The sequence below is a fragment of the Porphyromonas uenonis DSM 23387 = JCM 13868 genome, from assembly GCF_000482365.1.
GTDB classification, from domain to species: domain Bacteria; phylum Bacteroidota; class Bacteroidia; order Bacteroidales; family Porphyromonadaceae; genus Porphyromonas; species Porphyromonas uenonis.
On sequence record NZ_KI535306.1, the window covers coordinates 300,958 to 388,310 of the forward strand.

The 87,353-nt window shown below is 53.3% G+C and carries 72 protein-coding genes; 64 read left to right on the plus strand and 8 right to left on the minus strand.

Going from position 1 to position 87,353, the window contains the following annotated elements; translation table 11 throughout:
* From L215_RS10215 to efp, 4 genes are all read right to left on the minus strand, one after another.
* A partial coding sequence (locus L215_RS10215; RefSeq protein ID WP_044111759.1) for an InlB B-repeat-containing protein occupies nt 1-803 on the minus strand: 803 nt, incomplete at its 3' end.
* Between the two features lie 739 nt (nt 804-1,542).
* Nucleotides 1,543-3,534, minus strand: coding sequence for a DUF4954 family protein (locus tag L215_RS0104905; RefSeq protein ID WP_025884203.1), 1,992 nt, complete (start codon nt 3,532-3,534; stop codon nt 1,543-1,545).
* 56 nt (nt 3,535-3,590) lie between these two features.
* Nucleotides 3,591-5,408: a 4-alpha-glucanotransferase gene (locus tag L215_RS0104910; RefSeq protein WP_027451434.1), complete on the minus strand. Its 1,818-nt coding sequence runs from the start codon at nt 5,406-5,408 to the stop codon at nt 3,591-3,593.
* 136 nt (nt 5,409-5,544) lie between these two features.
* Complete coding sequence (efp, locus tag L215_RS0104915; RefSeq protein ID WP_025884204.1) at nt 5,545-6,111, minus strand: elongation factor P; 567 nt, start codon at nt 6,109-6,111, stop codon at nt 5,545-5,547.
* Nucleotides 6,112-6,283: 172 nt separating this feature from the next.
* Between efp and L215_RS0104920 the strand changes: the two genes are divergently transcribed.
* The 46 genes from L215_RS0104920 (at nt 6,284) to L215_RS0105150 (ending at nt 62,541) form a co-directional block, all read left to right on the plus strand.
* On the plus strand, nt 6,284-7,171 hold the full coding sequence (locus L215_RS0104920) for a nucleoside phosphorylase (protein WP_025884205.1): 888 nt from the start codon (nt 6,284-6,286) through the stop codon (nt 7,169-7,171).
* Nucleotides 7,172-7,382: 211 nt separating this feature from the next.
* A complete protein-coding gene (locus L215_RS0104925) occupies nt 7,383-7,706 on the plus strand; it encodes a YtxH domain-containing protein (RefSeq protein WP_025884207.1) in 324 nt (107 codons plus the stop codon).
* Nucleotides 7,707-7,885: 179 nt separating this feature from the next.
* Entirely contained in the window at nt 7,886-8,353 is a 468-nt protein-coding gene (locus L215_RS0104930; protein ID WP_025884208.1) for a hypothetical protein, read from the plus strand.
* A gap of 15 nt (nt 8,354-8,368) precedes the next feature.
* Nucleotides 8,369-8,809 carry a hypothetical protein gene (locus L215_RS0104935; RefSeq protein WP_025884210.1) on the plus strand — a complete coding sequence of 147 codons (441 nt, stop codon included), beginning with the start codon at nt 8,369-8,371 and terminating at the stop codon, nt 8,807-8,809.
* A 174-nt stretch (nt 8,810-8,983) separates the two neighbouring features.
* Nucleotides 8,984-9,664, plus strand: coding sequence for a hypothetical protein (locus L215_RS0104940; RefSeq protein ID WP_025884212.1), 681 nt, complete (start codon nt 8,984-8,986; stop codon nt 9,662-9,664).
* A 5-nt stretch (nt 9,665-9,669) separates the two neighbouring features.
* Complete coding sequence (locus L215_RS0104945; RefSeq protein WP_025884214.1) at nt 9,670-10,590, plus strand: synaptonemal complex protein 1; 921 nt, start codon at nt 9,670-9,672, stop codon at nt 10,588-10,590.
* Complete coding sequence (locus L215_RS0104950) at nt 10,587-12,008, plus strand: TolC family protein (protein WP_025884215.1); 1,422 nt, start codon at nt 10,587-10,589, stop codon at nt 12,006-12,008. The genes L215_RS0104945 and L215_RS0104950 overlap by 4 nt, the downstream gene beginning before the upstream one ends.
* Before the next feature lie 353 nt (nt 12,009-12,361).
* Entirely contained in the window at nt 12,362-14,254 is a 1,893-nt protein-coding gene (locus tag L215_RS0104955; RefSeq protein ID WP_025884217.1) for a heavy metal translocating P-type ATPase, read from the plus strand.
* 639 nt (nt 14,255-14,893) lie between these two features.
* Nucleotides 14,894-15,499 (plus strand): DUF3575 domain-containing protein, encoded by a 606-nt coding sequence (locus tag L215_RS0104960; protein ID WP_025883805.1) that lies wholly within the window; start codon nt 14,894-14,896, stop codon nt 15,497-15,499.
* Between the two features lie 10 nt (nt 15,500-15,509).
* Entirely contained in the window at nt 15,510-16,985 is a 1,476-nt protein-coding gene (locus tag L215_RS0104965; protein WP_025883803.1) for an OmpA family protein, read from the plus strand.
* An 8-nt stretch (nt 16,986-16,993) separates the two neighbouring features.
* Nucleotides 16,994-18,013, plus strand: a complete 1,020-nt coding sequence (locus L215_RS0104970; protein ID WP_161634285.1) for a FimB/Mfa2 family fimbrial subunit — start codon at nt 16,994-16,996, stop codon at nt 18,011-18,013.
* A gap of 50 nt (nt 18,014-18,063) precedes the next feature.
* Nucleotides 18,064-19,527: a DUF4906 domain-containing protein gene (locus L215_RS0104975; RefSeq protein ID WP_027451435.1), complete on the plus strand. Its 1,464-nt coding sequence runs from the start codon at nt 18,064-18,066 to the stop codon at nt 19,525-19,527.
* 1 nt (nt 19,528) lies between these two features.
* Nucleotides 19,529-21,769, plus strand: a complete 2,241-nt coding sequence (locus tag L215_RS0104980) for a fimbrial protein (protein ID WP_027451436.1) — start codon at nt 19,529-19,531, stop codon at nt 21,767-21,769.
* Between the two features lie 730 nt (nt 21,770-22,499).
* Nucleotides 22,500-24,971 (plus strand): TonB-dependent receptor, encoded by a 2,472-nt coding sequence (locus L215_RS0104985; protein ID WP_027451437.1) that lies wholly within the window; start codon nt 22,500-22,502, stop codon nt 24,969-24,971.
* Nucleotides 24,972-25,653: 682 nt separating this feature from the next.
* Nucleotides 25,654-27,573, plus strand: a complete 1,920-nt coding sequence (gene dnaK, locus L215_RS0104990) for a molecular chaperone DnaK (RefSeq protein WP_025883797.1) — start codon at nt 25,654-25,656, stop codon at nt 27,571-27,573.
* 378 nt (nt 27,574-27,951) lie between these two features.
* Nucleotides 27,952-28,380 carry a Fur family transcriptional regulator gene (locus L215_RS0104995; RefSeq protein ID WP_027451438.1) on the plus strand — a complete coding sequence of 143 codons (429 nt, stop codon included), beginning with the start codon at nt 27,952-27,954 and terminating at the stop codon, nt 28,378-28,380.
* A 199-nt stretch (nt 28,381-28,579) separates the two neighbouring features.
* Nucleotides 28,580-29,356, plus strand: coding sequence for a threonine/serine exporter family protein (locus tag L215_RS0105000; protein ID WP_025883795.1), 777 nt, complete (start codon nt 28,580-28,582; stop codon nt 29,354-29,356).
* Nucleotides 29,356-29,847, plus strand: coding sequence for a threonine/serine exporter family protein (locus tag L215_RS0105005; protein WP_025883794.1), 492 nt, complete (start codon nt 29,356-29,358; stop codon nt 29,845-29,847). Before L215_RS0105000 ends, L215_RS0105005 begins: the two co-directional genes overlap by 1 nt.
* A gap of 15 nt (nt 29,848-29,862) precedes the next feature.
* The gene (locus L215_RS0105010; RefSeq protein WP_025883792.1) at nt 29,863-30,588 is read left to right on the plus strand and encodes a DUF6064 family protein; all 726 of its coding nucleotides are present in this window, start codon (nt 29,863-29,865) and stop codon (nt 30,586-30,588) included.
* A 156-nt stretch (nt 30,589-30,744) separates the two neighbouring features.
* Nucleotides 30,745-32,358, plus strand: a complete 1,614-nt coding sequence (gene pckA / locus L215_RS0105015) for a phosphoenolpyruvate carboxykinase (ATP) (RefSeq protein ID WP_027451439.1) — start codon at nt 30,745-30,747, stop codon at nt 32,356-32,358.
* A 140-nt stretch (nt 32,359-32,498) separates the two neighbouring features.
* Complete coding sequence (locus L215_RS0105020) at nt 32,499-33,140, plus strand: hypothetical protein (RefSeq protein WP_025883791.1); 642 nt, start codon at nt 32,499-32,501, stop codon at nt 33,138-33,140.
* Between the two features lie 192 nt (nt 33,141-33,332).
* Nucleotides 33,333-34,499: an NAD(P) transhydrogenase subunit alpha gene (locus L215_RS0105025; RefSeq protein ID WP_025883789.1), complete on the plus strand. Its 1,167-nt coding sequence runs from the start codon at nt 33,333-33,335 to the stop codon at nt 34,497-34,499.
* A 147-nt stretch (nt 34,500-34,646) separates the two neighbouring features.
* Entirely contained in the window at nt 34,647-34,955 is a 309-nt protein-coding gene (locus L215_RS0105030) for an NAD(P) transhydrogenase subunit alpha part 2 (protein WP_025883788.1), read from the plus strand.
* Nucleotides 34,952-37,498, plus strand: coding sequence for an NAD(P)(+) transhydrogenase (Re/Si-specific) subunit beta (locus L215_RS0105035; protein ID WP_027451440.1), 2,547 nt, complete (start codon nt 34,952-34,954; stop codon nt 37,496-37,498). Before L215_RS0105030 ends, L215_RS0105035 begins: the two co-directional genes overlap by 4 nt.
* Nucleotides 37,499-38,235: 737 nt before the next feature.
* A complete protein-coding gene (locus L215_RS0105040) occupies nt 38,236-39,018 on the plus strand; it encodes a Rossmann-like and DUF2520 domain-containing protein (RefSeq protein ID WP_025883785.1) in 783 nt (260 codons plus the stop codon).
* On the plus strand, nt 39,015-39,596 hold the full coding sequence (locus tag L215_RS0105045; protein ID WP_025883784.1) for a Maf family nucleotide pyrophosphatase: 582 nt from the start codon (nt 39,015-39,017) through the stop codon (nt 39,594-39,596). The genes L215_RS0105040 and L215_RS0105045 overlap by 4 nt, the downstream gene beginning before the upstream one ends.
* 1,044 nt (nt 39,597-40,640) lie before the next feature.
* The gene (locus L215_RS0105050) at nt 40,641-41,609 is read left to right on the plus strand and encodes an SDR family oxidoreductase (RefSeq protein WP_025884136.1); all 969 of its coding nucleotides are present in this window, start codon (nt 40,641-40,643) and stop codon (nt 41,607-41,609) included.
* Nucleotides 41,610-41,775: 166 nt separating this feature from the next.
* Entirely contained in the window at nt 41,776-42,135 is a 360-nt protein-coding gene (locus tag L215_RS0105055; RefSeq protein ID WP_025884134.1) for a four helix bundle protein, read from the plus strand.
* A 111-nt stretch (nt 42,136-42,246) separates the two neighbouring features.
* Entirely contained in the window at nt 42,247-43,539 is a 1,293-nt protein-coding gene (locus L215_RS0105060; protein WP_025884133.1) for a nucleotide sugar dehydrogenase, read from the plus strand.
* Between the two features lie 64 nt (nt 43,540-43,603).
* Nucleotides 43,604-44,920, plus strand: a complete 1,317-nt coding sequence (locus tag L215_RS0105065) for an AAA family ATPase (RefSeq protein WP_025884132.1) — start codon at nt 43,604-43,606, stop codon at nt 44,918-44,920.
* Between the two features lie 4 nt (nt 44,921-44,924).
* Complete coding sequence (locus L215_RS0105070) at nt 44,925-45,458, plus strand: hypothetical protein (RefSeq protein WP_027451442.1); 534 nt, start codon at nt 44,925-44,927, stop codon at nt 45,456-45,458.
* A gap of 116 nt (nt 45,459-45,574) precedes the next feature.
* On the plus strand, nt 45,575-46,612 hold the full coding sequence (locus L215_RS0105080; protein ID WP_027451443.1) for an ATP-grasp domain-containing protein: 1,038 nt from the start codon (nt 45,575-45,577) through the stop codon (nt 46,610-46,612).
* A 2-nt stretch (nt 46,613-46,614) separates the two neighbouring features.
* The gene (locus tag L215_RS0105085) at nt 46,615-47,514 is read left to right on the plus strand and encodes an arginase (RefSeq protein ID WP_025884130.1); all 900 of its coding nucleotides are present in this window, start codon (nt 46,615-46,617) and stop codon (nt 47,512-47,514) included.
* A gap of 3 nt (nt 47,515-47,517) precedes the next feature.
* Nucleotides 47,518-48,786, plus strand: a complete 1,269-nt coding sequence (locus tag L215_RS0105090) for an oligosaccharide flippase family protein (protein ID WP_025884129.1) — start codon at nt 47,518-47,520, stop codon at nt 48,784-48,786.
* Nucleotides 48,783-49,955 carry a CapA family protein gene (locus L215_RS0105095; protein WP_025884127.1) on the plus strand — a complete coding sequence of 391 codons (1,173 nt, stop codon included), beginning with the start codon at nt 48,783-48,785 and terminating at the stop codon, nt 49,953-49,955. The genes L215_RS0105090 and L215_RS0105095 overlap by 4 nt, the downstream gene beginning before the upstream one ends.
* 49 nt (nt 49,956-50,004) lie before the next feature.
* Entirely contained in the window at nt 50,005-51,240 is a 1,236-nt protein-coding gene (locus L215_RS0105100) for an O-antigen ligase family protein (protein WP_027451445.1), read from the plus strand.
* Nucleotides 51,237-52,388 carry a glycosyltransferase gene (locus L215_RS0105105; RefSeq protein WP_025884124.1) on the plus strand — a complete coding sequence of 384 codons (1,152 nt, stop codon included), beginning with the start codon at nt 51,237-51,239 and terminating at the stop codon, nt 52,386-52,388. Before L215_RS0105100 ends, L215_RS0105105 begins: the two co-directional genes overlap by 4 nt.
* Nucleotides 52,385-53,542, plus strand: coding sequence for a glycosyltransferase family 4 protein (locus L215_RS0105110; protein ID WP_025884123.1), 1,158 nt, complete (start codon nt 52,385-52,387; stop codon nt 53,540-53,542). The genes L215_RS0105105 and L215_RS0105110 overlap by 4 nt, the downstream gene beginning before the upstream one ends.
* 77 nt (nt 53,543-53,619) lie before the next feature.
* On the plus strand, nt 53,620-54,231 hold the full coding sequence (locus L215_RS0105115; RefSeq protein ID WP_373852464.1) for a sugar transferase: 612 nt from the start codon (nt 53,620-53,622) through the stop codon (nt 54,229-54,231).
* A gap of 7 nt (nt 54,232-54,238) precedes the next feature.
* On the plus strand, nt 54,239-54,886 hold the full coding sequence (locus L215_RS0105120) for a NeuD/PglB/VioB family sugar acetyltransferase (RefSeq protein WP_025884121.1): 648 nt from the start codon (nt 54,239-54,241) through the stop codon (nt 54,884-54,886).
* Nucleotides 54,887-55,054: 168 nt separating this feature from the next.
* Nucleotides 55,055-56,200, plus strand: coding sequence for a DegT/DnrJ/EryC1/StrS family aminotransferase (locus L215_RS0105125; protein WP_027451446.1), 1,146 nt, complete (start codon nt 55,055-55,057; stop codon nt 56,198-56,200).
* Nucleotides 56,201-56,237: 37 nt separating this feature from the next.
* Complete coding sequence (locus L215_RS10330; RefSeq protein ID WP_027451447.1) at nt 56,238-57,566, plus strand: chorismate-binding protein; 1,329 nt, start codon at nt 56,238-56,240, stop codon at nt 57,564-57,566.
* Between the two features lie 16 nt (nt 57,567-57,582).
* Nucleotides 57,583-59,331, plus strand: a complete 1,749-nt coding sequence (gene menD / locus L215_RS0105135) for a 2-succinyl-5-enolpyruvyl-6-hydroxy-3-cyclohexene-1-carboxylic-acid synthase (protein ID WP_027451448.1) — start codon at nt 57,583-57,585, stop codon at nt 59,329-59,331.
* Nucleotides 59,328-60,158: a 1,4-dihydroxy-2-naphthoyl-CoA synthase gene (menB, locus tag L215_RS0105140; protein ID WP_007365282.1), complete on the plus strand. Its 831-nt coding sequence runs from the start codon at nt 59,328-59,330 to the stop codon at nt 60,156-60,158. Before menD ends, menB begins: the two co-directional genes overlap by 4 nt.
* A 6-nt stretch (nt 60,159-60,164) precedes the next feature.
* Entirely contained in the window at nt 60,165-61,271 is a 1,107-nt protein-coding gene (locus L215_RS0105145) for an o-succinylbenzoate synthase (protein WP_025884276.1), read from the plus strand.
* A gap of 178 nt (nt 61,272-61,449) precedes the next feature.
* Nucleotides 61,450-62,541, plus strand: a complete 1,092-nt coding sequence (locus tag L215_RS0105150) for an AMP-binding protein (RefSeq protein WP_025884277.1) — start codon at nt 61,450-61,452, stop codon at nt 62,539-62,541.
* A gap of 75 nt (nt 62,542-62,616) precedes the next feature.
* Here the strand turns inward: L215_RS0105150 and L215_RS0105155 are convergent, their stop codons facing one another.
* Together L215_RS0105155 and glyA are read right to left on the minus strand one after the other, a co-directional pair.
* Nucleotides 62,617-64,260, minus strand: a complete 1,644-nt coding sequence (locus L215_RS0105155; protein ID WP_027451450.1) for a fumarate hydratase — start codon at nt 64,258-64,260, stop codon at nt 62,617-62,619.
* A gap of 173 nt (nt 64,261-64,433) precedes the next feature.
* Nucleotides 64,434-65,714: a serine hydroxymethyltransferase gene (gene glyA, locus L215_RS0105160; protein ID WP_025884278.1), complete on the minus strand. Its 1,281-nt coding sequence runs from the start codon at nt 65,712-65,714 to the stop codon at nt 64,434-64,436.
* 565 nt (nt 65,715-66,279) lie between these two features.
* Between glyA and L215_RS0105165 the strand changes: the two genes are divergently transcribed.
* The 13 genes from L215_RS0105165 (at nt 66,280) to L215_RS0105225 (ending at nt 78,593) form a co-directional block, all read left to right on the plus strand.
* Nucleotides 66,280-67,254 carry a PCMD domain-containing protein gene (locus L215_RS0105165; RefSeq protein ID WP_027451451.1) on the plus strand — a complete coding sequence of 325 codons (975 nt, stop codon included), beginning with the start codon at nt 66,280-66,282 and terminating at the stop codon, nt 67,252-67,254.
* A 12-nt stretch (nt 67,255-67,266) separates the two neighbouring features.
* Nucleotides 67,267-68,028 carry a porin family protein gene (locus L215_RS0105170; RefSeq protein WP_025882823.1) on the plus strand — a complete coding sequence of 254 codons (762 nt, stop codon included), beginning with the start codon at nt 67,267-67,269 and terminating at the stop codon, nt 68,026-68,028.
* Between the two features lie 163 nt (nt 68,029-68,191).
* Nucleotides 68,192-68,947, plus strand: a complete 756-nt coding sequence (locus tag L215_RS0105175) for a polyprenol monophosphomannose synthase (protein WP_027451452.1) — start codon at nt 68,192-68,194, stop codon at nt 68,945-68,947.
* 1 nt (nt 68,948) lies between these two features.
* Nucleotides 68,949-70,304 carry a dihydroorotase gene (locus tag L215_RS0105180; protein WP_025882822.1) on the plus strand — a complete coding sequence of 452 codons (1,356 nt, stop codon included), beginning with the start codon at nt 68,949-68,951 and terminating at the stop codon, nt 70,302-70,304.
* Between the two features lie 174 nt (nt 70,305-70,478).
* Nucleotides 70,479-70,895, plus strand: coding sequence for a methylmalonyl-CoA epimerase (gene mce, locus L215_RS0105185; protein ID WP_007366055.1), 417 nt, complete (start codon nt 70,479-70,481; stop codon nt 70,893-70,895).
* Nucleotides 70,896-70,928: 33 nt separating this feature from the next.
* Nucleotides 70,929-72,482 (plus strand): acyl-CoA carboxylase subunit beta, encoded by a 1,554-nt coding sequence (locus tag L215_RS0105190; protein ID WP_027451453.1) that lies wholly within the window; start codon nt 70,929-70,931, stop codon nt 72,480-72,482.
* Nucleotides 72,483-72,494: 12 nt separating this feature from the next.
* Nucleotides 72,495-72,728 carry a hypothetical protein gene (locus L215_RS0105195; protein ID WP_025882820.1) on the plus strand — a complete coding sequence of 78 codons (234 nt, stop codon included), beginning with the start codon at nt 72,495-72,497 and terminating at the stop codon, nt 72,726-72,728.
* Between the two features lie 65 nt (nt 72,729-72,793).
* Nucleotides 72,794-73,228: an acyl-CoA carboxylase biotin carboxyl carrier protein subunit gene (locus tag L215_RS0105200; protein ID WP_025882819.1), complete on the plus strand. Its 435-nt coding sequence runs from the start codon at nt 72,794-72,796 to the stop codon at nt 73,226-73,228.
* Nucleotides 73,229-73,407: 179 nt separating this feature from the next.
* Nucleotides 73,408-74,976 carry a hypothetical protein gene (locus tag L215_RS0105205; RefSeq protein WP_025882818.1) on the plus strand — a complete coding sequence of 523 codons (1,569 nt, stop codon included), beginning with the start codon at nt 73,408-73,410 and terminating at the stop codon, nt 74,974-74,976.
* A 251-nt stretch (nt 74,977-75,227) separates the two neighbouring features.
* The gene (locus L215_RS0105210) at nt 75,228-75,701 is read left to right on the plus strand and encodes a thioredoxin family protein (RefSeq protein ID WP_025882817.1); all 474 of its coding nucleotides are present in this window, start codon (nt 75,228-75,230) and stop codon (nt 75,699-75,701) included.
* Nucleotides 75,702-75,740: 39 nt separating this feature from the next.
* Nucleotides 75,741-76,265 carry a thiol peroxidase gene (gene tpx, locus L215_RS0105215; RefSeq protein WP_025882816.1) on the plus strand — a complete coding sequence of 175 codons (525 nt, stop codon included), beginning with the start codon at nt 75,741-75,743 and terminating at the stop codon, nt 76,263-76,265.
* 260 nt (nt 76,266-76,525) lie between these two features.
* Entirely contained in the window at nt 76,526-77,515 is a 990-nt protein-coding gene (locus tag L215_RS0105220; protein WP_027451454.1) for an AAA family ATPase, read from the plus strand.
* A 205-nt stretch (nt 77,516-77,720) separates the two neighbouring features.
* Nucleotides 77,721-78,593 carry a DUF58 domain-containing protein gene (locus tag L215_RS0105225; protein WP_025882815.1) on the plus strand — a complete coding sequence of 291 codons (873 nt, stop codon included), beginning with the start codon at nt 77,721-77,723 and terminating at the stop codon, nt 78,591-78,593.
* A 28-nt stretch (nt 78,594-78,621) separates the two neighbouring features.
* On the opposite strand, the gene L215_RS0105230 is transcribed toward L215_RS0105225, so the two are convergent.
* The gene (locus L215_RS0105230; protein ID WP_202898753.1) at nt 78,622-79,728 is read right to left on the minus strand and encodes a Fic family protein; all 1,107 of its coding nucleotides are present in this window, start codon (nt 79,726-79,728) and stop codon (nt 78,622-78,624) included.
* A 489-nt stretch (nt 79,729-80,217) separates the two neighbouring features.
* On the opposite strand from L215_RS0105230, the gene L215_RS0105235 reads away from it, so the two are divergent.
* From L215_RS0105235 to L215_RS0105255, 5 genes are read left to right on the plus strand one after another with little or no spacing between them, the layout of a single operon-like run.
* Nucleotides 80,218-81,168: a PIN domain-containing protein gene (locus tag L215_RS0105235; protein ID WP_025882813.1), complete on the plus strand. Its 951-nt coding sequence runs from the start codon at nt 80,218-80,220 to the stop codon at nt 81,166-81,168.
* Nucleotides 81,165-82,145, plus strand: coding sequence for a vWA domain-containing protein (locus tag L215_RS0105240; RefSeq protein WP_025882812.1), 981 nt, complete (start codon nt 81,165-81,167; stop codon nt 82,143-82,145). Before L215_RS0105235 ends, L215_RS0105240 begins: the two co-directional genes overlap by 4 nt.
* On the plus strand, nt 82,142-83,170 hold the full coding sequence (locus tag L215_RS0105245; protein WP_027451455.1) for a VWA domain-containing protein: 1,029 nt from the start codon (nt 82,142-82,144) through the stop codon (nt 83,168-83,170). The genes L215_RS0105240 and L215_RS0105245 overlap by 4 nt, the downstream gene beginning before the upstream one ends.
* On the plus strand, nt 83,163-83,822 hold the full coding sequence (locus L215_RS0105250; protein ID WP_244869672.1) for a tetratricopeptide repeat protein: 660 nt from the start codon (nt 83,163-83,165) through the stop codon (nt 83,820-83,822). The genes L215_RS0105245 and L215_RS0105250 overlap by 8 nt, the downstream gene beginning before the upstream one ends.
* Entirely contained in the window at nt 83,822-85,606 is a 1,785-nt protein-coding gene (locus tag L215_RS0105255; protein WP_025882810.1) for a BatD family protein, read from the plus strand. Before L215_RS0105250 ends, L215_RS0105255 begins: the two co-directional genes overlap by 1 nt.
* A gap of 988 nt (nt 85,607-86,594) precedes the next feature.
* On the opposite strand, the gene L215_RS0105260 is transcribed toward L215_RS0105255, so the two are convergent.
* A partial coding sequence (locus L215_RS0105260; protein ID WP_027451456.1) for an InlB B-repeat-containing protein occupies nt 86,595-87,353 on the minus strand: 759 nt, incomplete at its 5' end.

The window sequence follows — 87,353 nt, forward strand, 5'->3', positions numbered from 1 at the left end:
ACCTTAACCTCTGTACCACGCTCTAGCGTAGCATTAGGCTGGATCTCCTGCTCCCCTGCGAAGAGCTTCAGATGTCCATGCGCTGGCTGTGCAAAGTGAATGGCGTAGGTGACTGGACGTGTAGAGATAAAGATCCCTCGTATAGTCAAGTCTTCCGTAGGTGTAAGCACATAGGTATTCTTATCTGAACTATCCCCTGTTTGCGACTTCCCATTGATTACATAGCGGTCGAAGCGGTAGCCAGCCTTGGGATGTGCCTCTATGTAGACCTTTGTCTTATCAAGGACGGTGCCATCATTGGGGATAGAAACCTCCTCAAAGTCGGAACCATAGTAGCCCACTTGCTTCTTCCAGTAGACCTTGATTGTTCCTCCATCTGTAGGGTCACTCGCATAGCTAATCTTATATTGCTTGAGACGCTTACAAGTCAATGCGATTTTGCTATCTTCCTCAAGATAAAAGTTGAGCCAAGTGCGGTTCCTGCCCTTTCTTACTTCGTCGTTGACAGTCCACGAGCCAGCTTCCCAGCCCTTGGAGATTGTCGCCACAAAGTTAACAGCTGTACCCTTAGGAAGCCTCTCTCCAGACTTAAAGAAGACCTTGCCACGACCGTTCTCTACGTCGAAGTAGTAAGCTTCGATGGTTCCCCACTCGTTAGTCTCTGAGAAGGTAACCAAGCAACCAGTCGTCGCCTGCGTCTCTGCGTCTTTCACGGACGCATGAGTGTAGGACAGACTTGCCAGCATCGTGATAAGGAGGATCCCCAGGAGGGTCCAGTTGTTGCGTAATAATCTCTGTTTCATAATATATGATGTACTATTATAGGTTGTACTACGAAAAGTATCCACACAATCCCCTCTCTAGAGAGAACGTAGCGGACACAATCATCCATCAGACTAGTTATCGGCACAGTCTTGATGACCCCTTTCTTTTGATTTAAGGTACAAAGGTAGTACGGGTCAGATTTCCTAGCAATACCCACTTTCGGGGATGCCCATACTCATTGTATATCATTTACTTATCTCTCTTCTAAATTCTAACCCCCCAACCTCTAAATTCTAACATCTAATCTCCTTCCTACCGAGGAAATCGGGAAGCGTCAGGGAGGAAACGAACTTTCCCCACGGAATCGGGAAATGAAACTTCGGAAGAATGAAATGAAACTTCGGAAGAAGCAAATCAAAGTTCCGAAGAATTTTTTCGTTCCTCGGTGGAGGAAGTTCGTTTACTACCGAGGCATTTTTGATTTTCTCGGAGGTGTGGGGTCTAGGGAGTCGAAGAGCGTCGGAGTACCTCGGAGGAGTGAGAGGCTAGAGGTTAGAAATTAGAGAGCATCGAAGCTGTCAAAGTGATCAGAGGAATAACTGGTGTAGGGACACTTGGGACGAGTAACCCGCTGTAGATACTCACCGTGCGTCCCTACATCCGCTACTCGTCTCGTTTTGACACAACAGACGCACGAGCCGTGCATCCCAACAGTGGGTTGCACGTCCCGTGCGTTCGTTTATTTCGCCAGTCGTCTCGCTGTAGCGAGTTGCGAGGTTACTCTGGGAGGGCTTCGATCTGCGCGAGGATCGTCTCGCCGAGGAGCTTCTTACGACTGATGTGGTCGTGTACCTCTACGACGAAGGCGTTGTCCTCATAGTTGCCTCGCACCTGCTCGAAGTCGATGCGACGGTTGTGATCCCCGTCGAGGTCTATGCCGAAGCCGACCTGCGTGAGCATCTCAAACTCTTTGTGGGCATCCTGGAGGAGGTACTCGTCTAGCGTGATGACGGTCTCTTGCCACTCCTTGATGATCTGTATGACCCGCTCCACGGTCAGATCCTTGGCGGCGATGTCGTACCAGCGTAGCAAGAGGTCGTAAGCCCAGTGCCACTCGATCTCGTAGTAGCGACTATGTATGGAGCGGATGGCGACGTTGACCTCGTCGAGCGTCTTGATCTGCCCCTCTTTGATCTGCTTGATCAGATTGCGCACGAGCCGACGAGGAGCGATCATACCAGCTAGGTCGAGCCAGTCTGAGAGCCCCTCATTGCTGGTGGGCGGTAGGCAGGCGACGAGCTCGCTTTTGCTCTTGGGCGCTTGGTCCTGAATGCGCTGGATGAGTGAGTTGCCGAGGAACTTGACGATGCCCATCTCGTAGTAGCGACAACCCTTGACGAGGGAGCTATAACGGATGTGCATGTCGTGATAGATGTAGGTCGCATTGGAACTGCCGAGGTGCGTCTCCAGCGCCTTGAGCTTTTGCCACCCTTTGTACATCTTGCCGACCGTATAGGGCGAGAGAAGGTTGTAGTTGATGCAGTCGAGCTTTTCCTCTGGGTGACGCTTGTCACGCTTAGGCCACTTCTTGGTATCACGGATGGTACCGACGCTACGCAGGTTGGTGCCTGGCACGAGGTAGCTCTGGTTGTCATTCTCTATAATATAGGAGAAGGGGAAGTCTGACGAGTCAATATGCGCCACGTGACGACCCATGATCAAGCTAAAAGCACCGATGCGCGAAGGCCACAAGACGTACGAGTCGGAGGTGGTCTTACTACCACGCTCTACGATGCCCTGGTGAATGGGGCCGAGCTTGTAAAGGTGGTTGCTCTGGTTAGATCCACTGCCCGCATTGAGAAAAGAGTAGTAGCCAGCGATCAAGAGGCTACTCTTGTGCATCGTAACGGTAAAGGGACCGGCAAAGACGGCACACGCCTCGCCGTTTTCGCACTGACAGTTGGCAAAGAAGAGCGAGTCGTGCGCACTGAAGAGGTGGGTCACCGAGCAACCCTGACCGATGAAGCTACGCGAGACGTTGGAACCGTCTGAGACGACACAGCCAGCGGAGAAGATGAAGTCCCGACAGATCACCCCGTAGCCAACCTTTGTGGGGCTCAGAATGGTACTATTGACAGATCCATTTTCCAGTACAGAGGCGCCGATGATGGAGCTGTGGGGGCCAACCTTGATATTGGTCATAAGACCGCAATGCTTGATGATGGAGCTCTCACCGATGGTGCCGCGGTCCGAACGCACGGAGTCGGTGTACCCCTCGACGAGCTTAGAGAGTGCGGTCTGTAGCTCCTTGTCGTGGCGATACATGGCTAGCATATAAGCGGTCTGGGCGGTCAGGATGTCGCAGATGGGCACCTCGCGCCCGCCTGTCTCGTTGAGCACCTCGACGAGGTAACCATTGCCAAAGGTGGTCTCGCCCGTTACCTTGAGAGCGGCTATATCGTGAATGATCACATCATCAGCGATGTCGTAATGCGAGATGCAGTCCCGCACCCCGTCAATGATGACGCGGTCGCCGATGGTACAGTTGACCAGCTTCACATGAGCCAAGCGGTAAGGCTCGACGTAGCTCGGCTCCTCCTCGGAGGGACGACCGCCACGGTTGTCTCCGATCTCACAGCTCCCGATGAAGTGAACCTGCTGACAGCGACTAGCGTCAAAGTATCTATGAACGCGAATCAAGGACCAGTCTTGCGCTTGGCAGCCCTGATCCGTTAGTTGTTTAATCTCTTTTGAATTAAGCTTTCGCATAGATTATAGGTTGGGTTGTTTGTAGAAGTTTGGGAGAAAATAATAGGATGCTACGCTCACAGCCGATGCGTCTCTGCGATCATCTGGCGGAGCTGTCGTATCCAGTCGTCTGGGAGCTCCTCGATAGCGATGGGCATGCGATAGCTCCACACATGATGGGGGTTGCTAGGATCGTTGATCTGCTCGCTATGCGGATCGACCGTGGCGCAGTGCTCGGGACTCAGGGCTAGCCAGTCTTGTAGTGGCAGTATGCAGAGTCGTGAGGGGCTCTCTAAGTGCCGGCGCACGATGATCTCTGCCAGCTCGGGCGTGAGCGTGGTGTCGTAGGGGACTTCGTAGTCAGCGAGGAAGTAATCGTAGTAGCGTCGTGAGCGAGCCTCGTCTTCTGCCCACCACAGGCGCAGTGGGGCGCAGTCGTGCGTTGAGGTGGTAGCGACGCTGTCCTCGGAGAAGTAGGGCGCCGCCTCAAACTCGATGCCAGCACTCTTCGGCATGCGCTCCACGTATAGCTTGAGGATGCCGAGCTCCTCTAGGACGGGGTAGACACACTGGGGGACCATCCCCAGATCCTCGGCACAGAGATGGATGCTCGTGAGATCTTTCAGGAAGGTTAGACGCTCCAGTCCACGCTCGCGCCACAGCTCTTCGTTGCCTCCGTAGTAGTACTCCTCGCAGACAGCTTGCATGCGCTTCTGCAGGTCGTGAGGTAGTGTCGCAAAGGGTGCAGCACTCGCCACGTCGTAGCGTGGCACATAGTCTCCTTCGAGAGTGGCTACCCAAAGCACCTCTTGCGTCGTTGCAGGTTTGTCGATCGGCGCTATCCACTCCGGTCGTAGTGTCTCGGAGAGCCCTAGCTTGGCGATCCGCTCCTCCGAGTAGCGCTGAGAGGGAACGAAGTAACCCAGCATCCCAGAGCGCCCGTCACGTGGTATGGACCACATACGGAAGAAGCCTAGCACGTGGTCCACGCGCAGATAGTCATAGAAGCTCTCTAGATAGGCAAAGCGCTCCTGCCATAGTTTTTTCAAGTTCCTGAGACAGGTCAGAATGCCCCAGTTCTGTCCGTCGGGAGAGAAGTAGTCGGGAGGAGCTCCGCACGAGAGTTGCTTGTTAAAGTAGCTCGGGTAGGCTATCGTGTCCGCTGCATGCGGATCTATGCCCACGGGCAGGTCTCCCATGAGTGACAGCCCGTGCTGGCGAATCGTTGATACGGCACGGCGCATCTGTCGCTGCGCTACCATATAGCAGTAAACGTAGAAGTTGCCCGTACGGACGACCAAGGCTTTGTTTTCCTGCTCCAGCTCCTTGACCCGCTCCATCGCTTCCCAGAAGTCCCACTCCTCGCGATTGAGGTCGGGCAATAGGTCTAGCGCCGTCCGCATACAGACCCAGTAGTGCCAGATAGGCATACGATGGCGAGAGGCGCTGCCTTTAGTCAGACCGGCAGAGCAACTGATCTCATCGGTGAAGTATGGCGAAGCGTCCGCCTGCTCCGTAAAGGAAGCCCACAGCCAGCGTCGCTTGAGCTGCCACACTTGCGTATAGTCGAAGGTCTTTTGCGCACTGAGCCTCTGAGCCTCCGCACGCAGCTCCTGCTCCAGTTGCTGATCCGCCAGCGGGGGGAGCTGATCTACCGCTATGTAAATAGGGTTGAGCACCGTCGAGGCTAGTGATCGATAGGGATAGGAGTCACGGCTATCGCCATAGAGGGTCGTGTCCTCTAGAGGGAGCAGCTGTATGATGCGCATGCCCATCCGCTCCGCCACTGGGGCAAACGCCTCCAGCGAGGCAAAGTCTCCACAGCCCGCATCGCCTTGGCGACGCAAGCTAAAGAGAGGGACGGCGACCCCAGCCTGACGCGGTATCTGACTCATATTATATATAGTGTCACCTCAGCGGTAGATTCGGAGAAGCCATGCAGCTCTGAAAGAGAGAACTACACGGCTTCTGCGGCGTCGCCCATTAGCGGACTAGAGCGACTGCTTTAGGAGAGATATGTGCTAGTGAGGCTTACTCCTTGACACGCCCTACGTAAGAGCCGTCACGCGTATCTACCGTGACTACATCATCCTGATTGATGAAGAGCGGTACACGGATCTCAGCCCCCGTCTCGACAATAGCAGGCTTGAGACTATTGGTAGCTGTATCACCCTTGATACCAGGCTCCGTATGACTGATGCGTAGATCTACGTGTGCAGGCAGCTCGCAGGTCAGGATTGTCTCGCTCTCAGCATGTACCATTGCCTCAACCATATCGCCCTCCTTGAGGAAGCGGACACCCTCGATCAGCTCGCCATTGATAGCGATCTGGTCAAATGTCTCGGGGTGCATAAAGTGGTAGCCCATATCATCGTTGTAGAGATACTGATAGGGACGACGCTCGATGCGCACCTCCTCTACCTTGACACCACTATTCCACGTTTTGTCGATGATGCGACCCGTAGCGACGTTGCGTAGCTTCGTACGAACGAAGGCTGGTCCCTTGCCTGGCTTAACGTGGAGAAACTCTACGATGAAGAAGTACTGCCCATCAATGTCTAGGCACATGCCATTGCGAAAGTCTGCTGTTGTAGCCATATATTATTTGTCTATTCAGTGAAGTTACTTAGTTACTTACCGATGCAAAAGTAGTAAAACATCAGCTACTACGCAAATAGCGTCCGACACCTCTTCCCGACGAAGACGAGGTGGTGTGGCGGAGTTTTTGTATTTTTGGAGTGTCATCATTCACTATAACTGAAATACAGCTATGAGTACACAAAACCGAATCATACCTCCCAGCGAACTAATTGTCAATGACGATGGCTCTATCTTTCACCTCCATCTGAAGCCCGAGCAGCTGGCTGACAAGATCGTCCTCTGTGGCGACCCCTCTCGTGTGGATATGATCGCCTCCCACTTTGACTCTCAGGAGTGCTCGGTGAGCAATCGTGAGTTTCACTCGATCACCGGTACCTATCGTGGCAAGCGGATCACCGTCCAGAGCCACGGCATAGGCTGTGACAACATTGAGATCGTCATCAACGAGCTAGACGCACTCGCCAATATCAACCTGCAGACTCGCCAGGTACGTCCCAACCACCGCAAGCTGACGATGGTACGCGTGGGCACCAGTGGCGGTCTGCAGCCCGAGACGCCAATAGGCACGTTTGTCGCAGCGCACAAGGCGATTGGCTTCGAGGGGTCGCTCTTTTTCTATGCCAATACGGAGGCGATACGTGACCTCCCCTTTGAGGCGGCGCTCAAGGAGCAGTTGCAGTGGCCGATCAAGGGTCTCGATCCCTATGTGGTCAACTGTAGCGAGGCGCTCTACCAGCAGATCGTCGGGGACTATGGAGACATCGTCCGTGGCTGTACGATCGCTGCCAATGGATTTTACGCACCTCAGGGAAGGCAGCTGCGCCTACCTCTTGCAGATCCGACGCTGAATCAGAAGATTGAGGCTTTTGAGTTCAAGGGTCAGCGCATCACCAACTTTGAGATGGAGTCGGCCGCACTCAGTGGTATCGGTAGCCTCCTAGGACACGACACGCTGACCGTCTGCTACATCATCGCAGGCCGTCAGAACTTAAATATGAATACCAACTACAAGCAAGGCATCGACGGGCTCATCGAGCTCGTCCTAGAGCGCATCTAGCGCTTAAATGCTGAGAGGTCTTAGCGTCCCAATGTGACTACTAAAATCCTCTTTCGCTTGTCGTGTAACTATTTTTTCGTACCTTTAGGGTGTCGAGGTGATACTTTCCACTTATATAGGGGAGCCATCGAGACAGACAGAGATCTGCAGGAGCGATCTGCAGACTACTAAACCAAGACAGTAATATTCACTATTAAAGAACAGAATAGATATGAACAACACAGGACGTATAGCACTAGGCATTGCTATCGGCGCTGCTATCGGCGCTGCCATCACTTACCTCTCAGACCGCGACAAGCGTGATCAGCTCTATGACGATCTCAGCACGACGGCCGACCGCACTCGTGACTCTCTCGTAGAGGGATACTATGAGGCTAAGGACCGCTTTGAGACTTATCGCGACAAGCTACAAAAGCGTGGCAAAAAGTTTGCCGAGGAGGTCGAGGAGCAGTTTGACGAGACCGTAGACAAGGCTAAGGAGACAGCCAGCAAAGCCAAGGAGACTGTCGAAGAGGCTAAAAAGGCCGTCAAGTAAACCCTCACACCGAGGCTATTCCCATTGAGCTATACACACTCAACAAGGACTTAGAGAGTAGCATACTCATCCGCACCAGAGAGACCTCGAGTCACTCACGACAGATGAGCACGCTACTCTCTTATTCATCTCTAGACCTCTAATAATATCTAATATCTAAACTCTAATCTCTAGTCTCTATGCAAGACTTCAAAATCTCTCGCTTTATCTATCACACCAAGGAGTACCTCAAGGCATACGCTCGTCGAGCCATCTACTCAAGCACTGATGCTGGCATGAAGGCCGCAGGAAATCTTCTTACGATACTTCTAGTCTTGGCGCTAATGCCCTTCGTGATGATCCTCCTACTCTTCGCTGGAGTGGCGGGTATCAATGCTTGGCTAGAGCTAGGATGGGGTTGGAGCCTACTTATAGGCGCTGGAGTCTTACTACTACTAGGGATTATCATCCTACTCCTTCGCAAGGTTATCGTGCGCTCCGTCAGCACACACATCTACCGTAAGGTGCATAGTTCTCTACTCAAGCTGGACGACAAGCTACGCCCGCGGCCGATAGCAGCTGACGAGGCTGATCCTAGCGACTATGCTACTGAGAGCGAAGACACCCTCCTCCCTACCAACGACGAGTCCTCCACACCAACCCGCTAACCTGACTATACAATCATGAAGAAAAGAGCATCATATCAAGACTTCCAAAGACGTCAGAAACTCGCTGAGGCTGATCTCCAAATTGCTGAGCGTGTCTGGCAGAGAGAGTTGGGATATATCAAAGGGCAGGGCATCAAGAAGACACTTATCAATGAGGCAAAAGAGCAGATAGCTCCTCCCGGATCTCTACTGGGTCGTCTGATCACGCCATCCACACGTAGACAGCGACGTAAGGGGAACTCATTATTCTCTAAGTTGACGGGGAGCTCTAAGCAATCCACCTACAACTCCCTGACACAGAGCGATCAGGACGAAAAGAAATCCCAAGGAGTGACACAGCGGATCCTCAGTACTGGCTTGTCCCTCGCCAAGCCGATCTTGTGGACTGTAGGCCTGGGCATGGCAAAAGGGTTCCTCCGCCGTAAGTTCAAGCCTCTGCGTTTTCTCATCCGCTAAGCCGTCTAGAGCTTAAAGCTCTCGCCATAAGTGCTCACCAGCACAAGAAGCTCCAATCGCTTATTTCAGTACCTTTGCGAAGCGTAAGGAAGGGACGTAGCTCTACCTTTGAGGTCGTGTGACTGTCGCTCTTTACTTTAAGTCTCTCTTGGCATCGCATTACTCTGAAGCTTTATGCACCTCATAAGTAGATATCTCCTTATTCTCTTGCTGGCGGTCGGCTGCTATCCACTCGTAGCGCAGGAGCGAGCCGAGCTAGAGCAGTGCTATCAGACGATCATCGAGCGACCCCTCGGCGTAGCCCCCGCCATCAGCGACAGCGCTTGGGGACAACTCATCCAGAAGGCGCTCGACAAGCCCGACTCCACCGTCACTCTGCAGACCAAGTCTCAGGGTTCGCTGGAGATGCGGATAGACAAAGCTCGCCTCCGCTGCACAATCTCCGTATCTGGTCTGCTTACCTACGAACTTCTACTTGCACCCTGGCGCATTCAGGGCGAGCAGCCCCTACTGCAGATCACCACTCTGGAGAAGCCTTACCGTGTGAGCCAGCTCACAGCCTTCCTACCCAAGCGAGACCAGCAGTGGGAGCTTAACCCTACCATACCATACACGGACTGGCTTTTGCATTCTAAAGAGCCAGTATCGACCTCTTCCGAATCCCTTTTGACTCAGATGCCGATCGTGCTAACCTTCGCCACAGAGCAGGGCAGGCGAGAGGTGCGGATCCTTGCGACGCCTTCGCCAGAAGGCTGGACCACTAAGGAGGAGGCCAAGCGCATCAAAGAACTCATCAGCACATCGCCCCAACCCTACAAACTGACACGGCGGGGCATCTTGAAACGAATCAAGTGAGACCCATGGCTAGACTAGACAACAAGCACATCAAGTACATCATCGCAGGAGCGGCTCTCGTGGTGCTCCTCGTCATCGTTGGTGCATGGATATATATAAGGAGTGAGCGACAGCAGATGCAGAGCGTCCAGAGCGAACTGGTCGACATGGAGAAGCAGCGCATGCAGCAAGAGCTAGACGAGCTCGCAGCGCAGTATCAGCTACAGTACGACAAGCTCGCCTCAGCATCGGGCGAGACGAGTCTCTCCTTTGACAATGATGAGCTACTCGCTCAGCTAGAGAGCGAGCAGGAGCGTGTCAAGCAGCTAAGCCAAGAGCTTGCTACCGTCAAGGCGTCCAACGCGAAGCGCATCAGCGAGCTAACGGGAGAGATCAATACGCTCCGCGCCCTACTCCGTAGTTACATCGTACAGATCGACTCACTCCATGCGACCAATGAGCGACTAGTAGCCGAAAACCAGCAAGTCAAAGAGGACTACTCCCGCGTCAGCAGTGAGGCTTCACGGCTCACGGAGGAGAAGACCGCACTATCCAACCAGGTTGCCATCGCTGCCCGCCTAGACCTTTCTGGGCTCTCCGTCTCTCCGCTCAACAACCGTGGCAAGCGTACCTCACGCATTGACAAGGTGGAGACGCTGGCGGTCTCTTTTACCATCAAGAAGAATGTCACCGCTCCCGTTGGCAACAAAGCTATCTACGTACGTATCCTCAACCCGAACGACATGCCGATGAGCGGTTCTGGCGGAGCCTTCAGCTTCGAGGGGCAGACCCTTCAGGCGACGGCCTCCAAGAGTATTGAGTACACAGGCGAGGACACCCCCGTCACCATCTATTGTCAGATCACACAGGCGCTTCTCTCGGGAAGCTACCGCGCAGACGTTTTTGCCGATGGACATCGCATCGGTCATACCACCTTTACCCTATGATGAGAGATCTATTAGCGCCACTGCGAGGCGTACTGATACTCGCACTCTGTGGCATACTTACCAGCTCCCTCTACGCACAGACGGAGCCCCTCAAGCTGTCGCTACACGACTGCATACGCTACCACCAGGAGAGCCCTGCGCCCTCCACACAACTAGAGGCGCAGCGACAAGCAGCGCACGCTACACGCCTCAAGGCGCAGAGCAACTTCTTCCCGCAGGTCTCCCTGTCGGGCGGATGGCTCTACACACCAGCGAAGCTTAAGCCCTTCTCGATCGACATCTCCTCTTGGCTTCCACCAATGCAGTTGCCGAAGCTTCCTAACGTACCCTCACTGAGCGAAGCACAGTCTTGGCTAGACGACAAGATGAGTCTCGAGCTTGGACACATCTTCTACGGATCCCTATCGCTACGCCAGCCCATCTTCGCTGGTGGACGCATCTATAACGGAGTGCGCCTAGCGCAGATCGGCGAGCAGGCTGCCGAGTACCAGTGGACCATCCAGCAGCGTGGCGAGGAGGAGCAGATCGCCAAGACTTATTGGCAGGCGGTGCAACTACAGGAGCAGCTGAAAACGATCGGCCAATTCAACGCTATGCTAGACAAAACGCTCGCTGATGTCTCCGCCATGAAGGATCAAGGGGTCGTCGCTGACCGTGAAGTGGTCTCCGTACGGGTCAACCGTAACAATGCCAAGCTACAAGAAGGTAAGCTACGCGAGGGCTTGCAGGCTTTGCTGATCCTACTCAAGCATCAGTGTCGCATCCCCGCCGAGCAGGCGATAGAGCTCACGCCAGACTTCACTATCGCCAGCCAGCAACCGATCGATCCGTGCCAACCCAAGCTATACAGCACGGTCAATCCGATGGAGCGTGTCGAGCTCAAAGCCGCCAATCTAGCCGTCGAGGCGGAGAAGCGACGTGCTCAGATGGCACTCGGAGAGATGCTTCCCGAGGTAGGCTTCACGGCACAGCTGCTCACCATGTCGCCTAATCCTATGGACGGCTTCAAGAAGCAGTTCGGCAGTACCTGGATGGTCGGCGTAGCCGTTCAGATACCCATCACGGGCATCTACCAAGGCGTGCAGAGTCGCACCGCAGCGCTTGCCACCCAGCAGGTACGTCAGCTAGAGTTGCAAGACGCTGAGCGTGCTATCCAAATGCAAAACGAGCAAGCCTCACGGCAGCTCACCGAGGCACTCGCACGATACGCCGAGACAGAGCAGATCCGCACCGATGCGCAGCTCAACCTCGACCTCTCGACCGAGGGACACAAGGAGGGCGTCGTCACACTTGAGACGCTCTCGCTAGCGCAGCGCAACTGGCTCGAGTCGGAGATGCAGTACATCGAGACCTTCGTCGCCGTGCGCCTAGCTCAGCTCGCCGTCAACGTCGCCACTGGCCAGCCCCTCGACCTCTAAACTCTAAGCTTTAGCCTCCACACATCACACTGTAGCTGTAGTAGGCGAAACAGCATTCTATTAAAACGACCGAGCGGTCACAGAGTTACCCTAGCGTAGCTCCGTGACCGCTCTTCATTTCACCCACCCTGCGCTCCATCTCCTACGAGGCTCCAGTGCCGACATCGGATGGCACTAGAGTTTCATATAGGAGAAACTAGAGTTTCATACGGGAGAAACTAAAGTTTCATATAGGAGAAACTGCAGTTTCACCTAGATGGCACTGACGTTGCGCCTGGGCGAGGCGATTTTTTGCAACAGAGTTGCACCCAGTTAGCTCTACCTTTGCCTTCGTAACAGTAAATCTCTAGCTTATGAATAAGAAACTAATCCGCATCATACTCACAGCCCTGCTACTCATCGGGGCTTACATCGTAGAGCGCACCTCGGCGCTCCCGATGTGGCAGCTCCTCTTGGTCTACCTCGTGCCATACCTTATTATAGGGTACGACGTGCTCGGCGAGGCGGTCGAAGGAGTGGCGCATGGCGAGCTCTTTGACGAGCACTTCCTCATGAGCATCGCCACCATCGGCGCGCTCTGCATAGGCTTCCTGCCGGGAGCCGAGGCGCAGTTCCCCGAGGCGGTCTTCGTCATGCTCTTCTTCCAGGTGGGCGAACTCTTTGAGGGATACGCCGAGGGCAAGAGTCGTCGTGCCGTCTCCCACCTCCTTGAGATACGCCCCGACACGGCAAACGTGCTGCGTGACGGCGTCGAGCAGACGGTCGCACCTGAGGAGGTGGCCGTGGGCGAAACGATCATCATCAAGCCTGGCGAAAGGGTGCCACTCGATGGCTTCATCGTCGAGGGTTCCTCAGCGCTCAATACGGTCGCACTAACGGGCGAAAGCGTACCCCGTAGCGTCACCGTCGAGGACGAAGTAATGTCTGGCTGTGTCAACCTCTCGGGTCTGCTCACCGTCCGTGTCGCCAAGACAGCGGGCGACTCCACCGCCTCGAAGATCATCGAGATGGTCGAGCATGCCACCGATCATAAGTCACGGAGCGAGACCTTCATACGTCGCTTCGCCCGTGTCTACACCCCCGTCGTAGTGATCGTAGCGCTCCTGCTCGCCTTCATCCCGCCACTCTTGATGGGCAGCTTCGCCGACCACTTCGCCACTTGGCTGTACCGCGCACTGACCTTCCTAGTCATCTCCTGCCCCTGCGCTCTAGTCATCTCCATCCCGCTCTCCTTCTTTGCGGGCATCGGTGGCGCTTCACGGGCTGGTATCTTGGTCAAAGGGGCTAACTACATGGACGCTTTGGCGAAGGCGCGTGCCGTCCTTTTTGACAAAACAGGCACCCTGACGAAAGGCACTTTTACCGCTAATGCAGTACACCCGACAGCCTGCGAGGCAAACCATCTGCTACATATGGTGGCTCACGTGGAGCGTCACTCCACACACCCGATTGCCGCCTCGTTGCGTAACGCTTACCCCAACGAACAGGACGACTGCACCATCGAGGAGGTCGAGGAGCTGGCTGGGCGTGGGGTCAAGGCACGTGTCAACGGCTCCGTAGTTCACGTGGGCAACGTAGCGCTCATGGAGTCTATCGGGGCTCAGTGGCAGCCCTGCGACCATGCGGGCACTATCGTACACGCCGCCATCGACGGCACCTATGCGGGACATATCGTCGTATCCGACACGCTCAAGGAGGAGTCTAGCCAAGCCATCGAGGCGCTGAGCCACCTAGGCATCCGCCAACTGGTTATGCTCACGGGCGACCACGAGGAGGTGGCTCAGCAGGTCGCCAAGGAGGTGGGTATCACCGAGTACTATGCGGATCTGCTCCCAGCGGACAAGTTGTCTCGCCTTGAGGCGATCCTCCAGCAGCCGGCTCACGGCACCGTCCTCTTCGTAGGCGACGGCATCAACGATGCACCTGTCCTAGCGCGTGCCGATGTAGGTATCGCCATGGGCGGACTCGGCTCTGATGCGGCCATAGAGGCAGCCGACGTGGTCATCATGGACGACAACCCGCTCAAGATCGCCACCGCCATACGCATCGCACGCCACACAGTCGGCATCGCACTTCAGAACGCGTGGTTTGCCATCGGTATCAAGGTGCTGGTGCTGCTCCTAGCACTGCTCGGCGTAGCCTCCATGTGGATGGCCGTCTTCGCCGACGTAGGCGTCACCGTCCTCGCCGTGCTCAACGCGATGCGCGCCCTGCGCCCCGTCAAAGTTAGCAGAGCGAGCAATTAAAGCTGACACACGATCCCTATAAAACCCAATATCCACGGAGATATGCTCAATATCTTCGTGGATATTTTCTATTTCCTTCGGGGGACTGTTGCAAAAGTCAACAGTCTCACAATCTTGCTTGCAAGATTGTCCTGACTTTGCATAAAGGATGAAGCGCAAGGCGCTGAGGGTGAGGTCTGAAGGGAGCATACCTCCGTATGTGACCGAAGCCGAATCCCGAAAGCAACACAGCGATTCGCCTTTATGCAACAGTCTCTTCGGAGGAAATCTAGCAAGTCGGATAAATTGCTGATAAGGTCAACGACGCAACATACGGCATCTAGGTGTGTAATTTCTTGCATATTTCGTTTATTTGTCGTACCTTCGTCACGGGTTCTTACTTGGGGAAGTGTCCCCTTTTGGGAACCATCGTTCTTCTAAATGAGTGCGAGACATTGCGGACCTCCAACTGCTTAGGCAGCAATTCACCAGCAAGACGCTCCCTCGGCTACTCGTCTAGAGTGCTTGAGACGAGCACTCATCGAGGACAGTTGCACAGCCCCAGAGCTGGAAGCATCGACATCTCTCACCTCATTCAGTTATCTAGTTTCCGACTAATCAGATATGCTTCCTTTGAAGCATCCTATAAATAGTTTGTCTATGAAAAACCTTTATAAGACTTTGCTCGTATGCCTGCTCCTCTCGCTCGCTGGTCCTCTGTCAGCGCAGCAAGTGGGTGCCAAGGTCAATACGTTATACCTAGCCACCTCGACGCTCAATGCGGGCGTGGACTTTCGCATCGCTTCGCAGTGGAGCGGATCGATCCTCGTGGGGTACAACCCGTGGCAGTTCCCCAGTGACCGTCAGGTGACGCTCTCCAATGGGGCTCAGGTCGATGCCAACCCCAAGGCGATGCATCTACTGGTTATGCCTGAGATTAAGTGGTGGCCCTGTAAAACTTTCGAGCGGCACTTCATCGGCCTGCACGGAATCTATGCGACCTACAACGTGGGTGGGCTACCTCTTCCCGGGCAGCTGAAGGATCGTCGCTATGATGGCGACCTCGTAGGGGTCGGCCTCTCGTGGGGCTACCAGTGGGCGTTTGCCAAGCGATGGGGCGTAGAGCTCTCCCTCGGTGCAGGCTACGTCTACACCCGTTACAAGCAGTATGAGTGCGGCGCCTGTGGCACCCTCCAGTCGCAGGGTAGCAAAGGATCCTTTGCTCCTACCAAGGCGGCTCTCAACATTATCTACTACCTGAAGTAATACACGCCCTATGAAGACATTTACGACCTATATAATAAGTTGTCTCAGCTCTCTGCTACTCGTCGCTACCCTATCGTCTACGACGTTGACGGCGCAGAGTGGCTTCCGGACCGATGCGATACAGTATGAGAGCCTGCAGGTGCGTAACCGCGCTGGAGTCCTCTCGGTATCTTGTCAAATAGTCATCCCCCAAGACGCTACGCCTCGTGGCAAAGCGCTCCTCATACAGCCTGTCTACAAGACGGCTCAGGCTGAAGAGATACTCCTGCCGCACCTGATCCTCAACGGTAAGTGGCAGGCTCCCTACTACGAGCGCGAGGTGGCTCTCCAGAGTCATGAGGAGTATATGAATACCCGCCCCTATGGTGTCGCTACCCTCTCGGGTCGGCGCGATGCCGAGCCGCTCACGATCAACTATGAGATCACGCAGGCACTACCCAAGGGAGCTACTGGAGCGCTAGAGATGCGCTACTACGGTATGGACTGCTGCGATACCGATCCGCTGGGGCTACTCACCTTGACACCGGCTAAGTCTGACCGCATCACCATCACTGAGGAGAATCTCTCGCCCCTCCTAGCAGCTCAAGACGAACCGATCAAGAGACGTCAGGAGGAGATCGAGCTACGGATCAACTACCGCTTTGACTGCTCTGAGGTTTTGCCTAATTACAAGCAAAACGACGAACAGCTCACAGCGCTAACCAATGCCTTGGCTCCTATCCTGAAAGATCCGACGAGCTACAAAGTTGTCCTCGGGAGCATCACAGGCTACGCCTCTCCCGAGGGACCAGAGCTACACAACAAGGGACTCTCCGAGCGTCGTGCTCAGAGCATCAAGCAGTACCTCATCAAGCAGTACGGCGAGCAGCTCTTTGGCGGGCTCCAGGTGATCGGTGCGGGTGCTGACTGGACAGGACTACGTGAGGTGATCGCCCGCTCTTCTGATCGCGCAGACCAAAAGGATGTCTTAGCGGTCCTGGACGCTAGCTACACCCCAGAGCGTCGTCAGGAGGAGCTGGCTAAGCTCTCCACTTATGGCGATCTGCTGCGCAACGTTTACCCACCGCTACGTCGCTCTACCCTGCGCGTAGAGTATGAGGTGCGCGCCTTTAACCTAGAGGAGTCTATCGAGATTATGAAGAGCAGACCGAAGGATCTATCCGTCTCGGAGCTTAACCGCATAGCTGCCGCTTACGAGCAGCAGGGACGCAACGCTGACGAGGTCTACCGCATAGCAGCAACCTGCAACCCGACCAACGTCGGTGCACAGCTTAACTACAGCCGCCTGCTACTCCTAGAGGGCAAGCTCTCGGAGGCGTGGCAGATCCTACAGCCACTCCAGACGGAGCCTGCAGCATACAATAATATAGGAGTCTACTACATGCTCTCGGGCAATGAGCAGCTGGCGGGGCAATACCTGCGCCAAGCTCTTACTACACGAGACGCTGCAGTGGCTCGTCATAACCTAGAGACCTTCGCTCTGTAATGCTACGTATGATGAGTATAATGCAAGGGAAGCCCCCTTTCCACAGCTTGGCTAAGCGACCCTCTGGGACACTATACCAAAGTGCCGTACTCAGTCTGCTACTCCTCTGCGGAGTGTTGCTGACTAGCTGTGTACCGCAAGACCCGCGCGACATATGCTGTAGCAAGGTCACGCTCGAGTATCGCTACGTGCGCCACAATGTGGACGAGTATCCTACTGAGGTGCAGCAGATGAGGCACTTCCTCTATGACGCTCACGGCAACCTACTCAGAGAGGTGCCACAGAGCCCCTCCACGCCCCAGACGCTCTCCCTATCGGGACTGCCCGTGGGTCGCTACACGATCCTCACCGTGGGTAATGCCACTGAGGAGCACACGCTACTTGATCCTCTAGCTAGAGGAAGCAATCTGTCTGACATGACGCTCACGCTGCGCAAGCTCGCTGATGGACGTTATGCTCCGCAGGGTGATCAGCTCTTCTGGAACTATAAGACGATCGACATACAGCCAGGTGCCAACGATCACTACATCTGTGATCTCGCCAATATACATACGCACCTTTACTATAGCGTCATCTGGGAGTCTGTACCGCCCTATGCCGATGGCTACACCGTACGCCTCTCAGAGTTGACGGAGCAGTACAGCCTCGACCCAGCGAAGTCGAACCTCCATCTGCCGATCAACGCTGAAATGCAGGTCACGCACGACTTCCCGCTACATGCGCCACAACTCATACAGCTCGAGGAGCAGCCCAAGCTCTTTAATCACACGCTAGAGGGCAGCTTCATCTCGCTACGCTATCTCAACGACCGCATCCCCACCATTCAGGTGTGGCACGGCGACCAGGCGATCACCAAGCCGATAGACTTGACACGCGCCTTCCGCTCCTTTGGCTGGATACCAGACCAGAGACCCGAGCAGATCTACCGCATCTTACTACGCATCAATGATGATGGCAGCGTCACCCTATTCCCCTACTTCAGTGGAAGCGTTGCAGACTGGGTGCCCGGTGGCACAGTCACGCAGTAACCGCACACTATCAATTAGCACAAATAACGAAATCAATAACAAACTAGAGTATGAAAAAGACAATTGCAATCGCACCTCTACTCTTACTCGCCTCGATGCTCACACTGCTCGTAGGCTGTAATAGGAGTACGGGAGCCGAAGAGCCAACCCTCACAGAGGGCAAGCCCTCGCTCACCTTCACGCTGCAGATGCCGCAAGGAGAGCCTGTCACCTACCGCTCAGCAATCCATGATCAGCCTGAGTGGACGGTCAAGTCACTAACCATGTATCAGTTCAACGCTGACGGCTCCAAGCTCCTCAGCATTGACAACATCGACATGGAAAAGCTTCAGCAGACGGCAGATGCTGAGTACAGCTATACGAAAGAGTTTGCCGAGAATCAGGTTGGTACGACCAGCCGCTTCCTCTTTGTCGCCAACGATGAGATAGATGGCGTCACTGTGGGCATGAGCCGTGCCGACTTTGAGAAGCTCCTGATGACCAAGCGACTTACTGCGAACGGAACCTCAAAGGACATCCTCACAGGCACCGATCCCGACTACACCATCCCTATGTCTGGCGTAGCTAAGCAGGGGAATACCGAGCTGATTGCCCTGACGGGTACCAACAAGGGAACCACAGTCGTCCTGACTCGTGCCGTAGCTCGTGTCGATGTATCGAACCACGTGCCTAACCTAACCATCACCAAGCTTTACGTCGAGAACACCTACGACCGCACCACTACCTTCCCCACGAAGGATGCGGCAGGTGAGCCCACTTATCAGGCTCCTGCGGGTGCTCAGAAGGTAACAATGAGTGCAGGCTTTGCTCCACTACCCGATCCCTTCACCGGTATCGCAGGTGCTGAGGGTAAGGAACTCAAGAAAGCCTTCTACCTCTACGAGGGTCCCCAGCCAGAAAATGAGGCTGACAAGGCTAATGCCACGACAATCATCGTCGAGGGCAAGCTCGCCAACGGCAAGGAAGTCAAGTACCTCATCCCCTTCACTCGCACGAGTGCTACCTACACGCCTGTCAATATCAAGAGAAACTATCTCTACCGAATCATTCTCGGTGACAACTCTCCCCTGGAGCCAGGCAGCAAGCTCGTCTTCTCCATCGAGGATACGCCATGGAATACAGTCCTCCTCAATCACCACATGCCAGTCTTGGATGTGGAACTTATTGAGTTCTTTGAGACAAAACTAGCTAAGTACGACTATCTAAACCACACTCTCTATACAGCAGATATAGACGACTATAAATTCAAACTACTAAACCGCTTTAAGGAGCATACAGGCTATACTGTAGAGCCTATCAACGAGGATGCACAGACTATGGAATTTGCCCAAATCAAAGATTTAGATGGTCGAGATAAACTTAAAATTGATACGACGAACAAGAAAAATCCAACGGACCGCACCTCTAAACGTGTAGCACAGTTTGCAATCTCAAGCGATGCAGCACCTGATGTTAAGTGTATTCTAACAGTCGTTTACGATAAGGATTATACAAACCCAGACTATAAGAAGTAATATGAGACATACCATAAACTATATAGCAGCCCTCCTGATGCTGTCACTCGCTCTCCTCTCTTGTAGTAGAGAGACGGGACTCAAGATGGACGAGGGAGCAGGCAATACCGTAAGATTCACCATTGAGTCTTCACTTCGTGCTGCCGGTGACGAAAACACGACACGCCCCACGCCAGCACTAGAGCGTGAGCGCAAGATAGAAAGCCTCTATGCCGTCGTCTACAAAACTTCATCAGGTCTACACCACAAGACGGTCAAGTGTACGGATTTAACTAATGGTAAGTTTGAGTTTGACAATGAGAAGAGTGGCGAGTTTTACTTCTTCCTCGTTGCTAACCCAGACGCTGACCTTGTAGCCAAGCTGATGGCTGGTCCCTCAACTCCCGAGGATCTAGGGATGCTTGTTGCAACCCAGACTCCAGGTGAGGACAATCAAGCCTCAAGCTTCTTGATGACCTCAGATCGTAAGAATGTGACTGTCCAATCCAAGAAATCTACCGATCTAGGAGCTATCAAACTGGTACGTGTCGCTGCCCGATTTGATATCTACAACACCATCGATGGGTTGGAGATCCAGAAGGTAACCTTCGGCAAGCGCCGTATTCAGTCTCACCTCTTCGCTCAGGTTGGCAAGATGGACGGCATTGAGGCTACGGAGAATGCTAAGGTCTACGACGGCTCACTCTTTGAGAGTAACACCCTTAAGGCAACCATCTACGGCTACGAGACCGACGTGCGCAACGAGACTTTCTTTACCATCGAGGCTACCTACAAGGGCAAGCCACTCAAGCCCGAGACTGTCCGTCTAGAGAACTTCGTCATCAAGCGCAACCACCTCTACAACATCATCCTACATGATGTGGGCGGTGCACACGAGCCAGACGACCCGACAAAGAAGTTCGGTCAGTTCCAGTACACTATCAAGGTCATAGATTGGAACGATAGCGAGAAAGGGATTAACTACGCAGAAGACGACATCCTCAAACCCTTTTACGTAGACTTCTCAGCTCAGATCTCCAATGCTCCCTACATGACGCCCTACCTAATCAATTCTCCCGAAGACATCTACACGACAACTAAAGGAGCCAGTGATGTAACCATCACTGTAGGAGGATACATCGAGCCAGGCACACTAGCTTTTGCTGAGGGCTTTGACAACACGATGAATGCTACACTTACAGATCTAGGTAATCCAACGACAGATCCTAAGACGGGCAAGATCTCGCACAGCTACAAGCTCTCAATCCCTGCTATGACAGACTTTGTTCCACTCGTTAAGGATGGCAAGCCAGCAAAGCCTGAGTTCCAAGAGATACCTCTTGTTGCCAAGAACTACTCAGGAGCAACAGTCAAGAACGTCACCATCAAGCATGGTCGTATCAAGATGCCCCTAGAGTATGTCACAGCGCACTCTCTAGCACCTCATACTGAAGGCGAGGATTTTAAGTTTGCTACAGACGATGCTGACTTCAACAATGTAGGATACTTCTATGCGCTCGGCTTCCAAAAAGAGCACAAGCAAGTAACCATCGATGGTAAGAAGTATCACCTCCCAGACTATGGTTTTGAGCTCAATAGTATCTTTCCCCAATTCAACAACCCCTCCACGGGTTATTCCTACTACAGTGTCGGGGAAAATGCTAGAGCTGTAGACAATGCCTCTTGTTTGGTTGTTATGCCTTGTTGGGCCTACCTAGTTGGAGGAAAAAGCGGTACAGTTCGTGTCACCTCTGACTACCGTACAGATATAGCAAAGAAAGTCTCCTATGGTCTGCGCCTCAAGAAGATGGACGAAGGTTATAATAATATGCTTGTCACAGCATACCGCTATGAGTGGGTGGGTGACTGGACACCCATAACTACTGGAGCTGTCACCTCTTACTATAAGGTTACAACCCGCTATTTAGGTCCCAACTGGAATGGTGGCGTAGATGGCATTGCTAAAGAGGAGTTTTGGAACAACAACAATGAAAATGATGCCACTCGTCGCTTCTATGCTCTAGGGAGAAAAGATGGAGATGAACCATTAAAGATCGGCGAGCAAGCCATAATAATCTCTTCTGTCAGCGTTGATTACAACAATCAAGGTAAGAAGATTACAGATGATCAAGTAAAATCGAGAGTTACAACAGCTCTATTGACAAATAGGGATTGCTCTACATTTATGAACGTCTTCGGCAATAAACCAAAGAACTCAACGACTCCAAGACGATTTCCCGTACGTCTCTTCAGTGACAAGTAGTCGCCTAGATCGTTAGTCTCCGAGCGAGGCTACACGAAATAGATACAGTGAGGCGGTGTCTCCCCAGCGTGGGGTGGCACCGCCTCTGCTATATGTCAGGACAAGCTCTCCCCGGGAGCCTCATTTTCCCTGAAGATGCTGTTCCAAACTGATGGGAAGCTTTCGTTCCGACCCGCTTGGGATTTGTTCGTCCCGCCCTTGGGATCGTTTCGTCCCGACAGTTTGCGCCCCCTATTCATAGCGCATAGCTTACGTATAGCCCTTTGTAGGGACGCTCGGTCGAGCGTCCGTCCCCGTCAAAACCACGACGTTGTAACCTTTGACACAACGGACGCACGACCGTGCGTCCCTACATTTCGCTACACGTATCATCGTTACACGTATCGCTTTGACACAACGGACGCTGTAACCTTTGACACAACGGACGCACGACCGTGCGTCCCTACATTTTGCTACACGTATCATCGTTACACGTATCGCTTTGACACAACGGACGCCCTCCGGCTAGACACTCGCCGTGCGTCCCCGTTAAAGGTTACGGGATCAATACTCGTCTAGTCGTTCTACAACGGACGCACGAGCCGTGCGTCCCTACAAAGGGTTACACGTATCATCGCTACACGTATCATCGTTACACGGATCGCTTTGACACAACGGTCGCTGTAACCTTTGACACAACGGACGACAAGCATGGCTCATAGCTTGCGACTTTTGTCTACCTTTGTAAGCGATGAGATCACTTCACTACATCGTCTTACTGCTCTGCGTCCTATTGCAGGGATGCGCGCTGGCTCTGCACGGTCAAACGACAGGTCAGGCGACCGACACGATGGCTGTCGCGACGCCTCACCGTGTGGCACTCACAGGGTACGTCTTAGATCGTGACCGTGAGCCGATTGAGTTTGCCTCGGTACGTGTCGAGGGTACGAGCATCGGCACCTGGAGCGACCTGACGGGCGCTTACCGCTTGGAGCTGGCCCCGACGACCGACAGCGTGGTGGTCACCTACAGCTCCATCGGTTATCAGACGGTGCGTCAAGTGTACCCGCAGGGGATCTCACGAGACATGCACTTTAACCCGATGCTGGGCGAGAATGCGATCAACCTCGGCACGGTGACCGTGCGAGGCGAGGCGCGGCCGCCGAGTATGGAGCGGATCACGACTCAGACGCTCGCCATGGAGGCTTCGCCGACACGTAGCATCGAGTCGATGGTGGCTACCTATGCGGGGGTCACGCAGCACAACGAGCTGAGCACGCAGTACAATGTACGTGGGGGGAGCTTCGATGAGAACCTCGTCTACGTCAACGGTATCGAGGTTTACCGTCCGCTATTGGTACGCTCAGCCGAGCAGGAGGGCTTGAGCTTTGTCAATACTGATCTGGTGGAGCGGGTTTACTTTTCGGCGGGAGCCTTCGATGCGCACTATGGCGACCGACTCTCCTCGGTCCTAGACATACAATATAAACGTCCCACGAAGTTGGAGGGCGCTGTCACCCTTGGCTTGATGAATAATAGTCTCTACGTGGGGGGCAAGCATGGGCGCTTTACCCATGTCACGGGCATCCGAACGCGCACCACGCAGCTGCTGCTCTCGAAGATGGAGACCCGTGGGGAGTACAACCCCTTCTATGCGGATGCGCAGACCTATCTGACCTACACCTTCAATGATCGCTGGCGCATCGAGGGCATCGGCTACTACTCCTGGACGCAGTACCGCTTTCGTCCACAGCAGCGCGAGACGACCGTCGGCTCTCTGCAAAATGCGAAGCACTTTACCGTCTACTTCGATGGGCAGGAGCGAGATCGCTTCTCCACACTCTTTGGTGCCTTGACGCTACACTGGCGCCCCAGCAGTCAAGGGGCGCACAGGCTGGACCTGAGCCTCTACAACAGCAACGAGCGGGAGAGCTACGATATAACGGGCGCTTACTATCTACAGAAGGAGGCTGACCCGACGACTGGATCGGATAAGCAGGAGCTCCTCGCCACGGGTGTCAATCATGAGCATGCCCGCAACCTGCTCCGCTACTCGGTCGCCGCACTCGCTTACAGTGGCAACCAGCGCCTCAGCGAGACGCATCGTCTCATGTGGGGTGCGGAGCTACGGGGGGAGCAGATAGCGGACTACATATCAGAGTGGGTCAAGCTTGACTCGGCGGGCTACAACCTGCCACGCGATCCAGAGCTAATCAAGATGCAGAGCAACCTTTACTCCAACGTCTCGCTGCGCTCGGCACGTGCCTCGCTCTATCTGCAGGATGAGATGCAGTGGCAGACCTCTTCGGGGCGTTATAATCTGACGGCCGGCGTGCGGGGGAGTTTCTGGTCGTTCAATAAGAAGGCAGACTTCTCGCCTCGCTTGGTCGCTTCGTGGCGACCGAAAGAACTGTCCGACCTCTTGGTCAGAGCAGCTGGAGGACTATACTACCAGAGCCCCTTTTACAAGGAGATACGCATCATCGAGGCTGACGCCATGGGCAATCAGTCGGTACTGCTCAACGATCAGGTGCGTTCGCAAGGATCGGCACAAGCCTTGGTCGGTGTGGACTACAACTTCCTCGTGGCGGATCGCAAGTTTCGCCTTACCGCCGAGGGCTACTACAAGCATCTCTTTCGGATCAATCCCTACTATGTGGACAATGTCAAGCAGCGCTACCTAGGTCAAAACCTCGGCACGGGCTACATCGTGGGGCTAGATGTCAAGCTCTTTGGGGAATTTGTCCCAGACGTAGACTCGTGGTTCACAGCCTCGCTGATGCGTGGCCGGCAGACCATCGAGGGGTATGGCGAGATGCCACTACCACACGTGCCGGACTACAATTTGTCGCTCTTCTTCCAGGACTACTTCCCCGGCTACAAGCGGATCACGCTCAGCTTGCGAGGTGTGCTGACGGGAGGACTCCCTCAGCTCAACGCCGCCGAGGGATTCGGTCGCCCACTCTTCCGTGGCAAGCCTTACAAGCGAGTCGACATCGGCATGCAGTACACGCTGTGGGATCGCGAGACTGCACAGCCTGGTGCGTGGCGCTGGCTACAAGCGCTCAGCAAGGTCTCGGTCGGGGTGAATGTCTTCAACCTCTTTGACATGACCAACATCGGCTCTTACTACTGGCTCTCGGACGCTTACCGCAACCAATACGCCGTGCCCAACTACCTGACGGGACGCCAGTACGACGCCTCGCTCATCGTCCGCTTCTAACCAGAATGGTAAAGACGCAGCGAGGCGGACGTGTAACGATTTGTAGGGACGCACGGTCGTGCGTCCGTCCCCGTTAAAGGAGACGATATCAATACTTGCCTTGCCGTTCTACAACGAACGCCCTCCGGCTCGATAGTATCCGTGCATCCCTACAAAGGGCTACACGTATCATCGTTACACGTCTCGCTTTGACACAACGGACGCACGACCGACAGCCACCCCGTAAAAAGGACCTCGTGAGAGGTCCGACGCATCGTAGCCGTCGGTCGGAGGGGCAAAGCCCCGAACGACCGATGGATAGGCGAATGTGGTAGCAGGTCGACCCCTTGTGGGTCGGACTAAGCGAAGACACAGTCCCAGTCCGACCTCCCACACCGGGGAGGTCGCTTGCTTCGTGTGGCACTCCTCCCCCCAGTCGTTCGGAACTTCGCTCCTCCGACTGGGGGCTACGAAGCGTCCGACCGCAAGCGGTCGTTTTTGTTAACGGCTGCATCATTAAGATCGTTCGACAACGGGCTACTCGTCTCATTTGGACTTGGTGGCACTTTGACATAATGTCGCAAGTGATTGCGTCGTGGCACAATGTTTGATACCTATGTGATGTAAGCGTCTGACCTACGGATGGTCCAGGTCAGCCGACAGACACATTAACAAATCAGAAATCAACAAACAACACAATACTATGGGTAAGATAATTGGTATAGACTTAGGAACTACAAATTCATGTGTAGCAGTCCTGGAGGGTGGCGAGAGCAAGGTCATCCCCAACAGCGAGGGACGTATGACGACTCCCTCAGTAGTAGCATTCGTAGAGGGCGGTGAGCGCAAGGTGGGTGACCCCGCAAAGCGTCAGGCTATCACGAATCCGACGAACACGATCTACTCGATCAAGCGCTTCATGGGCGAGACTTATGATCAGGTAGAAAAGGAGGCTGAGCGTGTTCCCTTTAAGGTAGTCAAGGGTGACAACAACACGCCCCGTGTAGACATCGACGGACGTCTCTACACGCCTCAGGAGATCTCGGCGATGATCCTTCAGAAGATGAAGAAGACGGCCGAGGACTACCTTGGCACAGAGGTTACCGACGCGGTAATCACGGTGCCTGCTTACTTCAACGACTCACAGCGTCAGGCGACCAAGGAGGCTGGTGAGATCGCTGGACTCAAGGTACGCCGTATCGTCAACGAGCCTACGGCAGCTTCGCTAGCTTACGGCCTTGACAAGAAGGGCTCCGATATGAAGATCGCTGTCTTCGACCTCGGTGGTGGTACGTTTGATATCTCCATCCTAGAGCTCGGCGACGGAGTCTTTGAGGTGAAGTCCACAAATGGTGATACGCACCTCGGTGGTGACGACTTTGACCATGTGATCATTGACTGGCTCGCTGAGGAGTTTATGAAGGACGAGGGCGTCGACCCCCGCAAGGACAATATGGCACTCCAGCGTCTCAAGGATGCTGCTGAGCGTGCTAAGATAGAGCTCTCTAGCTCGACATCGACGGAGATCAACCTACCGTACCTGATCCCTGTAGATGGTATCGCTAAGCACCTCGTTCGTACGCTGACTCGTGCTAAGTTTGAGCAGCTGGCTGACAAGCTGATCCACGCTTGTGTGGAGCCTTGTAATCAGGCGCTCAAAGATGCAGGGCTCACGGCAAGCGACATCAATGAGGTGATCCTCGTGGGTGGCTCGACACGTATCCCCGCTATCCAGGAGATCGTCAAGAAGATCTTTAACCAAGAGCCTTCTAAGGGTGTGAACCCCGACGAGGTAGTCGCCTGCGGTGCTGCTATCCAGGGTGCTGTCCTGACGGGTGAGGTAAAGGATGTCCTACTCCTTGATGTGACTCCGCTATCTCTCGGTCTAGAGACGATGGGTGGTGTGATGACTCGCCTGATCGATGCGAACACGACGATCCCAACGAAGAAGAGTCAGATCTTTACCACAGCTGTGGACAACCAGCCTTCTGTAGAGATCCACGTCCTACAGGGTGAGCGTTCGCTAGCGAAGGATAATAAGAGTATCGGTCGCTTTAACCTAGATGGTATCGCACCAGCACCTCGTCAGACGCCGCAGATCGAGGTTACCTTTGACATTGATGCGAATGGTATCCTCAACGTCACAGCTGTCGACAAGGCTACAGGCAAGCAGCAAAACATCCGCATCGAGGCTTCGAGCGGTCTGAGCGATGACGAGATCAAGCGTATGAAGCAGGAGGCTGAGGCAAATGCTAAGGCTGACGAAGAGGCTAAGGCTCGTATTGACAAGCTCAACCAGGCAGACAGCATGATCTTCTCAACGGAGAAGCAGCTCAAGGAGCTCGGCGACAAGATCCCTGCTGACAAGAAGGCTCCAATCGAGGCTGCTCTGGAGGATCTGCGCAAGGCGCACAAGGCGGAGGATATCCCCGCTATCGACAAGGCTATGGAGGAGCTGAACACGGCCTTCCACGCAGCCACCGAGCAGATGTACAATCAGGCCAATGCACAGCAGCAGGCTGGGCCTCAGCCAGGTGCTAGCGCACAGCCTAATGACAATGCCTCTGCAAAGGGCAACGACTCGGGCGATGTAGCTGACGCAGACTTTGAGGAGATCAAGTAATCTCCAATCCCCTTACTAAACAAGCGGGTGGGTCAACGATGGTTGGCTCACCCGCTTGTTTTGTTAGAGGCTAGAGATTAGAAGTTAGAGATTAGAAGTTAGAGGTTAGAGGGAAGAGATTAGAGGTTAGAGGAAAGAGTAGACTAAGTGTCTGCTCCAGTTATTGAACTATCCGGAATTTCCGAATAGTTCCCTCCCCCCCCCTCTCTAATCTCTAACCTCTGATTTCTAACTTCTAATCTCTAACTTCTAATCTCTAACCTCTGATTTCTAACTTCTAATCTCTAACTTCTAATCTCTAATCTCTAACTTCTAATCTCTAACCTCTAATTTCGTACCTTTGGGGTGATGGATCTTCACAGCAAAAGCTTCTAAGCGATGACGAGGCACGATAACTTAGCAGAGTACTTCAAGCAAAAAGGAGTACGGACCACAGCAAACCGCATCTTGGTGCTGCGCGCCTTGATGGCCGCGACGCAACCGATGAGTCTCAACGAATTGGAGACGACACTCTACCCGATGGACAAGTCGAGCATCTCAAGGGTGCTGACGCTCTTTCTGGCGCACGACATCGTCCACGCCTTTGAGGACGGGCGAGGCGTGTGCAACTATGAGCTCTGCGCCAGCGATGGCGTCTGTCTCGGCGAGGATGAGCACATACACTTTTACTGCGAGCGGTGCCAGCACTCCTACTGTATGGAAATGCTCGAGGTGCCTCCGCTACGCCTGCCCAAGGGCTACAGCGCCCACGCCATATCCTTCGTCATCAAGGGCATCTGCCCTCACTGTCAGAACAAGCGCTCATAAGGTCTCTAACCTCTAATCTCTAAATTCTAACCCCTAATCTCTAAATTCGTACCTTTGTAGCCCAGCGTCTAGGCTCATCGGCTGTTCGTCATACTGGCTCCGAACTGGGGCGTGACGCAAGGGGAACAGACACACACATTACAGAGTCAGGTGAGCTACTGCTGAAGACGCTTCAACCAACTCTCAGAGAAGAACGACTATGGAAAACGATTTTCACGGTAATAGTCTGAAAGCTGTCGGAACCTTTCTCTCAGCCTACGCGACACATATGATGGGATGTGGCGTGCACACCTCTCGTGTCGTGCGCTGTACGCAGCGTATAGGCGAGCGCTACGGCTATACCGTCGTAACGATGATGGTGCAGAAAGGCGTACTGATCAAGCTGTACGATCCTCAGAGTAATACACACTTTGCCATCGGGGGCGCAATCCCCCCGCTACCCATCAGCTTCGAGCACAATGCCCGCCTGAGCGCCTTGAGCTGGGAGGTGGTCGATGAGCAGCTATCCCTAGAGGAGGTGCATGAGCGGTATGAGCAGATACTAGCTGCGCCGCGTACACACCCGCTATTCGTATTGATCTTGGTGGGGCTAGCAAATGCTTCGTTTTGCCGACTCTTCGGAGGTGATCTACCAGCTATGGGGATCGTCTTTTGGGCTACCGTCGTGGGCTTCATCTGCAAGCAGAAGTTGATCCAGGAGCATGTCAACCACTATATAGCCTTTATGGTGTCAGCCTTTGTAGCATCACTCTGCACAAGCATCTCGCTGATCTTCAACACAGACAGTGAGATCGCCCTGACGACGAGTGTGCTCTATCTAGTGCCTGGGGTGCCACTCATCAATGGTGTGATAGACATCGTGGAGGGGTACATACAGACGGGCTTCTCCAGGCTTGTGGAGGCTTTCCTGCTGATAGGCTGTATCGGGTGGGGCTTTTCGATCACGCTCTTTATCTTTAGGAGTAGCTTGCTATGATGCTGATTGTAGATATCCTACTAGATGGGCTCTTTGCAGCGGTGGCTGCGATGGGCTTTGGAGCTATCTCTGACCCTCCGATGAGGGCTTATCGCAGTATCGCTATACTAGCAGCCGTGGGACATGCACTACGCTTCGTCCTGATGACGGTGTGTGGCATCAATATCGCCATCGGCTCGCTCTGCGCTTCGCTGACGATAGGCTTTGGGGCGCTTTGGCTGGGGAAACGTATACAGACGCCTATCACGGTCCTCTCGATCCCAGCGCTCCTGCCGATGATCCCTGGGAAATATGCGTACAATATGTTCTTCGCGCAGATCATGTTTCTGCAAAATCTAGACAGCGTGGAGGGACAGCAGAAGTATATGGAGATGTTTTTCTTCAATACTATCGTAGCCGTCACGGTCATCTTCGTCCTAGCGGCGGGGGCTACACTTCCTATCCTACTCTTTCCTAAGCGCACCTTCTCTCTAACTCGTAAGAAACATTAGGCTCTGAGCTCTACTATGAATACCTTTTGGAATACAATCGCCCAGTACAATGCGGCGACCTGGCCGATACAGATACTCCTAGTCATCGCTGCCGTTGTGGTTCTGTACCTCCTGGTCAAGCGCCCATCACGTAGCAGTACGATCATCGCTAAGTCCTATCTGATACTCCTATATGTATGGATCGCTGTAGCATACTACGCCATCTACTGTGCAGAGCGTAGCTACTCCATTCTACTTAGCATATACTGGGGCATACTGGCTCTAGCGTGGGTTAAGGATCTTGTGGAGGACGACACGCTGTTTGCCCTCAGAGACAAGTTCAAGCCCTTTGGCATCTTCGTACTCCTGCTCCCGCTGATGTACCCTCTAGCGTCAATCACGAGAGGGCTCTCCTTCCCCTACATCACCACGCCAGTGATGCCCTGCACGGTGGCTATCTACACGATCGGACTGCTGCTACTCTTCACAAGTCGGGTCAATATCTTTATCGTCCTACTCCTCCTCAACTGGGCTATGGTGGGAGTGACGAAGACTTGGTTCTTCGGAATCCCCGAGGACTTCATCCTAGTACTCACGGCGATACCAGCGCTGTACATCTTCTTCCGCGAGTACTTCGCTCTAGATCTGCATCAAGACTCGAAGCCGCAGGCGAAGTACATCAATGCGCTCCTGATCCTCGTCTGCATCGGGGTCTGCATCGCTCTCTGCTGGGCGCTCTTTGCGCAGATATCTCAAGACTGAGGAGCTCTCCTCTGACTAGATTTGCAGAGTTGAGACGAGAAGATCTCTAGTGCAGGGTGTCAGTTTTTTTATTACTTTTGTTCGGGGTGATGGTGGCAAGGAGTCACCAGAGCTTCCTTCAGACACTTACGAGAACTCAATAAACTATATAAAGCTATGACACAGCACAACATTGATCTCTCCCAGTATGGCATCAAAGCGCCAGCTGAGATCATCTACAATCCCTCGTACGATCAGCTCTACGAGGCTGAGCTACAGCCAGACCTGACGGGCTATGACCGCGGACAGCTCACCGAGCTGGGCGCTGTCAACGTGATGACGGGCGTCTACACGGGTCGCTCACCAAAGGACAAGTTCTTCGTCCTCGACGACACAACCCGCGACACCATTTGGTGGACCACCCCCGAGTACCCCAACGACAACAAGCCCACCAGTCAGGAGACGTGGCAGGAGCTTAAGCGCATTGCCACCGAGGAGCTCTCGGGCAAGAAGCTCTACGTCGTCGATGCCTTCTGCGGTGCTAACCCAGACACGCGCCTCAAGATTCGCTTTATCATGGAGGTCGCTTGGCAGGCTCACTTCGTCACCAATATGTTTATCCGCCCCTCCAAGGAGGAGCTGGCAAACTTTGGCAAGCCCGACTTTGTCGTCATGAACGCTTCGAAGGCTAAGGTGACCAACTATAAGGAGCTCGGGCTGAACTCCGAGACGGCTGTCGTCTTTAACCTAACCGAGAAGATACAGCTCATCCTCAACACCTGGTACGGTGGCGAGATGAAGAAGGGTATGTTCTCCTATATGAACTACCTCAACCCGCTCCGTGGCAATGCCTCAATGCACTGCTCGGCCAATACGAATCAGGACGAGACGGAGACCGCTATCTTCTTCGGTCTCTCGGGCACGGGCAAGACGACCCTCAGCACCGACCCCAAGCGCAAGCTGATCGGCGACGACGAGCATGGCTGGGATGACAATGGTATCTTTAACTACGAGGGTGGCTGCTACGCTAAGGTGATCAACCTGAGCAAAGAGTCAGAGCCTGACATCTACAACGCCATCCGCCGTGATGCGCTCCTAGAGAATGTGACGGTAGATACCAACGGTAAGATTGACTTCTCCGATAAGTCTGTCACGGAGAATACACGTGTCTCCTACCCTATCTACCACATCGACAACATTGTCAAGCCAGTCTCTAAGGCAGGTCATGCAAACAAGGTGATCTTCCTCTCGGCAGACGCTTTCGGTGTGCTACCTCCTGTCTCGATCCTCGATCCAGAGCAGACGCAGTACTACTTCCTCTCAGGCTTCACGGCCAAGCTGGCTGGTACCGAGCGTGGCGTCACGGAGCCAACACCGACCTTCTCGGCATGCTTTGGCGCAGCCTTCCTCTCGCTCCACCCGACCAAGTACGGTCAGGAGCTGGTCAAGCGTATGAAGGCTGTCGGGGCTAAGGCTTACCTAGTCAATACGGGCTGGAACGGCACTGGCAAGCGTATCTCGATCAAGGATACCCGTGGCATCATCGACGCAATCCTCGATGGCTCAATCGACAAGGCTCCGACGAAGAAGCTACCCCACTTCAACTTCGCCATCCCGACGGAGCTACCGGGCGTAGACCCCGCTATCCTCGATCCACGAGACACTTACGCTGATCCCGCTGAGTGGGAGACGAAGGCTCAGGATCTGGCTAAGCGCTTTGTCAAGAACTTCGAGAAGTTTGCCACCAACGAGCATGGCAAGAAGCTCGTCGAGGCAGGTCCTAAGCTCTAGTAGAGCTAACTCATAACTAATCAGCAGAGGTCCCACTCTCCCGTGAGTGAGACCTCTGCTTTTTTCTTTTTTGTGGCGAATACTTCTTGCATCATCTCTCTAGTTTTTGTTAACTTTGGGGCATACAAGCAAACACTACTATGAAGCACTACAGAATGATCCTAGCTACTCTTTTTGTAGCTTTAATCGCCTTCACTGGTCTTACAGCTCAGCAAGATAAGAGCCAAAGTCAGCCAAAGACCACAGAACATTTGAAGTTTATGGGGATTCCCATTGATGGATCGCCTAAATCCTTTGCGAACAAACTGAAAAGTCGGGGTTTTACCCTTAAGGATCCACTCTCTCCTGATGTTATATGGATGACGGGGACATTCGCTGGAATATCTAACTCTGATGTATTCATATACAAGTATCCAGCTACAGCCAATGTGTATAAAGTACGAGTTGTCTTTCCAGGGCAAGACAGTTGGTCTCAAATTGAGATGAGGTATAACAAATTTAAAGATTGGCTCTCTCAGAAATACTTGCTACTCGAAAGCACTGAGGAGTTCCAAGGTTATCCCCCAAGTAGCGATAGCGATAAGATGAGAAAACTCGTTTTAGACAATTGCACCTATTTGTGCAACTATGGAGCTGGTTCTTCAAAAGGGGAGTTTATAGGGTCAATTTATTTAGCTATTAGAAGCAATTCTAGTGCCTATAACGAGGGATATGTCGCTATTGAGTATCAGGACTATCTAAATGGAATAAAAGCTGATCAAAGTTTTCTAGACGACTTATAGCAAGCAGTAGACAACCATGCTTCGCTTTTCCGTACTAGAGATGTAATTCTATCCTAGTCGCGGGGCGCGCTCTTGTGACTTTGAAGTTAAGTGTGTATATTTGCGAAATGAAGGGGTGCAGGTGCGATACGGATGTTTTCGCATGCGACCCATTCTAGGCAGAAGACTATTCATTCACTACACATTTGAATTATGATAATAGGCGTACCTAAAGAAATCATGCACGATGAGGCTCGCGTAGCAGCGAGCCCCGAGGCAGTGAAGCAGTATGTCGCTGATGGACACACTGTACTATTTGAGCGTGGAGCTGGCGAAGGCGCAGCATATCACGACGAGGACTATCAGGCAGCTGGCGCTGAGCTGATACAAGGTCCCGAGGAGATCTACCGCCGTGCGGAGATCATCATCAAGGTCAAGGAGCCACTCTTCAACGAGCAGCTTGGCAAGCATGAGATCGACATGATGCACAAGGGGCAGTACCTCATCACCTTCATCCACCCCGCCTCTCCTGTGAACCATGACATGGTACGCAAGATGGCTGCACAGGGTGTCATCGGACTCACCCTCGACGGTGTGCCTCGTATCTCTCGTGCGCAGAACCTCGACGCCCTCACCTCTATGAGTACTTGCGCTGGCTACAAGGGTATCCTGATGGCTGCGAACGATCTCTCTTTCTTCATGCCACAGATGTTTACCGCCGTTGGTAAGATTGACCCCGCCAAGGTGCTCGTCATCGGTGTCGGCGTAGCTGGTCTACAGGCACTCGCTACAGCTCGTCGTCTGGGCTGTATCACTTACGCAGCTGATATCCGTCCCGCAGCGTCTGAGCAGGCTACCAGTCTCGGTGCTAAGCCTATTGATCTAGGCATCCCCGCTGACAAAGCTGTCGCTCCCGGTGGCTATGCACTACACTTGAGCCCTGAGCTACTAGAGCATGAGCGTCAGGTGCTAGCTGATCACGTCAAGGATATGGACGTCATCTTCTGTAGCGCACTCGTACCAGGCAAGATCGCTCCCGTGGTCATCACCGAGGAGATGGTCAAGTCGATGAAGCCTGGCTCTGTCATCGTTGATATCGCTATTGATCAGGGGGGTAACTGCGCTATCACGACTCCAGGCGAGCGTGACGTCAAGCACCACGTGGTCATCGAGGGTATCAAGAATATCCCTGGTATGCTTCCACAGAGCGCTACCTGGATGTTCTCACAAAATATGTACAACCTCGTCAAGTACCTCGTCAAGGATGGCAAGATGCACCTTGACATGAGCGATCAGATCACCTCTTCTATCGTCGTCACGACCGAGGCTGGTGAGATCATCCACGAGGGTACTCTCGAGGCTATGGGACTCAAGAAGTAGCCTAGATTGAAGGAACTTGACTTCCCGCCCAGTCTCTAGAGGTTAGACGTCAGAGTATATGATCCTAATGGGTCATACTCTGGCTTCTAACCTCTACTTTCTAAATCTCTAACCTCTCATCTCTAATTTCTAACCTCTTATCTCTCAATGAACCCACTGATCCTCGTCGCCATCTTCCTTGTGGCGACCTTCGTCGGCTACAAGCTCATCAGCAATGTGCCTAGCTTGTTGCACACCCCCCTCATGTCGGGGATGAACGCCCTGAGTGGCGTCACCATCACGGGAGCACTCGCCGCCACTGCCACAGCTATCATAGCTGAAGACGGTAGTCTCTTCCAGCAAATCTTTGGAGTCGTAGCCGTCATCCTCGCCACCATCAATGTCGTCGGGGGCTTTGGCGTGACCAACCGCATGCTCCGTATGTTTACCAAAAACAAGAAAGGAGGCAAGGCATGAATACACTCATAGAGATCTCTAATCCCGTCTACTACGTCATCTGCGGGATCCTCAGCATCCTCGTGCTCGTGGGCATCGCTATGATGAGCAAGGTCAAGAGCGCTGCTCGTGGTAATGCGCTTAGTGCTACCGCCATGGGGCTAGGCGTCATCGTCACGCTTCTCAAGCTACAAGTCGTCACCTTCCCCTGGCTCATCGCAGGCATCCTCATCGGTGGTATCATCGGCGTCCTACTCTACACACGAGTCAAGATGATCCAGATGCCGCAGATGGTGGCTCTGCTCAACGGTATCGGCGGTGGTGCCTCGGCACTCGTCGGTGCTTTGACACTCTTCCAGCTACCTGAGAGCAACGTCCACTTCACGCTGGTCACCGCTTTCCTCGCGATCATCATCGGTATGCTCACCCTCGTCGGGAGCCTCGTCGCAGCGGGCAAGCTACATAGAGTACTGCCTCAGAAGTCGGTCGTCTGGCCGTTTCACAACGTAGCCACCTCGCTCACACTCGTCGTCGCAGTCTTCTTCCTACTCATCGGCACGATCAACTACCAGATGCCTACTGCCCTCCTCTACGCTATGATCGGCACGATGCTCTTCAGTGCGCTCTTCGGGCTTTACTTCTCCATACGTGTGGGTGGTGCCGACATGCCGATCACCATCAGCCTGCTCAACTCCCTGAGCGGTGTGGCTGGCGCTATCGCTGGTATGGCCATTGGCGACATCTTCCTCGTCGCTGTCGGTGGTGTCGTCGGTGCTTCGGGCCTCCTCCTCACGCAGATCATGTGCCGTGCGATGAACCGCTCGCTCATCAATATCCTCATCCCTCACGGCAAGGCAAAAGCTACCGTCAAGCCTGCCACAACTACCCCCAAAGCTCCCGTTGCGCCTCAGCCTAAGCAGGAAAGCTCTCCTATCGACCAAGCTGTTGCGATGCTCCGTGGCGCTAAGCGCGTCATCATCGTGCCGGGCTACGGTATGGCTCTAGCACAAGCGCAGCAGGAGGTCAAGCAGCTCGCCGACAAGCTCGCTCGAAACGGTGCCGAGGTCAAGTACGCCATCCACCCTGTGGCTGGTCGTATGCCGGGACATATGAACGTGCTCCTCGCTGAGGCTAATGTGGACTACGACAGTCTCTACGAGATGGAGGCGATCAACGATCAGTTTGCCAATACCGATGCGGTCATCGTCATCGGGGCCAACGACGTCCTCAACCCCGCTGCGCGCAATGCTGAGGGAACGCCTATCTACGGTATGCCCGTCCTCAATGTGGATCAGGCGAAGCAGGTCATCATCTGCAACTACGACCTCAAGCCTGGCTACGCTGGTGTCGAGAACCCGCTCTACAGCCGTGGCGAGGGCGTAGCCCTTTGCCTAGGCGATGCTAAGGCTACGATCGATCAGATCCTCTCTGGACTGGACAGCTCCGCAGCCACCGCACAGCCCGCTAGCAGCAGTTCCGCTAGCGATCCTATTTCACAGGCTGCCGGCATGCTCCGTGACGCTAAGAGCGTCATCATCGTGCCAGGCTACGGTATGGCTCTTGCACAAGCGCAGCAGGAGGTCAAGCAGTTGGCCGATAAGCTCGCCAAGAGCGGTGCCGAGGTCAAGTACGCTATCCACCCTGTCGCTGGTCGTATGCCAGGGCACATGAACGTGCTCCTCGCTGAGGCTAATGTGGACTACGATAGTCTCTACGAGATGGAGGCGATCAACGATCAGTTTGCCAATACCGATGCGGTCATCGTCATCGGTGCCAACGACGTCCTCAACCCCGCTGCGCGCAATGCTGAGGGAACGCCTATCTATGGGATGCCAGTCCTTAATGTGGATCAGGCGAAGCAGGTCATCATCTGCAACTTTGACCTCAAGCCTGGCTACGCTGGTGTCGAGAACCCGCTCTACAGCCGTGGCGAAGGCGTAGCCCTTTGTCTAGGCGATGCTAAGGCAACGCTCTCCAACCTGATGGATCGTTTGGATCATGCGGAGAGTGCTCCCGCAGCCCCCGCCGCTTCGTCAGCTACCAGCACAGCCACACCGCTACAGTCTGCCACCGAGGTGCTACACAACGCTAAGAGCGTCATCATCGTGCCAGGCTACGGTATGGCTCTAGCACAAGCACAGCAGGAGGTCAAGCAGCTCGCCGACAAGCTCGCTCGAGGCGGTGCCGAGGTCAAGTACGCCATCCACCCTGTCGCTGGTCGTATGCCAGGACATATGAATGTGCTCCTCGCTGAGGCTAATGTGGACTACGATAGTCTCTACGAGATGGAGGCGATCAACGATCAGTTTGCCAATACCGACGCCGTCATCGTCATCGGAGCCAACGACGTCCTCAACCCCGCTGCCCGCAATGCCGAGGGGACGCCTATCTATGGTATGCCGGTCCTCAACGTAGATCAGGCGAAGCAGGTCATCATCTGCAACTACGACCTCAAGCCTGGCTACGCTGGCGTCGAGAATCCGCTCTACAGCCGTGGTGAGGGTGTGACACTACTCATCGGCGATGCCAAGAAAACGCTCAGCGACCTGATCGACACGCTCTAATCGGCGACTTTCGTCGAGCCAGCTAACCGGCTCCTAAACACTCTCCACGGAGGCAATCGCACATTCCTCCGTGGAGAGTTTTTTAATTCGCTCCCTGGAGCTTCCCGATTTCTTCGGGAGACGTATCACTGCTGTAAGGACGCACGGGAGTGTCTAGTCGGAAGGCTCCGTTCTGTCAAAGCTTACTGCATCATGGTTTTAACGGGGACGGACGCCCTCCCACTAGACACCCGCCGTGCGTTTCCTCATTGGACTATTCGTCCGATCGCTCCGATCGCTCTTATAAAAAGGACCTCGCAAGAGGTCCGACGCATCGTAGCCGTCGGTCGGAGGGGCACAGCCCCGAACGACCGATGGATAGGCGAACGTGATAGGAGGTCGGCCCCTTGTGGGTCGGACTAAGCGAAGATGCAGTCCCAGTCCGACCTTCCACAGCGGGGAGGTCGCTTGCTTCGTGTGGCACTCCGACCCTCCAGTCGTTCGGAGCTTCGCTCCTTCGACTGGGGGCTACGATGCGTCCGACCGCAAGCGGTCGTTTCCGTCACAGGGCTACTCGTATTGCTTTGACACAACAGCTAACAGCTAACAGCTAACCTCTAAAGTCTAATCTCTAACTTCTAAAGTCTAATCTCTAACTTCTAAAGTCTAATCTCTAACCTCTAATCTCTAACTTCTAACCTCTAACCTCTAACCTCTAATTTCGTACCTTTGACACACCGCTCTATAGTTGATACTCCATGAAAGTCGTACTCATAGGTTCAGGAGGCGTAGCCACCTCCATAGCAGCTGCGCTGGCGAGCCACGCCGCCACATCGCTTTGCGGCATCTACAGCCGTCAGCTAGCCCATGCCGAGGCGCTCCGCAAGCGCTTCGCACTCACCTGCCCCGTCACTGATAGTCTGCGACAGCTTCCCCTAGCCGACCTCTACATCATCGCCGTCAGCGACCAAGCCATCGCAGAGGTCGCCACGGCTCTGCCACCGCTAGACGGCTTGGTCGTCCACACCTCCGCCGTGACCCCGATCGACTGCCTCAGCGGACAGCGCGCCTACGGCGTCTGGTACCCGTTCAATAGCTTTGCCAAGGAGGTCGTCGTACCCTTCGAGGGGCAAAAGGTCCTTTACCAGCTCGCCTCTGTCGAAGGCTTGACCACCCTACAGCAGTGGAACGAACTGCTTCAGGTTGAGGCGATCCCCTCCACACTGGACCAACGGCTCTGGCTACACCTCGCGGGCGTGCTGGCCTCCAACTGCACCAACCGCCTTTACACGCTCGCGCATCGTCTGCTGACACAGGCTGACCTCCCCACAGACCTGCTCGACGGACTCATCCTGCGCACCGCCTCGAAGGCGACCACGATAGACCCTTACATAGCGCAGACGGGACCCGCCCGCCGGCACGATCTAGATACCATCGCTCGCCACCGTGCACTACTCGAGCAATTGCCCGAGTCGCAGCAAGAGGTGTCGCAACTCTACAACCTATTCACCGAAGCTATTCTAGAAGACTATCCCCTATGAGACCCTACCGCTGGATCCTTGGCTCCCAATCGCCACGGCGCAAAGAGCTCCTCGCCACACTCGGCCATCCATTTGAGATACGTACCATCGAGGGACACAGCGAGGCCTACCCTGACACGCTCCCTCTTGAAGAGGTGCCGCTCTATCTCTCCCAGCTCAAAGCGGAGCAGCTACTACCCACACTACAAGCTGACGAACTGCTCATCACGGCCGACACGGTTGTCCTCCTCGACGGGCAAATCCTCGGCAAGCCTCACGACCTGAACGACGCAAGACGTATGCTACGCCTCCTGAGCGGTCGCCAGCATGAGGTCGTCTCGGGCGTTTCGCTCTCCACGATCGATTGGCAAATCTCCTTCGCGAGCCACACGCTGGTCACCTTCGCACAGCTCACGGACAGCGAGATAGACCACTACGTAGCGCACTACCAGCCGCTCGACAAAGCGGGCGCCTACGGCATACAAGAGTGGATCGGCTACATCGGAGTCTCGCACATCGAGGGCTCCTTCTACAACGTCATGGGCCTCCCCGTGCAGCGCCTCTACCGCGTGCTACAAGACGCCGATCTCTTCTCGTAAAAAGGCTGTTGGCTTTTGGCTGTTGGCCGTTGGCGGTTGGCTGTTGGCTGTTGGCCGTTGGCCGTTGGCGGTTGGCTATTGGCGGTTAGCTATTGGCGGTTAGCTATTGGCGGTTGGCCGTTGGCCGTTGGCGGTTGGCTATTGGCTGTTGGCCGTTAGCTGTTGGCCGTTGGCGGTTGGCCGTTGGCGGTTGGCCGTTAGCGGTTGACTGTTGGCTGTTGGCTGTTGGCCGTTAGCTGTTGGCTGTTGGCGGTTAGCTGTTGGCGGTTAGTCGTTGGCGGTTGGCCGTTGGCGGTTGGCTAGGGTCACTAGTGCCTCTAGTGCCACTAGAGCTACTAGCTCTCCCCTCTAACCTCTAATTTCTAACCTCTAATCTCTCCCCCCCTCTCCCCTCTCCCCTCTGATTACACCTTCCTAAGTAGGGATTGAACGTCTACCTAGGAATTTCCCAAAATAAGTACCTAGGAATTTCCCCAATAAGTACCTAGGAATTTGCAAATTCCTAGGTAGGAAATAAAAAATTCTTCGGAGGAATCAAATGAAACTTCGGAAGAATCAAATCATAAGTCCGAAGAATTTGACCATTTCCTAGGTACTTATTGGGCAAATTTCCAGGTAGGAATTTGGTCATTCCCTAGGTAGGAAATAAGTCCGAAGAATTTTGCCATTTCCTAGGTAGCAATTGAAACGAGCTCACTTTTATCATGAGACTGTTGCAAAAGTCAACAGTCTCACAATCTTGCTTGCAAGATTGTCCTGACTTTGCAGAAAGGATGAAGCGCAAGGCGCTGAGGGTGAGGTCTGAAGGGAGCATACCTCCGTATGTGACCGAAGCCGAAGCCCGAAAGCAACACAGCGATTCGCCTTTATGCAACAGTCTCCGTATGTGACCGAAGCCGAATCCCAAAAGCAACACAGCGATTCGCCTTTATGCAACAGTCTCATCATGCGTCACCCTTGCTTCGACCCCTAACTGCTCAGAAATATGTACATTTGCACTTGGATGTCAAAGAGTCCTCTTTCGGCCCCCATCTTTACACAAACATGAAACTACTAATCACTGGCGGAGCAGGCTTCATCGGCTCCAACCTCTGCGAGCACTTCCTCCGTGAAGGACACACCGTCCGCTGTCTCGACAACTTTGCGACGGGCAAGCCCGCCAACATCCTACCGCTCCTAGCAGCCTATCCCGACCGCTTCGAGCTCATCGTCGGCGATATACGCAAGCTAGACGACTGCCGCAAGGCCGTCGACGGTATGGAGTATGTGCTGCACGAAGCAGCCCTAGGCTCTGTGCCCCGATCTATCAAAGACCCGATCACGACCAATGAGGTCAACATATCGGGCTTCCTCAATATGCTCGTAGCTGCACGCGATGCGGGCATCAAGCGACTAGTCTATGCGGCTAGTTCGTCGACTTATGGCGATAGCGAGAAGCTCCCCAAGGTAGAGGAGGTGATCGGTCGTCCTTTGTCTCCTTATGCCATCACGAAGTACGTCGATGAACTATATGCTGATGTCTTCGCGCGTACTTATGGCGTTGAGACAATCGGGCTACGCTACTTCAACGTGTTCGGGCGTAGGCAAGATCCTCACGGAGCTTACGCTGCGGTCATCCCGCTCTTTGTCAAGCAGCTGATGGCTCACGAGGCGCCCGTCATCAATGGCGACGGCTCCTACAGTCGCGACTTCACCTATATAGATAATGTCATACAGATGAACGAGCGTGCCCTGACGACGACCTCTCCCGAAGCGGTCAACCAAGTGTACAACACCGCCTTCGGTGAGCGCACCACGCTCAATCAGTTGGTCGACTACCTCAAGGAGAACCTCTCCAAGCACGACCCCGCCATTGCGGCCATCGAGCCTAAGCATGGTCCCAATCGTGTCGGTGACATACCCCACTCACTAGCCTGCATTGACAAGGCTAAGAGACTACTAGGTTACGACCCTAAGTACTCTATGCGTCAAGGCTTAGCCGCTTGCTGTGACTGGTACTGGGAGAACCTATAGGCTGGCCGTTAGCTGTTGGCCGTTAGCCATTAGCTAGCCAACAGCCAATCGCCAACAGCCAATCGCCAACAGCCAATCGCCAACAGCTAACAGCCAACAGCCAATAGCCAATCGCCAATCGCCAACAGCCAACAGCCAACAGCTAATAGCCAATCGCCAACAAAATATGCGCAACTTCAGAAAATACGATGCTTGGCAGAACGCCTTACAGGTAGTGGAGACTATCTACCAGCTAACGAAGTGTTTTCCAGAAGACGAGAAGTACGGACTAACGAATCAAGTCAGAAGAGCTGCAGTATCTATAGCATCAAATATTGCTGAGGGAGCCTCTAGAGAGTCTGAAGTAGACTTCGCAAGATTTCTTGAGATATCTCTAGGATCCGCATTTGAAGTAGAAACACAAATACTTATTGCCAATCAACTAGGCTACGTAACAGCTGAGAACTATGAGCCACTCCTCAATCAACTAACCATCTTGCAGAAACAAATCAATAGCTTAATCTCCAAAATCAGGCAAAAGAAATAGTTGCTCGTTGGCTGTTAGCTTTTGGCCGTTAGCTTTTAGCTCTTAGCCATTAGCCCGCCAACAGCCAATCGCCAACAGCCAATCGCCAATCGCCAACAGCCAATTACGAATATGAATCAGCCAACAGCCAACAGCCAACAGCCAACAGCCAAAATCGCCGTTATCGGACTAGGCTACGTAGGACTACCACTAGCCCGACTCTTCTCCACTAAATATACAACCATCGGTTTTGACCTCAACGCCAAGCGCGTCGAGGCACTGATGGCGGGACACGATGCCACACTAGAGGTCTCTGACGAACTTCTCCAGTCTGCCTTGGACAACGGATTTCGTTGCACCTCAGACATTGAGGAGATACGCTCTTGCAACTTCTACGTTGTAGCCGTGCCGACCCCCGTAGATGAGAACCACAACCCTGACTTGACTCCCCTCATTGGAGCCAGCACAACCATCGGTAAGGTGATCTCAAAGGGCGATGTTGTGGTCTACGAAAGTACCGTCTATCCAGGCGTCACGGAGGACGAATGTATCCCAGTCGTTGAGCAAGTATCGGGACTTAAGCTCAACGTGGACTTCTACGCAGGTTATAGCCCTGAGCGCATCAACCCAGGCGACAAGCAGCATACCGTAGAGCATATCAAGAAGGTCACCTCTGGCTCCACACCCGAGGTGGGGGAGTATGTCAACGCTGTCTACAGCTCCGTCATCACCGCGGGTACCCACCTAGCATCTAGCATCAAGGTGGCTGAGGCTGCGAAGGTTATTGAGAACTCTCAGAGAGATATCAACATAGCTTTTGTCAATGAGTTGGCGAAGATCTTTGATCGTATGGGTATCGACACGCTAGAAGTGCTCGAAGCTGCTGGCACGAAGTGGAACTTCTTGCCCTTCCGCCCAGGACTCGTCGGTGGTCACTGCATCGGTGTCGATCCGTACTACTTAGCTCAGTGTGCACAGCGGTATGGGTACAATCCGGAGATCATCCTCGCTGGTCGGCGTATGAACGACGGTATGGGTGCTTATGTTGCTGAGCAGGTGGTCAAACTGATGCTCAAGCGGGGTATACAGGTGCTGAACTCTAACGTGCTGGTGCTAGGCTTTACCTTCAAGGAGAACTGCCCCGATGTGCGCAACACGAAGGTGATCGACATCGTCAAGACGCTTCGCGAGTACAATGTCAACGTCACCATCCACGATCCATGGGCCAATCCCGAGATTGCACAGCGTGAGTATGGTGTGGAGATACAGAACGAACTCCCCACGGACCGCTACGATGCCGTCATCCTAGCCGTCTCCCACAGAGAGTTCGAGGGTCTCGACCTCGACAAACTCAAGGCTGGCAACGCCGTCGTCTACGACGTCAAGTCATTCCTCCCACCCCACGCCTACGACCAGCGACTGTAACACGCCCCCCCTCTCAACGAGAGGCATGCACCTATCACTCTCAGTTGAATTAGAAAGAAATATCATGGATAAGCTACAGATACATATCTCAAACTTTAGAGCTATCGAAGATGCACAGATAGCCCTAAATGGGATCACTGTACTCACTGGGCTCAATGCCACTGGCAAGAGTACGATCAGTCGCATGATGTACTATGCAGGTTATTATGCAAGTCACTATCAAGAGCTGATCGATGATCGTCTGGCAAAAAGGATGGAGAGTATTACTTTTTATTTCATCCGATCTTTAGATCTGCTATCAGATGATTTGAGATTGTCTTTTATGGGAAAAGGCTATAGAAACTATTTATGCGAACCTTTTTCCAAAGAGGAGTCATATCAGATAATTGCAGCTCTACAAGCGTACTATGAGGGTGGGGCTCAAGTAAAGTCCGTGGATAGAGAGCGGTTGGGACAAATCTTTAGCAAGAAAATCAAGAACAGATACGAATTCCTAAACCATCTAGATGGGCTAAAGAGCGATATTGATGACATTTACGATGATTATAACAAGACCCTTTATGAGCGACCATCTCTCCATCTATTAAACAAGCTCGTTGAGCTTTTCGACACATCAAAAGAGACCTTGATAAACGCTTTAGAGGTGAGGGAAGAAGAAGTGGAAATCATCAGCTCTAAACGGAAAAGCATTGGACTTTTCTCCTCATTCGATAATGTCTTTTACATTAACACTCCTGTGATTGCCAATTTCTCAGGTGATTTTCTAACAAGTCTGCTTGATCAGAATTGGGTTGATCTCATTAAGCTTTTCTATAATAGAGAATCAACGATGTTGAGTGATAAGGAACTTGAGGTCTTAGCCTTCCTTACAAAGATTACACATGGTCAAGTGGAGCTCCCTTCTAATAATCCAGAGGCCATATGGCAGACACGTAAGATATACTTTACCGAGAGCAGTGGGGAGAGCTACGCTATCAAAGAGGTTGCCACGGGCATCAAGAGCTTTGCACTCATACAGTCGCTACTTCAGAAGGGGTTACTAACTGAGAGAACTCTGCTCATCATAGACGAACCTGAGGCTCATCTGCACCCGCAGTGGACGGTCGAGTACGCCCGTATCATCACAACATTGCACCGAGAGCTTGGCGTCAAATTTCTCCTTGCGACCCACAGCCCGAGGCTGGTACAGTCGCTCTCCTTGTTCGCCAGCGAAGAGGAGGAGACCGCGAAGTCCCTGCTATTCTATATGAGTGAGCCGACAGGGACCACGCCCGTGCGCTACCGCTTTAGAAAGTTGACCGAAGAGGAGGGTATAGAGCCTATCTTCAGCTGCTTCAATACAGCCTACGACGTTATGAACCAGTATATTGCAGAGGAGTAAGAAGATGGCACAGAAGAAGCGGCAATCCTTATCTTTTGCTCCACACTGCAGAGAACTAACGGGATCCATCGCATATAAGCGAGGTCATGCTAAGCCTCTCTCCGACCTCTTGAAGGATGAGGGGGCGAAAGCGGATGCGAATGTAATCCCCCAAGACCCAGTTATTGATGTGGACGCTTTAGCAACGGATACACCACAGGCCGATAAGCCCAGTAGTGTAGACATGCTCTTCGGCTGTACGAACAATCTGATTCAGCTTGTGGAGTGTAAGTACCGAGTAGGCGGCAAGAAGAAAGATCGGAAAAGCCTCACGCCACCTACAAAAAGTGAGCTAGAGAAAAAGGTCCGTGGCACTAAACAGCTATTGTCTGACGAAGATCTCGGAGCTGGCTTTGCGCCTGCTCTAGTGCTTCTATTCAGCGACAGACACATAGAGCAAGCTCGTGCCTGGGTCAACGACTACAACGCTGGCAAGAAGACCCCTCTCTACAAAGAGATGATCACCGCTGACTTTCTAGACACCTTCTTCCACCCCTAAGCAACACTCACCCCTAAGTTACCAGCCCTAATGACCTTTGAAGAGAACATCAATAAGCAATACGACAATGAGTTCATGGGTCGTGTCGCAAATAAGAACCTCCTACAAGTCTACTTATGAAGATCGCTATAGCTGACCGCAAAGGCAGTTTTTCAGACTACTGGATTAAATACTGCGAAGAGCACAGTATTCCCTACAAAGTTGTGAATCCTTACGACACAGACATTATAGAGCAGGTAAGTGATTGCGATGCGTTTATGTGGCATCACCATCATGCAAGCTTTAAAGACATCCTCTTTGCCAAGCAACTACTATTCTCCCTTGAGCAGGCTGGCAAGATTGTCTTTCCTAACTTTAGAACAGGCTGGCATTTTGATGATAAGCTAGGACAGAAGTACCTCTTTGAGGCTTTAGGGGTTCGAGCTGCTAAGTCATGGGTATTCTATGATAAGAAGAGTGCCTACAAGTGGATTGAGACGACAGACTTTCCCAAGGTGTTTAAGCTAAGAGGAGGCGCCGGCTCAGCTAATGTGAGATTAGCTAGAAGTAAGAGACAGGCAAAGGCATTCGTTCGTAAAGCTTTGCGCCGAGGCTTTGCATCTACCAATCCCCTCTTTTCGGCAAAAACTCAATGGCAAAACTTCGTCAAGGGACAAGGTCGGTTTTACGATGTTGCTAAGTATATAGGGCTATATCTATTCCCTGGACTTAATGGGGGTAGGCGTATGCCTCGACAAAAAGGGTATGCCTACTTTCAAGAGTTCATCCCTAATAACGGGTTTGATTATAGATTGGAGATTGCAAACAATAAGGCAATAGCTATGGTGCGTATGTGTAGAGAGGGTGACTTCAGAGCCTCTGGAGGACATGATGACAGATATGACGCATCTCTAATTCCGCAAGACGTTGTTGAGTTTGCCTTTGAGTGCTATGACAAGCTAGAAGTGCAGTCCGTAGCTCTCGACATTGTCAGAGAGAAGCAGTCGGAAGAGTTATATCTGATAGAGGTCTCTTATTGTTACGGACTGGATGCAGATGAATTTGAGCACGGATACTGGACTCGTGATGGCGAGCATCATTGTGAGCCGCTTAATGGCGTATACTGGATGATAGAAGAAGTTATCAAAGCCGTCTCGTATAGTAAAAGAGGGTAGGCATGAAAACATTTGATGTCATAGGTTACCCCATCAACTTAGGTTGCGATAAAGATGGCAACGAGTTAACCCCGTCTATACTTAGGCGGGATGGTTGCTATACCTCCGCTAAGCATCAAGTGAATGACTTGGGCGACCAACCCTGCACGCCAAGGGCTACTATCATGGAGGAGAAGTATGCTTCACACCCTAAGATCAAGTTCCTCAATCCTATCTTAACAGCCTCTCGTCCCTTGGCTGAGCGGGTCAAGCATTCGATAGAGCAGCAACATATTCCCCTATGTGTGGGAGGTGACCATGTAATGGCTTTTGGTAGTATCGCTGGCGTTGGTCTAGCTAAAGGAGCAGACAACTATGCCGTTATATACATCGATGCACATGGAGACTTCAATACGGAGGCTAGCTCCTCAACGGGAAACATGCATGGCATGCATCTCTCCTATCTTATGGGGTTTGGAGAGGATGACATCGCTAATTTTTGGGGAGTAAGCCCGCTCTTGAAGCCTCAAAACATCTACTTCTTGGGAGCTAGAGCTCTAGATCCTGGGGAGAAAGAGATGGCTGCTAAGCTCAATATGTACATCCGTAGCTCCGAGCAGCTCAACGCCTCAGATCCCGCAGAGGTTATCGTTGATATCCTCTCTGACATCAAGCGCAAAGGTATTGACCATATCCATCTCAGCTTCGATGTGGATGTGATTGACCCTAGATATGCCCCTGGTACGGGTGTCCCGGAAAAGGATGGCATCACGCCAGCTCTTGCGTATACCCTCGTTCGACAGGCTGTGCAGTCGGATTTGGTTAAGTCAATTGATCTGGTAGAGCTTAATGCCAATCTAGATCAAGACCGCATGACCGAAAAAATCATGCAACAAGTATTGAGTATCATCCTAGAAGGGTAATCAATGGTAAGCGGTAAACTCAAGTCGCTAATAGATAGAGTGCGAGGTAATCAAGATGCAAGGACTCTTATTGAGAACTTTGCCTCGCTCTCTATTCTAAAGGCATTAGGACTCGTCCTTCCGTTAGTTACGCTTCCTTACCTTTCAAGAGTTATCGGGGTGGCACGATTTGGAGATATAGCGTTTGCCAGCTCAATTACTGTCTACTTCATGACAATCACAGACTACGGATTTAACTATACTGCAACGAGAGATTTATCCAAGAACAGAGGAAACATGCAGTATGTCCGAGAACTGTTTTGGAATGTGCTCTATACAAAGTTGTTTTTGTTTGTCATCTCTACGATCATCTTTGCAATACTAGTAGAGACAATCCCACTACTTCGAGAGCATCGCTTGCTATTGTGGTTTACTTACCTATCCGTGCCTTGTTACATGCTATTCCCTGAATGGTTCTTCCAGGGAATTGAAAAGATGAAGTACATCACGATTGTCAATGTCATATCCAAACTACTCTTCACCGTACTCATCTTTTTTGTGATCAAGGAGGAGGCAGACTACATTCTGCATCCCGTACTCAGTGCCTTTGGACTGCTAGTGGCAGGTGTGATCTCTCAAGTGATTGTCATTCACAAGTACAAAGTGTTTCCCACTGCTATCTCTTGGAAAAGCATCATATCCACCCTAAAGTCAGGATGGAACATATTCTTTTCGCTCATTGTGCCGAACTTGTATACGAATATGTCAACAACGTATTTGAAGATGTTCAGTGGAAGTGTGGGGGCTGGACTCTTCACAAGTGGAAGGACGTTTATAGATCTCTCAGATCAAGTCTCCACAGTCTTTGCGAGGGTCTTCTTTCCTTTCTTATCACGACGCCCAGAGAAGCACGCTCTTTTTAGCAGAATCTTATTAGTAGTCAGCTTGGGCATGGGCATAGCTCTCTTTGTGGGGGCAGATTTGTTAGTAGACCTTTTCTATAGCGAAGCTTTTAGAGACTCTGCTACAGTCATTAGAATCATGGCTATATGTCCACTATTTCTTTACTTGATGAATGCCTTTGGCACCAATTATCTTGTTGTAATTGGGAAAGACAAAGCGTATCGACAAGTAGTCATGTGGTGTTCATTCTTAGGACTGTTTGTCGCTTACTTCTCTATAAAGCAGTTCGGCTACATAGGTGCGGCTTACACATACGTAATAATATGGGGGATAAGAGGGGTAGTGACTTGGCTACTCGCAAGAAAGTATAAACGACAACTTGTACAATGAATATAATAGTGACAGGAGATCTATATCTCACTGAGTCAAATATAAAGAGTATCAACACAAATGGAGTTCATAGGTCTTTTTCAGAAGAACTATGTACTGTGATACAAAAAGCAGATTTCTCCATAACTAACTATGAATCTGCAGTACATATATCCGAAAAGCTCAAAGGTATATCCAAGACGGGTCCTGTCTTATCTACATCTCCAGATGCGATGAAGATTGTTAGGGAAATGGGTTTTGATTGTGTCACCCTTGCAAACAACCACATACGAGATCTAGGAGGTCAAGGCATTGAGAATGCTCTTGAGGTGGCTCAGCAAAATGGAATCGAGACAGTGGGTGCTGCCCGCACGAAAGAGGCGGCACAGCGACCTCTTTATATTGAGATTGACGGAGTCAAACTTGCGATCATCAATTTCTGTGAGAATGAATTCTCCACATTAGCTCGACCTAATGAACCTCAAGCCAATAGCTATAATCTAGTAGATGTTTTCTATCAAATAAAGGAGGCGAAGCGTCTTGCAGACTTTGTGCTTCTAATCGTCCACGCAGGACATGAGGAGTATCCTCTTCCCTCTCCTCGGATGAAGAGAGACTTCCGGTTTTTTGTTGATGCAGGAGCCAATGCAGTGGTTTGTCACCATGCTCATTGCTATACTGGATATGAAGTTTATCACGAGGCTCCTATCTTCTATGGATTAGGCAACTTCGTTTTTGAAGGGGATTCGTCAGAGTTGTCAATATGGAATTATGGATATATGCTGGAGCTAAGCCTCACAAAAGAAAACGGGCAGATCTCCCCAAGCTTTGTACTACATCCATACAAGCAAGGAGTAAAAGGGGATCCTGTCTTACTGCATAATCTAGGAAAAGAGGAGGCGGTTGAGTTCGCACAAGAGATAGAAAAGAAAAATGGTATAATAGCCGATGACGAAGAGTTGACAAAAGCTTTTGCCCTGCTAGCCAAGCGTAATCGACTTCGGAAATACATTTTGTCTCCATATAGAGGACGAATAGCTCAAGCCCTGAACGCAAGAGGTCTGTTGCCTTCATTTATTAGTCGGAAAAAGGAGCTGCTCCTTATGAACGTTTTACGTTGCGAAGCTCATAGAGACATGGTCTCTTCCAATTTGGAGCAGCTCTACTACTTCACTTCAAAGGAGTCGTAATCTACAACTGAAGTCCTTTTCAGATGGAAAAGAGATTTGATTTAATGCTATGAGAGAACATACCACCTTAAAAAAGGCCTCAAAGTTTGGAGCAGTGGCTTTCATCGGGAGTCTGTTTCTGTACACTCTTGCTTACACTATCTTGGCTCCATTGGGAGAAAGTCGTCTCCTTGACCGAGGATTGCTTGTTTTATTTGTTGTGGTAGAGATTATTGGCACATTCTTATTTTACTGTGCTCACAATATTAGAGTCTCTCGTAGTTACAAGCACGTCAAAAGGTTGGTAAACTCTTTCGTTGCTTTCAGTTTGCTTTCTTTTGGCTATGCCATAGTAGAGCTAGCCTTTGGAGATGTACAAAAAGTATCAGGCAATTTACCAACTATTATCAGCGTCTGCCTCAGTCTTCCAGCTAGCTTATACTATCTGAGAGACGTAAATTATAGGATCACCGGAAAAGTCCTATTTTGGGCTTTCCTGCCTATCTACTTATACGTTTTCCTTAATAGACTGCTGCAATTCAGAGTCCTAGGAGGCTATTCTGAAGATGTCTTTCTCCATGGAGATAATGTTGCTTATAACTTCGTTATTCTCACACCCTTGGCGCTCTTTGCGTATAAAGATAAAAAGTGGATGGGGTTGCTTCTGTTACTATTACTATCCACACTCGTATTCCTCTGTGCAAAAAGAGGAGCTATTCTCTCTCAAGGACTAATCATTTTGATCTTTATTTTTAGAGGACCCTATAAGTTCGGGCGATGGGGATTTGCTGTTTTGTGCATCGGAGGATTTCTAGCTTTAATGCCCATAGTGTCACATATTCAGAGTATGGAAGTATCCCCATTAGATCGATTTGAAGATACTAGTGGCTCTGGAAGATCTGAAATATACTCTAGCATTGTTGATGGAGTAAAGCAGTCCTCTTTTGGAGCTCTTTTATATGGACACGGATTTTATGCGACAGCAGATCTTAATAAAAGATCTTTTGGAAGCGATATTGGAACAGTAGCTCATAATGACTGGCTAGAGATAGCTTATGACTTTGGATTGGTTGGACTGATTCTTTATTTGTTGATACTGTTCTTTCTATTGAAAGCTGCCATTAAGAGTGAGAAACAAGAATCTCGACTTTTACTAATCATTCTAGTCATATTCTTGGTAAGAACAAGCTTCAGCATGGTATTCGCTGATAAGGGGTCTATAATATACTACACAACCGTGGGATTAATTTTACTTGAAGATATTAGGATGAAATCCAACCAGAATACAAGGAGTAGGATATTATGAAAAGAATCGCCATATTTACGGTCTCTATGGGAGCAGGTGGTGCAGAGCGTGTAATCAGCTTACTGCTACCTGAACTAATTAAAGATTACGAAGTACACCTCATCCTCATGTATAATAGTATCTACTATGAAATACCTGAAGGGGTAAGGATCCAGACGGTGTATCCTGATGCACAAAATGGTCTAAGAAGAAAGCTAACCAGCCTCTTTAAAATCAAAAGATTTCTCAGAAGCTACCTCCAATCGGAGAAAATCGATTGTGTTATATCTTTTCTCACCCGTCCTAACATCATATCTGGGATGTTGAAGTCTAAGTTTCCTAAGACTCGATTCATACTTAGTGAGCGGAACTATACACATCAGATGTATGCCAATCGATCTGTGCTTGAGTCTGGATTCATAAAGAGGATGATTCGAAAGTATTACAATCAAGCAGATGTCTTGTTTGGGAACTCAAACTACATCATCAAAGGATTAGAGACGGATTATGGTGTACACATTCCAATGAAAGTGATCTATAACCCCATAATTATCCCGTCAAAGTTCAGAAATCTAGAGAACGACTCTGCTCAAAAGGACGAGATTAAGCAGATTGTAACCGTAGGGAGCTTCAAAGAGGTCAAAAATCATCCGTTACTCATACAAGCGATGAGTAAACTTCCACATCATGATCTGACAATCTTTGGAGACGGAAGACTTCGCAATGCATACGAAGCATTGGTCAAGCGTCTTAATTTAGAAACGCAGGTTTCTTTGCCTGGTCAAACTACCAATACGCAAGAGACCTTGCTCAACTATGATTTATTTGTTCTTAGCTCAGACACAGAGGGATTCCCCAATGCTCTTCTAGAGGCTCTCAGCGTAGGGATCCCTACGATTTCAACAAACTGTCTTTCTGGCCCTCTAGAAATGCTAAATGAAAATGAAGCAATCGACATACCTGAAGGTGGTTTTGCTCTAGCTAAGTATGGGGTACTCATCAATCCAAAAGATGTCGAAGGTCTTGTTGCAGCCATTATACATTTGTCTTCTCATCCTGAGCTATACACTCACTACTCTATGGTAGGAATGGAACGTGCTAAACACTACTCTCTTCCTCATATCTATAGCGAGATTAAATCTTTAATTGAAGCCTGTGCTTACAAATGAAGCTACTACGAATCGTTACTTCAACCGTATCCTTGGTGCTTATCAAGGGACAATATCGCTACCTAAGAGAGCATGGTATTGATGTTGTTGTCGTGACAGGGGGACCACGTCTTTCGGATATAGATCTTGCACTCTTGGACGGGACGCCACATAGACTGGTTCCTCATTTGGTACGTCCTATCTCTATTTGGAATGACATAAGAGCTCTCTTTGAGTTGATTAAGCTCATCAGAAGGGAAAAACCTGATGTAGTCCATGCAAATACGCCTAAGGCCTCCCTCCTTGGTATGATGGCTGCTTGGTTGTGTCGCGTGCCACATCGCATCTATACGGTGACAGGACTCCGATTCCAAACGGCAAAAGGCTTCTTTCGTTGGCTACTTATCACTATGGAGCGTATCACCTGTCGCCTCAGCACCAAAGTAATCCCAGAGGGCGATGGGGTGGCAAAGACACTACGTGACGAACGTATTACACGGAAGCCTCTCAAGAAGCTGCACAACGGGAACATTAACGGAATTGACTTGGCATACTATGATAAGAGTGTCATACCTATAAACTTGCTGAGTCAAGCTAAGTCTGAGACGAGCTTCTCTGAGGAGAGCTTCACCTTTATCTTTGTGGGACGGATCGTGAGAGATAAGGGGATCTGTGAACTTGTGGAGGCGTTCACCCGTCTGCAACAAGAACATCCCGAAGCTCGCTTGCTACTTGTAGGCAACTTCGAGCAGGAGCTAGACCCACTACCTGAGGATGTCTATCATACGATACAGAGTCACCCAGCTATCTACTGTGCAGGGTGGCAAGATGATGTGCGCCCTTGGTTTGTTGCGGCGGATGCACTGGCTTTTCCCTCTTATCGGGAGGGCTTCCCCAATGTTGTAATGCAAGCGGGTGCTATGGAGCTTCCCTGCGTTGTCTCCGACATCAATGGCTGCAACGAAATCATCATAGAGGAAGAGAATGGGCTAATCATACCGTCTCACGATGCTGTAGCACTATATCAGGCCATGAAGCGTATGATGGAGGACAAAGCTCTCTACACGCACTGCCAGCAGAATGCTCGCCCTCTGATCGCCTCTCGCTATAAGCAGGAGGATGTATGGCAGGCAACGCTGGAGATGTATCGAAGCTTGACAGGGGATGCTAAGTAGCCCCTTCGCGTAGATTTTAGACTATAACAGTTTGCACTGGAAGCGTTATCTTTGTAGAGGCTCGAGCCTGCCTAATAATGAATATGATCTATAGGAAGTATATCAAGCGCATATTGGACTTCATAGGAGCTCTCATTATGCTGATTGTGCTGTCGCCATTGCTACTGGTAGTGACGGTGTGGCTGCACTTTGCTAATAAGGGGGCAGGAGCGTTCTTCACGCAGGAGCGCCCAGGCAAGGATGAGCGAATCTTTAAGCTCTACAAGTTTAAGAGTATGACCGATGAGCGAGATGCGGAGGGCAATCTGCTCCCCGATGGGGAGCGGCTTACGTCTGTTGGTCGCTTCATCCGCAAGACCTCGCTCGATGAGCTACCGCAGCTATGGAATGTCCTCAAGGGAGATATGAGCTTCATCGGACCACGACCGCTCTTGGTACAGTATCTACCACTATATAGCGCATCACAGCGGCGTCGCCACGAGGTGAGGCCTGGCATTACGGGCTGGGCGCAAGTGTCCGGTCGAAATGCAATAAGCTGGGAGAGAAAGTTCGCCCTGGACGTTTGGTACGTAGATCATCTCTCTTTTCGTCTTGACTGTATTATTATATGGCGTACCATCGTCAAGGTCTTGAGAAGAGAGGGCATCAGCTCTGCTAGCTGTGACACCATGGAGCCATTTGAAGGATAGAGAGACTATGAAGGATATTGTAATAATCGGAGCTGGAGGACTGGGTCGAGAGATCCTAGGGCTTATACAATCTATCAATAAAGAGGAGCCTCGGTGGCGTGTCAAGGGATTTTACGATGATGGTGCGGAATGCGGAAAACTTATTCATGGACTACCCATACTGGGCAAGGTGGAGGATCTCAACGCTCAGCAAGAGGCTCTTGATGTAGCAATCGCTATTGGCGACTCAAGCACAAGACGCAAAGTCTATGACGGACTTAACAAGCAGCACCTCTCATTTCCTGCGCTGATCAGTCCCGATGCTACGATTCTAGACGAGGAGAGTGTCTCTATTGGTGAGGGCGTTCTTTGCTGTGCGGGAACAATCCTCACTTGTGATATAACTATCGGTGCTTTTACGCTACTGAACCTATGCTGTACGGTCGGGCATGACGCTGTCATAGAGCCTTTCTGCTCTTTTATGCCTTCAGTAAACATATCTGGGGAGACTCATATCGGAGCGGAAGTCTATATGGGTACAAGTTCTTCGATCATCAATCGTATCTCCATAGGAAAAAACACAACGATAGGAGCAGGAGCTGTAGTGACAAAAGACATTCCTGCAGACTGCGTTGCTGTGGGGTGTCCCGCTCGCCCTATCAAGTTCAAGTCGTAGATAGGGCGATTGGTGATTGGCCGTTAGCTGTTGGCGATTGGTTAGCTGATGGACTAAAAGCTAACGGCCAAAAGCCAAAAGCTAATCTCTAGAGATTTCTTCTCGAGGGGCTTGGGATAAGCCCCTTTTTCACTACATTTGTAGACAACTAAATCAGAGCTAACAAGTATGGCGCAGAAGAAGATTTGGCTCTCACTCGCCGAGATGGGAGGACGAGAGCAGGAGTTTATACAAGAGGCGTTTGACACCAACTGGGTGGTGCCTCTGGGACCCAATGTGAATGGCTTCGAGGAGGACTTGACACGTTACCTGGGAGCGCCAGGCAAGCATGTCGTAGCACTCAGCGCTGGCACGGCTGCTCTGCACTTAGGGCTGGTCATGCTGGGCGTGGGGCGTGATGATGAGGTGATCTGTCAGAGTTTTACCTTCTCAGCCTCGGCTAACCCAATTACTTATCAGGGGGCTAAGCCTATATTCGTCGATAGCGAGCCTGACACGTGGAATATGTCCCCCACGCTGCTACGTCAAGCTATCGAGGATCGCATCGCTCAGACGGGGCGCAAGCCTAAGGCGATCATACCGGTTCATCTGTATGGCATGCCCGCCAAGATGACCGAGATACTAGCGATCGCTGAGGAGTACGATATACCTGTCCTCGAGGATGCTGCTGAGGCGCTCGGATCTGAGTACAAGGGGCACAAGTGCGGTACGCTAGGTCGCTACGGAGCGCTCTCTTTCAATGGTAATAAGATGATCACCACGTCGGGTGGTGGAGCTTTGGTCTGTCCTAGTGAAGAGGCTGCTCGACGTGTCCTCTTTTACGCTACGCAGGCTCGTGACAATGCGCCCCACTATCAGCACACGCACATCGGCTATAACTACCGTCTGAGCAATATATCGGCGGGGATAGGTCGTGGGCAGATGCTCGTCCTCGAGGAGCATGTGGCTAAGCGTCGGCACAATCATGCTCGCTACTGCGCTCTGCTGGCTGACTGCCCTGGGGTCGAGGTGAAGTGCGCCCCCACGGAGGAGTACGATAGCAACTACTGGCTCAGCTGTGTCTTAGTGGATCCTGAGAAAGCGGGCTTCACCCGTGAGGATCTGAGACTCCGACTGGAGGCTGAGTCTATCGAGAGCCGTCCGCTATGGAAGCCGATGCACCTGCAGCCTGTCTTTGCCGAGGCGCCTCGCTATGTCGATGGCACGAGTGAGAGGCTCTTTGACCGTGGACTCTGTCTGCCTAGCGGTACGCTGGTGACGGAGGAGGATTTGCAGCGCATTGTCGCTGTGATCCGAGAGCTGGGCAAGAAGTAAAAGGTTTGCCCCCAAGCGGTCGACGGAGGTAAATGCTGTGCTGAGTAAGAGATCTTATAAGGAACTAAGCGGTAAGAGCTGTAGTTGTGACGAATTGGTCACGCTGGTGGCGGAGCGGATGAATCGTTGCGCGCCCTTTGCTTGCTTTCGCCTACCTGGCGAAGGTCGTGCGGTGCATGAGATCGGGCTACAGCACGAGGCTCGGGCTGTGGCGACTACGGCTGAGGAGCTGAGAGAGCGGAAGCATTTGGCGGGCTTTCTGATGGCACCCTTTGCGGTAACGGCTGAGACGCCGATGCTTTGGATCGAAGAGGAGCTGGGGAAGCAAGGGACGAGGGTGCTACAGCTTGCGGCGTGTGACGAGGCAGAGCTAGAGAGCTTTCCGCCTGTGGCACCGATACCGCAGGCTTTACCCGATAGTTACCGAGTCACTTTCGCTCGCTTTATGAGACTGTTGCATAAAGGCGAATCGCTGTGTTGCTTTCGGGATTCGGCTTCGGTCACATACAGAGGTATGCTCCCTTCAGACCTCACCCTCAGCGCCTTGCGCTTCATCCTTTCTGCAAAGTCAGGACAATCTTGCAAGCAAGATTGTGAGACTGTTGACTTTTGCAACAGTCGCTTTATGGAGCATCTGCAGGACGGGATAGCGGAGAAGCTTGTCTTGGCGCACCGTGTCGAACTGCCCAGCATCGCTACGGCACAAGTGGTTGGCGCCTTTGACAAAGCCTTGACACACTACCCGAATGCTTTCGTGTCGCTCTGCTACACGCCTCAGTCGGGGCTATGGCTCTGCGCCTCGCCGGAGATGCTCCTCCGAGGGGACGGCACCGACTGGCAGACGGTGGCACTGGCTGGAACGATGCCTCGGCAGGCGGATGGCGAGCCGTCCGTCTGGAGTGAGAAGAATCGGCGGGAGCATCGCTATGTGCAGCGCTTCATCGGAGAGCTACTGGAGCGGGAGGGGATCCCCTACCGTGCGCTTGATGTGGAAACGACAACGACGGGGCAGCTGCAACATTTGCAGGCTCGCTTCGCTCTGCAGCTTCCCGAGGAGTACGCGCCGATCACCTTGGCGGAGCGCCTTCACCCCACGCCAGCCGTCTGTGGCACGCCCCAGCGAGTGGCGCAGCGTCTGATCCTCGAGGAGGAGTCTGCAGCGCGCTCTTACTATGCAGGCTTCCTGGGGTGGTACGAGCCTGAGCGGCGGGTCGATCTTTTTGTCCAGATACGCTGTCTGCAGTTGCTCCCCGAGCAAGCTCTACGGCTCTATGCGGGAGGCGGTATCGTGCGTGGGTCCAGTCTAGAGAGCGAATGGCAGGAGGTCCTGCACAAGCTCTCGGCAATACATAGTCTTATAAGGTAAAGAAGGAAGGAGCGCAATGATACCGATGGACGATCCTGTGATCAGCGAACTAATCGCTCTGCTTCAAGCACACGGCGTGCGTGACGTGGTGCTCTGCCCGGGCAGTCGCAATGCGCCACTCGTACATGCGCTCAGCCACCAGCTCACGGGGGCGACCTGTCACTCGATCATTGATGAGCGCAGCGCAGGCTTCTACGCCCTTGGCTTGGCACTCGCCACGCATAGAGCGGTCGTGGTCTGCTGCACCTCTGGCACGGCGGTGGCAAACCTGCACCCAGCGGTCGCTGAGGCTTACTATCAGGGTGTCCCGCTGGTTATCCTGTCGGCCGATAGACCCGAGCGATGGATCGGGCAGTGGGCTGGGCAAACGCTTCCTCAGCCAGGACTCTTCGGCTCACTGGTACGTAAAGCGGTACAGCTCTCCGAGCCACACACCGATGAGGAGCGGTGGTACTGCAACCGTCTGATCAACGAAGCGCTTCTCGCAGCGCTGGCTCCGCTCCCAGGGCCCGTACAGATCAATGTTCCGATCAGCGACCCGAGCGTCTCTCTGCTCCCGCCAACTCCAGCAGAGCAACAGTCTGAGCCGAGCGACAGACGACCCATCGGAATGCAGCCAGGACGCCATATCGAGCAACTCTGTCCGTGTGGTGTGGATGCGCAGGCGGTCAAGCCGTTGCTAGCGAGGCTCGCCACGTTCGAGCGCAAGATGATATTGGTAGGACAGGAGACTTGGACAGCTACGACTAGCGCAGGGGCGGCCTTTCCGCAAAGCTTGCGGGAGCAGTTCCTCTGCATCGGCGAGTCGCTCTCCAATAGGCCCGTGACGATCTGTTCGCTTGATGCGCTCCTAGCGTCTCTCAGCGAGACGGATCGACGAGCCCTGCAGCCCGACCTGCTGATCACCCTCGGAGGGCATATCGTCTCCAACAAGATAAAGCAGTACCTGCGCAACTATCCGCCACGCGAGACGTGGCACCTGTCGCCTGATCCCAGCGTGGTGGATCTCTTTTGCAGTCTCAACGAGTTGATCACGGCTCCTGTCGGGCCATTCCTTGAAATAATGGCGCAGGGCTTGGAGACGCTGGCGCAGGGCTTGGCTGGTCAGGCTAGCTCTCCCTACGTCCTTCAGTGGCGGGAGCGAATTGATCGACTGCCGCCACCGACGCCACGCTACAGTTCTCTGGCCGTGGTGGGAAACCTTCTGAGTCATCTCCCCGAAGAGCCTTGCGTATTACACCTAGCGAACAGTTCGTCGGTGCGCTATGCGGAGCTTTTTCGCAAGCCTCGTCGGCTTCTCACGCTTTGCAATCGAGGCACCAGTGGCATAGAGGGTTCGCTCTCGACCGCCTTAGGCTTTGCCCGCCAGAGAGCCGAGGAGCGCCACTTCATCGTCATCGGGGACCTGAGCTTCTTCTACGATCTCAATGCGCTGGGGCTCCCCGAGGTGGGGAGCAACGTGCGGGTGCTCCTGCTCAACAACCAGCGAGGAAGCATCTTCCAGAGCCTGCCGACCTTAGAGATGGACCCGCTGTCGCGACGCTACATCACCGCCGAGCATCAGCTGCGAGCGCAGGGCTGGGCCGAGAGCTGTGGCTGGGAGTACCTATCGGTGCACGAGGCAAGCGAGCTCGAGGAGACGATGGCTTACTTCGTCGGCCCCGCCGAGCGTCCTCGCCTCCTCGAGGCTTTCGTCTCCTCAGAGGATGAGATCGCCGAACTACAGACCTATTTCAAGCAATTACAACCAAGAGAAGAGTTATGAGTGAAAAGAACCAAAGGGTGTGGAAGCCCCTCAAAGCGTACGAAGATATCCTCTTTGACTACTACAACGGCATCGCTCGCATCACGATCAATCGTGAGCGCTACCGCAACGCCTTTACGCCGACCACGACGGCCGAGATGAGCGACGCTCTGCGCATCTGCCGTGAGGATCAGAGTATCAACGTGGTGGTCCTGACGGGCGCTGGCGACAAGGCGTTTTGCTCTGGCGGAGATCAAAACGTCAAGGGTCGGGGTGGCTACATTGGCAAGGACGGCGTGCCTCGCCTGAGTGTCCTAGACGTGCAGAAGCAGATCCGCAGTATCCCCAAGCCTGTCATCGCGGCGGTCAATGGTTACGCCATCGGCGGCGGACATGTCCTCCACGTGGTGTGCGACCTCTCGATCGCTTCGGAGAATGCTATCTTCGGTCAGACGGGTCCCCGTGTGGGTAGCTTCGATGCGGGCTTTGGTTCCTCCTATCTGGCTCGTGTCGTGGGACAAAAGAAGGCGCGTGAGATATGGTTCCTCTGCCGCCAATACTCCGCTCAGGAGGCTCTCGACATGGGGCTGGTAAACAAGGTGGTGCCTCTCGACCAGCTGGAAGATGAGTACGTGCAGTGGGCGGAGGAGATGATGTTGCTGAGTCCGCTCGCCCTTCGCATGATCAAGGCGGGGCTCAATGCCGAGCTGGACGGTCAGGCAGGTATCCAAGAGCTGGCGGGCGATGCGACGCTCCTCTACTACCTCACGGACGAAGCGCAGGAGGGCAAGAACGCTTTCCTGGAGAAGCGCAAGCCCAACTTCGAGCAGTACCCTAAGTTTCCCTAGCCGCCGATGTCACCACACGAGAGCATCCTTCACCTCCCTGCACTGCTACCACAGATAGCTGAGCGGGTGACCATTAGCGTGGAGCCGTACACCCTGCGCTTCCGTCGCCCTGCCAAGACCTCCCGTGGCGAGTACGAGACGAAGCGGGTCTACTACCTACGCCTCCAAAGCCTCGAGCAGGCAGGTCATGTGGGCTGTGGCGAGTGCGCCCCGATGCCTCAGCTCAGCTGCGACGATCTGCCCAACTATCAGGCTGTGCTGGAGCAGCTGACGGGTCAGATGGCGCAGGCTCCCGAACGGTTCGACTTGGCTTCGCTGCGCCCCTACCCTTCCATCGCTTTTGGCTTAGCCACAGCAATCAACAGCTTCATCGCTGCCGGCCACAGTAGTGAGGAGGGGGCGGTAAAGCCCTTTTGCGATACCCCTTTCACCCGTGGCGAGCTGGGTATCCCGATCAATGGATTGATCTGGATGGGCGACAAAGCCTATATGTACGAGCAGATCAAAGCTAAGCTGGCGCAAGGCTTTCGATGCCTGAAGCTTAAGATCGGCGGAATAGACTTTTCCGAAGAGCTAGAGCTACTCCGCTACGTGCGGCAGCACTTCTCGCCTGAGGAGATGGAGCTGAGGGTGGACGCCAACGGAGCGTTTGCCCCAGAGGTGGCTCTGGAGCGACTGAAAAGGCTGAGCGACTTTCACCTACACTCCATCGAGCAGCCGATCCCTGCGAGCGATCAGTGGGACGAGCTGGCCAAGCTCACGTCAGCGTCGCCACTCCCCATAGCACTCGACGAGGAGCTCATCGGGATCCACAGCCGAGAGCGCAAGGCGCAACTACTAGACGAAGGCAAGCCGCACTACATCATCCTCAAGCCGTCGCTCCATAGCGGGATCGATGAGTGGATCGAGCTCGCCGAGGAGCGAGGCATCGGCTGGTGGGCAACCTCAGCGCTGGAGTCAAACGTAGGGCTTAGCGCCATCGCTCAGTGGGTCAGCCAGTACCCGATCGTCCGCCCGCAAGGACTTGGCACAGGAGCTCTCTATCTCAACAACACGCCCTCCACGCTGCAACTCGTAGGCGACCAGATGTTTTTTAGAGAGGTTAGAGATTAGAAGTTAGAAATTAGCTTTTGGCTTTTGGCCGTTAGCTTTTAGCCACCAATAGCCAACAGCTAAGAGCTAAGAGCCAACAGCCAAGAGCTAAGAGCCAACAGCTAAGAGCCAACAGCCAATAGCCAAGAGCTAACAGCCAACAGCTAACAGCCAACAGCTAACAGCCAACAGCCATCCCATGTCCGAGCACCTATATATAGACAGCGCACGAGTAGATGCAGAGAGCTTAGAGCCGTTCGCCCGAGGGCTAGCACCCGAGCGGATAGCGGTACTAGAGCCACTGCTCACCTTCCTCAGGGAGTGGTGGAGCGAAGAGGAGTGTGTGACCGTCCAAACCTCCGGCTCGACTGGCACGCCCAAACGGCTTCAGCTGGCGAAGCTTGCCATGCGACGTAGCGGACTCAGGAGCAACCGCTACTTCCAGATCCAAGCGGGCACTCATCTCCTCCTCGCGATGGACCTTCGCTACATAGGCGCTAAGATGATGGTGGTGCGTGCCTTACTCGCAGGAGCCGAGCTAGTCGTGGTGCCCCCCTCGAGCCATCCGCTAGCGACGCTCAATGTAGCACCGCAGTTCGTCTCCCTCGTCCCCCTACAGCTACACCACACCCTGGAGGTGCCAGCGGAGCGTGAACGGCTCAGTCAGGCTGAGCAACTGATCATCGGGGGCGGAGCCATTCACCCCACCGTGGAGGCGCAGCTCAGCACGCTCCCCGTGTCAGCTTTCGCCACTTATGGCATGACAGAGACCATCTCGCACATCGCCCTGAGACGGCTCAACGGTCCTCACGCCTCGCCTCTCTTCTATCCCCTCGAGGGAGTGCACCTCACCCAGGGCACCGAAGGCGAACTCATCATTGAGGATCGCCTGGTTTACCCCGATGGTCCTCGCCTCACGACCCATGATCTCGTCGAGCTACACCCCGATGGTGGCTTTACCATCGTGGGGCGAGCCGACAACATCATCAACAGTGGCGGGATCAAGATAAGCCCCGAGCCAATCGAGCGAAAGCTTGCCGAAGTCCTAGATAGACCGCTCGCCATCAGCTGGATAGCCGATGCAGCTCTAGGGCAAAAGCTGGTACTCGTACTAGAAGGCGACAGCCTCGCCGAAGGCTTTACAGAAACTCTTACTGAAGCCTACCAAGAGATCCTACCACCCTACCACCGCCCCAAAGAGATCCGTCTCGTGTCGCACTTGCCACACAATGACAACGGCAAGCTTGATCGCCGAGCTCTCCAAAGGCTACTCCTCACCTCCACAAACTAAAGAAGAGTAGGAACGCACTAGACAGTGTGTTCCTACTCTTCTTTATTTATTCAGCGGTGATGCCGTGCCGTGAAACTAACTGCGGGGACAGCCAGCGCACTGTCTGATTTGCTGGAAGAAGTCGTTGCCCTTGTCATCGACCAGGATGAACGCAGGGAAGTTTTCCACCTCTATGCGCCAGATCGCCTCCATGCCTAGCTCGGGATACTCCAAGCACTCGACGCGCTTGATGCTCTCCTTCGCTAGGATAGCTGCGGGACCACCGATGCTACCGAGGTAAAAGCCTCCATGTGCCTTGCAAGCGTCCGTAACCTGCTGACTACGATTGCCCTTAGCTATCATAACGAGGCTACCGCCATGGCTTTGGAAGAGATCCACATAAGGATCCATACGTCCTGCCGTGGTGGGACCGAAAGAGCCGCTCGGCATCCCCTCAGGCGTCTTGGCGGGACCAGCGTAGTAGATCGGGTGATCCTTGATGTACTGAGGTAACTCCTCACCACGATCGAGGCGCTCCTTGAGCTTGGCGTGGGCTATGTCACGTCCTACAACGATAGTGCCTGAGAGCGAGAGACGGGTAGAGACAGGGTACTGGCTCAGTTGCTTGCGTATCTCGTCCATCGGGCGGTTGAGGTCCACCTTCACGACCTCGCCTTCGGTGCCGTGGCGCATCGATTCGGGGATGAGTCGTGCGGGGTGCTTCTCGAGTCGCTCGATCCACAGTCCATCCTTATTGATCTTAGCCCGCACATTGCGATCGGCAGAGCAACTCACACCTAGTCCGACTGGACAGGAAGCTCCATGGCGTGGCATGCGGATGACTCGTATGTCATGGGCGAAATACTTACCGCCAAACTGCGCTCCGAGACCAATCTCGTGGGTCGCCTCCAGGAGCCGCTGCTCCATCTCTAGATCACGGAAGGCGTGTCCCAGCTCGTTGCCCTTGGTCGGTAGCTCGTCGTAGTACTTAGCACTGGCGAGCTTGACCGTCTTGAGGTTTGCCTCTGCTGAGGTGCCTCCGATGACGAAAGCAATGTGATAAGGCGGGCAGGCGGCGGTGCCTAGCGAACGCATCTTCTCAACTAAGAAGGGGAAGAGCCGCTCCTCCGTGAGGAGTGCTTTGGTCTCCTGATAGAGGTAAGTCTTATTGGCAGAGCCACCGCCCTTAGCGATAAAGAGGAACTTATACTCGTCACCCTCGGTCGCCATCAGATCGATCTGCGCGGGGAGGTTGCACCCCGTATTGACCTCACGGTACATGTCGAGGGGCGCATTTTGCGAATAGCGGAGGTTGTAGCGCGTGTAGGTGTCGTAGACGCCGTGCGAGAGGTACTCCTCGTCGCAAGCGCCAGTCCAGACGTTTTGACCTTTCTTACCCAAGATGATGGCGGTACCCGTGTCTTGGCAGAAGGGAAGCTGCCCCAGAGCGCTCACCTCGGCATTGCGCAGGAAGGTGAGAGCGACAAACTTATCATTGTCCGAAGCCTCCGGGTCGGACAGTATCGATGCGACCTGCTCCTGATGAGCGGGACGTAGGTAGAAGGCTACATCGTGCATAGCTCGCTCCGCAAGTATGCGTAGCGCCTCAGGATCGACCTGGAGCATCTGGTGACCATTGCAGTCGACCGTGTGCACGTAGTCAGAGGTGATTAACTCGTACTCAGTCCGATCGGGTCCTACGGGATACATCGGCTGGTACTTAAACGGTGGTGTGGGCATCTCTCGTGTGTCTGTTAAGTGTGTACGGAGTCTGCCAACGGATTGGTCAGACTCAAATAGTGGGAAAAGCAAGAGACTGAGTGCTAGGGTCTGCTCCTTAGAAGTCTAAGCGTGCGTCCCCCCTGCATTCAGTCTCTATCAGGTTAAGAGGCGTGGCCTCTGTGTAGTTTATCTTACCAAGCGAAGATAGGTAGTGGAGACATCATCTCGTTGACCTCCTTACGAACCTTAGCTATCTCAGCCTCGTTCTCAGGATCGCGGAGTACGCGGTCGATGAGCTCGACGATGTATGGCATCTTGTCCTCCTTGACACCACGCGTCGTGATAGCGGGCGTACCCACACGGATACCAGAGGTCTGGAATGCAGAGCGTGAGTCGAAGGGAACCATGTTCTTATTGACCGTGATATCAGCACGTACGAGTGCATTCTCAGCTACCTTACCCGTTAGGTCAGGGTACTTAGAGCGTAGGTCGATGAGGAGGCAGTGATTGTCCGTACCGCCAGAGATACAGTTGTAGCCCATCTTGACGAAAGCCTCGCCAAGCGCCTTAGCGTTCTTCATGACCTGCTTCTGATACTCCTTAAATGAAGGATCAAGAGCCTCACCAAAGGCAACAGCCTTAGCAGCGATGACATGCTCTAGCGGACCACCCTGGATGCCTGGGAAGACAGCCGAGTTGAGTAGCTGAGACATCATCTTGACAGCGCCCTTAGGTGTCTTGAGACCCCAAGGATTCTCAAAGTCCTTACCCATGAGGATGATACCACCACGAGGACCACGTAGAGTCTTGTGCGTCGTAGAGGTGACGATGTGAGCATACTTGACAGGGTTCTCGAGTAGACCAGCAGCGATCAGACCAGCGGGGTGAGCCATGTCAACCATAAAGATAGCGCCGATCTCGTCAGCTACCTTGCGGAAGCGTGCGTAGTCCCACTCGCGGCAGTAAGCTGATCCACCAGCGATGATGAGCTTAGGCTTGTGCTGGCGAGCTAGCTGCTCCATCTCGTCGTAGTCGACCGTACCAGTCTCCTTGCTCAGGTTGTAACCTATAGGATTGTAGAGGATACCAGAGCTATTAACAGGCGAACCGTGTGAGAGGTGACCACCGTGGTCTAGGTTTAGACCCATGAAAGTGTCGCCTGGCTTGAGGCAGGTGAAGAGGACTGCCATGTTTGCCTGAGCACCTGAGTGTGGCTGCACGTTGGCATACTCAGCGCCAAAGAGCTTCTTAACACGCTCTATAGCTAAGCTTTCAGACTTGTCCACTACCTCGCAACCGCCGTAGTAACGCTTGCCGGGGTATCCCTCAGCGTACTTGTTGGTCATACAGCTACCCATAGCCTGCATGACCTGGTCGCTGACAAAGTTCTCAGAGGCAATCAGCTCAATGCCCTTTTGCTGGCGCTGATGCTCCTGTTCGATCAGATCAAAGATTTCTTGGTCTCTTTTCATTCTAGGTGAAATTAAATACGTTAGTCGTCATACATCGGGTGTGCGAAGGCCCCCGCCCCTCTAGCGCAAGCGGTGGCTCACACAATTCACTCGCAAAGATAACAATAATATCTGAGCTGAGACAATCTTGGCGACAGCCATCCAGGGATGACGCATCATAAAAATGAGCTCGTTTCATTTCCTACCTAGGAATTGCCCAAATTCCTCCGTAGATATTTCTGATTTGCTACCTAGGAAATGGAAAATTCTTCGGACTTATGATTTGATTCCTCCGAAGTTTCATTTGATTCCTCCGAAGAATTTTTTATTTCCTAGGTAGGAATTGGGGCAATTCCTAGGTAGCTATTGGACAAATTCCTAGGTAGGAATTCCATTCTTCGGGAGGAAGGTGTAATCTGTGAGGTCTCGTAGCCACTCTGTAGTGATACTCGAACCGGGTATCACTAGCTATCGTCATGTACCACTCCTAGCCAGCTGGCTATCATGCGCCAGCCATCGCAGGGGGTCTAGCTATATAAGTGGAAATAATTATCTTTGCCACATCTTAGTGTAAACGTAGTACGGTATGAAACGAACCTATTGGACCCTCGGTCTGCTCTTTGCCTTGTCACTCCTCATGACGATGAGTTGCAGTGGCGAAGACCCTATCAAGGCTAAGCGTATCGCTATCGAGAACGGCACCTACAAGCCTAAGCCCAAGCCTGAGCCAGAGCCGGACCCCAATCCGGATCCCGACCCCAACCCCAATCCTGATCCTGATCCTGATGACAAAATGGATCTACAGAATGTCACCTTCACCTTTGACAACTGGGTCAAGCCAAAGGGTTCTTACCAGCTACCCGTAGAGAAGAGTCTCTCTAAGCTACTTGCGGGCGACCCCTACTGGATGTCTGCAAGCAATGTGGGGGCTGCCAAGGCACTAAAGCTCACCTATCCAGTACGACCTCTGACATCTGGTCGTACAGGACAAGCTCTGGAGCTGGAAACCATTAAAGGAATGCCTATCGTTCGAAAAGGCATCATCGCTGGAGCTCTTTACTGCGGATCTCTGGACGAGGGCATTATGACCTCCAAGCCTCTAGAGTCCACAAAGTTTGGGCAACCCGTCTTTGCTATACCGCTTTCTATCAAAGGGTACTACCAGTGGCTCCCTGGCAAAGACTTGGTTGATGGGACGAAGAAGAACCAGGTGATCAAAGGACAGGACGAGGCTACCATCGCCTGCGTCTTTTACGACATCTCGCAAGACGACAGCTACCTCAGTGGTAAGACGCTCTACTCCGACTCACGTATCTTAGCAAAGGTACAGCTACACCCCACCCCTACGAAGGATGGCGCCTGGACACCTTTTGAAGGGAAGCTGGAGGTTATCGCAGGAAAAGAGGCTGCCTACAAGCAGATAGACCTTCAGAAAGGCAAGTACCGCATGGCACTTATCTTCTCGTCGAGTGCTCGCGGCGACCAATTCATCGGAGCTGTCGGCAGTCGCCTGCGCATCGACGACTTTACTGTGACACTCGGCATACCCACCAAGAAGTAACCCGCTACAGATATGACTATACGGCAACTACACAGGGGGGCTATCGGTCTCCTGCTGGCACTCCTCACGACTCCTCTATTATGGGCACAGACGCCTAAGGAAAACAAAAAAGATAATCTTGAGTTCGGCGTCAAGGCTGGTCTCAATATCGGAGCTACCACACCACTGCCCAAACCGAAGGCTATTGACAAGATCTATACGTGGAATCCCCACATGAACATAGCCATCAAGGGGTGGCTCTCCTACCAGCTTCCCGATACCAAAGGGTGGCACCTAGACACCGGTCTAGAAATGGAGCGCAAGGGAATGTATGTCTGTACCCATGCGACAGATATGCGCATCAATATGGGCGATGGGCAGGAAGCTGCGTGGGGACTCTTTACGGGCAATAACAGCACCGAGTTCATCAACTACTACCTCACGCTCCCGATGCTGGTCGCCTACCACACGAATAGCGACAAGTTTCGCATGCAAGTAGGCTTCTACCTCTCCTACCTGATGCAGCAGAGCTTTAAGGTAACGCTGGATGGTGACGGCACGCTCAATGGAGAAGCCATCGCCCCAGGTCATCTCGTCGACTACGACCTGTCGGATCACTTCAACAAGCTAGACATGGGCGTCAGAATAGGCTTCGACTACTTCTTTCACCAGCGTCTCGGCGTGACCGCACAGCTCAACATGAGCTTCGAGCCTGCTCTGGATAGAAGCTTTACGATGATGCCTTTCCCGCTGTACAATATCTACGCTTTTGCGGGCTTTGCTTACCGCATCTAAGGCATCAGTCACAACCTTCCTAGACTCCGCAAATCGGGCTATCCGTTTTGAGGTATCTCGGTCAGACGGCAAATAGTTTTTTACTACCTTTGTGCTGCAGTGGTGTGGGGCAGCTGAGCACGCTCCACACCCTGTGTATGACACCCACCGAGTCCACCACACTATGCACGCTAGCCTTGTCATCATACCGACCTACAACGAGAGCGAGAATGTCGCTGAGATGATTCGCGCTGTCCTGGCACTGCCAGAAGCCTTCGACCTGCTGATCCTGGATGACAATTCGCCAGACGGGACCGCTGAGATCGTCCGTACGCTACAGCAGGAGACGGACTACACAGACCGTCTGCATCTGATCGTGCGCCCAGGCAAGATGGGACTAGGCACCGCCTATCTCACAGGCTTCGAGTGGGCTCTAGAGCATGGCTACGACTATATCTTTGAGATGGATTGCGACTTTAGCCATCCACTCTCGGCACTACCCCATCTCCTACGTGCGGTCTCTGAGGAGGGCTACGATGTGGCGGTAGGCTCGCGCTACGTGCGGGGTGGCGGGGTCAAGGATTGGCCACTGAACCGTATCCTCATGAGCTATCTCGCATCGGTCTACGTGCGCCTCGTCACCTGGCTGCCCGTACGAGACACGACAGCGGGCTTCGTCTGCTACAGACGTGAGGTGCTGGAGGCGATGAGACTAGACGAGGTGCACTTCAAGGGCTACGCCTTCCAGATTGAGATGAAGTACACGGCTCACTGTCTGGGCTTCAAGATCAAGGAGGTGCCCATCACCTTTGTCAATCGTAAGCTCGGAAGCTCGAAGATGAATGGGTCGATCTTTGGCGAAGCCTTCACGGGTGTCCTCAAGCTACGCTACTGGCGACTCTTCAAGGGCTTTCCCAAGCGTCGTAATCCTGAGAAATAATATGAAACAGATCATACTCGGAGCTACCTTAATCAACGAAGGTCGGCAGGTCGTCGGCTCCGTATGCCTCTCCGACGAGCGAATTGAGTCTATATATATAGGTGTGGACCAAGCGTCTGACCTCCCAGACGAACTGCTCCAAGGAGCGGAGGTCGTGGATGCACACGGGTTCTGGCTACTACCAGGTTGCATCGATGATCAGGTGCACTTTAGAGAGCCTGGACTGACTCACAAGGGCGACATTGCGCACGAGAGCCGTGCTGCCGTGGCTGGCGGTGTAACCTCCTACATGGACATGCCGAATGTAAAGCCTCCAACGGTCACCCTCGAGGCGCTCCTCGACAAGCGTCAGCGCGCTCAGGAGACAAGCTGGGCAAACTACGCCTTTTACTTCGGCGGGACCAATGACAATGCGCCCGAAGCGTGTGCCATTGACCCAGCCTTGATCCCTGGGTACAAGCTCTTCCTAGGAGCCTCCACGGGGAATATGCTGGTGGACAGCGAGGAGGCTCTCGACTACTTCTTCGCCCATGCCCCTAAGCTCATCGCCACGCATTGCGAGAGCGAGGAGATCATCACACGCAATAAAGAGCTTTACCGCCAGCGATACGATGGGCATCCACCCATTGAGGCGCACCCGCTGATACGCTCTCGTGAGGCGTGCTACGCGTCTTCGCACAGCGCCATAGAGCGTGCCAAGCGTCTTGGGGCTAGGCTACACGTGCTACACCTATCGACAGCGGAGGAGATGGAGCTCTTCTCGGCAGCACCGCTTTCGCCAGAGAAGCGCATCACCGCTGAGGTGTGCGTCCACCACTTATGGTTTACCGATGAGGACTACAGCCGCCTAGGCAACCGAATCAAGTGGAATCCCGCAGTCAAGACGGCTCGTGACCGTGAGGCTCTACGCCAAGCGCTCGTCGAGGGGCGTATCGATGTAATAGCCACTGATCATGCACCTCACACGCTAGCCGACAAGGAGGGCGACGCTCTCACGGCAGCTTCGGGAGGTCCACTCGTACAGCACAGCCTTCTGATGATGCTGGAGCTGGCTCACGAGGGGCTTTGGTCGCCAGAACTAGTGGTTGAGAAGATGGCGCACGCTCCCGCCCAGCTCTTTGGGGTCCGTGAGCGGGGCTACATCCGCACAGGCTACTACGCCGACCTAGTCCTCGTCGATCCTCATCAGGAGACCACGGTGACTAAGGAGAGTCTCTACAGCAAGTGTGGCTGGTCGCCACTGGAGGGCTACACCTTCTCTCATCGCATCGTAGCTACTTGGGTCAATGGTCAGGTCGCTTACCGTGACGGTCAACTGACCAGTCGCCCACCTGTCCATGCGCTCACCTTCGCCTGAGCTGGCTCTTCCAAGAGAGCAAATCGATATTTGGGTGTCAAACCCTTTCGCTACGTGAGCGATTATTATTATATTTGCAGTCGGGTGTTGATCTCCAAAGAGATTGACCCCATAGGGTGGGCGCATGTCCGCCCCCCTTTGAATAGACACATAAATCAAAAAACAGTATAGCGTATGAATCTGTCACACATTGAGCATCTTGGGATAGCAGTCAAGAGCATAGAGGAGGCACTACCCTTCTTTGAGGGAGTCCTCGGACTAACCTGCTACAACATTGAGGAGGTCGCTGACCAGAAGGTGCGTACCGCATTCCTCAAGATAGGCGAGGTCAAGCTGGAGCTCCTAGAGCCCACAAGCGATGAGAGCCCTATTGCAAAGTTTATCGAGAAGCGTGGCGAGGGTATCCACCACCTAGCACTATCATCAGACGATGTGGCACCAGCCCTCGAGGAGCTCAAGGGCAAGGGCATACGCCTCATTGATGAGAAGCCTCGCAAGGGTGCTGAGGGTCTCAACATTGCCTTCGTTCACCCCAAGAGTGCACACGGCATACTCCTAGAGATCTGCGACTGCAAGGATGTCGCTAAGTAATATCGTCCAATCAAACAAACGCTACATAGAATAATGAGTGTACAACAAGAGAAGATAAAGCAACTCCTTGCCAAGCGTGAGGAGGCTCGTCTCGGAGGAGGCGAGGAGCGCATTGAGAAGCAACACGCTAAGGGCAAGTACACAGCTCGTGAGCGTATCGCTATGCTCCTCGATGAGGGTTCCTTTGAGGAGATAGACATGTTCGTCCAGCACCGCTGCACGAACTTTGGCATGGAGAAGAAGAAGTTCCTCGGGGACGGTGTCGTCGTAGGTAGTGGTACCATCGACGGACGTCTCGTCTACGTCTTCGCTCAGGACTTTACCGTCATCGGTGGCGCACTCGGTGAGATGCTCGCTGCTAAGATCTGCAAGGTCATGGACCTAGCCATGACTATGGGCGCTCCCTGTATCGGTCTCAACGACTCAGGTGGTGCGCGTATCCAAGAGGCGGTCAATGCGCTCTGTGGTTACGGCGAGATCTTCGAGCGCAACATCCTTGCTTCGGGCGTCATACCTCAGATCTCTGGTATCTTCGGTCCTTGCGCTGGTGGCGCTGTCTACTCGCCTGCACTGACCGACTTCAACATTATGGTACGCAACTCCAGCTACATGTTCCTCACGGGTCCTAAGGTGGTCAAGACGGTCACTGGCGAGGACGTCACACAGGAGGAGCTAGGCGGTGCAGACGTACACGCTTCTAAGAGTGGCGTGGCACACTTCGCCGTAGACAACGACGAGGCTGGCCTTCAGCTCATCCGTCAGCTGCTCTCCTTCCTGCCACAAAACAACATGGAGGAGCCACCCTTCGTCGCTTGCGACGATCCCGCAGACCGCTGTGAGGACCTGCTTAACGAGATCATCCCCGACTCGCCAAACCGTGCTTACGATATGTACGAAGTGATCGGAGCTATCGTGGACCATGGCGAGTTCCTCGAGGTACATCGTGACTACGCACGCAACATCATAGTCGGCTTCGCACGCTTCAACGGGCAGAGCGTCGGTATCGTAGCCAACCAGCCCAAGGTAATGGCTGGTAGCCTCGACTGCAACTCCTCTCGCAAGGCAGCACGCTTCGTACGCTTCTGCGACTCATTCAACATCCCCATCGTCACACTCGTCGACGTGCCGGGCTTCCTCCCAGGTACTGGTCAGGAGTACAACGCCGTCATCACACACGGTGCTAAGCTTCTCTACGCTTACGGCGAGGCTACCGTGCCTAAGATCACGGTTGTCCTACGCAAGGCATACGGTGGTGCCTACATCGTGATGGGCTCTAAGCACCTTCGCGCAGATATCAACTACGCTTGGCCCTCTGCCGAGATCGCCGTCATGGGTCCGTCAGGAGCTGTCGAGGTAGTCTTTGCCAAGGAGGTCAAGGCGAGCGACGATCCCGCCAAGACAGCTTTGGAGAAAGAGCAAGAGTATCGTGATGCTTTTGCCAATCCATACAATGCTGCTTCCTACGGTTACATCGATGACGTCATCGAGCCGAGGAACACTCGCTTCCGCATCGTCCGTGCGCTACAGCAGCTACGCACGAAGCGCCAGACGCTCCCCGCTAAGAAGCATGACAACGTACCTCTCTAATCCCTCCTACCGATGGCTACCAAGAAGATAGAAAAGGGTAAGAAGGCACCCGCCAAGAGAGCTAAAAAAGCAGCGCCAGCGCCCTCTCCCGAAGAGGTTGCTATAGCGCTCGCCTTAGCGCAGGCTCTGGGCTCCCCTCACGACGAGGAGTCCTACCGCCTGACGATACGGCACAAGGAGTTCGACCCCTGGTCGCTCAAGCTACAGAACATGCGTGTCACACCACAGAAGCAGTATTATATCTAATCCTAAACGGCAGTACCTTAGCAGGCTAGCTCGCTAGACTACTAAGCACCCATATCAAATCCCTTATGAAAGAATATAAGTATAAGATCGATGGCAAAGAGTACGCCGTCAAGATAGACAAGATCGAGGGTGACCAAGCTCAGCTAGAGGTCAACGGCACCCCATACAGCGTCGAGATCATACAGGAGAAGAAGGAGACCCCCAAGGTCGCCAAGTCTGCTCCTAAGTCAGCACCCGCTGCTACTGCAGCACCCGCACCCGCTGCGGCTCCAGCCTCCTCAGGCAAGGGCAAAGCGGTCAAGGCTCCCCTACCTGGCGTCATCATATCAGTAGACGTACAGGTCGGTCAGCAGGTCAAGCGCGGACAGCAGGTCGCTGTACTCGAGGCTATGAAGATGGAGAACGGCATCAACGCAGAGTGTGACGGCACCATCACCGAGATCAAGGTCAAGGCTGGAGACTCCATCCTAGAGGGTACAGACATCCTCATCATCGGATAAGGGGAGTCCTGACGACCAACTATAGAGCGAGCTGGGATTAAGTAGTGGATAGCAACAGAGCCCAGTAAGACCTAGTGGCACGGCTCCGCTACCTCTTACTTCGTCTTCTGCTGGTTGTCCACAGCTTATCCCCAGCTCGTTTGCATTACTCGTAATTCACTACACATAGACTTATCATTATGAAAAACTTACAACGTATCCTTGCAGCACTCACCGCAGTCATCTGCATGACCCTTGCAATGAGTAGTTGCAACCCCAAACAAGAGCCCAACCCTGGACCCGACACGACAGGCGTGGACACCACCGGTACTAAGCCTAATCCAGGGCCACAGCCCTTCCAGTCTATCCTCGAGCTAGATGACAATGGCAAGCTCACAGCCATCCCCTTCCCCTGCGTCGATTGGCTTGGTGGCGAGAAGGCTGTTCAAGCCTTCGAGCACAGCAAGGGTGCGACCTTCGAAGGCTCCGTGGATAAGAATGGCAAGAAGGTCCTTCGCTACAAGACGGGCGACCCCAAGGGACAGCAGCCCACACGTATGTATATCATCAACCCCAAGAACTCTCGCCTCGAGACCTCTTCCATACAGATTGCAGCGCATCTAGTTGCCGACGGAGACGACATCAATGACAACATGGAGATCCTGCTCTTCGACGCAGGCTATCAGAAGGTCCCCGAAGCTAAGGGCATCGCTTACTCCAACGGCACTTACCTGCTCGTTTTCTCTAAGGTCAACGATAGCTCCTGGGCTATCGCATACAAGTCCGCAGGCGATCCTGCCCAGCTCGCAGGCATCCTACAGATCAAGGACTTCCCCTATCTCAAGAAGGAGACCAAGATGAGTGCCTACACCTTTGAGGAGATCGATGCTTATGAGAAGAAGCTCGGGCTACGCAAGCAGACCAAGAAGACAGCGACCAGTGTCATCTACCAGGCGATAGAACCCAGCAAGGTGAACTTCACCTATGTTCGCTACGACATCAATCCCAATGACGAGAGCAAGTCTGGACCTATAGTCCGCACCGATCGCTTCTCAATGTCTATGTACAGACAGCCTGAGCTACGCTCTTACTTCGAGCTCAACGGCTTTACCTACGAGGGAGCATTCCAAATCTATGCACAGAAGTTTGTCAACAAGTCCCTCGCCGTACGTCTTCGCCTCTCCGACCAGAGACCTGGAGCCATCATCTCATTTGAAGACGCTCCCGACCTTTATCACAAGGATCCGAAACCTGTTGATCCCACTTTCCAGGCGCTCTACCTGCCACTGCTAGATGTCTTCGGTCAGGAGATCAGCAAGGACAGTCCCATCATCGCCCGTGAGAAAGAGTTACACCCCAACTTCTACGTTGAGTTTATCGCTGCCGATTCAATTAAAGGATATAAGCACGATGCCATTAAGGTGAACATGCCAGTTTACCTTCCTCCTGCTGATCGCAACAAGCCTCGTACGCTAAACTACGCCTACGAGTCAAAGAGTGGTTCGGCTATAGAGCAGATTTCTTACGTTTTCTCTCCAGACTGGGTGAAGGCCAAGATTGCAGGTGACAATGCCCTTATCAAGGACTTTATGACGAAGAACGGCTTTACTTACAAGGGGAAGGAGAAGATCGACGATCCTCGTATGACGTCTGAATATTACCAGTACTACAACGCTCAGCTAGGCATCTACTTTGAGTACAGCCTAGTTTCAAAGCCAATGCCTAATGCTATGGGTGTCTACACAAAGACTCCTGTAATAACATTCTAGTCTTATAGAGACAGAGTATTTACACAGAGCCAGCTCCTCGACCCATGAGCGTCGGAGAGCTGGCTTTCTGTCTATCGGGACAAGAAGCCTCCCTTTTTGCGCAAAATCGGGCCACGCTGGCCCGATTTCGCGCTTTTATTTCGTTGTTTTGGCCCGATCCGATGGCGTCACTAGCCTTTCTCTTGATGTGCACTTTTGGCGGTGTCGCAAGTTTTCCCTATCTTAGAGGGCGATTTTAACGAGTATAATAGATGAAACCAATACAATTCATACAGAAGTCTCTCCTGCTCATGACTGCGCTCCTCACGCTCAGTGTCGCCTGCACAGCTCAGAGCAAGAAAGAGACGCCTAAGGCCGAGATCCAGCACATCAATGCCAACTATATGCGCGAGCATATCTACGACTTTGAGGCGCATCCCGACACCTTCGTCTATAAGGGGGACAAGCCGGCCATCATCGACTTTTACGCCGACTGGTGCCGTCCCTGCCGCCAGCTAGCTCCCAAGCTACAAGAGGTTGCCGACCGATACGCTGACCAGCTCGTCGTCTACAAGGTCAATGTGGACGAGAACCCGCAGCTGGCCTCACTCTTTGGTGTACAGAGCATCCCGATGGTACTCTTCGTGCCACTCGATGACCTGCCTTACAAGAGCCTCGGAGACATTCCCATGGATCACATTGAGGGACTCCTCGGCAAGATAGGCGTCAAGACGAATAATCAGTAAAACACTTAATACACAGTAACTATAAACCAAACAAACAGTATGTCTACAGTAAAATTTCAAGATAAGATCACAGTCAAACTCTCTGGTGAGCAACCTAAGGTAGGTACGATGGCTCCCAACTTCGAGCTAGTCCGCAAGGACCTCTCCACAGCTAAGCTCTCAGACTATCGTGGCAAGCGCGTCGTCCTCAACATCTTCCCCAGCATCGACACCGGTGTCTGCGCAGCATCTGTACGTCGCTTCAACGCTGAGGCTGCTAAGCTCGACAACACCGTCGTCCTCTGCATCTCTCAGGACCTACCCTTCGCACAGGCACGCTTCTGCGGCGCTGAGGGTCTGGACAATGTCGAGACGCTCTCTGCCTTCCGTTGCTGCACGGTTCCCTCTTCAGAGCCTGCTTTCTGCAAGGGCTACGGGCTGATGATGCAGGACGGACCTCTCGCAGGGCTACAGGCTCGTTGCGTCATCGTCATCGATGCTGAGGGCAAGGTCATCTACGAGGAGCTAGTGCCCGAGATCACCCAGGAGCCTAACTACGACAAGGCTATCGCAGCGCTGAAGTAAGCGCACATCCACACAGAGGGAGACAACGGCTGCATAGCTTCCCGTCTCCCCACACACGACAGCGGCACCACGTTTCTAGCATTACGCTATGGAGCATGGTGTCGCTCTCGTTTTTTACGGTCTCTACTTAGCGCTCCTGCTAGCAAACGGGTATCAGAAAAGAATTGTCGAGAGGGCTAAATCACTGAGGTTGGGAGGCGGGAAGAGCGTCCATTCGGAGATTATCGTTACTTTTGTAGCATCTAAGCTAGAAGAAAACTATGACGCAGGTATCAGATCTAGAGAATCGTCAAGCATACATCACCCAGCAGAGTGGCTTCATACGCCAGCTACAGGAGGGCATGCACACCACGATCATCGGGCAGGAGCATCTTGTGGAGTCGCTCTTGATCGGCTTACTAGCCGATGGACATATCCTCCTCGAGGGTGTGCCGGGGCTCGCTAAGACGCTCGCTATCACGACGCTCGCTAAGCTCATTGATGCAGACTATAGCCGCATACAGTTTACCCCCGACCTACTTCCGGCCGACCTCATCGGTACGCTGATCTACAGTCAGCGCAGCGAGTCTTTTTCGGTCAAGAAGGGACCTATCTTCGCTCACTTTGTCCTCGCTGATGAGATCAACCGTGCTCCAGCCAAGGTGCAGAGTGCGCTCCTCGAGGCGATGCAGGAGCGACAGGTGACGCTCGGTGAGGAGACCTATCCGCTCCCCTCGCCTTTCCTAGTGATGGCAACGCAAAACCCCATTGAGCAGGAGGGTACCTACCGACTGCCCGAGGCGCAGGTAGACCGCTTCCTCCTCAAGGTGGTGCTGGACTACCCCTCGCATGAGGAGGAAATGAAGATCATTGAGATGAATCTGGCTAGCCAGCTACCCACGGTAAAGCCTGTGACGACTGCTCAGCAGATCTTAGCAGCTCGTGAAGCGGTACAGCAGGTTTATCTGGACGAGAAGATCCTCCGCTACATCGTAGACTTGGTGATGGCAACACGACAGACGGAGAGCGTCCCAGCGCTACAAGGGATGATCGCTTATGGCGCTTCGCCACGTGCGTCGATCTCGCTGGCAGCTGCTGCACGGGCATACGCCTTCATCGCTCAGAGAGCCTATGTGATCCCTGAGGATGTGCGTGCCGTATGCCACGACGTGCTACGTCATCGTCTCGGCATGAGCTACGAGGCCGATGCCATCGGCATGAGTGCCGACAAAGCGATCGACGAGATCATCAACGTGGTGCCGGTACCTTAATTGGCTGTTGGCTGTTGGCTGTTGGCTGTTGGCTAAAAGTATCGGAGGTATCGGAGCCATCGGAATGATCGGACATCTAGCTCCTAATCTCTAATGTCTAACCTCTAAGGTCTAATCTCTAAGGTCTAATCTCTAACTTCTAACCTCTAAGGTCTAATCTCTAACTCCTAACCTCTAAAGTCTAACCTCTAAAGTCTAAAGTCTCATGCAAGATCTCTTGCGCAAGGTCAGGCGCATCGAAATCAAAGCTCGGGGCCTCAGCCAAAACATCTTGGCTGGGCAGTACCGCTCCGCCTTTAAGGGCCGAGGGATGGCTTTTAGCGAGGTGCGTGAGTACTACATAGGAGATGATGTGCGAGACATTGACTGGAACGTGACGGCACGCTATGCGCAGCCACACGTCAAGGTCTTTGAGGAGGAGCGCGAACTGACTATCATGCTCCTCGTGGACGTCTCCCACAGTCTAGACTTTGGCTCTACGAGTGAGACGAAGCGTGATCTGGTCGCAACGATTGCCGCAACGATCGCCTTCGCCTGCATACACAACAACGACCGTGTCGGGCTGATGCTCTACACCGATCGTGTGGAGCGCTACATCCCCGCAGGACAGGGCCGCAAGCATGTGCTACAGCTCATTCGCGAGATCCTGACCTACCGCCCTGAGCGTCACTCTACGCAGATTTCTTCTAGCCTAGAGATGCTCTCGCGAGTGGTCAAGAAGCGTTGCTCAGCCTTCATCGTGAGCGACTTTATCACCGACGAGCCGACCACTGCGGAGCGAGCTCTGATCCAGCGCACGGCACGCAGACATGACCTGCTGGCGATACGCGTCGTGGACAGACGTGACTACGACCTCTCGGCTATGGGCTTGACACTCGTACGTGACCTAGAGACGGGAGCGAGTCGCTACGTAGACACCTCGTCGGCACGCCTTCGTGAGCAGTACGCGACCAACTATACGACCTTTGCCACCGAGTGGGAGCGACTAATGCGTGAGTCAGGCATCGACCACGCCATCGCCGAGACTGGCGAAGACATCATCCCCGTCCTCTCACAGCTCTTCCGCAAGCGCATCTAACGAAGAGAGAATAAGAAATATCCTAAGCTTAGAGCTCTGTTTCTGGCAAAAAGCCTTCAGTCGCAAGCATCTTGGTGACAGACGGCATTAAGAGCCGATTGGCCAGCGAGAGCACATACTTACGCCCATTTTCCTCCTCAGGAGTTACGAGTGCATTATCCATTAGCTCTCTAATCTTTCTAGAGATGGTACTTGGAGATTTACCTTGGAAGACCTCCTTCAAGTCCTTATTCATAACCACCTGCTTTCTAGCAACGACGGACAAAACCTCTGCCGTATCCCTGTCTATTCGCCCGCTAGCCCAAGCATCTTCGATGGCTGGTCGTAAGATCTTGTCCTGCAGATACTCGTAATCACTCAGTCGATTCACTTTTTGCAATTCGTTGCGCAGTCCCGACAAGACATAGGTACACCACCCTTCGATGCCTTCGTAGGTTCCCTTGTCAGCTTCGCTTAGGTAGTGGTAGTATTGGTCTCTGTTGGTGCAAAAGATAGCAGTGGGGTTGATAATCCTTCCTGCTATGTCAACTCGAAATCCTGCTCGTAAGAGCATTACATAAGTAAACAGGCGCACGGTACGCCCATTTCCATTACCAAAGGGGTGTATCCATACAAACCGATGGTGTGCCTGTGCTATCTTGATCAGGTCAAACTGAAGACTATCCCTGCGATTGACAAACGCCATCAAGTCTGCCATCAAGTAAGGGACACGATACGCCTCTGGAGGCGTGTGAGAGGAGCCACTGATACGCACAGAGTGCTCTCTGTACGCACCTGCATGACTATCCCCCTCGCCTCCAGCACCAGAAGACAAGCCCCGAACGACCATCGCATGCAGCTCTCGTATTAGCACCTCGTCAATAGGTCTAGACGCACAGTGCTCCTCGATAAAGAGTAGAGCCTCTTCAATATTCTTTATCTCCTTGAAGTCCTCTGCCTCCCGCTGTGTATGGCCCCCGTCAGGCTGCATCTCCAGATACGCAGCAACTGTCGTATTATTACCTTCAATCCTTGCTGATCCAACACTCTCCAGCACGTGAAAGAGCCTCTTGAGTTGCAAGAATACAATCGGGTGAGTCGTTGAGGATATCTGTAGCTGGCGCAAATGCTCCAGCTCCAAGATTAACGTCAGCAACTCACTATCAAATTTCGGCTCAAATAGCCGAAGTTTATCTTCTCTCTCACTCATAACAAACATCTATCATCTGCAAAGATACACATCTAGCACATAATACGCAATAGTGCTTAGCTATCAGCAAGATATAAGAACAGCACTTAAACAAACATCTCGCATACTATCACGATAAGGATCTTTCATCTCAGTGAGACTTTCAGGGTTTATTTACCCAGGGCTGACGCATTATAACCAGACGTCTAGAAGTTGCACATGACGATAACCAGGGATACGCAGTTCGAGCATCACTACTCAGTGGCTACCGGTCTTCTCTGATTCCTCCTCCCGAAGAATTGAATTTCCGCCTAGGGAATCAGACAAGCTCATTTTTACAATGCGTCAGCCCTGCTTATTTACCTCCTATTCGTGAATTATCGGTACTTTTGTGGCGTTGTACGGTCTAGAAGCACATAGTCATCGAGTGCCAGTCTAGATGCTTGAGTCTAACCTATGCGATATCGTCTACTACTATATATACTACTGATCTGTGGCGGCGGAGGTCTATGGAGCTTCGCAGCGGCGCAGGATATTGCGATCACGACGGAGCTGACGCCCTCGACGATTCAGATCGGCGAGTATGCCCAGATCAAGATGACTATCCGCACGAACGATCTGGACAACACGCTCCTCGTCATTCCTGAGGAACAGCAGATGGGACAGGCGGAGATGATCGCCTTCGAGGTGCTAGACACCATACCGCTCCAAGGGAGCGAGGTACAGCTGAACGCGCTGATGACCATCACCTCGTTTGCCGAAGGGATGGCGGAGCTACCCGCTTTTGGCTTGACAGTAGGCGGTAAGAGCTACTTCTCCAAGCCCCTTTACCTCAAGGTGACGATGCCCGAGGTGGACACGACACAGCCGCTCAAGTACAACCCGATCAAAGCCCCTGTTTCAGTCTCGCTACGCTGGTGGGAGTACATCCTCCTCGTCCTTATGAGCCCAATTACGTGGGTGGTGCTGGGCATCGCCGCAGTGGTGCTCTTCATCTTGTGGTACCGACACTACAGGCGCACACGACCCGAGCCAGAGGTGGTCGTGGTCCCGTTGACCGCTTTGGAGACTTTCGACCAAACGCTTGCCACGCTGCGTGCGTTACCCTTTGACCAGCAAGAGGAGCAGATAGCTTATTACGATGGCTTGATCACCGCCTTGCGAAGCTATCTGACAGAAGGCTTAGGCTTGGAGATAGACGAATTGACCGCTCGCGAACTAGCTCAGCTACTCCAAAAGGCTCCCTACGATGTAGCTCCGAATGCGCTAGCGCAGTGGGTAATCCACTCGGAGTGGGTGCGCTTTGCCGACACCTGGGCGGAGCACGCCTGGCAAGACGAAGACGCGACCACCATCTACGAGGTAGTGCATCAACTAGCTAGCAGAAAGGAGGATAAGTCGCTATGATATGGGTTCATCCTGAGTGGCTCTGGGCGCTCCTGCTCCTACCGATACTGGTGCTGCTCTACATTCGCTACAACAAGCGTCACCAAGCAAAGCTTTCGCTCTCGGCGTACCGCCTTTTGCCTAAAGGAAGCGGTTGGCGAAGCTATCTGCGGGCTTTGCCTTTTGCCCTAGAGCTCCTAGCGCTGGCGGCAATGATCGTGGCACTGGCTCGCCCGCAAGACTCCAACCACTGGGAGGAGCGATCGATACAAGGCATCGACCTTGTCCTCGCCATGGACCTCAGTGGCAGTATGCAGGCGCTAGACTTAAAGCCGAACCGCTTTGAGGCGGCGCGCACTGTGGCGAGCGAGATGATCGCTGCTCGTCCGAATGATAACATTGGTCTGGTGGTCTTCGCCGGGGAGAGCTTTACGCTCTGTCCGCTGACGGTGGACCACGAAGTGATCCTGCAGATGCTCGAGGCCACGGGGATAGGACAGCTGGAGGACGGTACCGCCATCGGACTAGGGCTAGCGACCGCTATCAATACGCTCCGCGGTAGCGACAATAAGAGCAAAGTGATCATCCTCCTGACCGACGGGTCAAACAATGCGGGCGACATAACCCCCTCGATGGCCGCTGAGCTAGCGCAGCAGTACGGCATACGTATCTACACCGTGGCGGCTGGAACCAATGGCGTCGCCAAGTTCCCCGTGCAGACCGCTTCTGGCATCGAATATGTGGAGGCTGATGTACAGATTGACGAAGGTACACTACGACACATCGCCCAGCAGACGGGCGGGAAGTACTATCGTGCGACCGACGAGACGAAGCTACACGAGATCTATAAGGAGATCGACTCACTCGAGAAGTCTCGACTGACCTCTCGCTCGGTAAGCGCTTACGAAGAGCGCTATATGCTCTTTGCCTTGCTCGCTATCGTGCTCCTTGGCGCCGCCTTCTTATTACGAAACACCTTGCTGCGAGCTAACCCATGATACAGTTTGCCTATCCCCTCCTGCTGTGGCTCCTGCTACTCGTGCCGCTCCTGCTACTCGTTATGATCGTCGATCAGAGACGGCGGCGCAAGCAGCAGCTACGCTTCGCCACGCCTCAGATGCTACGGCAGATCATGCCCGACCGCTCAGTCAAGCGCGACTGGTGGCGCGCCTCGCTCAAGCTTATCGCCATCGCTCTGCTCATCGTGGCACTGGCTCGTCCGCAACTCTACACCCATGCGCCCGTCTCGTCACAGCAGACGATCGGTGTGGACCTCGCCTTTTGTATAGACGTCTCCAACTCGATGGCAGCACGTGACGTCAAGCCCGACCGTATCGGCTTTGCCAAGCAGATTGTGACCCATACGATGCAGCAGTTGGCGGGCTCGCGGATCGCTATGGTCGTCTTCGCCGGAGGCGCTTACATACGTCTGCCACTCACGCCCGACTTGCCGACGGCTCAGACCTTTCTCGCAGACATACAGCCGGGCATGGTCTCCAACCAAGGCACCAATCTAGGACAAGCGCTCGAACGCTCCGCCCAGGCGCTCTCCGCTCCTTCACGAGCTGGCAAAGCGGTCATCATCCTGACCGATGGCGAGGACCACGAAGGCAACCTAGAGGAAGGTATCGATCGACTCAAGGAGCAGGACGTCAAAGCTTACGTCGTAACCATCGGACTCCCCGAGGGAGCCACCATACCCTTTGGCGAAACGCTCCTCACCGACTCGCTCGGCGTGCCTGTACTCTCGAAGCCTAATCCTGAGATCACGGCAGAGATAGCCAACGCCACGGGCGGGCAGAGCTTCGTCGGCAGCAGCCCCCGAGCCATTAGCAACCAGTTGGTCAACCAGCTCCGCACCTTGCCCCAAGCCAATCTGAGTGGCGAGGGAGATCAGATCGAGGAGCTCTATGCGCTACCCACGCTAGCAGCGCTTATCTTGCTCCTGCTCGCCAACGGGATCATGCGTCGCAAGAGTCGCCTCTTCAGTCGTATTCAAATCTTTGGTCATCATGATGCGTAAGTCTTTATACATTGTCTTACTCTTGCTCTCTAGCCTGACACTCGTCGGGCAGACCGTACGACTGGACGCACGGCGGGGCAACAAGAGCTACCAGCGGGGCAACTACACGTCAGCACGTAAGGCTTACCTCTCGTCTGTAGCTCGTGACTCGGTCTACGCTCCAGCCCGACTTGGTCTAGGCGACGCACTCTATATGTCAGGCGACACGCTTGCTGCCGTGCAGATGTGGCAGCGTATAGTGAGCGACAGCAAGGCAGATCCACGCTTGCAGGCCTTAGCATGGCACAACCTAGGCAACCGCTGTATGGATACCCAACAGTATGACAAAGCGATCGAGGCTTACAAAGAGTCGCTCCGCAGAAACCCTACCGACGATGAGACACGCTACAACTTAGCCCTAGCGATCAAGCTCAACAAGCAGCCCCCACAGCAAGGTGGCGGTGGAGACGGTGGCGGAGGGTCACAATCCGATCCGTCGCAGAAGCCCAACGAGCAGAAGCCCAACGAGCAGCCGCAAGGCAAGAAGCCCGACCTAGACAAGTCACAGGCTGACCGTCTCCTCGATGCGCTCCGCCAGCAAGAGCAGCACACACGCCAGCGCATCAATCAGCGCCAGCCACAGCAACAGAATCAGAACAAGAAGAACTGGTAATGCTACGCCTACGCACTTCGATACAACGCACCCTTCTGACGCTCACATGGCTCTGTGCCGTCGCCTTCGCGGGCTTAGCACAGCTCACAGTGATCGTTCCTCCGCAGGTCGCCGAGGGCGAGACCTTTCGGTTAGTTTATCGTGCTGCCGGAGCGCACGAGCTGGGCGCTTTTACCGCTCCGCAGATTGCCTCCGAGCTGAAGGTCCTCTACGGTCCGCAGCTCAACGTGCTACATGAGATGCGTGGAGGCGCCTCCAAAGAGTACACCACCATCACCTATACCCTGCAAGCGAACAAGGCGGGCACCTACGCCATCAGCGCAGCTCAGCTACGTGTCGGGCAGCGGAGCCTCAGGGCACTACCCAAGCGCGTACAAGTCGTCAGGGCTCAGGGTCTGTCACAGCAGTCACTCGCCTCGGGCGAGTCGCTACGGATAGCGGACCGAGATATGTATATGCGTGCCGTCGTTTCCTCGCAGTCGGTCTACACGCAGCAGCCAGTCCTCGTATCGCTCTACCTTTACTCCCGCTATGGCAACCTCGCGGGCGTAGATCGCAAGCCCCCCGAGGTGACCGACTTCGTCACCAAGGAGATACCGATACAGCGCACCACCTGGGGCACCGAGCGGGTCAGTGGCAGGCTCATGTACAAGGCGCTCATCTGGCAAATCCTCGCTTACCCGCAGCGCAGTGGTGAGCTGATCATCCCCTCCTTTGAGTATGAATTTCAAGTGGCGGTGAATCGGAATGTGGACAACGAAGAGGACCTTTTTGCCAATAAAGCTGTCGCAACGGCTCATAAGAAGTTGCGCTCGCAACCCTTGAAGTTGACCGTACGACCACTCCCCGAGGGTGCTCCCGAGGGGTACGATCAGTTGGTCGGCTCCTACCAGGTCCAAGGCACTCTCTCCGCACCCGATCCGACCTACGAGACGGGCCGCGCCATGACCTATCGACTAGACATCACTGGGCGGGGCAATGTCTCCCTACTCTTAGCTCCAGAGCTAGGCTTGTCCGATAAATTTGAAGTGTACGAGCCGCAGCTCATCCGTGACGACCAAGAGGTGCGCAACGGCAATACGGAGGTGCACCGCACCTACGAATACACCATCATACCGCATGCTACGGGACAGCAGACGCTACCAGCCGTTAGTCTCCCCTACTTTGATCCAGCTACGAGTAGCTACCGCACCGCCACCACAGCGCCTATCCGTATTGAGGTCGCGCAAGGCTCCAACGATGTGCCACAAGTGGGTAAAGCTGGAGAGGCAGGCACCAACTCACAGCAATATGCCCCCTACCCCTACGAGGCACCAGCTCCGATTAGCGGGTGGCAGCCCTGGAGCCGTGCTGGATGGGCTTACTGGCTTCTTTACCTGCTACTTATCATCGCTGGTGGGGTCGCTTACTGGATCATACATAGCGGTCAGCGCCTGCGCGCCGACCATGTTGCTTATCACAAGAAGCGCTCTGCGCCCATGGCAGAGCAGCAGATCCAAGGGATACGTCAGCTCGTCAAGGCGGGGCAGCAGTCCGAGGCTACAACCCGACTCTATGCGACCATAACGCAGTATCTACAAGATCGCTACGCACTCACTACCTCCAGTCTCACGCGACAGCAACTAGCGAGTGCACTCAAGCAACAAGGCGTAGCAGACGCAGAGGTCAACGCCTGGCTCACCCTCCTCTCAGAGGTCGAGCTCACACGCTATGCACCCCTACAAGATGGCGACAGTCTGCCCCGCTGGGTAGACCAGCTAGAGCAGCTCATCTCACAGTCGTGATAGCTTCGCACCGAAGCCCTATAAATTAACCAAGCCCCCTCGTCTAGCGATGAGGGGGCTTCTTTTGTCTCTGTCCTCTCTGCAGGCAGGCTCAACGGTTCCTCCCTTGGAACCGAAAAGTTCCTCCGCTGGAACTTTAAAGTTCCTCCCTTGGAACTAAAGAGTTCCTCCCTTGGAACTTTTTAGTTCCAAGAGGGGAACATTTTTTGGAACTCGTATCTATAACAAGTTCAGCACGATACGAGCGCTTCGCAGACAGAGAGCGATGTAACGAATAACGATATGAGACTGTTTCAAAAGTCAACAGTCTCACAATCTTGCTTGCAAGATTGTCTTGACTTTGCAGAAAGGATGAAGCGCAAGGTGCTGAGGGGGAGGTCTGAAGGGAGCATACCTCCGTATGTAACCGAAGCCGAATCCCGAAAGCGACACAGCGATTCGCCTTTGTGCAACAGTCTCCAAAAAGGACCTCGCAAGAGGTCCGACGATTCGTAGCCGTCGGTCGGAGGGGCACAGCCTCGAACGACCGATGGATAGGCGGACATGGTAGGAGATCGACCCCTCGCGGGTCGGACTAGACGACGGCTACAGTCCCAGTCCGACCTCCCACACCGGGGAGGTCGTTTGCCTCGTGTGACACTCCTGACCCCGCAGTCGTTCGGGGCTTTGCCCCTCTGACTGGGGGCTACGATGCGTCCGACCGCAAGCGGTCGTCTGCTCTCCGTAAAGATACACAGGACGAGTAACGGTTGTAGGGACGTACGAGACGAGTAGCGAAATGTAGGGACGCACGATCTGTGCGTCCGTTGTGTCAAAGCTTACGGTGTCCGTTGTATTACCAACAGTGGGTTACAGTCCCGTTTTAACGGGGACGGACGCACGACCGTGCGTCCCTACACAGGGCTACTTGTCTCCTCTAGCTTCTAACTTCTAATCTCTAACCTCTAATCAAAAAAGGGGCGAACTGTCGTTCGCCCCTTTTTTGATTCTAGTGTCTTACCACCACTCGGTAAGTCTCGCCCGCTACGCAGACCAGGTAAACCCCGTCCGCATAGGGTGTCAGGTCAATCTGCAGCGTGCCTCGATCATCCGCACGACCCGCATAGAGCCGCTCGCCAGTCATGCTATGGAGCGTCACCTCGCTAGCAGGCGCCACACCCTCCACGATGACATAGTCAGTCGCTGGATTCGGGTAGAGCTGGGTCTGCTGCGTGACGGTCGTCTCCACGCCCGTGTGATCCACAAACGTCGCCTTGACCTCCGTCGCACCCTTGACCACAAAGCTCTTTGTAGCGAGGATATCTACCCCGTTAGCCGTGAGAGCTGTCAGCTCACATTGTGCATTCTTGCCTGTAGCCTTAACCGTCAGAGTCGTACCATACGGCACTGCAGCAAGGTCTACTGGCTCAACGATCGTGATCTCTCCATGCTCGTTGCTGGTCAACGTCACTGCAAACGTCTTCTTAGCGAAGGTTGCCTTGACGGTCAGGTTGCCAGTCACGACTACCTTCTTAGAAGCTGTGATATCCGTACCACCAGCCGTAATGGATACAAGTTCGTAACCCTCGGCAGGTGTAGCGTTGATCGTCAACTCTGTGCCATAAGCCACAGCATTGAGATCATCTGCACCCGTAGCAGTGATCATACCCTCACCCTCCTTAGTTAGAGAGACGGCGAAGCTCTTCTTAGCGAAGGTTGCCTTGACGGTCAGGTTGTCCTTGACAACGATCTTCTTTGTAGCTGTGAT

Excerpts from the sequence above, each read along its gene's own strand:
- menB (WP_007365282.1), top strand. The coding sequence starts at position 59,328 with ATGAGTGAAAAGAACCAAAGGGTGTGGAAGCCCCTCAAAGCGTACGAA.
- L215_RS0105190 (WP_027451453.1), top strand. The coding sequence starts at position 70,929 with ATGAGTGTACAACAAGAGAAGATAAAGCAACTCCTTGCCAAGCGTGAG.
- L215_RS0104970 (WP_161634285.1), top strand. The coding sequence starts at position 16,994 with ATGATGAGTATAATGCAAGGGAAGCCCCCTTTCCACAGCTTGGCTAAG.
- L215_RS0105020 (WP_025883791.1), top strand. The coding sequence starts at position 32,499 with ATGAAGCACTACAGAATGATCCTAGCTACTCTTTTTGTAGCTTTAATC.
- L215_RS0105110 (WP_025884123.1), top strand. The coding sequence starts at position 52,385 with ATGAAGCTACTACGAATCGTTACTTCAACCGTATCCTTGGTGCTTATC.
- L215_RS0105180 (WP_025882822.1), top strand. The coding sequence starts at position 68,949 with ATGAAACAGATCATACTCGGAGCTACCTTAATCAACGAAGGTCGGCAG.
- L215_RS0105085 (WP_025884130.1), top strand. The coding sequence starts at position 46,615 with ATGAAAACATTTGATGTCATAGGTTACCCCATCAACTTAGGTTGCGAT.
- L215_RS0105205 (WP_025882818.1), top strand. The coding sequence starts at position 73,408 with ATGAAAAACTTACAACGTATCCTTGCAGCACTCACCGCAGTCATCTGC.
- L215_RS0105255 (WP_025882810.1), top strand. The coding sequence starts at position 83,822 with ATGCTACGCCTACGCACTTCGATACAACGCACCCTTCTGACGCTCACA.
- L215_RS0105240 (WP_025882812.1), top strand. The coding sequence starts at position 81,165 with ATGATATGGGTTCATCCTGAGTGGCTCTGGGCGCTCCTGCTCCTACCG.
- dnaK (WP_025883797.1), top strand. The coding sequence starts at position 25,654 with ATGGGTAAGATAATTGGTATAGACTTAGGAACTACAAATTCATGTGTA.
- L215_RS0104905 (WP_025884203.1), bottom strand. The coding sequence starts at position 3,534 with ATGCGAAAGCTTAATTCAAAAGAGATTAAACAACTAACGGATCAGGGC.
- mce (WP_007366055.1), top strand. The coding sequence starts at position 70,479 with ATGAATCTGTCACACATTGAGCATCTTGGGATAGCAGTCAAGAGCATA.
- L215_RS0105050 (WP_025884136.1), top strand. The coding sequence starts at position 40,641 with ATGAAACTACTAATCACTGGCGGAGCAGGCTTCATCGGCTCCAACCTC.
- L215_RS0104960 (WP_025883805.1), top strand. The coding sequence starts at position 14,894 with ATGAAAAACCTTTATAAGACTTTGCTCGTATGCCTGCTCCTCTCGCTC.
- L215_RS0105225 (WP_025882815.1), top strand. The coding sequence starts at position 77,721 with ATGCAAGATCTCTTGCGCAAGGTCAGGCGCATCGAAATCAAAGCTCGG.
- L215_RS0105100 (WP_027451445.1), top strand. The coding sequence starts at position 50,005 with ATGAGAGAACATACCACCTTAAAAAAGGCCTCAAAGTTTGGAGCAGTG.
- L215_RS0104945 (WP_025884214.1), top strand. The coding sequence starts at position 9,670 with ATGGCTAGACTAGACAACAAGCACATCAAGTACATCATCGCAGGAGCG.
- L215_RS0105025 (WP_025883789.1), top strand. The coding sequence starts at position 33,333 with ATGATAATAGGCGTACCTAAAGAAATCATGCACGATGAGGCTCGCGTA.
- L215_RS0105200 (WP_025882819.1), top strand. The coding sequence starts at position 72,794 with ATGAAAGAATATAAGTATAAGATCGATGGCAAAGAGTACGCCGTCAAG.
- pckA (WP_027451439.1), top strand. The coding sequence starts at position 30,745 with ATGACACAGCACAACATTGATCTCTCCCAGTATGGCATCAAAGCGCCA.
- L215_RS0105170 (WP_025882823.1), top strand. The coding sequence starts at position 67,267 with ATGACTATACGGCAACTACACAGGGGGGCTATCGGTCTCCTGCTGGCA.
- L215_RS0105195 (WP_025882820.1), top strand. The coding sequence starts at position 72,495 with ATGGCTACCAAGAAGATAGAAAAGGGTAAGAAGGCACCCGCCAAGAGA.
- L215_RS0105105 (WP_025884124.1), top strand. The coding sequence starts at position 51,237 with ATGAAAAGAATCGCCATATTTACGGTCTCTATGGGAGCAGGTGGTGCA.
- L215_RS0105065 (WP_025884132.1), top strand. The coding sequence starts at position 43,604 with ATGGATAAGCTACAGATACATATCTCAAACTTTAGAGCTATCGAAGAT.
- L215_RS0105080 (WP_027451443.1), top strand. The coding sequence starts at position 45,575 with ATGAAGATCGCTATAGCTGACCGCAAAGGCAGTTTTTCAGACTACTGG.
- L215_RS0105155 (WP_027451450.1), bottom strand. The coding sequence starts at position 64,260 with ATGCCCACACCACCGTTTAAGTACCAGCCGATGTATCCCGTAGGACCC.
- L215_RS0105125 (WP_027451446.1), top strand. The coding sequence starts at position 55,055 with ATGGCGCAGAAGAAGATTTGGCTCTCACTCGCCGAGATGGGAGGACGA.
- L215_RS0105220 (WP_027451454.1), top strand. The coding sequence starts at position 76,526 with ATGACGCAGGTATCAGATCTAGAGAATCGTCAAGCATACATCACCCAG.
- L215_RS0104910 (WP_027451434.1), bottom strand. The coding sequence starts at position 5,408 with ATGAGTCAGATACCGCGTCAGGCTGGGGTCGCCGTCCCTCTCTTTAGC.
- L215_RS0105250 (WP_244869672.1), top strand. The coding sequence starts at position 83,163 with ATGCGTAAGTCTTTATACATTGTCTTACTCTTGCTCTCTAGCCTGACA.
- L215_RS0104980 (WP_027451436.1), top strand. The coding sequence starts at position 19,529 with ATGAGACATACCATAAACTATATAGCAGCCCTCCTGATGCTGTCACTC.
- L215_RS0105165 (WP_027451451.1), top strand. The coding sequence starts at position 66,280 with ATGAAACGAACCTATTGGACCCTCGGTCTGCTCTTTGCCTTGTCACTC.
- L215_RS0104940 (WP_025884212.1), top strand. The coding sequence starts at position 8,984 with ATGCACCTCATAAGTAGATATCTCCTTATTCTCTTGCTGGCGGTCGGC.
- glyA (WP_025884278.1), bottom strand. The coding sequence starts at position 65,714 with ATGAAAAGAGACCAAGAAATCTTTGATCTGATCGAACAGGAGCATCAG.
- L215_RS0104920 (WP_025884205.1), top strand. The coding sequence starts at position 6,284 with ATGAGTACACAAAACCGAATCATACCTCCCAGCGAACTAATTGTCAAT.
- L215_RS0104925 (WP_025884207.1), top strand. The coding sequence starts at position 7,383 with ATGAACAACACAGGACGTATAGCACTAGGCATTGCTATCGGCGCTGCT.
- L215_RS0105035 (WP_027451440.1), top strand. The coding sequence starts at position 34,952 with ATGAATACACTCATAGAGATCTCTAATCCCGTCTACTACGTCATCTGC.
- L215_RS0105060 (WP_025884133.1), top strand. The coding sequence starts at position 42,247 with ATGAATCAGCCAACAGCCAACAGCCAACAGCCAACAGCCAAAATCGCC.
- L215_RS0105235 (WP_025882813.1), top strand. The coding sequence starts at position 80,218 with ATGCGATATCGTCTACTACTATATATACTACTGATCTGTGGCGGCGGA.
- L215_RS0105120 (WP_025884121.1), top strand. The coding sequence starts at position 54,239 with ATGAAGGATATTGTAATAATCGGAGCTGGAGGACTGGGTCGAGAGATC.
- L215_RS0104950 (WP_025884215.1), top strand. The coding sequence starts at position 10,587 with ATGATGAGAGATCTATTAGCGCCACTGCGAGGCGTACTGATACTCGCA.
- L215_RS0105010 (WP_025883792.1), top strand. The coding sequence starts at position 29,863 with ATGAATACCTTTTGGAATACAATCGCCCAGTACAATGCGGCGACCTGG.
- L215_RS0105175 (WP_027451452.1), top strand. The coding sequence starts at position 68,192 with ATGCACGCTAGCCTTGTCATCATACCGACCTACAACGAGAGCGAGAAT.
- L215_RS0105090 (WP_025884129.1), top strand. The coding sequence starts at position 47,518 with ATGGTAAGCGGTAAACTCAAGTCGCTAATAGATAGAGTGCGAGGTAAT.
- L215_RS0104955 (WP_025884217.1), top strand. The coding sequence starts at position 12,362 with ATGAATAAGAAACTAATCCGCATCATACTCACAGCCCTGCTACTCATC.
- L215_RS0104965 (WP_025883803.1), top strand. The coding sequence starts at position 15,510 with ATGAAGACATTTACGACCTATATAATAAGTTGTCTCAGCTCTCTGCTA.
- L215_RS0105095 (WP_025884127.1), top strand. The coding sequence starts at position 48,783 with ATGAATATAATAGTGACAGGAGATCTATATCTCACTGAGTCAAATATA.
- L215_RS0105040 (WP_025883785.1), top strand. The coding sequence starts at position 38,236 with ATGAAAGTCGTACTCATAGGTTCAGGAGGCGTAGCCACCTCCATAGCA.
- L215_RS0105070 (WP_027451442.1), top strand. The coding sequence starts at position 44,925 with ATGGCACAGAAGAAGCGGCAATCCTTATCTTTTGCTCCACACTGCAGA.
- tpx (WP_025882816.1), top strand. The coding sequence starts at position 75,741 with ATGTCTACAGTAAAATTTCAAGATAAGATCACAGTCAAACTCTCTGGT.
- L215_RS0105210 (WP_025882817.1), top strand. The coding sequence starts at position 75,228 with ATGAAACCAATACAATTCATACAGAAGTCTCTCCTGCTCATGACTGCG.
- L215_RS0105000 (WP_025883795.1), top strand. The coding sequence starts at position 28,580 with ATGGAAAACGATTTTCACGGTAATAGTCTGAAAGCTGTCGGAACCTTT.
- L215_RS0105115 (WP_373852464.1), top strand. The coding sequence starts at position 53,620 with ATGAATATGATCTATAGGAAGTATATCAAGCGCATATTGGACTTCATA.
- L215_RS0104935 (WP_025884210.1), top strand. The coding sequence starts at position 8,369 with ATGAAGAAAAGAGCATCATATCAAGACTTCCAAAGACGTCAGAAACTC.
- L215_RS0105045 (WP_025883784.1), top strand. The coding sequence starts at position 39,015 with ATGAGACCCTACCGCTGGATCCTTGGCTCCCAATCGCCACGGCGCAAA.
- L215_RS0105145 (WP_025884276.1), top strand. The coding sequence starts at position 60,165 with ATGTCACCACACGAGAGCATCCTTCACCTCCCTGCACTGCTACCACAG.
- L215_RS0105030 (WP_025883788.1), top strand. The coding sequence starts at position 34,647 with ATGAACCCACTGATCCTCGTCGCCATCTTCCTTGTGGCGACCTTCGTC.
- L215_RS0104985 (WP_027451437.1), top strand. The coding sequence starts at position 22,500 with ATGAGATCACTTCACTACATCGTCTTACTGCTCTGCGTCCTATTGCAG.
- L215_RS0104975 (WP_027451435.1), top strand. The coding sequence starts at position 18,064 with ATGAAAAAGACAATTGCAATCGCACCTCTACTCTTACTCGCCTCGATG.
- L215_RS0104930 (WP_025884208.1), top strand. The coding sequence starts at position 7,886 with ATGCAAGACTTCAAAATCTCTCGCTTTATCTATCACACCAAGGAGTAC.
- efp (WP_025884204.1), bottom strand. The coding sequence starts at position 6,111 with ATGGCTACAACAGCAGACTTTCGCAATGGCATGTGCCTAGACATTGAT.
- L215_RS0105150 (WP_025884277.1), top strand. The coding sequence starts at position 61,450 with ATGTCCGAGCACCTATATATAGACAGCGCACGAGTAGATGCAGAGAGC.
- L215_RS0104995 (WP_027451438.1), top strand. The coding sequence starts at position 27,952 with ATGACGAGGCACGATAACTTAGCAGAGTACTTCAAGCAAAAAGGAGTA.
- L215_RS0105055 (WP_025884134.1), top strand. The coding sequence starts at position 41,776 with ATGCGCAACTTCAGAAAATACGATGCTTGGCAGAACGCCTTACAGGTA.
- L215_RS0105005 (WP_025883794.1), top strand. The coding sequence starts at position 29,356 with ATGCTGATTGTAGATATCCTACTAGATGGGCTCTTTGCAGCGGTGGCT.
- menD (WP_027451448.1), top strand. The coding sequence starts at position 57,583 with ATGATACCGATGGACGATCCTGTGATCAGCGAACTAATCGCTCTGCTT.
- L215_RS0105245 (WP_027451455.1), top strand. The coding sequence starts at position 82,142 with ATGATACAGTTTGCCTATCCCCTCCTGCTGTGGCTCCTGCTACTCGTG.